The sequence below is a fragment of the Marinobacter sediminum genome (genome assembly GCF_016820575.1).
In the GTDB taxonomy this organism is placed as follows: Bacteria; Pseudomonadota; Gammaproteobacteria; order Pseudomonadales; family Oleiphilaceae; genus Marinobacter; species Marinobacter sediminum.
This window is the reverse complement of sequence record NZ_JAEMQH010000002.1, coordinates 793,688-909,030: the sequence shown is the minus strand read 5'-3', so window position 1 is coordinate 909,030 and position 115,343 is coordinate 793,688. Positions and strand designations below refer to the sequence as shown.

Sequence of the window (115,343 nt, the reverse complement as noted above, 5' to 3'; positions counted from 1 at the left end):
ATCCGGCGGCGATTCCGGTGCCGAGGTGTCCAGCGCTTCCGGTGACAGCCGCGGCTCTCGCGGTATTCCCGAGGAACTGTTAAAAGAAATCGAAGTCATGTACGGCTTCGACAAGCCCGCTCATGAACGCTTCCTGAAAATGCTGGGCGACTATGCCACCTTCAATTTCGGTGACTCCTTTTTCCGGGAGAAGAGCGTTACCGAGCTGATCCTCGACAAGATGCCGGTCTCCATCTCCCTGGGGCTCTGGTCGACACTGATCATCTACATCATTTCCATTCCCTTGGGCATCCGCAAGGCCGTCACAGACGGATCGCGATTCGATGTCTGGAGCAGCTCTGCCATCGTCATTGGCTATGCCATTCCCGGCTTCCTGTTCGCGATCCTGCTGATCGTCCTGTTCGCCGGTGGTAGCTACTTCGACTTTTTCCCGTTACGAGGGCTAACCTCGTCCAACTTCGACGAACTCACTTTGCTGCAGAAGATCGGCGATTACTTCTGGCACCTGGCTCTGCCGGTCACCGCCAATGTCATTGGTGGTTTCGCGACACTCACTCTGCTTACCAAGAACTCGTTTCTGGACGAAATCAGCAAACAGTACGTGGTGACTGCCCGAGCGAAAGGCCTCGACAACAAACAGGTGCTGTACGGCCATGTGTTCCGCAATGCCATGCTGATCGTGATTGCGAGCCTGCCGGGCGTGCTGGTATCCCTGTTCTTCACCGGATCCCTGCTCATTGAGGTGATCTTCTCGTTGGACGGGCTGGGCCTGCTGGGCTTCGAGGCGGCTCTGAACCGGGATTACCCGGTGATTTTCGGCACCCTGTACATCTTCACCCTCATGGGGCTCATTCTGAAGCTGATCAGTGACATAACCTATGTCCTGGTCGACCCCCGTATCGACTTTGAAAGCCGGGAGGGAGCATGAGCAAGCTCTCTCTGACTCCCATCCAACAGCGCCGGCTCCGTAACTTCCGGGCCAACCGACGTGGGTTCTGGTCACTGTGGGTGTTTCTGGCTCTGTTTGGCTTGTCACTGGCGGCGGAACTGATTGCCAATGACGCGCCACTGGTGGTCTCCTATCAGGACACGCTTTATTTTCCTGTGGTGGAGTCGGTTCCCGAAGAAACCTTTGGCGGCTTCCTGCCCACCGAAGCTGATTACCGGGACCCTTTCATTGCCGATTCGATCGAAGCCGATGGCTGGATTGTGTGGCCACCCATCCGGTTCAGTTACGACACCATCAATTACGATCTGGGGGTGCCCTCACCGGCGCCACCCAGCCTCGAGAACTGGCTAGGAACCGATGACCAGGGTCGCGATGTTGCCGCCCGGGTGATTTACGGCTTCCGCATATCGGTACTGTTCGGCCTCACACTTACCATCGCCAGCTGTATTGTCGGCGTGGCCGTCGGTGCGATTCAGGGCTATTACGGCGGCAAAACGGATCTGCTCGGCCAGCGCTTTATCGAAGTCTGGTCCGGATTGCCGGTTCTGTACCTGCTGATCATCTTGTCGAGTATCGTGCAGCCGAACTTCTGGTGGTTGCTGGGTATCATGCTGCTGTTCAGCTGGATGGGGCTGGTCGACGTGGTGCGTGCGGAATTCCTCCGAGCGCGGAACTTTGAGTACGTGAAAGCTGCTCGCGCCCTGGGCCTGGACAACCGCAAGATCATGTTCCGGCATATTCTGCCCAACGCCATGGTCGCCACCCTGACCTTCCTGCCTTTCATTCTGACCGGCGCTATCACCGGGCTGACGTCCCTGGATTTCCTCGGTTTTGGCCTGCCATCGGGTTCACCATCCCTCGGTGAGCTGATCGCACAAGGCAAGGCCAACCTGCATGCGCCCTGGCTCGGCATGTCTGCGTTCGTCTCGCTTTCAATCATGCTGACCCTACTGGTGTTCGTCGGTGAAGCCGTACGCGACGCTTTTGACCCGAGAAAGAGCTGATATGAACGACCTGCTGCGCATCTCCAATCTGTCTATCTGCTTCGATCAGGGGCCAAGGGTGGTCGATTCCCTGTCACTGGCCGTTCGTACCGGACAGACACTGGCCCTGGTGGGCGAAAGCGGCTCGGGCAAGTCCATCTCTGCCCTGTCAGTGCTGCGCCTGCTGGATGAGCGCCATGTCCGGTACCCCACCGGAGAGATTCACTTCCAGGGTGAAGACATGCTCAAGGTCAGCGAAAAACGCCTGCGCCAGATTCGCGGTCGGAAGATAAGCATGATCTTTCAGGAGCCGATGACGTCCCTGAACCCGCTGCACACGGTGGAAAAGCAGATTGGTGAAACCCTGGCGCTGCACAAGGGCCTGCGTAACTCAGCCGCCAGAACGCGCTGTATTGAGCTGCTGGAGCTGGTCGGCATCCGGGACCCGGAAAGCCGGCTTTCAAGCTACCCCCACCAACTGTCCGGTGGCCAAAAACAGCGGGTGATGATTGCCATGGCCCTGGCCAACGAGCCGGACCTCCTGATTGCCGATGAACCCACCACGGCCTTGGACGTGACCGTTCAGAAGCAGGTTCTTGAATTGCTTCGTGAGCTGCAGGCCAAGCTTGGCATGGCGATCCTGATGATTACCCACGACCTCACCATTGTCCGCCGGTATGCGGACGAAGTGGCGGTGATGGAACAGGGCAAACTGGTGGAGCACGCCGACACCGAAACCCTGTTTGCCAGCCCTCAGCATCCGTACACCCGAAAACTCCTGGATGCCGAGCCACCTGATGCGCCCCTGGCGATCACGGGCACCTCCGAGCCCTTGCTAAAGGTGTCGGATCTGGATGTTCGCTTCATCACCCAGAAATCCCTGTTCGGCAAGGTGAAAGACTCTTTTCACGCGGTTAAATCCACCAGCTTCAGCCTGAACCGTGGTGAAACCCTCGGGATCGTCGGTGAAAGCGGCAGTGGCAAGACCACCATTGGCCACGCTCTGCTCAAGCTGACCACGAGCTCTGGCGCGATACAGCTCGCGGGCGAGGAGCTGGGCTCCCTGACCCAGAAGCAGTTCCGGCCGTGGCGCAAGCGCATTCAGATCGTTTTCCAGGACCCTTTTGGCAGCTTGAGCCCACGCATGTCGATTGCTGAGATTGTTCGGGAAGGCCTGGAAATCCATGATCCAGATACGGCCGAGGCCCACGAGCAACGGGTGATCCGCGCGCTCCATGACGTTGGTCTGGACCCCGACGCGCGTCACCGCTATCCCCATGAGTTTTCCGGCGGTCAACGTCAACGGATAGCCATAGCCCGGGCCCTGGTTCTGCAGCCAGATTTGATCATCCTGGACGAACCTACCTCGGCGCTGGACCGCACGGTCCAGAAGCAGGTTATTGAGTTGCTGAGGGATCTTCAGAGCCGCTATGGTCTAAGCTATATTTTTATCAGTCACGATCTGGCAGTGGTTCGGGCACTCAGCCACAAACTGCTGGTACTGCATCATGGTGAGATCGTGGAGTATGGCAGCGCTGAGGACATATTCCGGGCTCCGAGCCAGCCCTACACTCAGGAACTTTTGAGTGCTGCCTTCTTTTACCAGCAGACTTCTACGACCAATTGAGTGTTACCCGGAACCATGGTGTTCAGGGATAATGCCTCAAAATCAGGAACACAGGGAGATTTACCCATGGGAATACTCAGTGGCAAGAAAGCACTGATCGTTGGCGTTGCCAGTAAGCTGTCGATCGCCTACGGCATTGCCGAAGCGTTTGCCCGGGAAGGTGCCGAGCTGGCATTCACCTACCAGAACGAAAAGCTGCGGCCTCGGGTGGAGAAGTTCGCCGAACAATGGGGCAGCAAGCTGACTTTCCCCTGTGACGTGGCCAGTGACGAGGAAATCGAGCAGGTCTTTACCGAGCTCAACAAGCACTGGGACCACATCGACATCATCGTCCACGCCGTGGGCTTCGCGCCGGGGCACGAGCTGGACGGCAACTACGTGGATGTAACCACCCGTGAGGGTTTCCGCATCGCCCACGACATCAGCTCCTACAGCTTTGTGGCCCTTGCAAAAGGCGCGCGCGGAATGATGCACGAAGGCAGCTCACTGATTACTCTTAGCTACCTGGGTGCCGAGCGGGTACTGCAGAACTACAACGTGATGGGGCTGGCCAAAGCCTCGCTCGAGGCTAACGTGCGCTACATGGCCGCCAGCCTTGGCCGCGACGGCATCCGGGTGAACGCCATCTCCGCTGGCCCGATCAAGACGCTGGCAGCCTCCGGAATCAAGAGCTTCCGCAAGATGCTGGCCGAGAACGCCAAACGGGCGCCATTGCGCCGCAACGTTACCATCGATGAAGTGGGTAATTCCGCGGCCTTCCTGGGCTCGGATATGGCCAGCGGCATCACCGGTGAGATCATGTACGTGGATGCCGGCTTCAACATTACCGGCATGGCGGAAATGGAAGACTAACGTCAGATCACATCGACGCCCACAAAAAAGCCGGCTCCGTGCCGGCTTTTTTGTGGCTGCTATTCGGCTGCCATCGCAGTCGCCACCGCCTCGACCCACTCGACGAAGGCGGTTTCATCGGATTGCAGGATCTGGGCGCCAACCAGAAACTCGGATTCGCAGGGTCGGCACCACACCACTTCCAGCATCAGGGAAAACTCCTGGTCTGGCTCACCCAGCGAAACCCAAGCGGGTAAAAGCGCACCGAGTGAAACCGGCTCATTGGAGAACAACGACATTCCCCGGGCCGAAATATCACGGATCCGGCATGCCAACTGCCGTCCACCTTCGTTCTCACCTTTGGTCGGACCCGGCATAGTAGATTCAAGTTCTAATGTAGCGCGGGCGGTTGCGGTAAGGCGGTAGTCCGCACGATTGTCCGGCACCTGCCTGCCCTGCCCGGCATTACCAAATTCGTAGTCTGCGTCAGTCATTATTGTTATACCTTCCTGTTCGAAACGCTCAATTTCGGCCGACCCGGATTCGACCCACGACACGACTCAACGTGTCATCAAATTCTGCTGCACTACCCAATACCCGGATTTGGCCAGATACGATGCCTTCCACCAGTTGATTGTCGATATACTCCCGGCGATTCAGACCGAGCCGATCGACGAAAACGAGTTTTCGCGAGGCATTGATCCGCACCGCCAGTTTCAGCCGAATCGGATCCTCGTCGCCCTTGTCCGGAGTAACGACGATCCACCCCCCCAGTTTGATCCCGTCCACCTGAGCCTGGGCCAATAGTGTCTGCTCGCGCTCCAGGCGCTGCTGTTCGGCACGTTCGCCCTCAAGCCGCTGCTGCTCTGCCAAATCACGCTGACGCTGCAGCTCCGCCTCTCTGGCTGTCTCTTGAGCCATCCGCGCCTGTTCGGCGGCTTCCCGCTCACGCCTGAGTGCTTCGGCACGTTCTCTTGCGTCCTTGGCAGCTTGCTCACGTTGCTTGCGTTGCTTTGCGCAAACGGTCGCCAGCACGGTCACCGTATCGGTTAATACCTGACCAAAGGGAGTCAACGTGGGTAGCGGTCTTAAGTCGCTTTGAGTTCGAGCGGTTTCAAATTCGGCCCAGGGTTGCAGGCCCAGTTTTACGCCGGCGCCATTGGTCCAGAGGATTTCAGCGGTATCTTCCAGCAGCGCGAAGAAGAACCGTCGCTGCTCCCGGCGACCTTCGCCTTCAACAAACCAGCCGCCCTCAAGGCCCTCGGCAATGCCGGGCTGACACCCGGAAAATGCCAACCAACTGCTGTCCCAGGGAAAAGCCTGTGACGTGGGCAGCGCCTCTGCCAGCTCCGGTGCTTCTCCCCGAAGCCTGGACACCATTACGTTCTCGATGCCTGCCAATGCCTTTGCTTCAAGGGCCTGACCGAAAGTTCGGTTCCAGACATCCATCAGTCGATCGCCAATCTGCTCACCAACGGTGTACAGCCGATTGCGGTCCTTGTCAGACAGCGATGGATCGCCGACCCAGACCAGCCACTCAAGCAGCTTTGACCCATGGCGACAGCCCTCACCTTCGACTCCCGATGCCCAGATCGCCTGTTTCAGCAGCCGGTACCAATAATCCAGAATAAACGTTGTAATTTCCGGTGGCAGCATGCGGCCCTGCAGAGCTCGTCCGATCAAGGCCCGGGCAGTCTGGTCTGCCCGGCGCTGACGGGCGGCGCCCTGTTCAGTCTCCAGCAGCCGCTGCCTCAACTTGCCAGTTTGGGCATTCCGCTTTTCGGCATCCAGCTGCCACTGTCCGCAGAACTCCTCGACAGGCGCGGCCTCGCCCGACTCGAAACTACTGGAAACGGCGATAACCAAGGCATCGAGCTGGTCAAGCAACACTCGACTTGAGCGCCCGCCGGAATCACTCCAGCCCCGCCACTCCTGCAGGCTGTCGAGCCAATTGGTGAGGGTGTCACTAAAGGCATCAGCCCCTTCAAGATTCATCCGCCAGGCCAGATAGAAACGCAATCGGGCAACGCGACGGGCAAGCTCAGGATGCAGTCCACTGGTTTTCAGGAACACGTCCATGATGCGATCAGCCACATAGGCGGCATTGATCTGCATGGACGACCAGTCGAGATGAACGGAGCGGATGACATGAGTAACGCGCTCATCGCGCTGCTCAACCCAGCATGATGACAACAGTGGGCGCCAATCGCTGACGAATTCCGGTGCGAGCTTACCGGCCGGGTAAGGCAGATCCGGGACACGAATGCCGGAGAGCACGTCTCCAATCTGTCCGGAAACCGCTTTGCGACTCGCACTACCCTGCGGTTTTTGCCGGTTCTGTGACATCCGTTCCCCATTCGTAAGAAGCGTTGAAAAGGCCTACCAAATAACGCAGTATAACCACCTCCCCGGGGTTATTCACACCGGATTCCCGGGGCTTTGGCACCAATCTGCAACTTCGTTGGCATTTGTTCGTCCAATGGAGATGCAACGATCAGAATCGGGGATAAAGAACAACATGTCGGGCAAAAAACTAGAGAACCTGAACGTGGCCAGCCAGGAACCACTTATCACTCCTGAAGCACTCAAGCAGGAGATGCCGCTCTCCGACGCCGCCGCCGAAACCGTGGCCAAGGGCCGCCAAGCCATCTACGACATCATGGACGGTAAAGACCATCGTCTGTTCGTGGTCATTGGCCCCTGCTCCATCCACGATGTTGAAGCCGCGCGTGACTACGCCCAGCGCCTGAAAAAACTGGCGGACGAAGTCAGTGATACCCTTCTGATCGTAATGCGGGTCTATTTTGAAAAACCGCGGACAACCGTCGGCTGGAAAGGTCTGATCAACGACCCGCACCTGAACGATACCTTCGACATTGAACAGGGGCTCCATATTGGCCGCCGCCTGTTGCTGGACATCAACGAGCTTGGTTTGCCGGCCGCGACTGAAGCGCTGGATCCGATTTCGCCCCAATACCTCCAGGACACCATCGCCTGGTCAGCTATTGGCGCTCGAACCACCGAATCCCAGACCCACCGCGAGATGAGCAGTGGGCTTTCTATGGCTATCGGTTTCAAGAACGGCACCGACGGCAGCCTGGATGTTGTTGTGAACGCCATGAAATCGGTATCGCACCCGCACAACTTCCTTGGCATTGATCAACAGGGCAAGGCTGCCATTATCCGCACCAAGGGCAACAACTATGGTCATGCGGTTCTCCGTGGCGGTGGCGGCAAGCCCAATTACGACTCAGTCAGCGTCGCGCTGTGCGAACAGGCCCTGGAAAAAGCGAAGCTGCGTAAATCGATCATGGTGGACTGCAGCCACGCCAACTCCAATAAGGATCCTGGCCTGCAACCGTTGGTGATGCAGGACGTCACCCACCAGATTCTGGAAGGCAACAGCTCTATCCAGAGCCTGATGGTTGAAAGCAACATCAACTGGGGCAGCCAGTCCATTCCTGACAATCTGGACGACTTGAAATACGGCGTATCAGTAACTGACGCCTGCATCGACTGGCCGACCACCGAGAAGGCCATCCGGGAAATGCGGGACAAGCTGAAAGATGTCCTGCCTGGCCGCAAGATCGGCTGACCGGACACTGACTGCATAAAAAAGGGGAGCCAATCGGCTCCCCTTTTCTGTTCATGGCTGACGGTACTGATCCAACCCTAGCCTCAACCCGCGATTCACCTGCGCGCTGGCAAACCACCGACCCAATCCAGTCGATCGCGCAGCGCAACGACGTTGCCAATGATGACCAGCGTGGGCGGCTGAACATCATCCGAGCCAACCCGGGCAACAATGGTGTCCAGCGTGCCAGTGATGACTTTCTGGTCTGGTGTGGTGCCCTTGGATACCAGCGCCACCGGCATTTCCGGAGACATGCCGTGACCGATCAACTGCCGGCATATAATCGGTAGACCAACCAACCCCATGTAGAACACCAGGGTCTGGTTGTTCTGCACGAAGTCCTTCCACGGCAGATTGCAGCTGTCATCCTTCAGATGTCCGGTGACAAACCGCACAGACTGGGCATGATCCCGGTGCGTCAGCGGGATACCGGCATAAGCCGCGCATCCCGATGCGGCAGTAATGCCGGGGACCACCTGAAAACGCACGCCCGCAGCCGCCAGGGTCTCAATTTCCTCGCCGCCACGGCCGAAGATAAACGGATCACCCCCTTTGAGCCGCACCACTTTGTGGCCCGCTCGTGCCAGATCCACCAGGCGCTGATTGATCTGATCCTGAGGCAAGGTGTGATTTGACCGCTGTTTGCCAACATGAATCCGTTCAGCGGTTTCAGGAATGAGTGCCAGAATCTCAGGCGATACCAGTCGGTCGTAAAGCACCACTTCAGCGGCCGAAATCAAACGCCAGGCTTTCAGCGTCAACAACTCCGGATCCCCCGGGCCGGCACCCACCAGGGCGACTTCACCGGCGGAGCTGTTGGGGTTATCGGTTACCGGGTTTACCCGGTACCGAATTGGTGCGGGCGTTGCACCAATGCCCTTCCCTGGTGCATTTTCTGGCTGATCACTCATTGGATTCGGTCTAGGCCTCCCATGTACGGCTTGAGTACGTCCGGAATCAGGATGCTGCCATCGGCCTGCTGGTAGTTCTCCATCACAGCGATCAGGGCACGGCCGACCGCCAGGCCAGAACCGTTCAAGGTATGCACTGGCTCGGGCTTTCCGGTTTCCGGGTTACGCCATCTTGCATGCATGCGCCGTGCCTGAAAGTCACGGGTGTTGGAGCAGGATGAGATTTCGCGGTACTTTTGCTGCCCCGGCAACCAGACTTCCAGATCAAACGTTTTCGCCGCGGAGAAGCCCATATCGCCGCCACACAGGGTCATTACCCGGTACGGAAGTTCAAGCAACTGCAGTACTTTCTCAGCGTGCCCAGTCAGGGCATCCAGCGCCTGGTCGGAATCTTCCGGGCGAACTATATGCACCAATTCCACTTTGTCGAACTGGTGCTGCCGGATCATGCCTCGGGTGTCGCGGCCGTAGGAGCCGGCTTCGCTGCGGAAACACGGTGTATGACAAACCATCTGCAGCGGCAACTCGCTGGCGTCAAGAATGCTGTCAGCAACCAGGTTGGTGGCAGGCACCTCTGCGGTCGGGATCAGGTACAGCGGGTTATCCCCTTCCATTTTGAAGAGGTCGTCCTCGAACTTGGGAAGCTGTCCGGTGCCATAGAGTGTTTCGGCATTGACCAGGTACGGAACATAGGCCTCGGTGTAGCCATGCTCGCCGGTGTGCAGGTTGAGCATGAACTGAGCAAGCGCCCGGTGCAGCCGAGCCACCGGGCCACGCATGACCGCAAAGCGGGAATGTGCGAGCCGGCTGGCCGTCTCAAAATCCAGCCCCTTAAGGCCTTCACCAAGCGCCACGTGGTCTTTGGGTTCAAAATCCAGCACCGGAGGCGTGCCCCAGCTACGGATTTCAACGTTGTCGTCCTCGCTGTCGCCAGTAGGAACGCCTTCGTCCGGAAGGTTAGGAATGCCTGCCAGAAACGCGGTCAGCTCTTCCTGCAGCGACCGCAGCTCGTCTTCCGCTTCGGACTTTTGCTTTTTCAGGCTCTCAACCTTGTCCAGCAGCGGCTGGATATCCTCACCAGCGGCCTTGGCCTTGCCAATCGACTTCGACTGTTTGTTCTGCTCGCCCTGAAGTGTCTCGGTACGCACCTGGAGTGCGCGACGGCGTTCCTCAAGCTGCTCGAAGGTGGCGGTATCAAAGGTGAAATTCTTGATGGCCAACCGACGGGCGATCTCGTCAGTCTGAGTACGGACACGTTTTGGATCGAGCATGGTTATCCTGACTATTCCGGTTTGCGATGTGTGAGAAATGACGGGACATTATACCTGCACTGAGGCTCGTGGCTACCTTGCCGCCGGGCTCAGGAGTAGCGCTTACGGGTACTTTCGGCATTGCGCTGGTTCAAGCGCTCGCGCTTTTCCGCCAGTTTGATTTCGAGCCCACGATTAACCGGCTGGTAATACCGACGCTGATGAATCGCTTCGGGCAGATAGGATTCGCCGGCAGCGAACGCCTCCGGCTCGTCATGGGCGTAGCGATAGGATTCGCCGTGGCCCATGGACTTGAGAAGTTTGGTGGGTGCGTTCCGAAGGTGCACAGGTACTTCGTAATCGGGGTCTTGCCGAATATCCGCCATACAACGGTTAAAGGCGTTGTACACGGCGTTGCTCTTCGGACACATGGCCAGATAGGTCACGGCCTGCGCAAGCGCCAGCTCGCCCTCAGGCGACCCCAGACGTTCCTGGGCGTCCCAGGCATCCATGCTTAGCTGTAGAGCTCTCGGATCGGCGTTTCCGATGTCCTCACTGGCAATCCGTACCAGCCGTCTTGCTGCGTATAACGGATCGCAGCCACCATCAAGCATCCGGCACAGCCAATACAGGGCTCCGTCCGGGTCCGAGCCCCGCACCGATTTGTGCAATGCAGAGATCTGATCGTAGAAAACATCCCCACCCTTGTCGAAACGGCGCAGGCTGGTTTGCATGACCTGCTCCAGCTGGGCCTCAGAGACGGTATCGCGGCCCTGGGCATCCGGTTCAGCCAGGTCAGCGGCCACCTCAAGGATATTCAGCGCACGGCGGGCGTCGCCGCCGGCAGCCGCGGCCATCATCTCCAACACCTGCCGAGGCACCGCCAGGCGCCCGGCAAAGCCGGTGTCTGATTCAAGGGCACGCTCGAGCAATCGGAGGATGTCGTCGTCCTCAAGATTCTTGAGCACGTAGACTCGGGTTCGGGATAACAGCGCGCTGTTCAGCTCAAACGACGGATTCTCGGTGGTGGCGCCCACAAAGATGAAGGTGCCATCTTCGATATGCGGCAGAAAGGCATCCTGCTGGCTTTTGTTAAAGCGATGGACTTCGTCCACGAAAAGCAGCGTGTCCCGGCCTTCCGCGCTCTTACGGTGACGGGCCCGGTCGACAACAGCGCGGATCTCTTTGACCCCGCTGAGCACCGCCGAGATGGTTTCAAAACTGAGGTCACTGAGGTTCGCGAGCAGCTGGGCGAAAGTGGTTTTACCAACACCCGGCGGCCCCCAGAGAATCATGGAGTGCAGCTGGCCCTGTTCTACCGCCCGACGTAACGGCTTGCCAGGGCCAACCAGGTGCAACTGGCCGACGTATTCATCCAGTGAGGCTGGGCGCATGCGCGCCGCGAGCGGTCGGAATCCGGTCTGTTCTTCGAACAGGCTGTCCTGCATCAGGCTCCGTCCCGGATGATATCCACGCCTTCCGGGTAGTCCAGGGAAAAGGCGCTATCGTCCACGCTCTGGTTCAATCGAATGTCGTCGAAGCTCAGGATGCTGAGCTGGGCCAGGGAATCCTGCATGCGCATTTCCTGCAGTTCGCCCTTGAAGAAAGTCAGGCGAAGGGACACAAACAGGGAATCCGGGTTCCGGGGCTCTAATGTGTATTCCCGGGTGTTGTCGCCAATCGCCTTCAGGGACACCTTGTAGGTCTCATCCAGATTGCCGACTTCACCACTGAGCAGCAGTGCCGGAGTGGTTTGCACCCGTTCATCCAGCTTGTGGACGGTCACCTGTTCAAGGTCCGGGTCATAGACTTCAACCGTCTCACCATTGCTGACAATGAACTGAGACAGGGGCGCACTGGTCTCCCAGTAGAACAATCCGGGGCGTTTTGCCTTCAGGGCACCGCGGGTTTCCTGTACCCGATTGCCGTTCTCATTGACCACGATCTGAATGAAGCTGGCCTGGTACGACTCGTAACTCTTGAGCACCGAGGCCAGTTTGCCGGCGGCATCGTGAGATTTGGCCGAATCATCAGCGGCGTTTGCCGACAGCGCAAAGACAGCGACCAAGGCCAGGGCAATGAGCTTGAAAAATGGGTGCTGTTGCATAGCGAACCGCTCCTAATCTCTTGGGGGTGGTGGTGCCAGCACTTCCCGGGCGCCATTGTGCCCCGCTGAGCTGACCACGCCAGATGCTTCCATGGCATCAACCAGGTTGGCCGCCCGGTTATACCCTATCTTGAATTTGCGCTGGACGGACGAAATTGACACCCGCCGGCCCTCGGTAACGAAGGCGACCGCCTCATCGAAGAGAGCATCGCCCTCGCTGTCTCCGCCACCCTCTGTCAGGGTCGGAACCCCGGGCAGGTTTTCACCTTCCGCGCCGTTGAGGACATCGTCGACATAGACGGGCTCACCACGGGCCTTCCAGGCGCTAACCACACGATGGACTTCATCGTCGTCCACAAAGGCGCCATGGACCCGCACCGGCAGACCGGAGCCCGGTGGCAGGTACAACATGTCACCATGGCCGAGCAACTGCTCCGCACCGCCCTGATCGAGTACGGTACGGGAATCGATCTTGGAGGACACCTGGAACGACATCCGGGTAGGAATGTTGGCCTTGATCAGGCCGGTGATCACGTCCACGGAAGGCCGCTGCGTGGCAAGAACCAGGTGAATACCAGCGGCACGGGCTTTCTGGGCAATCCGGGCGATCAGCTCTTCCACTTTCTTGCCAACGATCATCATCATGTCGGCGAATTCGTCGATGACCACCACAATGAACGGCAGGGTCTCCAGTTCCGGACGCTCCTGCTCGTCGTTCGCCAGGTATTCGTCCGGCTTCCAGAGCGGATCGAGCAAAGGTTCACCGGCATCCCTGGCGTCTTTCACCTTGCGGTTGTAGCCGGCAATGTTCCGAACACCCAGATTGGCCATCAGCCTGTAACGGCGTTCCATTTCGGCCACACACCAGCGCAGGGCGTTGGCGGCCTCCTTCATGTCGGTGACCACCGGCGCCAGCAGGTGCGGAATACCGTCGTAGATGCTCAGTTCCAGCATCTTGGGGTCGACCATAATGAAGCGGACCTCATCCGGTGTCGCCTTGAGCAGCATGCTCAACAGCATGGCGTTAACGCCAACGGACTTGCCCGACCCCGTGGTACCCGCGACCAGCAAATGCGGCATCTTGGCCAGATTGGCGACCATGGGGTTGCCGCCAATATCGTTACCCAACGCCATGGTGATAGGCGATGCGGACTCTGCGAAAACCCGCGCGCCAAGCACTTCGCTCAGGCGAACGATTTCCCGTTCCTCGTTGGGAATTTCGATACCCACAACGGACTTGCCGGGAATGACCTCAACGACACGAACACTCAGAACGGCCAGGGATCGTGCCAGATCCTTGGCGAGGTTGGAGATCTTGCTGACCTTAACCCCGGCCGCCGGCTTGATTTCGAAGCGGGTGATCACCGGCCCCGGATTGACTTCAACCACTTCCACGGAAACGCCGAAGTCGGCCAGTTTCTCCTCAAGCATCCGGGACATATGTTCCAGCGACTCTTCGGAATAACCCCGCTCCTTGTGCTCTTCCGGAGGATCAAGCAAGGTCAGCGGCGGTATGGCGCTCTCAACGTCCTCCAGCAGGGACGCCTGCTTATCTTTTGACTTCGACTCCGTCGGAGGCTGCTCGTTCTTTTTGAACGGAGAAATCTTCAGCGATCGCCCAGCCGGCTGCTGCGCCTGCTCTGCGGGCTTAGCCGTGCGCGATGGCTGCGGCTCCGCCTCGGCCGCACCGTCATCACGTGAACTAAAGCTCTCAAGCCTGGCCGGCTCGGAATCGATATCGGCCGACAATCCCTCAAGACCCGGCTCCTTGCGCTCTTTCAGAGCCTCGCCTGTGGGTTTTGCTTTAGCTTTGCCCGGACCAAAACCGGGAATGCGATGCCACCATCTCGGCCCCTGGTTGTCCTTTTTCTCACCCTTGGGAGCCGGAACCCGGTCTTTAACAAGGGGTGGCTCTGCCGATCTTTCAGGCGCCTTGGCGGGCTCTGGCTTGGCCTTCTTTTTATCAGAATCCGGGCTAAACATGCCTTTCAGGGCAAGGCCGAATCTGAGCGTCAGCCCACCGATCTGGTCCATCAGCCAGAACCAGGAAAGCCCGGTGGTAACCGTAAGGGCGAACAGGAAAATGGCAATCAGCAGGAGTGTGGTGGCTGGCAAATTAAAGAAGCGTACCATCGCCTCAGAGACGGCGGTGCCCATGACGCCCCCGGAGGACACACCGAGGCCAAACACCGAATAGAGCGACAGCAGGCTGGTGGCAGAGAGCAGAATGAGCAGGAACCCGCCAAACCGCATCATAAAGAGCGGCCAGTGCAGATCCATGGAATCGTTGCGGCGCCGGATCAACATGATCGCGTAGCCCGCGATCATCACCGGAAACAGATAGGCCACCTGCCCAAAGAAATCCATGAACAGACTGGCCAGCCAGGCGCCAGTGCGCCCGGCATAGTTCTGTACGCTGGTGTCGTGACCAATACTGGCCCAGCCGGGGTCTGAGGGGCTGAACGTCACCAGTGCCATTGCGAAGTAGATGCACAGGGCAATCAACGCAATCACTGCACCCTCACGGGCGCCCTGTGCCGCCAAATGGCGGAAGCGTTGCTGTTTTTCGGTCAGCTCCTGCGGTGCTTTCTTCGCTTTAGCGGATTCGGCCATGAATACTCAAACGTTTCCATTGCTTGGGTTCTGAAGTGCCTGAAAGCCGCGAGCAAGATCGGTTTTCAGGTCTTCGACTGCTTCTATCCCTACGGAGATACGTACCAGGTTCTCGGTGATCCCCGCGGCATGCTTGTCTTCAGGCGACAGGCGACCGTGGGTTGTGGTGGCCGGATGAGTGATCGTGGTTTTGACGTCACCCAGGTTGGCGGTGATCGAAATCATGCGCGTGGCATCGATAAACTGCCAGGCTTCTTTCCGATCGCCCTTCAGCCGGAACGAGAGTACACCCCCAAAACCGGATTGCTGCTGTTTCGCCAACTCGTGCTGCGGGTGACTCTCAAGACCGGCGTAGAACACTTCCGCCACAGCAGGTTGCTCTTCCAGCCACAACGCCAACTGTAGCGCATTGTCGCAGTGAGCACGCATACGAATTGGTAAGGTTTCCAGGCCCTTCAGGAACACCCACGCGTTAAAGGGACTCATGGTTGGTCCTGCGGAACGGAGGAAGCCATAGACTTCGTCCATCAAGGCATTTGGCCCGACCACAACGCCGCCAACACAGCGGCCCTGGCCGTCCAGATACTTGGTCGCCGAGTGGATAATGATATCGGCACCATGTTCCAGTGGTCGCTGCAGGACCGGTGTACAGAAGCAGTTGTCGACCACGAACAGGGCATCATTGTCCTGAGCCAGAGTCGCCAGCGCTTTCATATCCGCCACTTCACACAGCGGATTCGACGGTGTCTCGATGAACAGCATGCGAGTCTCGGGCCGTACCGCCTGTGTCCATTCATCCATGTTGGTGAGGCTGACGAACGACGTCTCGACGCCAAACTTCGCCATGTATTTCTGAAACAACACGTTAGTAGTTCCGAATACGCCTCGGGAGCAGACGACATGATCGCCAGCCTTCAGCAGCGCCATGCAGGTACTCAGAATGGCGGCCATACCAGACGCGGTCGCTACCGCACGTTCACCGCCTTCCATCGCGGCAATCCGGCCTTCGAAAGCCTGGACCGTCGGATTGGTAAAACGGGAATAGATATTACCGGGCTCTTCGCCACCAAAGCGTGCAGCAGCCTGGGCTGCACTGCCATAAACAAAACTTGAAGTCGGGAAAATCGGGTCACTGTGCTCCAGCTCACCGGTACGAATCTGCCCTGCCCTCACCGCCAGGGTGTCCACAGACATACCTTCAAGATCCGATTCCGGAATCCAGACATTCTCTTCACGACGTAACGTCATGAGCTACTCCTGATTGCACGCAGTGCGTGATTAATCTTCGTCATTGTGCAGGTCGATGATGCCATTATCACCAGAATCTCCGCCTTGTTGCTTGGAGCGACTGTCATCGTTGCGCGCATCTTCCAGACGGTCCAGGTAGGCCTTGTCGACATCGCCGGTCACGTACTGCCCGGTAAAGACAGAACACTCCCAGCCTTCAATATCCTCGTTGACGTCATTAACGCAGGTGATGAGGTCGTCCAGATCCTGGTATAGCAGCCAGTCTGCGCCAATCAGGTCCCGAATCTCTTCAACCGTGCGGTCATGGGCAATCAACTCGCTGGCCGACGGCATGTCAATCCCGTAGACATTCGGGTAACGCACAGGGGGTGCGGCCGAGGCAAAATACACGTTGCGCGCGCCAGCATCCCGGGCCATCTGAACAATTTCCTTGCACGTTGTTCCGCGAACAATGGAGTCGTCAACGAGCATGACGTTCTTGCCCCGGAACTCAAGATCAATCGGGTTCAGCTTCTGGCGTACGGATTTTTTCCGCATCTTCTGACCGGGCATGATAAAGGTACGGCCGATGTAGCGGTTCTTGATAAAGCCTTCTCGGAACTTCACTCCCAACCGGTGCGCCAACTGCATGGCGGAGGTACGGCTGGTGTCGGGTATAGGCATCACCACGTCAATATCGTGATCGGGCCGCTCACGCAACACTTTGTCTGCAAGGGTTTCGCCCATTCGAAGACGCGCCTTGTAAACCGACACCCTATCGATAATGGAGTCCGGTCGAGCGAAATACACGTGCTCGAAGATGCACGGGAACAGATGCGGGTCTTCGGCACACTGCTGGGTGTAAAGCGTGCCATCCGTTTCGATATACACAGCTTCACCTGGTGCGATATCTCTTACCAGGGTAAAGCCAGCTGCGTTCATGGCCACGCTTTCCGATGCGATCATGTATTCCTTGTGCCCGTTGTCGTCCTCGCGAACCCCGTAGCAGGCCGGGCGAATCCCATTTGGGTCGCGGAAACCGACAATGCCATAGCCAGTGATCATCGCAATGACGCCATAAGCACCCCGACACCTTTTGTGCACGGCTCGCACAGCAGCAAAGATGTCATCTTTGGTCGGATTCAACTTGCCCAGCTTCTGCAACTCATGAGCAAAAACGTTCAGGAGAACTTCGGAATCAGAATTGGTATTGATGTGCCGAAGGTCGGTCCGGAACAAATCCTCGCTGAGATCGTCAGCGTTGGTCAGGTTGCCGTTATGGGCCAGCGTGATGCCGTAAGGGCTGTTGACATAAAACGGCTGCGCCTCGGCTGAGCTGGAACTGCCGGCCGTGGGGTAGCGGACGTGGCCGATACCGACATTGCCGACCAGACGACGCATGTGGCGGGTATGGAAGACATCGCGAACCAACCCGTTGTCCTTGCGGAGGTAAAAGCGCTCATCCTGAAAGGTAACAATGCCCGCCGCGTCCTGGCCCCGGTGCTGAAGTACAGTCAGTGCATCATAGAGCGACTGATTGACGTTGGAAGTGCTGACGATGCCGACAATGCCACACATGGATAAAGTGTTCTCCGAGTGTTAAAACTGAATGTTAGCTAGAGGTGGATGCAGGTGCCACGCCTTGCTGAAGTTGACTGCTGTCTGATTCCCGGTAGCTGTCCGAAGCCGGTCCCAGGAAACGGGCGAATTCATCACCCAGTGTACGCCGTGACCAGTCCTCGACCACCGCAAGCTTGTTAATCATGATCGACTCACGCCACCAGGTATCCTGAGCCAGCGGTGTGTAGCGGGTAAAGGCAATGGCGACGATGACAACCACCAGTCCGCGCAGGAGTCCGAAACCCATTCCCAGTACGCGATCCGTCGGGGACAGTCCGGTAGCCCGAACAAGATGGCCAATCATGTTATTGATGATCGCGCCCACAATGAGCGTGCCGAAAAAGAGAATCGCAAAGGCGGCAATCAAGCGCACCAATGGTGTTTCGACCGTGCTCTCCAGAAGGGTTTGCATTTGCGGGTGGAAGGTTCTGGCGAGTATAAACGCGCCTACCCAAGTCACCAGAGACAAGGCCTCTCTCACGAAACCCCGCTTCAGACTGATGAGCGTAGACACTGTAATCAGGGCAATGATGACCCAGTCAATCCAGATCAGCGCTTCCATGTAAAACCCGGTGGAAAAAAGGAAGCGCAAATTCTATCAGGAATCAGCCCGCCACCAAACTGCCAGAGGCTCGGAAACTCAAGAAAAGAAGCTCATTTATCTCCGGTGGTCACCAGGCTATTGAGACTGAAGGACTCATCCAGGTCGCGCTTTGCCGCTTCGGCGTCCGATTTACTGCTAAACGGACCACTGAACACACGGGTCAGTGTAGTGTCGCCCCGCTCGACCTTCTGGAGATGAGATCCATAGCCTTTGTCACGCACCTGGTCCCGCAAGCGTCGAGCATTATCGGCGTTGCCAAAGCTACCTAACTGCACCACATAAGCGCCGTCCAGTGACCGGGTAAATTCAGCGGACTCTTCAGCGGACTTTGATTCTTTGCTTTGGCTGCTGGTGCTGGGCTCCGGCTCGGTAGCAACCTGCTCTGCAGGTTCATCGCGCGGGGCCGGGGCATTGGTCTTGGCAGTCTGGGAATTCTGAGCAACTTCTGGCTCCGGCGCGCCTGAGAAAGGCTCAGCATCCTCTTCCACCAGACGGTAGTCTGGCGCCTCGCCGGAGTCTTCCGAGGCCACCGATGGCTGCTCGGCATTGTCAGGACGGGGCTCAGCATACGCCGGTGGCTCTTCGCGGTCAGATTCAGGAGCCGTCACCTCAGGAAACGGAGGCTCCTCCGGAATCTTGATGGTTGTCGAGGTTCGCTCGGAATGCGGCTCATCGAACACCATCGGAACAAAGATAACCGCCAGGGATACCAGTACCAGCGCCCCGATTATCCTTTGTTTCAGTCCATCCACGATTCCAGGCTCCCGTTGGTTAGCGACTTACCACGTTGGCGATAGCAGCAGATACTAACCGCCATCCTGACAGAACTCAAAGCAGCACCGCCCGCCATGGAGAAAGTTTAAGGCGCACTCGGCACTCCCTGCCCTGCGAATTTGGCCAGAATATGGGCAATACGCTCGCGCATTTGGTGCCGATCAAGAATCATATCCACCGCACCTTTATCAAGCAGGAACTGACTGCCCTGAAACCCTTCCGGCAGCGCCTCCAACTCAACCTGTTCAATCACTTCGGACCGGGCGTAGCCAGCCCGAGCATCTGGCTCAGCAATATTCAGGTCACCCAGCATCGCCAGACTGGCCGACACCTCGCCTGAAACTTGCTCGGTCATTACCGAGATGTACGGAAGACCTTCCTGTCTCATCCGCTCAAGAACAGCCGCCGCCTTCGCCATTTGCAATAACGCGCTAAGCCCCTCCTGAATCCGGGCACCACCACTGGAAGAAAAACAGACCAGGGGGACTCTTCGCTCTATGGCTGCGGTTGCCGCTTGAACGAATTTGTCGCCAACAACCTCACCCATGGTGCCAGCCATGAAGCTGGCCTCGAACGCACAAGCGACGAGAGGTACGCCCAGTGTGGTTCCTGTCATCACGACCAAGGCGTCGTTTTCGCCAGACACCTGGCGGGCAGCATCCAGCTCATCCTGGTAACGGGCAACGCTCTCGAATGAAAGCGGATCGGATGACACCAGGGCTGCCGCAAGCTCTTCACGGCCATCGCTATCGAGAAACGAGCCCAGCCTTTCTCGAGCGGTCATCCTTGTCAGCCGGCGACGTGCCTCCGCCACCGTAAAGAAAGACCCGAACACGATAATCAGGTCCTTGGGACGTGCGATAGCACGGGCCGCGGAAATAGCCTGCGAGACAGTATCTGCACACTCGTAATGAACAAGATCCGTACTCTGGGCTCTCTCTTGTAGACTCTGGACCGACAACCCTCGTGGCACGGTGAGTCCTGCCAACCACCAATGATCTACGGCCGGCTTCATGGCCGCCAGGACACCGTTGATGTCTTTATCACCCAACGCTGCATAAACCGCAATAACTCGGCCATCTGGATTCTTCTCGGCCTCCACCCTACTCGCCAGCCATCGGGCTGCATGGGGGTTGTGCCCGACATCAACAAAGATATTCGGCCGCTCCGACATTCGTTCAAAGCGACCGGGCACCCGGAGTTGCTGCAGCGCACGTTCGATACGACCAATTTCCAGGTTCGGCTCCAAGGTGTGCATGGCCACAACCGCCGCGGCAACACTGGATACAGGTAGAGGTCCCGATGGAAGCGCGATCTCCCTGCCCTGATGAATCAGCACCAACCGGGCCGGCGCAGAATCTTGGCCAGCTTTCATGGGATGCACTTGGTAGTCCCGACCTGCAAGCGCCAGATCCACCTTCTGCGCGGCCGCCTGTTGAAGCACCGAGCGTGGCGGATCATTGTCGGCGCAAACGGCGGGTATGCGGGGGCGCAACACGCCGGCTTTTTCAAAGCCGATGACTTCGCGGTTGTCACCGAGAAATGCCACATGGTCAATGTCCACGGACGTAATGATGGCCAGATCCGCATCCATGACATTGACGGCATCCAATCGCCCCCCCAAGCCTACCTCGAGCAGCCAGTCGTCGACCCCCGCCTCCGCGAGCGCCACAAACGCCGCCAGGGTTCCAAACTCAAAGTAAGTCAGGGAGACACCGCGGCGAGCCGCTTCCACACGCTCAAAGACGGAAACCAGCGAAGCATCGTCGATGTTTCGGCCGTTCAGGCGAATTCGCTCGTTATAGACTTCGAGGTGTGGCGAGGTATAGGCCCCGGTCGTTCGGCCAGCGGCCTGCAGCAACGCCTCCAGAGAGGCGACTGCGCTACCTTTGCCATTGGTACCGGCGACGGTGATGATCCGACCAGGGGGCTTGCGCGGAAACAGTCGTCGCAAAACGACAAGCACGCGATCCAGGCCAAGATCAATTTCGGTGGGATGGAGTGCTTCCAGATAGGACAGCCACTGATCGACAGTGGCGCCAGCCCCCGGGGCAACCGGGGGCTGGACGTTATTATTGCTCGGCAGGGGCATCAGCTTCCGGTTTTTCCGTTACTTCGAACTCGATGGGCGCTTCAGTTCCAGGACGCTCATGACCGGTAAACTTGGCCAGCACATGGGCAATGCGTTCACGCATTTGGTGCCGATGCAGGATCATGTCGATGGCACCGTGCTCAAGCAGGAATTCACTGCGCTGGAAGCCTTCTGGTAATTTTTCACGCACGGTCTGCTCGATCACTCGCGGACCCGCGAAACCGATCAGCGCGTTTGGCTCGGCAATATTCAGGTCACCCAGCATCGCCAAACTCGCGGAAACACCACCAAACACGGGGTCAGTCATCACAGAGATGTAAGGAATGCCCTCCTGCTTCATGCGCTCAAGCACCGCGGCCGTTTTGGACATCTGCATCAGCGACAGTATCGCTTCCTGCATACGGGCGCCGCCACTGGCAGAGAAGCACACCAGGGGAATCCGTTCGGCCAACGCAACATTCGCAGCCTGAACGAATTTTTCGCCGACCACCTGCCCCATTGAGCCACCCAGGAAATTGAACTCGAACGCGCAGGCTACCAGGGGAACACCGAGTGTGGTGCCCTTCATGGCCACCAGGGCATCCTTCTCGCCGGTTGTTTTCTGGGCATGTGACAGACGGTCTTTGTAGCGCTTGCTGTCTTTGAACTTCAGGCGATCCCATGGCTCCAGATCGGCTGCAATTTCGTGCCGATCTTCAGGGTCCAGGAAAACATCGAGACGACGACGGGCGTGAACCCGAAGATGATGATTACACTTGGGGCAGACGTCGAGATTCTTCTCAAGCTCCGGCTTGTACAAAAAAGCACCGCACTTCGGGCACTTCTTCCATAGGCCTTCCGGCACACCGGTTCGTTGCTTGGATTCCGAGCGAATCTTGCTCGGCATAATCTTGTCCAGCCAATTACTCATGATTTCATCCTGTCCTTTGATGCCAGTCGGCCTACCCCTGCTTCTCAGGAGCTCAGGCCATCCAAAGCCTCACGCATCGGGTGGAGCAGATCCGTCAGCGCTCGCTTAAGCTGGTCGTTATCTGCCTGGTTTCTAGCTATTGTATCCACCAGGACGCTACCAACAATTACACCATCGGATACCCGTCCCACCGCTGCAGCTGTGTGAGCGTCCCGAATACCAAAACCTACCGCCACCGGAAGCGCAGTAAGTTTATGAATATGATCCACGCGACTAGCGACTTCGTCGACGTTGATTTTCGAGGCTCCGGTCACACCATTGAATGAAACATAGTACACATAGCCGGAGGAGTGCTCGCTGATTGCACGAATCCGGTCATCGGTAGTGGTTGGCGACAACAGGAAAATGGCATCCAGGTTGCGCTCAGTGAACAGCGGTGCCACGTCGTCGGCTTCCTCGGGCGGCAGATCCACCGTCAGAACGCCGTCGACACCAGCATCAACCGCAGCGTCGGCAAAGGCTTCATAACCCATCGCTTCCATTGGGTTGAGATAGCCCATCAAAACGATCGGCGTTTCGCTGTCCTTGGTGCGGAATTCCTTGACCATGGCAATGACCTGGCGCAGCGACGTTCCGTGTTTCAGGGCGCGCTCACACGCCAGCTGGATAACCGGACCATCGGCCATGGGATCCGAAAACGGCACGCCCAACTCGATGATGTCGGCGCCTGCGGCCACCAGGGTATGCATCAGACCTACCGTTGCATCGGGATGCGGGTCACCGGCGGTGATGTAGGGAATAAGTGCCTTGCGACCTTGTCCTTTAAGGGCCTCGAGGGTCCTTTCAATTCGGCTCATGCCTGCTCCTGTAACTTCTTCAGATCTCGATGCCTTCAAGCTTGGCAACCGTGTTGATGTCTTTATCGCCCCGACCGGACACGTTGATCACGACGGTTTGATCCTTGTCCATGGTAGCCGCAAGCTTGATGGCATAGGCCACCGCGTGGGCTGTTTCCAGTGCCGGCATGATCCCTTCGACACGGGTCAACTTACGGAAGCCTTCCATCGCCTCATCGTCGGTGACGGACACATAATTGGCACGACCGATGTCTTTCAACCAGCTGTGCTCAGGCCCCACACCCGGATAGTCAAGACCGGCACTAACGGAATGAGTGCCAGCAATCTGGCCATTCTCATCTTCCATCAAGTAAGTGCGGTTGCCATGAAGGACACCGGGGCGGCCCGCGCACAGGGGAGCAGCGTGCTTGCCGGTTTCAATGCCCAGACCCCCGGCTTCAACACCGTACAACTGAACAGATTCGTCAGACAGGAACGGGTAGAACATACCAATAGCGTTGGAGCCACCACCGACACACGCCACCAGGGCGTCCGGAAGTTTACCGGTTTTCTCCAGCGCCTGGCGGCGGGTCTCACGGCCAATGACCGACTGGAAATCACGAACCAGCATCGGATATGGGTGCGGACCGGCGACCGTGCCAATGATATAGAAGGTTTCGTCTACGTAGGATACCCAGTCGCGCATGGCGTCGTTCATCGCATCTTTCAGCGTGCGAGTGCCACTTTCAACCGCGTGCACCTCGGCGCCCAGCAGTTTCATGCGGAATACGTTCAGCGACTGGCGCTGCACATCCTCTGCACCCATGAAAACGTGACACTCCAGGCCAAGACGGGCACACACGGTTGCGGTCGCCACGCCATGTTGGCCGGCGCCAGTTTCGGCAATGATCCGTTTCTTACCAAGAAAGCTTGCCAGCAGCGCCTGGCCGATGGTGTTGTTCACCTTATGGGCGCCTGTGTGACACAGATCTTCACGCTTCAACCAGATTTGCGCACCACCGGTTTCCCGGGTCAGTCGTTCTGCGAAATACAGTGGGGTGGGCCGACCGACATAATCCGCCAGCTCCTTGTCAAAGCGAGCCTGGAACTCGGGGTCATTCTTCAGCATCTTGTATTCTTTCTCGAGCGTCATCAGGGAATCCATCAACGTCTCGGAAACAAACCGTCCGCCAAAGGCCCCGAAGTGCCCCCGTGCATCCGGCAGCGCGCTCAGCATTTCTTCTGTCAATTTCTCAGACACGGTGAACCTCTTTGATAAAGTCGGAAATTTTTTGGATATCCTTGATGCCTTTACTGCGCTCCACACCACCGCTGACATCAACAGCCCAGGGTTGCACCTGTTCGACAGCGCGGAACACGTTATCAGAAGACAAACCACCGGCCAATATGAGCGGCAGCGGCTTCTCTGACGGGATCAGATCCCAGTTAAAAGACTTCCCCGTCCCTCCGTAGCGCTCGGGGTCCCAGGCGTCCAGAAGCAGGCCTGCGGCCTCGTGGTACCGGGCAAAGGCCTGAATCACTTGTTCGCGATTCTGAACCCGGATGGCCTTGATCCAGCGACGCTGAAATTGGCTGCAGAACTCGGGGCTTTCATCCCCGTGAAACTGGAGCAAATCCAAAGGCACATGAGAAAGCACCTCTCTAACCTCCTGCTCGGTCGGATTTACGAACAGCCCGACAACAGAGACGAAGGCCGGAACCGATCGAATCAACTTCTGGGCATCCGCAATGCTGACCGCACGCGGGCTTGGCTCGTAAAAGACAAAGCCCAACGCATCAGCGCCGGCCGCCACCGCCGATTCCACATCCTCGGTGCGGGTCAGGCCACAAATCTTGACTCGCGTACTCATGCCTGTTCTACCGGTTGCTTCGGGTGAATGTGGGTTGGCGGTATTGGTCGATTCTCTGATCGATCAAACCAGGGTCGCAAAAAACCTGGCCCGCACTCAGCCTGAGGGATACCAAAATGACCGGGGTAACCGACATCAACAAGGTACAGGCCATGCGGCGGTGCCGTGACCCCTGCCACTGTTCTGTCTCTTGCCCCTAGTATGTCATGAATCCATTGAGCCGGCTTCTGCCCTGCGCCAACCGCCATCAGAGCGCCTGCTATGTTCCGCACCATATGGTGCAGAAACGCGTTTGCCTGCACGTCTATTACGACAAAGTTTCCTTTGCGGGTTACCGCAATCCGCTCCATGTACCGGATTGGTGTGCGGGACTGGCACCCCGCCGCCTGGAATGACGAAAAATCATGCTCGCCCAACAAAGCCTGTGCGGCTTCATGCATGCGGTCAGCATCGAGAGGACGGAAAGTCCAGCTGACCTGACCTCGCTGGATGCCGGGTCGAACCGGATGATTATAGATAACGTAACGATAACGCCGATAAACGGCAGAAAAGCGGGCGTGAAAATCTTCAGTACCATTACCGGCCCAATGGACAGCAATGTCGCTCGGCAAGGCGGTATTGATGCCCATCACCCAGGAGCGAAGACTTCTGATCGACGGGGTTTCAAAGTGGGCAATCTGGTAGCTGGCATGCACGCCGGCATCGGTTCGCCCGGCACAAACCAGATCCACGGGATGATTCGCAACTTTGCCAACCGCCGCTGCCAGGTTCGCCTCTACCGAGCGCACTCCGGATTTCTGCTGCTGCCAGCCGTGAAATTCGCGCCCATCGTATTCGAACGCAATGGCGACCCGGCCGTTACCAATTTCAATATCCGTGGTGAGTTGTTGAGATTCGAAGAACAAGCGCCTATCCGAAAAAAGTCATACTGAAAAAAACAAAGCGCCGGCTTGTGTCGGTTAAGAACCCGACGGCCGGCGCTTTTACCTTAATGACTCGATTATAACGAATCAGGACAGATTTTTAAGGAGATCCTGTGCTTCGCTTTTCTGCGCGTCATCTCCTTCCAGCGCGACTTCCTCAAGGATGTCACGGGCACCATCACTGTCGCCCATCTCAATGTAAGCACGGGCCAGATCCAGCTTAGTCGCCGCTTCATCGGTCCCAGCGAGGAAATCGAAATCATCTTCGTCACCCAGCTCGCTTTCATCAATTTCAGTCACAGCGGATTTCGACGCATCTTCGCCCACAGTTTCCGAGGCCACCGGCAATTCAACATTGTCGTCGCTGGTCAGTGACTCAGGCTCATCAAGGTCATCCAGGGAACTCAACTCTTCCAGTTCCTCGGTGCCGGCAATTTCGTCCTCCGGGCTATCCGCTTCGGTCTCCCCAAGAACATCACCTTCGGCGAGCGTATCTTCAAGGTTCAATTCGTCGTCCAGCGCAGGTGTCTCACCTTCCTGATGATTGGCCGAGTCTGCGGAATCAGAGAACTCTTCCATCAGTGCCAGATCCTCATCCGAGACGTCCAGTTCAAGATCGTCGAGCGAAGATTGCTCCATTTCTTCGCCTCCAAGCTCGTCGTCTTCTCCTGCGACCTTGTCCAGTTCGGCATCAAGTTCGTCAAGGAAAGACTCGTCGAGGGAGTCAACATCCGACTCGGCGGACTCCGGCTCATTGCTGGCCACCTCCTCGTTTGCGCCGCCCCCAAGAGCGTCTGTCTCAGGCTTCTCATCTAGAGCGCTTTCGAGTTCCAGCTCGAGATCGAGATCGTCAGCTTCATCGCTTTCGCTCAATTCCAACGAGCCTTCATCTTCGAGATCGACTTCCAACGCCGAGTAGTCGTTATCACTCTCTAGAGAGGTTTCGAGCGAAGTCTCCTCGCCTGCGGCGCCCTTTTCTTCCGAGTCCAGAGAAAGTCCCGACAGATCGTATTCGATCATGCCATCGTCGTTCTTCTCTTCAGCGGTCGCTTCAGCTGCCCCTTCAGAAAGGTCTTCAGAAGACTCGCCTGAACCCTTTACCCCGGCATCAACCGATTTTTCGGCAGACTCAAGGTCATTGAGATCGAAATCGGCAAAGTCTGTATCCAGTTCGCCAAATTCGTTCTCAATCTGCTCTTCCTGCTCTGAATCGTACTGGTCAGCCAGTAGCTCATCCGACAGTTGCATCTCGTTGTCATCGGATGCTGCCGTTTCAGTCTCCAGCGGCTCCGCGCTACCAAACGAGTCAGATTTGAGTTGCGACTCAAGATCGTCAATGCTCGGCATTGCTTCAGCTTCGTCCAGCTGAGTTCTCAGCGCTGTTGCAGAAGCCATTGCCTGATCGTCATCCAGCGCAGCGATCTCACCAAACTGCTTTTCAAAAGAAGCGCGATCCTGACTGTCGGCATAGACACCCAGCAACTTCAGGCGCAGATCAGTGCGGCTTGGCTCTCGAGAAATCGCAGTCTCCAGAGTCTGAGCAGCCTGATCGTGGCGGCCGAAGGCAACGTAGGTTTCGGCCTCGGCCAGCGGGTCTTCGGCTCCGGCCTGCTCCGGCTCCTCGTCATCCAGGCTTAGCTGGATCGAGTCGCTGTCATCCTCGGCTTCGCTGTTCAGCTCTTGGTAAAACGCCTTTTCACGATTGGCATTCCTTCGAGCCAAGAGCAGCAACAGCAGCAGCAGAACGATCAGGCCTCCACCAACTGCCATCTGGTACATGGCGTTGTTGGTAATGGAGTCGAAGATGTTGCCCAACAGGCCTTTGTCGGCAGCTGGCTGCTGACTGGCGGTCTGCGGTGCTGGCGCCGCTTCCTCGGGCGCAGCTTCCGAAGCTACAGGCTCGGCCTCAACAACTTCTGCCTGCTCAGGCTCAGCCATCGACTCCGCCTCAACCGCAGAACCGTCACCTGCAGCGGCGGCTTCCACATCAGCGCCTTCGCCTGTGCCTTCAGTGGCAGAAGCAGTTTCGCCTTCAGCGGTTTCACCTACCGGCTCAGCTTCACTCACCTCGGTGACAGGCTGCTCCTGTTCTGTGATTGCAGATTCGGCGGCCTCAGGCTCGCCTTCAGCACCAGCAGTATCCTCTACAGCTACAGCACCTTCCGGCGAATCTGTTGCCGGCGCTTCTTCCGATTCTCCAGCCATCTGCTGCATTTCTGCCAGCTGACTATTCTTCAGCTCGAGCAATCGCTGTAGTGTCTCAACCTGTTCCTGCAGATCATCAACACGAGTGTTCAGCTCTTCGTTTTCACGGCGGGCACTTTCAAGCTGCTCCATCGCAACCGCACTACCGGCGTCGGCACCACCCGCAAGTTGACCATCGCCACCCGCAGAGCCGCCTTCAGTTGCTTCGCGACTTTCTTCATCCGGGACCAGAAGCTTGAGCTCATCGCCCCCAGCTGCTGCTGTTGCTGTTGCTGATTCCGGTGCTGCCTGAGGCTGGCTTGGGGCCGTGGCATCAACGGTGCGCTTTGGCGTCTGGAATTCAGTGTTCTGCTGGCTGACTGCACGGGTCGCCTGGGCTCGCGTGCGTGACTGGATCTGATCCAGTGTCGGCACCCGCAGAATCTCTCCCCGCTTCAGGCGATTGATGTTTCCACCAATAAAGGCATCGGGATTCAAATCCTGAAGGGCCAGCATCACCTGCTGCATCGACACCGAGTCGTTGGGCCGAACTCGCGAGGCGATGGTCCAGAGGGTATCGGAGGACTGGGTTGGGCCCAGGGTATTACCCTGGTAGCCACGGCTCAGGGATTGCTGGGCCTGAGCCTGGCGACGAATAGATTCGTTGCTTCGCGTCGATGTGGGCTGCGGCTGGACTGAGGTAACCGCTGGAGCACTGACCTGCTCCTGAACCCCGGAATCTTCAGCGTAGACAGGGGGATCCACCAGTACGGCGTATTCCCTCATCAACCTTCCGTTTGGCCAAGTCATCTCAAGCAGAAAGTTCAAATATGGCTCACGCAGGGGCTCCCTGGACGAGACATTGACCGCCAGCGACCCATCGTTTTGTGTAACAACCTGGAACCTGAGTTTACTCAGAAACTGGTTGCGGCTGAGTCCGACCCTTTCATAGGCAGATTCGGGGGCGACGTTCACGAACACGTCCCCGGGATCTACTCCCCGGCTTTGGGGCAGATTTATCTCTGCATCCAAAGGCTCGTTCAGGTAAGACTGAAGTTCAATTTCTCCCAGCCCCAGGGCCTGTGCGACGCTGGAGCCAAGCCCTCCCGCCAGAGCCAGGGCAACCGCAAGCTTGCGTACCTTCATGCTTTTTCCTTTCCAGTCTCCGTTATTCGTTACTGCTTTAATAAAACAGAATCGGACGAGGTTGGATGACTTCCGTCTGGATAATTCTAGTTATTATGTCGTTTTAGTAACGTTCGATCCGGCAAGTATTGTTGATAATATCCCTTTTATCAATCGATCAGCCGCATTCCTTGTACCATTTTTTTATCAATCGCGCGGAACTCCCTAGCGCTCTTGAAAATAACAGGGGCGAAGACTGAAATCAGCCTTCGCCCCTCTTCCGGCTTTCAGAAACCGGACACAGTTGGCATTAATTGCCACCGCGTAACATGTCTTAACGTTCCTGCAGGATTCGCAGCATGCGCCTCAGCGGCTCAGCAGCACCCCACAACAACTGGTCACCCACCGTAAAGGCAGAGATATACTCCGGCCCCATGGCGAGCTTCCTGATCCGGCCGATCGGAACGCTGAGCGTACCCGTGACCTTGGCAGGCGTGAGCTCTTCCATAGTGGCATCACGATCATTGGGAATTACTTTAACCCAATCGTTCGCCTTGGCCAGAATAGACTCAATTTCCTCTACCGGCAGGTCCTTCTTAAGCTTGATAGTCAGGGCCTGACTGTGGGAACGCATCGCGCCGATGCGGACACAGATACCGTCGATCGGAATCGGCTTATCGCTACGACCCAGAATCTTGTTGGTCTCAACACCGGCCTTCCACTCTTCCTTGCTCATTCCGTTGTCGAGCTGCTTGTCGATAAACGGAATCAGGCTTCCCGCAAGCGGCACACCGAAGTGCTCAGTCGGGAACTCACCTGAACGCATGGTTTCGGTAACCTTGCGATCAATTTCGAGAATGGCGGACGACGTATTGGCCAGCTCGGATTTCACACTGCCATGCAGATCGCCCATCTGGTTGAGCAGCTCCCGCATGTTTTGGGCACCGGAACCGGAAGCGGCCTGATAGGTCATGGGAGAAACCCACTCGATCAGATCCTGCTCAAGCAGGCCACCGAGAGCCAGCATCATCAGACTGACGGTGCAGTTACCACCGACGTAATCCTTAACACCCTTGGCCAGAGCCGAATCGATCACATTGCGGTTAACCGGATCCAGCACAATCACTGAATGGTCGACCATGCGCAGGGTCGATGCGGCATCGATCCAGTAGCCCTGCCAACCGGCATCGCGCAGCTTCTGGTACACCGCCGAGGTGTAATCTCCACCCTGGCAAGTAACGATAACATCGAGGGTTTTCAGGGTATCGATATCGAACGCGTCCTGGAGTGGAGGCACTCCTTCCTTGCCAACGTCCGGCGCCGGTTTGCCGGTTTGCGACGTTGAGAAAAATACCGGATCGATATCGGCGAAATCGTTTTCGTCACGCATGCGCTGCATGAGGACCGAACCCACCATGCCACGCCAACCTACAAGTCCAACTCGCTTCATGTGCGACCTTTGAACCTCTTTTATGCCCGCCCTCAGCCCTTTTCGCTGGCTGGGACAGGATGGGTGATCCCGCGGCAGCCGCATCGTGGTGCCGTCGGGGCTCAAATAATCGGGACAGGCGCCTGCTTACAGGGCAGCCAGTACGGCTTCACCCATTTCACGGGTCGACACCCGTTTGCCGTCATCGGACATGATGTCAGCTGTACGCAAGCCCTGATCCAACACCTTGCTGACCGCTGCCTCAATAGCCTCCGCGGCTGCGTCCTCACCTAAGCTGTAGCGCAACAACATGGCGGCACTCAGGATGGTCGCCAGCGGATTGGCAATGCCTTGACCGGCAATATCCGGGGCTGAACCGTGGCAGGGTTCATACATTCCCTGCTTGTCTGAGTTCAGCGACGCTGATGGCAACATGCCAATAGACCCGGTCAGCATGGCGGCTTCGTCAGAAAGAATATCACCAAACATGTTGCCAGTCACAATCACGTCGAATTGCTTGGGTGCCCGAACCAGCTGCATGGCGGCGTTGTCCACATACATGTGAGACAGCTCGACATCCGGGTATTCCCGACACAGATCGTTCATGATCTCGCGCCAAAGCACGGTCACTTCCAGGACGTTGGCCTTGTCCACGGAGCAGAGTTTCTTGCCCCGCTGCTGAGCCGCCTCAAAAGCTACACGACCGATCCGGCGAATCTCGGATTCGGTATAAGCATAGGTGTTGTAGCCCTGGCGCTCACCACTCTCAAGTTCACGGACGCCTCGCGGCTGACCAAAGTAGATGCCGCCAGTCAGCTCCCGCACGATCATGATATCCAGACCAGACACCACCTCGGGCTTCAGTGACGACGCAGAGGCCAGCTGGGGATAAAGGATGGCCGGCCGCAGGTTGGCAAACAGCTCCAGATTCGAACGCAGACCCAAAAGACCCTTTTCCGGTCGCTTGGCCATCGGAAGGCTATCCCACTTCGGACCGCCCACCGCACCCAGCAGGATGGCGTCGGCTTTTCTGGCGCTCTCCAGTGTTTCCGCCGGCAGCGGCGAATCGGTTTCATCGATGGCTGCACCACCGACCAGACCTGATTCAAAGCTGAGCCCCAACCCAAATTTTTCGTTTACTTTTTTCAGTACCTGTTCCGCTTCGGCAACGATTTCGGGACCGATACCATCGCCCGGCAGCATTAATACGGTTCTGGACATAATCCTTTCCTGAGTCAGATCTACTTCAATCAATAAAAATCAGTTTCCGGCGCCAAACAACCAGGGCGCGGTCTGTCGACGCTGCTCTTCGTAGGACTTGATAACATCGGCTTGCTCAAGGGTGACGCCGATATCGTCGAGGCCATTCAGCAGGCAGTGGCGACGAAAGTCATCAACCTCAAAATCAAAGGCCTCTCCGGCAGGCGTGGTGACCGTCTTTGCCTCGAGATCAACCGCCAGCTGATAGCCCTCTTGAGCTTCAGCTTCACTGAAAAGCTGGTCAACAATTTTTTCATCCAAAACAATTGGCAACAAGCCATTCTTAAAGCAGTTGTTATAGAAAATATCGGCGAAGCTGGGGGCAATGATCACCCGAAAACCATAGTCTTCCAACGCCCACGGGGCGTGCTCACGGCTCGAGCCACAACCAAAGTTAGTGCGGGCAAGCAGCACACTGGCGTTTTTATACCGATCCTGGTTAAGCACGAAATCCGGGTTGATCGGCCGCTCGGAGCAATCCTGATCCGGCTTTCCTTCATCCAGATAGCGCAGTTCATCAAACAGGTTCGGCCCAAACCCGGTCCGCTTGATGGACTTCAAAAACTGCTTGGGAATGATCATGTCCGTGTCCACATTGGAACGGTCCATGGGGGCCACCAGGCCCTGGTGTTGCTTTAATGCGCGCATGGTCTCTCTCCTGTGGCTCAGTTCATCAATTCACGGACATCAACGAAATGGCCGGTAACCGCTGCGGCGGCGGCCATGGCTGGGCTGACCAGGTGGGTGCGACCACCGAAGCCCTGACGTCCTTCGAAGTTACGGTTGGACGTGGACGCGCAATGCTCACCCTGCCCCAATTTGTCGGCATTCATGGCCAGACACATGGAACAACCCGGATCACGCCACTCCAATCCAGCTTCAATGAAGATCTTGTCGAGCCCTTCCTGTTCGGCCTGGGCTTTCACCAACCCCGAGCCCGGCACCACCATGGCCTGCTTCAGACCAGCGGCAACCTTGCGTCCCTTGACCACTGCCGCGGCCTCGCGCAGATCCTCAATACGGCTGTTGGTGCAGGAACCGATAAAAACCCGATCCAGGGCAATGCCCGTGATCGGCGTGTTGGGCTCAAGCCCCATGTACTTCAAAGCCCGAACAATGCCCTCACGCTTGATGGGATCTTGCTCTTTGGCCGGATCCGGCACGAAGCCATCGACGCCAACAACCATTTCCGGTGAAGTACCCCAGCTGACCTGCGGCTTGATGTCAGAGCCTTCGAGCTCGACCACTTTATCGAACACAGCGTCGTCGTCGCTGTGCAGAGTGCGCCAGTAATTTACGGCCGCATCCCACGTTTCGCCCGTTGGCGCAAACGGCCTACCACGCACGTAGTCAATGGTGGTGTCGTCTACGGCAACCATGCCCACCCGGGCACCCGCTTCAATCGACATATTGCAGATGGTCATTCGTGCTTCCATGCTCAATCCACGAATGGCTTCTCCACCAAATTCGATGGCATGGCCGGTGCCGCCAGCGGTACCAATCTTGCCAATGATCGCGAGCACAACGTCTTTACCCGTGACACCCGGCCCGAGCTTGCCGTTCACCTTCACCAGCATGTTTTTCATTTTCTGCTGCACCAGGCACTGGGTCGCCAGCACGTGCTCAACCTCGGAAGTGCCAATACCATGGGCAAGACACCCAAAAGCACCATGGGTGGACGTGTGAGAATCGCCACAGACGATGCTCATACCGGGCAGCGTTGCGCCCTGCTCAGGCCCAATGACGTGCACAATCCCCTGGCGCTGATCCTTGATCTTGAATTCAAGGATGCCGAACTCGTCGCAGTTCTTATCGAGGGTTTCCACTTGAGTGCGGGACACCGGATCAACAATACCGTCGATTCCCTTGTCGCGGTCTGTGGTCGGAACGTTGTGGTCTGGCGTGGCGATGTTGGCATCGATCCGCCAGGGCTTACGCCCGGCCAGACGCAAGCCCTCAAACGCCTGCGGCGAAGTGACTTCGTGCAACAGTTGACGATCGATATAGATCAACGCTGAGCCGTCATCCCGTTGCTTGACCAAATGGTCGTCCCACAATTTGTCGTATAAGGTCTTGCCCGCCATGATTACTCTCTCGTTCGTTGGGGGTTCTTGATTGTTCAATGAATGGGGCCATCTTACTCCCCCGCACCCAATAACCTCAATTCATGTTTTTTATTCTTTGCATTCCAATTTGGCATAATTTATTTTTGGGACTGTAGCGCTCACGGCATGCACTCTTATTACATCCACTGCCCCGGTGAAGCCCATGGATTCCAATTCTCTTCGCGCCTTTCTGACCATTGTCGATCAGGGCTCTTTCTCAGAAGCCGCCGAGGTTTTGCACCTCACCCAGCCGGCCATCAGCAAACGCCTGGCGGCCCTGGAGCATCAACTGGGCACCACCTTGATTGACCGCAGTCATCGGCAAATCCGGCTGACGGAAGCCGGTACTCGCCTGCTGCCCCACGCACGCCTGATTCTGGACGAAATCCATAACGCACGGGTATCGCTGTCTCCGGATAATGAAACCCTTGCCGGTGAGCTCCAGATCATTGCCAGCCACCACATCGGCTTGCACCATCTGCCCAACTGGCTTCGGCGCTTTACCTCTGAATACCCCGACGTGAAACTGAATCTGCAGTTCATGGAGTCGGATGCGGCCTACGCGCAGATGCGCAAACGAAAGGCGGAACTGGCGTTTGTCACGCTCAGTGACAGCATGGAAAGTCATTTCATGGTGTACGAGCAATGGGCAGACCCAATGGCCTTCGCCACTGGACCAGACCACGAACTCACCGGCCAAAACCCGGTAACCCTTAGCGACCTGGCTCGTTACCCGGCACTCCTGCCGGACACCACAACCGCGACCTACCGAACCGTCAGTCGCTTGTTCCTGGAGGCAAACCTGCCCTTACAGCAACAGATTCCAACCAACTATCTGGAAACCATAAAGATGATGACCAGTGTCGGGCTGGGCTGGAGCGTTCTACCCATCCGCATGCTGGACAACTCCGTTCACAGGCTGGATCTCGGCTTTTCGGTTTCGCGGGTATTGGGTGCAATTGGGCTCTCAGGCCGTCGGCTTAGCCTTGCGGCCCAGGCCTTGCTGGCAATCGTAAGGGAAGAAGAACTGAACAAAGGTCCAGACCAGAAACCGGATTAGCCTGCCGCTTGAAAAGCAGGTGCTGGAGGAGGTCTCAGCCCCCGCCAGGCAATGACAATGGCAGCCAGCATGGCAATGGCACCGCCCCAAAACGCAGCGGAGGTGCTGAAACCATCAACGAGGAACCCGGACATCCAGGCCCCCAAGGCACCACCTGCACCAAAGGTCAAGCCACTATACAGCGCTTGGCCCTGGCCATGATGATGCTTGCCGAAGAAACCCTGAATGTATTGAACTGAGAGCGCATGGAGCGCGCCATAAGAGGCCGCATGCAGGCACTGCGCGAAGATCAGCACCGCCAACACATCGGTCACCTCTGCGATCAACACCCATCGAATCGTCGTCAGCGCCAGCGCACCGATCGCAATCTGCCGGACACTGAACCGGCGAGACAGTCGGTGCATGACCAGGAACAGGCCTATTTCGGCAATCACCCCCAACGACCACAGCAAACCAATGGACAGCTTGCCATACCCATGCTGCTCCAGATGGATACTGAAAAACGTGTAATAGGCCCCGTGCGACACCTGCAGCAGGAAGTTCATCAGGAAGAACGCAACCACGGCTGGGTGCGTGACAATCGCTTTCAAACTGCCTTTTGGCGCAGGCGGCTTACGCTCGCCTTGCTCCGAGGGCACCAGAAACGCAGAGATCGCAATACCGGCGAACACCGGTAATAGCAGCCAGGGCAGGCTTTGGATGGGAACATACTCGAGAATGGCCCCGACAAGCCCGACGGCGACAATGAACCCGACCGAGCCCCAGAGCCGGACCTTCCCATACTTATCTTTGCGTTTGCCGAGTGTGCGGAGCGTGATGACTTCATAAAGCGGGAGGATGGCATTCCAGAAGAAGGTAAACGCCAGCATGACAAGTAACAGGCCATAGAACCCAGGCTCAAGAAACACACCCGCGAAAAACAGCGAGCCGGTGATTGCCCCGAAGCGAACCAACCGAACCCGCTGTCCGCTGCGATCACCGAGCCAACCCCAGACGCTGGGAGCAACGATTTTGGTCAGCTGAATGGTCGCCATCAACGTGGCGATCTGGAGATAGGTAAACCCCTGCCCCTCGAGGTACAGGGACCAGTAAGGCAAAAGCCCTCCGAGGAGGGCAAAGAACCAGAAATAGAGGTTGGACAGTCGCCAGTAGATAGCCTGCGCTCCCGAGCCAGCTGGGGTTTAAAGCTGGCCCAGAACTGGCGTGTCTACCGAGACATCACCGTTTTGTCCGCGGTGACGCAGGTAATGATCCATCAACACGATGGCCATCATCGCCTCTGCAATCGGCGTGGCACGAATGCCAACGCACGGATCGTGGCGTCCGGTGGTGATGATCTCGGCCGGGTTGCCGTGAACATCGATGCCACGTCCGGGCAGACGGAGGCTGGAGGTCGGCTTTAAAGCGATGCTCGCCGTGATTGGCTGGCCAGAGGAAATACCACCCAGTACGCCACCGGCGTTGTTCGACAAAAAGCCTTCCGGCGTCATTTCGTCCCGGTGCTCCGTGCCCTTCTGCTCGACACTGTCAAAGCCGGCCCCGATCTCCACCGCCTTGACCGCATTGATGCTCATCAGGGCATGGGCCAGATCGGCGTCGAGACGATCGAATATAGGCTCGCCCAATCCCGGCGGGACACCCTCGGCCACCACGTTAATGCGGGCACCGATGGAGTCACCCTCCTTCCGCAGCGCGTCCATGTAGGCCTCCATTTCTGGCACCTTATCGGCATCCGGGCAGAAGAATGGATTCTGGTGTACCTGGTCCCAATCGATCTTTTCGATCTTGATAGGGCCAAGCTGAGACAAATAACCGCGAATGGTTATACCCAGGCGTTGCTCCAGGTACTTCCGGGCGACCGCTCCCGCGGCAACCCGCATGGCGGTCTCCCGGGCAGAAGAACGTCCGCCACCACGATAGTCACGCACACCATATTTGTGCATGTAGGTATAATCGGCGTGCGCGGGCCGGAACTGCTCGGCAATCTTGGAGTAATCCTTGGAGCGCTGATCGGTATTCTCGATCAGCAGGCCGATCGGAGTGCCGGTGGTCTTGCCTTCGAACACACCGGACAGAATCCTGACTTCATCCGCCTCACGACGCTGAGTGGTATGTCGCGAGGTGCCGGGCTTACGAAGATCCAGATCGCGCTGCATGTCCGCTTCTGTTAGCTCCAGACCCGGAGGGCAGCCATCAATAATGCAGCCCAGTGCAGCGCCGTGGCTTTCACCGAAGGAGGTGACCGTGAACAACTTTCCGAAGGTATTTCCCGACATGATTCAGCACTTTATTCAGTTTATATAAGAAAAGGGTTTAAGCCTTTTTCTGCCATTCGCGAAGGGCTTCCGCAGTAACCAGGAATACCCCACTGCCACCATTCTCAAACTCCAGCCAGGTCAGCGGAAGATCCGGATAGGCGTCATCCATCGCGCCCCAACTGTTGCCAACCTCGACAATGAGGAGTCCATCCTGTGTCAGGTGCTCGGCAGCCTTTTCGAGAATTCGATGCGCAATATCCAACCCATCAGACCCAGCCGCCAATCCCAACTCAGGTTCGTGATGGTATTCATCCGGCATATCAGCAAGATCTTCCGCATCAACATAAGGCGGATTGCTCAGAATGACATCGTACTGGCCAATGATGTTGCTGAATACGTCGGACTGGATGCATTGGACCCGATCACCAAGCTCGTGCAGGTCAATGTTCGATTCAGCTACCTCCAGCGCATCCACCGAGATGTCCGCCAGATCAACCAGAGCGTCTTCAAACACGCTGGCCGCGCCAATGCCAATACAGCCACTGCCGGTGCAAAGATCCAACACACGACTCACAGACTTGTCACCCAACCAGGGCTGGAGACCGTTTTCAAGCAGTTCCCCGAGGGGTGAGCGCGGCACCAGCACGCGCTCGTCGACGTGAAACGGCATACCCATGAACCAAGCCTCACCCAGCAAGTACGCGAGCGGCACCCGCTCGGTGATCCGGCGATTGATGCGTTCGAGAATCAGCTGTCGCTCTTCACGGACCAAGCGTGCATCGAGAAACAGGGTGTTGTTTTCCAGCGGCAGGTTCAGGGATCGCATTACCAACTGAACCGCCTCATCCCAGACATTATCGGTGCCATGACCAAAATACAGCCCGGAAGCCGCAAATTGCGTTGACGCGTATCGCAGATAGTCGCGAACGGTATGGAGGTCATCAATAGGGCTGGTCACGGGCACGGTCCTGTAAGGCGAAATTAACAGCGCGACATTATACGCCCTTTCGTGCCCGCCCTGCAGCCTCTGCGGCGTCCGGTCTTTGCAGACGCCCGATCAAATAGCGAGTGGGCCGGAGCTGTTGCGATTCTCCTCGAATCTGTCCAGTGCCGCTGACATGCGCTCTCGGCCAAGCTGAATCAACTCAGGCGCCTTGTGGTAGTCGTAGCTTCTGCTGGCGTTCTTGGGGATATTAACCAGCAGATCCGGCGGATAACCGGCGAGCTTGTACTGCACAAGCGCGCTTTGCATGGTTTCGACGGTCAGGTTCATGACATCGAACTTGCCAATTCCCAGCTTGTCCCAATCGATGGTTTCGTGCTCTTCCTGGGCCTTCTTCGTGGCCGCATTATTTTCTTCCTGTTTTTCAGCGTCTTTCTTCCGCATCTCCCGGGAGATCTTATCCTCCGGGGTTTCATCACCCTCGCCCTTTCGCGCAGCTAGTGACTTAAGCGTATCCCAGTCAAACCAACGAGATGCCTTTTCCCGTATCGTGTCCACCCACTCATCCATGTCTGCGCCTTCGGAATCCTGGCTGAACGCGGCGTCTGGGATTCGGCGACGTCGCTCGTCCTCGCCGCTGAGATTGACCGCTACAATCAAATCGGCATGGGATGAGATGGTGGGTATGATTGGCAATGGGTTCAGCAGCGCGCCATCAACCAGAACCCGCCCGTTCAGGACGAGCGGGGTAACAACACTGGGGATAGCCACGGAGGCCCGTATGGCCTGATCAAGCGGACCTTCCTGGAACCAGATCTCTTTGTGGGCGAGCAAGTCGGTAGCCACTGCCGTAAAGGCAATGGGCAAATTCTCGATTCGGATGTCGCCCAGCATTTCCCGGACCACGGAGAAGATCTTTTCACCGCGTATCGCGCCAACCGAATTAAAGGTGACGTCCAGTAACTTAAGGACATCAAACTGGCCAAGGCCGGTTACCCAGTCCTTGTACGCCTGCATTTTGCCCGCTGCATACATGCCGCCAACAAGCGCACCCATGGAACACCCTGACACCGCAATGATGTCGTAGCCGCGTTCAACTAAAACTTCGATAGCCCCAATATGGGCATAGCCCCGGGCGCCACCGCTACCCAGCGTCAGCGCCACCGTTTGCCGTTTGGCAGTCGTCTTTGGCTGGTTTGATGATGTCTCCGATGCGGCCGCAGATACGTCAGAGCTTTTTACAACCGCCGAGGCACCGTCTTCAGTGCCAGAGGTCACAGTCTGTTCAGGGTCGGCCCCCGGCTTGTTTTTGGAATCACCCATGAAACTACCTCGTGATAACCGTCACTTCTACTCGATCGCCCTGGCGATCAGGGTCGGCGATGGGAACGCCCGGACCAACAATAATGAGTTTCTGGCGCGCCGCCGGCACCCCGGTTTTGGATAAAACTTCCGACAACGACTCCGTTGCCTGCGCAGTACGAGCCATGGCCTCTTCTACCGTTTCATCGGCACCAAGAGCGGCAAAGCCCGTGAGAATAACCGTGGCCGTGTCGTCACTGGCCCAATCTGAAATCCGGCGCCGCTCTGTGGCCGACCAGTCGAAACGATAGGTGACCCCGCCTTGCCAGGGCACCACAACCGGCCCGCGAATTCTGGTATTAACGCCGCCCAGCCCCGGAACCACTGCCCCCGGGTCCACAGAGAGGTGCTCAATCCAAACATATTCCCTGAGATTGCCCCGGGTTACCGTGTAGACCAAGGTTAACCAACGGCTGCCATCGCTTTCGGTGGTTCCTGCAACCAGATAATCCTGAGTGGCATCCCGGCCGTAAAGAACGCGCTGCCCAAAGATCTGATTGGCCCAGACATTACTACGCCCGCATCCAACCCCTGAACACTCGAACAACACCTGGGCACCTCGAGCCTGCAACTGGCCACGATAATGATCCCTCGCCTTTTCACGACTGGAATCACGGGCAATTTCGTACAATCGCCCTTCGCCTTCAACCGGGAGACGCGCCAAGGACTCCGAGCGAATCTGATCATTCACTTCCCGCACCGGGCTAAACAGAACCAGATGCCCGGGTGACCGGATGGTCGTCGTGGTCTCAAGCGAAGATTGAGGAAAGGGCTCAGGCATTACCTCGGGGGTAGCGGCCGTCGCCGTAGGTGCAAAGCCGAATGCTGACAACAGCACGCATAGTGAAAACAGTTTTTTTGAAAAGATATTATTCATCGCTCAGAAAGTGTTGAATGGCCTCGGAAACCGGGCGTGTGTTGCCATCCAGGTGGCAATGATGTCCACCCGGGACATGGGCAACCCTCAGGTTTGCAATGACTTGACCCCGCTCATCCAGCCCGCCGCGATTGGCCAGCAGACCAGATTCAGCGCGCACGAACAGGGTCGGCGTGGTAATCGCCCGCAGCGAGGCCATGACCTGATCCTCACTCATCATCAAAGGCGTTGGATGGCGCAGACGCGAATCGGTCCGCCAGACATAGCCGCCCTGCTCGGGCCTCATGTTGCGCGGAATTAGGGTAAGCGCAGCCTCCGGACTCAGCGGGCTCAGCCCCCCTTCCCTGGCCTTGGCGGCCGTTTCAATATCTGGGTAAACAGTTGGCCGCCCCGAACCCGCCAGCCGCTTCTGGACCGCTCGCCGAAGCTGCGGAATCGTCTGTTCGACCGGACGGCTCATGGCACCAAGGCTGTCGATCATAACCAGTTTTCGGACCCGTTCCGGGAATGCAGCGGCATAAAGCGCACAGACGATACCGCCAAGGGAATGCCCGACCAGGTCCACCTGTTCTTGTGAACTGGCGAGCAGATGGTTTTCAACCAGTTCCGCCACATCCGCAACGTAATCCATCAACAAATAGCTTTGCCCGGCCGGGCGATGTCCAGATTTTCCGTGACCGGCCATATCAACCGCATACACGTCGGACCGAGAGGCTAATTCAGGGGCCAGTTTGATAAACGTCAGGCTGTTATCGAGCCAGCCATGCAGCATAAGCACCGGCACGTCGCTCGTGGTTTTGCGCTCTGCATGCCAGTGCAAACCCGCAAGACGAATGTTCCTGAGTTGCCACTCCACCTCCCGGAAATCGGTCACGCTCTGAAAGACCTTAGGAGGTACCGCGGTATCGTTCATGCGCGGGTCGCCTTACATCGTGTGCGTGGGACGATCAGAACTCAGCGACCCCGCCAGATAGGATTCGATTTTGGTGCGGGCGGTCTCGTCGTCGCCATTGAACTGGACGCCGATGCCAGCGGCCCGGTTGCCTTGGGCACCTTTCGGGGTAATCCAGATCACTTTGCCCGCCACCGGAATTTTTTCGGGCTCATCCATGAGGTTCAACAGCAGAAAAACCTCGTCGCCCAGCTGATACTGCTTTTGGGTCGGGATGAATAATCCGCCCTGGCGGATATACGGCATATAGGCGGCATAGAGAACCGCCTTGTCTTTAATGGTCAGGGTGAGAATGCCACTGCGTGCACCAAATCCGGGCCCCATAACAGACACCTTTCCTTTGTGATCTCAATAGGTTGTTGCAGGGACAAAAATCCCTGTCTTTTCGCAATCATAGCAGTTGTTTGTCAGGAAGGCGCTATCAGGGATCATCAACCTGCCCTACGTTTTACCGGCATCAACTTCTGCCAGGCAATCAACAATCGGCTCGCTTCCAGTTCGGGGTTGGCATTGTAGACTCCAGCCTCCCGAGCCTCCTTGACCATATCCAACAGCGCATGAGCGCGCCACGCGGGATTTGATCGAGCAAGGAAGCCAAGCATTTCCTCAGCTTCCGTATCGATCGCTGAGCCGCCCAGACTCAGCCTTGCCAAGTCAGCTGCCCAACCTTCGAATAACCAGAGGCTGTCTTCCAGCCCCAGCGCCTTGAATGCCTTGGCCGCTTCCGCAACCGGCACGCGCCCCTTCATGAACTGCTTGAACTGCTCAAACGCCTTATCACGCAATCCGATAAACTCACCCGTGGCATATTCCAGTGCCAGCCTCGGTGCATTGCCGGAGAGCATTAACGCTTTTGCCAGTACCTGAGCGGAGGGCCGGGCCGCCTCATCCAGAGCCTGAACCTCAGCCACCAGCCAGTTGTTGGCTGCCTCCATGTCCGGCGTAGGTATGGTAACGGTCTGGCACCGCGAACGAATCGTCGGCAAAAGTGGCCGCCCGCTCTCCTGCAGGAGCAACAGGGTGACATCCGGCTGAGGCTCTTCCAGGGTTTTAAGCAACGCATTGGCCGCATTGATGTTGAGCTGGTCAGCACGATCAATAATCGCAACTTTTCGCTGGGCCACCTGGGGCGACGCCACTGCGAAGGTCGACAACGCTCTCACTTGATCAACCTTAACCATCCGGGACTTCTCCGGTGCATACGCACGAAGATCCGGGTGGGTGCTTGCCGCGAACAGTTCACACTGCTTACACCGCCCGCAAGCAGCAGGCTCTCCCGCCTCACCGTTAGCCGGGGTATCACACAGCAGTAACTCCGCCACTGCCTGGGCCCAGGCACGCTTGCCCACACCACGTTCACCCGTAATGATCAGGGCATGGGGCAACCGGCCTTCAGACCATTGGCTTCGAACCGTGGCCCTGGCTCTTGATTGCCAGGGCATATTGCGTGCGTTATCGGTCAAGAACGTTTTCCCGTGGTTGAATGTCGGCGCCGAAGCTGTTTTTTCATGGTCTGCAACAGGCGCCGCAGGCGTTTGAGCTCGCGATCGCGACCCGCAGACGAACCATCGCTATAGTAATGGCTGTTAATGCTGTGGGCAAAGAGCCTGGCGGATTCGGCAACGGCCGGTTCAGCCCTGGCCAACCGGGCGGCCAACGTTGATGGTGTTTCGCCCACTCGCACTGGCACCCCCGCTCTGGCGCTCAGGTGATGCCACCCGCCAATAATGCGGAGAAAGGCATCGCGGGATCCGCCGCGACGCATCTGCCAGGCGGAAATCAGTCCGGCTATGAGCAAGCCCGCACCGACAATACCGGCGGTCAGATAGCCGAGCTCCCGCATGCCAAAGCCGCCCGGAAGACGCGACATCAGATTCATCTGGGTTTGCCCCTGATACCCCACAATCCAGCGCTGCCACTGATAATTGATCCGGTCCAGCTGAAGGCTGGCCCACTGAATCACAGCGATATCAGCATAACGCTGGGGCGACGCCCAGTTGTTTTCAAGGAACGAGCCTTCGTCCGCAACCGCATCACGCAAACCCGACTCGATTCGACTGGGCGCGATGGCGGCCGTCGGATCTATCCGAACCCAGCCTCTATCGCCGATCCATACTTCAACCCAGGCGTGGGCATCGTACTGGCGGACGATCAAATAGTCCCCACCGGCGCCGGGCGCCCCACCCTGATATCCGACAACCACACGTGCGGGAATACCGGCTGAACGCAGCAAGAACGTGGTGGCTCCAGCGTAGTGGGCACAGAAACCACGCTGGGAATCGAACAACAGGTTATCGATGCCGTTTTCACCCATGGTGGGCGGCCTGAGTGTATAAAAGTAAGGCTCTTCCCGGAATCGGGTTAACAGCGCCCGGACCAGCTCGACGTCACCGTATTGGGTACGCAGGTCACGAGCAAACTGGCGGGCTCGCGGATTTCCGGTCGCCGGAAGCTGGAGGTAGCGTCGCCGTTGCTCATAAGTCAAAGATTCCCGGGCCTGATTACCGGCATCCTCACGGGCAAGACGATAGCGAACCGAGGTGTCTGCCGGCCGTCTAAACCGGAAAAGATCGTTGGACTCCTCAATGACATTGCTCGAGACAGCCCGCGACCCTTCTAACGCGAAGGCCCAGCGCTGATCCGTCGGCTCAAGGAGCACATCGTACTCGCCGGTCTCCAGCTCACCCACACCGCCATCCAGAGCTACCCGCCCCGGACGCTGCAGTGGATCGCGCTCGCTCTGCCTCCAGGTTTCACCATCGAGATAGTCCAGGATCAGCCCTCGCCAATACCGGTCCCGGTAGGCCGGTAACTGTCCACCGAAGGTGGCTCGGAACGCGCGCTCGCTACTCTGAGCCAGGTTGGAAATATCGCCTGGCCGCATGGTGTCACTGATACCGGTTCTCGCCTGACCTGAAACCAGGGGCACACTCCAAAGTGGCTCCATGCGTGGGAAAAACACAAACAGCAGAACGACAATGGGCAAGGTTTTCAGCAGCATCAGGCCCAGCCTTTTCCAGCCTGCCTTCACGCTGCCAGGAAGATCCGGCGCGTTGATGATCTGCAAGCCAACTAATAGCAGGGCTACCGCGAGGATATTGACGAGGCTCCAATGAATTTCCTGATGAAATAGAAAATTCACGGTGCCGAGATAGGCAAGGATGAAAAACAACACGTAGAAATCGCGCACGGTTCGAGTCTCAAGCCACTTCAGCCCGACCGCCAGCACGAAAAACGATGCGGCCGTATCCACGGTAAAACGGCCCTGAACGGTGGCGATATAGACCGCAACCAACACCAACATGATGCCGGTTCGCAGCCACCGCCCTGGCAGACGAACATGGCCGAACTGTGCCGCCCCGCGCCATCCGGCCAGCACCAGGCAGGCAGCTATCAGCCAAATGGGCAAGCGATCCAGTTGCGGCGTAAGCAGAATTGCAAAACTACCAAACAGCCACAGCAGGGCCCGCGAAGGCAATCCGGTTGCGGCACCATCAGCCGCTACTAACACTGAGCTACCATCGGAGACACTCATGCGCGCCTCCTCGATGGGCCGGCAGCGTTATCGGATTTTTGTCGCCGGCTCCCGTGTCGTTCGGTCACCGCATCACGCGGGCGCTCCTCGCCCCAAACCGCTAACGCACGCAGACAACGGTTTACATGGGTGGAACCGGAATCTGGCTCGATGACTTGCCCGGGCAGGCTCAAACCAAAACGGGCACCGGTTCGTTCGCGCTCGTTTACGAGCCACGCCAGGTAGCTAAGCCGCAGTTCATAATCGGCGCCGGGAAAGGCATTAAAGTCCAGCCAATGAGGACTGCCCCGCTCGCCTTCCCAATCGGCAACGACCATCTGACCGTTCCTGGCGAATCGTTTCCACATCACCCGCTGGCTCGGGTCGCCCTCACGCCAGGGCCTCAGGTCCGCATGGTCATTTCCGGTCGCCGGGCTGGCCTGTTCTGTTTCCTCGCCAGCTTCGACGGTACTGGTTACCTCGGGTGCCGCCAATGGCCTGGGTGAAACAATGCCGGGCGATACCGGCCTGATCCAGGACCACGCCTTGAGAAGACCGAATGGAAACCGGGTTTCGACGCGAATTCTCTCAGGCCGGAGGTAACCTCGGTATGCAGAGGGTACGGGTAAAGTCATGTCCTTCGACTGGCCCGCCCTGATGTGAGTAGCCCCCAGACTGAATTCCTCGCACGACAACAGGATGGCCACAGCATCATCGCGCCCGGCCGTCGCACGAAACCGAAACGGCACTTCGTCACCGGCCACGCCTTCTCCTGGCTGAACTAATGCCAACTGCAGCCCCGACAGATTACGATGGGTCTGATGCATGGCACCGACAAAGACCGCTCCGAGCAAGAAAGTTACCAGGTAGATCAGACTGTTCTGATAATTGATACCGGTGATGAGCATGATCAGCAACAGAATGCCGAACACCACGCCTGCCCCGGTCGGCAAAATGAAAATATTCTTCTGACTGAATGTCTGCACGTCAGAACGGGGAAGTCTCCGATTCACCCAACGTTGCCAGCGCTTTGATACTTGGTTTTTCATGGTGGCCTTGAGGCGACAAAATGCATTGAAAGTTCCGACAACATCCTCTGGAATGTCGCTCCTCCTTAACAATACCCGATTTGAGTCGAATCTGATCACAAAGCAACAAAAACCAACTTGAAAACCTGTCGGACAAACCGAATACTGACTATGGAGCGGAGAGTTTCTGTTGTTATGTCAGAAGCCTGCTTTCCCAGCCTTCAATCCTGCAAGCCTGAAAGTCTGCAAGTCTGAAAAGGACCTGACTATGAAACGCACGAACCTCTTAGCCGCCGCAGTTGCCGGGATGACTGTTTCCCTACCCGCCTTGGCGGGTGTCCAGGCCCTTACTTCAGATGAAATGGTAGAGACTTACGTCAAGGACTCCGCCGTTATCATCGTGCCAAAGAAACAGCAAAAATCGGAAGCAGACCGTCAGCGCATAATCCGTGCACTGACCATTTCCCCGGGCGAGCCGGTACTGACCGAGGCCGAGGAAGAGGCGTACCGGGAAGCCCTGCAGCGATATGTGGAAGAAGGCAGAAAGGACGCCCTGGAAAGTGCTGAGGAAGAATTCCTGAGACGAGCTTTACTCCTGCCTCAGGAGGAGCTGGCAAGAGCCCAACCACCGGCCGAGTTCACACCCACTATCCCGCCGATTATTTTTGGCCAGCAGGCAGAGATTCCGGATGAACCCTTCACCCAGACCTTCCTGAACGATCAGTTGGGCATTGGCTTTGACGGACAGAATCTGAACTTCTCAATCGGCAACCCACCGGGCATCGATCGAATCCAGATTCCACAAGCTATTAACGAAGGGCCAATCAGCCTGACTCCGAGACCGGGCGGCGGGTTTGATCTTTCGATTGCCGTACCGGATCAATAAGCGGCAGAGCGTCAGTGGTTTAGTGTAATGGCCGTATCGGTTACCCGTACGTTGTCCAGGGTAACCGCACCGAGGCCCACACCGCCTATCGACAGATTACTCATGCCTATGTCGGCCGCAAAGTTATGCACCTCTAAGGTCACCGTGTCCCTGCCGATGCCTGACTGTGCAGCTGAGAGAGGTCGGAAGGTGGAATCCAGCACCGCAAATCCTGCCGGCTCCATTCCTTTAACGTATCCACCCTCGATCCCGACGGTATTAGCGCTGGCGCCTGCTGTCAGATTCTCAATGGTGAATTCCGAATAGGTACTGACGCCTTGTGATGAACCGTCAGCGGCAGGCGGATTAACTCGACGTCGAATTTCTTTCAGGAAACCCCACGCCTCGAGATTGGTGAACAGGGCCGTTTTTTTGGCACCGGAGCTCTCCAGGGTGACGTCATCTGCACGGAAACCCCAGTCGATTTTGTCAGAGATTCCAGGCTGCCAGACCACGTCTAACACGCCATCGGAATCGATATCGAAGGTCACTCTGACATCATCGAAATTTACGCCATAACCTTCACTAAATCCTGCCTGAGTAACACCTGCACCGCCCATGGTGATGCCATCCACCTGATAGGCGCCGGCATTTTCGAATTTGAACTGGCTTAGTGTGGTTTGGCCGGAGTAATCCACGGTCAGCCCCGCCTGGGCAACGACACCCGATAACTCATCATCGGCTACGGGTTTCAGATCAGCCAATACACCGCCGGAACTTGTTACCAGCGTGGCTAGAATGCCAAACCTTAACAGTGAAACCATGTCACCTCCGGACCGACTGATGGCGGGATAGCCTGAAACAAGTCTGAATTGCAGAACAACTACGAAGGAATGCTAAAACGACGCCCTCACCGAGGGCGTCGTCGGTCTTCTCACTAAGGCAAAGCTTAGTGACCGTAGATGACCATGTCGGCGCGAACGGCCAGGTCGGTCATATATACGTTACCGATGCTTTCGGTGCCACCGGTGTTGATATTGGTGAGGTCTAGGTCACCAGAGAAATCCTGAACATTCACACGCAGGGCACTGATATTATTGGGGGCAAGTGCTGTACCGGCGTTATGACTATCCACGACACTTACGTCCACCTGGGCGTGAGCAAAACTGTAATCAGTACCAGCCACAGTACCTGCCACTGTTGCGCCGCGACGGTTGTGCAGCTCGAAGTCCAGGCTGGTGCCCATGAACGGCATGGTCAGGTTACCCTCGGCGCTGAAGTAAGCATTGACGTTCAAGCTGTTACTTTCTTCATTGATCACAATGTCAATCGGACCGAGGAAACCATCGATGCTCAAGTCCGATACCAGAGTGGTGCCGCCGGTACCACCATTAGCACGTGATTGCAGGGAACCAACTGTGCTTCCAGTTTTGGACAGGAAGATTTCGCCGATGCTCAGGTTGAAATCAACTGGAAGGCCACTCTGAGAGCGCAAACCGATAACCAGGTCACCGTCGGTAACGGACTGCGCAGTCTCATTGGCGCCGCTTACGTCAAAACCAGCACCGGCCAGGTAGGTTGCGCCCAGTGCAGCAGTACCCAGGTCACGGTTAGTTGTGTCGCCAGCCACGTCGATTGTCAAGCGAATGTCGTCAAGGTCCGTACCACCCTGGCCAGAGATGCTTACGTCAGAGAATGCCAGGAAGCCCTGGTCCTCATAAGCGATCTCGCCGATGGTCACGTTGGCGGACAGATCGATAGTTACACCTGCCTGGCCAGTTACAGCGCCCATGCTGGCGTCGTTCAGAGCTTGCAATTCCGCGTTGGCGGCAAACGGGGCGGCAGCAACGGCGGCTACCAAAGCAATCTTTTTCAGGCCTTTCATACTAGATCTCCTAGAATTTTATTTTTTTCTTCAACAGCCATTTCCTCTGGCTGCGAGATCAGTCTGTCAGACCGTGACACACCAAACTGCGAGGTGAAGCACATTTCAGTAACGGATTGTCACACAAACTTACGATCCGATAATTTTTGTGACGAACTCCGCTTACCGGGGTGAACCGGTTCCGTTTCCGGCAAAGACCATCGGCGAATACTTCTTGGCCGCACCCTGATGGAAAGTCACGCCACTGGGGGAAAGTGTATATTCCGTTGCCACCACCTCGGCGTGGCCGCCTAAATACTCCAACTCAATATTGACCTGGTCAATCTCTGAATCCGGGCTGGGCTTGTAGTCGTAAACCACCGCTGAGCCCAGAATTCGCCCTTGCTGAGCTTGCATTGATAACGCCTTTCGAACGGAGTTCAGTACCAGCTGACCATTGACCCCGATCAGCGGTTCACCCGGAGGCACGGCCCAAACGTAACGAACGCTGCCATCCGGCATCAGGGCAGCCCCGAATGGAGCAAAATCGTCATGGTTTTCGATGATGCCTTTGGTTTTGTTGGTGACATGCTGCAATAGATACTGAGTATTCGCCCGGATCTCTGTGGCAATCTGCTCCGGGGTGGGTTGCTTTATGTCCTCCGTGCTGAAAGCCGGTTGACTGAACCCAATAGCCATGGCTGTCACACCAAGTGCAAAAGCTCGCCGGAAACATACCCGAGGCGTCAGAAGCGCCTGAGCCGATGAGTGCAGGCGGGATAAAAGGGAGGACTGGAAGCCGAGCATCATAGTTCTTATTCCTTTTGCTGAGCGTAATAAATGCCGGAACCCTGCTCAGTGAAGTAAAATGCGTTTCATCACGCAGGGTGCGCGCACTATTAGATCAGCGTGACTTACCCGGAAACAACGTGCTAACTGTGCACGGCTTATCACTTCAGAGATTATTAAAGGAATACATTTTGACCTCGCCATCAATAGCGACCCTTTCACGAGAAGCCTATGAGCGCCTGTTGAGCAATGCCTCGCGCGCTGAGGACTTTGCTTACATCGGTAGCGAAGGTGCGGGGAATGCGCGCGGCAAAATGAGAGGCTTCACCGCCCTGGCGCAGAAACATTTGCGATTGACCGATCTTGCTGAGCACTCAGTGGAGTCGATCGCAGCTGAAATGGCGAAGCCAATGGAGCTGAACGCTGTCGACCAGACCAAAAGCGGCAATCACCTGCTTGGAGGCTGGTATGGCGTGCTGGCCTACGAGTTCGGCTTGCAACGTGAATCAAGACTGAACGGGCTGGGTAAGGAAATGGCGTTCCCGGTGCTCTTCGCCGGTTTTTATTTATGGGCCGCCAGCTACGATGCCGAGTCAGACATCCGTTACCTCTGGATTCATCCAGACTGTCCGCAGCATACGCGCGACACACTTGCCGACTGGATGTCCCGAGACGACTGCAACAAGGATCACCCATGGCAAATCGTTAGTCGGTTCACGCCCAGCCAGACCAAGGCCAGCTTCATTGAGAATGTTGCCAGGGTTCACCGCTACATTCTTGCAGGAGACTGCTATCAGGCCAATCTTTCTCAGGAATTTACCGCACGGTACACCGGAGAGCCTTGGGACGCCTTTCAATCCCTCGCGGAGGCTTACGCCACACCCTATAGCGCATTCATCAGAATCGGACGTTACTCCGTCCTCTCCCTGTCTCCGGAGCGTTTTTTTGAGATTCAGGGCAGCACCATTTCCACCAGCCCGATTAAAGGTACCCGCCCCAGAGGAGGAAACGAGGAGCAAGACAACGCCTACGCCGAGGAATTGCAGGCCTCAGAAAAGGATCGGGCCGAAAATCTGATGATTGTCGATCTGCTGAGAAATGACTTGAGCGTGAATGCCAAGGTGGGCAGCGTGCAGGTGGAAAAACTCTTCGCGCTCGAATCCTATCGCAACGTCCACCATCTGGTCAGCCACATTCGGGCCGATTTGGCTGACAACATCTCACCCATCAAAGCGCTGATGGATGCCTTTCCCGGAGGGTCGATTACCGGCGCCCCCAAAATACGGGCAATGGAAATCATCGACGAGCTTGAACCCCATTGGCGGGGCCCTTACTGCGGCTCGGTGTTCTACTGGGGTTTGGATGGCTCACTGGACAGCAACATTGCCATCAGAACCATGCTGTGCGATGGCGAAGGCACCATTCGCTGCTGGGGTGGCGGCGGGATCGTTGTCGATTCCGACCCTGAAAGCGAGTATCAGGAAACTCTGACGAAGGTTAAGCCAATGATGGACTTTCTGGAAAATCTGTAAGGGGCTGTTACAAGCCCCCTATCCTTCTCAATCCTGGATCAGGCGTTGTGCACGGCACTGGCCTTCAAGAATTCCTGCCGCAGATCTTCAAAATTATGCACCGCAGGGTACTGCGGAAACTCCTCGATGACATTCTGAGGGGCGTGAAACAAGATGCCCGCTTCAGCCTGGCCTAGCATGGTGGTGTCGTTGTAGGAATCACCGGCTGCGATTACCCGGTAATTCAGCAACTGGAAAGCCCGCACTGATTGGCGCTTGGGGTCGCGCTGGCGCAGCAGGTAATTTGTGATCTGGCCGTTTTCCGCTACTTCGAGCTTGTGACACAGCAGCGCGGGGTGGCCGAGCTTGGCCATCAACGGCATGGCGAACTCATAGAAAGTGTCGGAGAGAATCACCACTTGGAAGCGTTGACGCAGCCAATCGAGGAATTCACGCGCACCCGGCAGCGGGTCCAGCTCGCCGATGACTTCCTGGATCTGCGGAAGGCCATAGCCGTGTTGATCCAGAATCTTCAGGCGCTGGGTCATCAGCACGTCGTAATCAGGAATATCCCGTGTGGTCGCCTTGAGCTCTTCGATGCCGGTTTTTTCGGCGAATGCGATCCAGATTTCCGGAATCAGTACTCCTTCAAGGTCAAGGCATGCGAGTTCCACAATGGTCTCCTGATAAACAGTTAAGTGCGCAAGAGCGGATGCTCTGGCTTGGTTAGCGCCGTATGATAAAAAAAACTGCCGGGGAATGCATCGGGCATATCCATATAGATCCTCATTCCTTCAAGCTATGAGGCATTTAATGGTAGCCTTTTCACTCATTTAGATCAGGTACTGAAAAGCAATGACTGACATTCAGCAGCTCCGGGACGAACTTGAAGGCCAGAGCCCACGCGCCATTCTCAAGGCCGCATTGAACAAATACGACAACATCGCCATCTCGTTCAGTGGGGCCGAAGACGTCGTTCTGATTGAAATGGCGCACCGTTTGACCGACAACCTGCAGGTATTCACTCTGGATACCGGTCGCCTGCATCCGGAAACCTACGAATTCATTGAGCGCGTGCGCAAGCACTACGGCATTAACATCGAAGTCCTGTTTCCCGATGCAGCCGAAGTGCAGGGTCTGGTAAACCAAAAGGGGCTGTTCAGCTTTTTCGAGGATGGACACTCTGAGTGCTGCGGTATTCGCAAGGTCAATCCACTGAGGCGCAAGCTGGGCACCGTGGATGCGTGGATCACTGGCCAACGCAAGGACCAGAGCCCGGGCACCCGCACCGACGTGCCTGTGGTTCAGGAAGACACGGCCTTCTCGACAGAGTCGAAAACCCTGATCAAATTCAACCCGCTGGCAAACTGGACATCAAAAGAAGTCTGGGACTACATCCGGATGTCGGAAGCGCCCTACAACGAGCTGCATGAGAAAGGCTTTGTCAGCATTGGCTGCCAGCCCTGCACGCGCCCTGTCCTGCCAGGCCAGCATGAGCGCGAGGGACGTTGGTGGTGGGAAGAGGCGACCAAGAAGGAATGCGGGCTGCACGCCGGTAACCTGATCGCCAAGGAGTGAGTTGCCCTGGAAACCTCCTACGGCAATTTTTCCCGACTATCCAAGCGCGCCCACCTGATTAATGGGTGGGCAGCTCGATATCTCTGAACAACTCTTCGATTTCTGACCGGCTGCCCTGATGGGCAACGGCCTCATCGACCCGCTCCCGAGTCAGGTGCGGCGCAAACCTTTCGATAAAGTCGTACATATAGCCCCGAAGGAAGGTGCCTTTGCGGAAACCAATGCGGGTTATGCTCGGGCGAAACAGCTTTCTGGCATCAAGGGCAACCAGATCCGGATCGGCCTTTGGATCGAACGCCATACTGGCAATGATGCCCACACCCAGCCCCAACCGAACGTAAGTCTTGATAACGTCTGCATCGGCGGCGGTAAACACCACCTTAGGTGTCAGCCCTTGGGATTGGAACGCCTCGTCGAGTTTGGAACGTCCCGTAAAACCGAAGACGTAAGTGACCAATGGGTATTCAGCCAACTTCTCGAGCGTGAGTTCATCCAATTTCGCCAGCGGATGGTCCTTCGGCACAATGACGCTGCGGTTCCAACGGTAGCAAGGCATCATGATCAGATCGTTGAACAGCTCCATGGCCTCAGTTGCGATGGCAAAGTCCACTGCGCCATTGGCCGCCATTTCGGAAATCTGCATCGGCGTGCCCTGATGCATGTGCAGCGACACATCCGGGTAGGATTCGATAAAACCGCTGATGATCGGCGGAAGCGCATACCGTGCCTGGGTATGGGTGGTGGCGATGCTCAGGTCACCCTGGCGCTGGTTACTGAATTCCTGGGCAATTTTTTTGATGCCCTCAACCCGGCGGAGGATTTCACCGGCCTCCCGGATGATAATCTCGCCGCCCGGAGTTATTCGGGTCAGATGCTTGCCGCTTCGGGCAAACACTTCCAGGCCAAGCTCATCCTCAAGCAGTCGTATTTGCTTGGATATGCCCGGCTGGGATGTAAACAGACTTTGAGCGGTTGCGGACACATTCAGGTCGTGGTGAGCAACCTCCCAGATATATCGCAACTGTTGTAATTTCATTGAACCTGCTGCTCCTGGATTCCCGGTATTCGGCTGGCTACGGACTCAATCCGCTTTTCCCAAGCGTACGCATAAAAAGGGTATTTTTCATTCTTTTTTAGAATAGGCGCTCCCTGTCTTTTAGTTTAGACCAAAAATGCATGACCACTGCTCCAGACAGGCCTATCTGTGATTTCGGCGCTTGACTTGGCTATGACAAAGCACACAATCCGTTATCGACACTTGCTGTAATCGGAATTCCCATGCTGTTGACCACCAAATTTCTTCGGCCAACAACCGACCGGCGCGCGGTCCATCGCGATCGGTTGAGTTTATTGCTGAAGCCTGCGAGCCCGAAAAGGCTGAATCTGGTGATCGCCCCTGCCGGTTTTGGGAAGACTACCCTGGCAAGCCAGTGGTGCGCCGAAACACCCTCCCCCACGGCCTGGTTATCGCTGGACGAACATGACGACGAGCCCCGCCGGTTTTGGCAGTATGTTATCGGCGCTTTTGAACACGCCGGGCTGGCTGGCTTGGCAGACTGCCGAAAACAACTCAGCCAAATCGAGGGTGATACCGCAACTGGCGCAATAACCGGGTTACTGAATCTACTGTCGGCGGATGCCAGTCCCTGGTTGCTGGTGCTGGATGACTTCCACTTTATCCGGCATGCCCAGATTCTGAGGGATTTCGCTTACTTCATCGGTTACCTGCCGCCCGAAATTACGGTCACCCTGGCATCCCGAACAGAACCGGCACTGCCACTGTCGCGCTGGCGGGTGCGGCGCTGGGTGCAAGACGTTCATCCCGGTTTGCTGGCGTTCTCAGAGGATGAATGCCGTCGTTTCTTTCAGGACACCATGGGGCTTAGCCTATCGGAAGCCGATGTCCGGTCCATTTGTCGAAGAACCGAAGGCTGGGTTGCGGCGATGCAACTCACAGCCCTGTCCGGCAACGGTCCCAACAGCGCTGACCTATCAGCAGGGACCGGTTCCGGGCTACCGGAACCCCAATTGGATGTCGACGAACGACAGATCAGCGATTACGTTCTCACCGAGGTATTGGAACAGCAGCCCGAGGAATTGACTCAGTTCCTCCTCGATACCGCCTGTTGTCCTCGCCTGAGTGCGTCCCTGTGCGATGCCATTCGGGCAAACGGAGACAGCCAAAAACTGCTGGAGAGATTGCTCAGCCAGAATCTGTTCCTGATCCCTTTGGACACCGACAATCAATGGTTCCGCTATCACGACCTGTTCCGGGACGCGCTGCTCCAACGGCTAAAACAAACGGATCCGAATCGGGCGGAGGCGCTGTGGCGCAGCACCGTCGAGTGGCTTCTCGACCATGGCCACGTTCAGGACGGCATCAGCCAGATCGTGCATCAGGGTGACCGGCAATGGCTCGCGGCGGTGCTGGCTGAGCACGGCAACAACCTTATCCATAGCGGCTATCACCTGCCGGTACTTGATTGGCTCGAGTTTCTGCCGGAATCACTGATTGAAGACAGCCCCCAGCTGCAGATGCTGCGAATCTGGGGCCGCTTCTTTGCCAACCGGCTTGATGCCCTGGACCCGCTTCTTGGCAGCGTTGAGGACTTACTTGACCAGCGGGTTGCCGACTCCCACCCGGACGCCGAAGGTGCCCTCGGGCTGCAGAGCGAAATTTCTCTGGTGCGCTCCTACCTCGCGCGTACCCGCAGTGATGATAAGAGCGCCAGCGATCTCACACGGCAGGTACTGGAGGACATCGATCACACCCGCATCCCCCTGAAGTCTGTCACCTACTATGGGGTCGGGCTCGACTACTTCGGCAAAGGACTGCTGATGGATGCCGAAGATGCCCTGCAATCGGCCGTCCGTTATGGTCAGATCGAGCGCAAACCAAGCACGGTTTTGTCCAGCGGCGGCTTATTGGCGTGGATTCAGTACAACCGCGGAGACATTGAGCTGGCCCTGGGCAGCTGCACCGACATCCGCAGATGGGTAGACAAACATTACTCTGATCCAAGCCAGCCCCGACTGATCTCGTGCTGGCAAAACAGCGCCCTGGCCGAGATCTACCGGGAACGCAACCAACACTCACTGGCGGCTACCCATCTTGCGCCACTACTGGAGCATGTACATCGCGGCACAGAGCCGGGGCAACACGTCATCATCCAGTACGTGCGTGGGCACCTCGCTTTCAGTGAGGGTCGATTTACCGATGCCATTGAAGCGTTGGAGGACGCGGCCCAGGTGGGACGCAAACGGCGGGAGCACATCGTCTTTGAACCACCCGCAAGTTCGGCCCTTCTAGCGAGATGCCATCTAGCCCTTGGCGACCTCGAAAAAGCCGAGGCCTGCCTGAACGCTGCGGAGACAGAGCCCACGAAAAACCCGTTGAACCGGGAACAGAACCTGATCAGCCTTGCGCGCCTGAAAGTCGCCCAGAAACAGCCAGAGCGAGCACAGGAAATCATCAGCGCTCTATTACCGGCAGCCGAGCGCAATGCCCACAATCGTCACCTTGTGGAGATTCTGCTGGTTTATGGTGAAGCACTGGATCTTCAGGACCGGGCCCAAGAGGCGTGTGAAATGCTGAATCGGGCGGTACGCAAGGCGTCAGAGGCTGGATTCTTGGGCCTGTTTATTGAGGAGAGCCCGCACCTGCGTGCCCTGCTTCGGCAGCTTTCCCTACTAAACACACCCGGCAGCTGGTTCCGGGAACTCACACAAGTCCTCGACAAACTGTCGGACGCTGTAGAGCCTTCGGCGGAACTTTCAGTAGCCCGACCATTAGCCCCGTCAGCCGGACGCACCGCCACTGTTTTGCCGGAACCGCTTAGCCAACGGGAAATGGAAGTTCTTGCCCTGATTCACGAGGGGCACGCCAACAAGCAGATTGCCGCTCGTATGGACGTCGCACCCGCCACCGTGAAAGCCCATATTCGCAATCTTTACGGTAAGCTCGGAGTGGGCCGGCGCACCGAGGCGCTGGCAAAGGCACGGGAACTAGGCTTGCTATCAGGCTGAGTACCGGAGCTCAGTTTGTGACGCGCGTCACGTTTGCACCCTGCAAAGAACCCGGACTACGCCCTTTGGACGATCCGTTTACGCCCCCTAAGCCCCTATTATGGTTTCAATGGTGAGGGAAACCTCTCCTTGAATTCTGAAACTTCAGGCCTTCAGATTTCTTGCTCCGCGTTGTTTCGACGCCCTGGGTTCGGAAGAACCCTGTTAATAAGAGCCACCCCCTATGGGCTGGCTCTTTTTTTATGGTCAGTACTCGATCACCCGCCGAAACGGGGGCAGCGCGTCCAGCAACAACTGACCATAACGCCGTGCAATGATGCGGCGGTCGAGGATGGTGACGCGGCCAGTGTCCTGCTCTGTTCTCAGCAGACGACCCACCGCCTGCACCAATTTGATCGACGCGTCGGGAACGGTGATTTCCATGAACGGATTGCCGCCGCGCTGGGTCACCCACTCCGCCAGACTCGCCTCAATCGGATCGTCTGGCACCGAGAATGGCAGCCGGGTAATAACCACGTGGTGCAGGTACTTGCCCGGCAAGTCAATTCCCTCGGCAAAACTGGCCACACCGAAGAGGACACTCGGGCGTCCCTCATCTACCCGGCTGCAGTGCTGGCGCAGAACCTCGCCCTTGGCCATGTCGTCCTGGGTGATGATCAGGTCCGGGTACTCGGGCGCCAGCGCATCGCGTACCTGCTGCATCTGCCGGCGTGAGGTGAATAGCACCAGCGTTGCCTTCTCGCCCGCCCACAGATCTGGCAAACGCTCCACCAGGGCATCGGTGAAGGCATCATCGGTTGGCATGATGGACATGGCGGGGACTTCCACCGTGGCCATTTCTCCATAGCGGAATGAACTGGGTACCACCAGATAGCGGCTGGATTCGGGCAATCCGGCACGGGCTCGCAGCCGATCAAAACGCCCCAACGCCGTTAATGTGGCACTGGTCAGAACCGAACCGTACGCTCTGGACCAAAGCCTGGAGTACAGCAGGCTGTCCGCCAGCACTGGCGAGCTGTAGAGGGTAATGTCCTCTGCGTGGTCCCAGCGCTGCCTGACCGCCCAGCGAGCCGGAGCCGGACTCTTGTAGCCGGTGCGCTTTTTGGCAGCACCATCACCGTCGGCTTCATCCGATTCCGTTTCGTTGTCAGTCGGTTTGGCCTCGCCCTGCTCGCACCAGGCGACCCAGAGCCGGAGCTGGTCCTCTGCCCGGCTGTGGAACGACCCGATCACCGGATACCAGGCCTCGGCGGTATCCCGGTCAATCTCATGGTCTTTACGTTCATCAAACGCGCCCTGGAGCTCATCGGCCAAAGCCCCCAAGTGACGCACCAGATTGGCCGTGGCAATGCGGGCTTCGGCGGAAAGTTCGGCCAATGCCTCGGGCAATGCGCCTTCAGGATAACGCCATTGGGCGGTGCGACGTTCTTCGTTGAATTCCCAACCGGTGTTCTGTTCGGCCTCGTCGTAAACCCGGGTCAGCACCTGATCGACCTCACGGGATGCACCGCTGATGCGATCGAGAGTCTTGGTAGCCTGTGTTCCCGGCGCCAGGAACGGCTGCATTTTAGTCAGAGCCTGGGACAACTGCTTCAGCCACTGCCGCGTGGAGTTCAATGGAACCGACGCTGCAAAGTGATTCAGCGCCTTGTCCGGCAGATGATGTGCCTCATCGAAAATGAACAGCGCGTTTTCTGGCTCAGGCAGAATCGCACCGCCACCCAGGGCCAAGTCTGCCAGCACCAGGTCGTGGTTAGCCACGACAATATCAGCGTCATCAAGGTCCTTGCGGGCGTCGAAAAAGGCACAGCTGTCAAAATAGCTACAGTGGCGGTTGGTGCACTGGCGGTGATCGGTGGTTACCTGTCGCCAGACATCGTCCGGGATCTGCTCGGGCCAATGATCCCGATCGCCGTCCCACTCCCTGGATCCGTAGCTCGCCAGCATCTCTTCAAAAAAGGCACGGGTGCCAGGCTCCTCGCCTTTGGGGCCGTCAAGAAGGAACAGGGGCATGGTATCGCTGTCGCCATTGCCCTCGTCGTGAAGCCGCGCCTCCAGTCTCGACATACACAGGTAGCGGCCCCGGCCCTTGGCCAGGGTCCAGCTGAAATCCATGTTGCTGTGTTTGCGCAGATCCGGCAGATCCTTGAGCACAATCTGGTCCTGCAAGGCTACGGTGGCGGTGGAAATCACCAGAGTCTTGCCAAGGGCCTTGGCCACGGGTATCGCGGCAATCAGGTACGCCAGGGTTTTACCGGTACCGGTACCGGCCTCGACTACGCAAGCCGAAGCTGGTGAGGTGCGCTGGCCATCGTTCTCGGTGATATCGCCCATGTATCGGGCGATTTCGGCAATCATCAGCCTCTGGCCATAGCGCGCCCGTACCTCCTTGCCTGCCAGAACGTCCCGATAACCCTGCTGAATCTGCTGTTTGATCTCGTCGGTTAACGCCATCAGCGCGGGCTCACCCAGTCGCGAACGATGCCGACCCGGAAACGCTGACCCTGCTTGCTGAGCACCACGCCATCCTGGGTAATGCTTTCCACCCGGAGCCCCGAGAAGCTGTCGCCCCGACGCAGGTAGTTGCTATTGATCATGACGCGACTGGCGTAAGGATCGGAGGCGTAAATGTGGCTATTGAAGGTCAAGTCAGGAACGCTCTTTTGAAAAGAAAGGGGAAGTTCAACCAGATGCGGTACCCTGCCAGCCGGCGCGGGCGCTCGCAATACCGAATTGTCGCGGGATGCTTCTGCAGCAGGAACAATGATCGTCGGCCGCTCTCGCGGGCTTTCGTTTGATGCAACGCTGCCACTCTCTGCCAGCGGCTCATCCGCTTGCGCCCTGACGGAACTGGGGTCAGCTTCGGGCACGGATTCGGACACCTCGGCCTGAACAGATTGGGTCTCAACATCCGTCGGAGGCGCTTTATCACTGACGACACTCGCCGGCTGTGTGGAAGCCGGCACTGCGACCACGGGTGACGCCTGCGGCCAGAAGAGTACCGCCAGAACCCCGGCATTTACGACCAGCGCCAACGAAAGCCAGGCGATAGGCGATACTGTCTTTTTCTTGGGGCGATGGATCAGCTGAACCTGATGCCCCAAATCGGGAACCTTGCCCTGCCGACGTTCTGTCTCAGATTTCCTGAGTGCATCGAGTATGTAGGACATGCTTATTGACCTTCCGACGGAGCTGGTGGTGTCAGTCGGGGGAATGGCCCACCCAGATCGTTGTTGATCTGGATTATGGTCATGGCGCCTGCGATGCCATCAACCGTCAGTCCTTTCAAGTCCTGATACCAGCGAATCTGCTTTTCCGTCGGCATCCGATTGATTCTACCCGTCTCAACACTCGACTCGCTGTGCTTGTCGGCAAGCTCCATCATGCGAGCGCCGATCCACAGCTGCTCTTCGCGGTTGCCGCTGTCCGCCGGCACATCCAAAAAGTCCGGGCGCCGCCACAGGATGCGGAAATCACCAAACCAATACCGCTCAATACTGGTAAACGTAACCTCACGAGCGCCTTCAGGCGTAACGATCGTGGCCATGCTTCCGTCCAAGCTCTTGATCACGGCATAGCCGCGTTTTCCGGATTGGTCCCGAAGCTCGAGAATAGCGGGCCGGTTCAGGAACTCGAGGCTGCGACGAGTACCTTGGCGGTCAAGGCAGGCCATGCCCTCGGCGCGGGCATACTGACAGGCGGTCGGGAAGGCTTCCGGCCGATAGTCATACTGCCAGAGCTTGAACAAAGAACGGAATGCGTCCACCAGGTTGATGGAGTCCGAAGAAAATTCAAACGATTCGACCGCCGGGACAGCGTTTGACGGCCCTTGCAGTTCTTGCGGTGCCGGACTCGAAGCCGATGCCAACGCGCCGGATTGATCGATATTTTCCGAGTCGCCTCGCTCCACTATGCCAGCCTGCACCGATGAGGACGAAAATCCAGCCTGGATGTCAGTCACGGTCACCGGCCAGCGATCCGCCAGCCAGACCGTTCCCACTACCGCCACCAGGAGCGAAGCGGCGAGCAGCAGATAACCGGATGACTTGCGGGCCCCGGCGGCCTGCCTGGCCTGCATAACGGAGGTATCGCCCCGGACTTCCCGGGCCGCTTGGCGAATGTGTGCTGTGGTGATTTCATGCTCGCCTTCAGCGTAAGCACCCAGCAGAGCGCGATCACTGATGAGGTTGATTAACCGGGGAATGCCCTGACTTTCCTTGTACAGGCGAGAAACAGCGCCGGAATTGAAAATGTCTCCGCGCATACCGGCAACACTCAGGCGATAGCTCAAGTAGTTGGGTAATTCCGCCCGGCCGATAGCATCGAGGTGGTAGCGCGCGGTTACCCGCTGATTCAACTGACGTAACTCTGGCATTGCCAATATCTGCTGCAATTCCGGCTGACCCAGCAGCACGATCTGCAACAGTTTCTTCTCAGCGGTCTCCAGGTTGGTCAAAAGGCGCAGCTGCTCAAGCACATCCGCAGAAAGATTCTGGGCCTCGTCAATTATCAGGACCTTATGCCGCCCGGCGGCATGAGCACTGAGCAGATCCTGGTTAATCAGATCAACCAACTCTTTGATGGTCGCGTTGGCGGGGTGCGGCACGCCCATTTCATCGCAAACGGATGAAAGCAATTCACGAGCGGAAAGCCGTGGATTGAGAATCAGCGCAATGTCGACATTTTCCGGCGCGTTCTCTATGAAACACCGGGACACCGTGGTTTTCCCTGTTCCCACCTCTCCCGTAATCACAATAAAGCCGCCCTGCCCCTTAACACCGTACATCAGGTGCGCCAAGGCTTCCTTATGGCGTTCACTGAGGTACAGGTAGCGGGGATCGGGCGCAATGGAAAACGGCGGTTCCCGAAAGCCGAAAAAGTCGTAATACATGGGTATCCAGTCTGGTGCTCAGGCGCCGGGCCTGGCGGTGTCACGCAAGCCCCGGCTCTCTCTCGCGGTATCATACCGCTGGCTTCGCGGGCCTGTCATCTCACGATTCGCCGGAAACTGAATTGCTGACCAGGCGCAGGTCGGTGGTTCGACGATTTTGCTCCTTCAAGCGCCGAACACAACGTTCGAGGGTCTTGGAGATGCGGGCATGGGACCGGATCATTGAGATTTTCGGCCAGGTGGCACGCTCGCCGGCCAGGATCATCTCTCTGACGTATTCCGGTTCCGGGTTGGACAGAATTCGGCGATAGTCCTTGAACGAATAGGATGGCGCAATGGTGACGTCGCCGGAATAACGCTGCGCCATTATGGTATGGAGCTGACCGGACACCTGCCTCAGCAACTCCGGTTTTAGCCGTTTGCGCAGATAATCGAAAACGCCCTGGCCATGAAACTGAATTTCAGATTTGAGCAGATGCAGCGGCAGGCTCGGGATCGAGAGTTTTTCATCCATACCACGGTCGTTGAGGAACGGCACTACGTGCGGATTGGTCTGGCTGACAATGGTGAAATTCACATCGTACAGATGCATCAGGCGTTCGATGGGAAGATCACTCACCACCGATCCATCCACAAACTTCAGTCTTGGCATGTACGGCAGCGCATTACCGTGAATGTCCTTCTTCATCAGGGTAACCGGGGGGAATATCCCGGGCACCGCAGCACTGGCAAGCACAGCACTCCAAACCATCAGGTAAGGCGACGTATAGCCGCACAGCAACCGGGCTTTCTGGTGCGCCTGGATAGGCGAGACACTCACGTTGATGGAGCGACCTGTGCGCTGATAGGCCTCTTCAAAGGTGTACTCGCCAATATTGGCGCGCACACAGGATTTAAGCTGGTCCTGATCCATCAGGCCCTCGCCGCGCACGGCACTGAGTAGCCCGCGCCACTTCCAAGCCTTCAGATTGTGGTTCTCCGGCACCAGCATTTCCGGGATCTCAGCGTCGGTATGGACACCCAGAATGCCCGCGATAATAGCGCCGATACTGGAGCCGGCTATGACCTGGGGTAAAAGCCCCTTCTCCCACAACGCCTTGATCACACCAAAATGGAACATACCAAGGGTCGCGCCGCCGCTGAGCAGGAGCGAGGGACGGCCGTAACTGGTCAGGGTGTCACGAAAGAACTGCAGCTTTTCCGAAATGGGGAAACCGGGCACCGGGTGATCGCACAGGTAATCCAGTGACTCACAGACCTGGGTGATGTACTCCTCAACCAGATGCTTGGTGCCTACTCGTGAGTGGGTGTATAGAGCCGGGTTCCCCATATTGCCAAGGTCATGGTGCAGACCCTCGCGAAGTGCCCGCTTCAGGCGTTCGAAGTCGTTCTGCTGGCGATACTGTTTCAGGTTGCTGAGGCGATCGTAGATCAGTTCATAATGGTAGAGATCGGAGGCGAAGTCCTCTTTCCACTCGGCACTGCCCTCAAGAAAATCAAGCTCCAGAGCCGCCGCTTTCCAGACCTCGTAATTCGGTGCCTCGGCGAGCATTTTGCGGAACTTCTTTATTCTTGGGTCCCTGATCACCGGAAACCTCCTGTTATTAAGAGAAACGTACAGGGTCAGAAATCTTCGAGCATCACGTCTTCATCATTGCTGCTTGAAAAGGGGTCGTCCACCATTTTGCCATCTTTGATCAGGTATTCACGGCGTTGGAGAAACGCATTTCGGACAAAAATGTAGCTGTCACCGGAAATGAAACTCTCGGCCGGGATTAAATCGGCCCGCTTGTCGACAACCTGTACGCCCCGTGCATACAGGTCGGTCGGACTGTCAACCGCGTCCCACGCTGATGGCAACACAACGATATCTGTCACCATACCACCGAAATGCCGCGGGCTCGACGGCCCCAGCAACGGTAGCATCAGGTAGGGTCCGGAACCGGCACCCCAGTAACCGAGGGTTTGGCCAAAGTCTTCAGGGCGTTCGGGGAGCTCAAATGCCGTGGCCACGTCGAAAAAGCCCGCCAGCCCAAACACCGTGTTGTAGGTGAAGCGGCCGGCAGCAACTACAGCCGATTCGCCCTTGAGCTGCAACAGACTGTTGGCGAGGTTGCGAATTTCCTGGAGGTTATTGAAGAAATTGGTGATACCACGGTCGATGATATTGGGAGTAACCGTGCGATAAGTTTGCGCCACCGGCTTTAGGAACCATTGGTCGAGCGTCTCGTTAAACCGGAACACCTTTCGGTTCCAGCCCTCATAGGGATCAGAAACTCGTACCTCAGCCGCCCCTTTCGGTGCCGGCTCCTGCATAGCCTGGGCCGATGCCTGGCCAGCTGGCAGCCCTACCAAAAGCGCCGTTGAGAGCAGAAAAACATACCAGCGCCGAAAAAAAAGTAGTCTCATTGTGTGCTCTTGGGTTGTTTAAGTCGTTTCGATCCGTCAAAAATACCGGCGCTTTTATCGTTTTTATTCTGCTCGCTGTTTCGGAGGAACTCTTATGTCAGTACCGGGAAACCACGTCGCCACGCTATCTGTGCCACTCCGCTGGGGCGATATGGATGCTTTTGGCCACGCCAACAACACGGTTTATTTCCGCTTTTTTGAAGAAGCCCGCATCGTGTGGCTCAGCTCCCTGAATCTCGGTGGCCCGGAAGAACCTACGGGCCCGGTCATTATAAAGACCAGTGCGACATTTCTGAAGGAACTGAATCACCCGGCAACCGTCGTGGTGGAAACATACGCAGACAAGGCAGGAAATACCAGCCTTGATACTTACCATGTGCTTACCGATGCCGAAACGGGCGATGTTTACGCGGAGGGTTATGCCAAAGTGGTCTGGTTTGACCGCAAGTCACGGACCTCAACCCGGCTGCCAGATACCCTGAGGGCACTGGCAACCGAATAACGAGGGCTTATCGGCGGCGTACCACTACGCTGCCGATCGAGTAGCCGGCGCCAAAGGAGCAGATCACCCCGATGTCTCCGGATTCCAGGTCTGCCTTGTGTTTATGGAAGGCAATGATCGAACCCGCTGAGCTTGTATTGGCATACTCGTCCAGAATGACCGGCGCTTCATCCTCGGAGGCGTCGCGACCCAGCACTTTGCGGGCAATCAGTTGATTCATGTTCAGATTGGCCTGATGCAACCACATGCGACGCAGGTTGTCCGGCGCCAGCGACAGGTCCTCGAGCTGGTTCTGAATCGTCTCAGCCACCAGCGGGGAGACTTCTTTAAACACCTTCCGGCCCTGCTGAATGAACAGCTTATCCGGCTTGCCCACACCCGACTCATCCGCACGGTTCAGGAAACCGAAGTTGTTGCGGATGTTGTTCGAAAACTGGGTTTTCAGGCGGGTACCGAGGATCTCGAAGCCCTCGCCAGCGTTGGTGTCCTCTTCCCGCTCAACCAGAATGGCTGTGCACGCGTCACCGAAAATGAAGTGGCTGTCACGATCACGGAAGTTGAGATGACCAGAACAGATCTCGGGGCTGACGACCAGAACTGAGCGGGCAGCACCGTTCTCAACCGAGTTGACCGCTGCCTGAAGACCAAACGTCGCCGAACTGCAGGCCACGTTCATGTCATATGCAAAACCGTTAACGCCGAGCGCCTGCTGCACCTCTATGGAAACCGCCGGATAGGCCCGCTGCAGGTTGGAGCAGGCAACGATCACTGCATCCACGTCAGCGGCCGTTTTGCCAGCTTGCTCCAGGGCTTCTTTACAGGCAGAAAGCGCCATTTCGCACTGCACCGAATACTCGTCGTTGCTGCGGTCGGGAATGGACGGCTTCATCCGATGCGGATCCAGGATTCCGTCTTTGTTGATCACATGACGACGTTTGATGCCGGACGCCTTCTCAATGAAGGCCGAGGAAGACGGCTGCAAGGCAGTCACCTCACCGCTGGCAATGGCATCGGCATGCTCTGAATTGAAAATCTCAACAAACTGGTTGAAGGCTTCAACCAGTTCGTCATTGTCTATGGTCGCCGGCGGTGTATAGAGACCGGTTCCGCTAATGACGGCTTTAATCACGCTAACCCCACGTCTTGGTTATTAAAACTGAAGACTTGCCTAATATGCTGCCGGAAATACTAACACAGTCTCCGGCATTTGCCCGTCAGCAAAAGGTACCGTGCGAGACGGACAGGGACGCGTGGAGAATTGGCCTTAAATGCGGGTCTGCTCCCACTGCCTTTCCAATCGCTTGACGGAAACCGTCATCGCTGTGCCGAGTTGTTGTGCGAAAAAGGACACCCGGAATTCCTCCAGCATCCAGCGATAGACGATCAGCTCCGGATCCCGAACGCCCTGGCGAAGCAGTTCGTCTCGCTTGCTGGCGTAGCGGGACCACAGGGGCTCTATGGTGTGCAAAAACTCCCGTTCCCGGCCCATTTCCCGAGGCATCTTTTCCAGCCGAACCAGCGCCGCCTCAAAGTAACGACCAAATTCTGCCAGCCACTCCGGTGGCGTCGCCACCAGGAACCCGGGATAAACCAAGTTCGCCAATTGAAACTTGAGATCCGCCATGCTCGAGGCCAGGGCCAGGCTGATCTTACCCTTCAGTCTCTTCGCCACTTTCTGATAGCCCGTCATGGCCTGGTGTAACCGCTGATCCGCTTCTTCCAGCGCCGGGATAAAGTCACCCCGGTGACGATCAAACAGTTCGCCAAACGCCTCGGCTGTCCTTGGTACGCCGTCGCTGAGAAAGTGCTGCATTGCAGTGGCAAGTAACAGATCATCAAGCAGCACGCTGGCCCGACCGATCGGGGCAAACATCAATGCGGACTGTTTGAATCTCGGCAGCTTGCGCTCCAGATCCTCCAGAGTCTTGCCAAAGCGATTCAGGAACAGGCGAGCCACGGCCTTACGGGTGGTGTCTTCTGCGGTTAATCGATCGAGGCAGCGAATCTGACGGACCGATTTTCCCTGGTCTTCCAGCGCGGGATAAACCGTCACCTGCATGCCGCCCTTTTCGGTCTGCACCTGCTCCGGCAAGGTGCCAAACTGCCAGTCGGTATGCTCGGCCGTCGGTTCTGTAGTCTTGGATTCACTGGTGGCGGACGCCAATGCCTCTTCCGCCTTTCCTTCCAGCTGGTCCTGCAGCTGAGAGGTCTCGCGCCCCTCAGCCATGACCTTGCCACCATCCCCCATGACTCGAAGGTTCATGCGTAAATGCCGGGGCAGTTCGGACTCCGGCCAGGCCTCGGGATCAATCCGTACCCCAGTCATGCGCCTCAGTTGTTCAGCCAATTGCAGGGCAAGAGGTTCGTTCGAAGGCTGCATATTTGCCAGCGCTGCATCGACAAAATCCGGAACCGGCACAAAATTACGCCGCAGGGACTTCGGCAACCCCTTCACCAGCGCGACACACTTTTCCCGCAGCAAACCAGGCACCAGCCATTCAAGTCGCCGGGAAGGAATCTGCTTCAGTGCCATGAGAGGCACTTGCAGCGTTACCCCGTCTCGCTCGCTGGTGGGTTCAAACTCGTAGCTCAGCGGATAGCGAACGCCCTCCCACTCCAGGTAATCGGGGTACAGCTCACCCGCCTGAGCGTCTACCGGGCGTTGCAAAATATCCTCTTCCGTCAGCTCAAGGTGCTTGAGCTCTTCGGCAGACAGGCTTTTCCACCAGGTCTCAAAGTGCCGGCCACTGACAATATCTGCCGGCAGGCGCTCGTCGTAGAAGGCAACCAACGCCTCATCATCTACCAGGAGGTCGCGGCGCCGGGTTTTCTTCTCCAGATTTTCAACGGTGTCGAGCATAGCCCGGTTGCGGGCAATGAACGGCGCCTTCGAGCGATAATCCCCTTCCACCAGAGCGCGGCGAATAAAAAGATTCCGGCACTCGGCGGGATCAACCTTGCTATAAGGAATCCGTCGCTTGGGTACTACGTCCAGACCGTAGAGGGTCACCTTCTCGTAGCCCATCACCTGGGCCCGTTTTTGCTCCCAGTGCGGTTCGAAATAGTTGTGCTTGACCACATGCCCGGCCAAGGGCTCGATCCACTCAGGCTGAATGGCCGCGACCATGCGCGCAAATACCCGACTGGTCTCCACGATTTCGGTGGCGACGATCCATTTCGGCCCGGTTTTGGACACCTTGGAACCCGGGAAAATCAGCACCTTCCGGTTGCGCGTTGCCAGGTATTCCTTCTTTTCAACCTTCACCGCGACCTGCCCGAGCAGACCCGCCAGGATGGCCTGATGCAGCGCCTCATAACTGGCGGCATCTTTATTCGACGCCAGCTTTTGCTCACGACAAATCAGGGTTAGCTGACGATGAATGTCCCGCCATTCGCGCATCCGCATCCAGCTCAGGAAATTCTTCTGACAGACCTTTTTCATCTGGTTCTGGGACAGCTCCTGACGCTGTTCTTCGTAGAAATTCCAGATGTTCAGCAGGGTAACGAAATCTGAGTCCTTGTCGTTAAACGGTGCATGGGCCTGGTCCGCGGCCTGCTGTTTTTCCTGGGGCCGCTCGCGCGGATCCTGCACACTGAGCCCGGCGATGATGATCAGGGTTTCTGCCAGGCTCCCCTTGTCGGCCGCGGTGACCAGCATCCTGGCCAGCCGCGGATCCAGTGGCAGTCGGGACATGGTACGGCCAAGTTTGGTGACCCGACGTTTGTCATCAACCGCGCTCAGCTCTTCGAGCAGCTTGTAGCCATCGTTGACCTGCCGGCGATCCGGCGCCTCCAGGAACGGAAAGTTGCGAATTTCCCCTAGGCCAGACGTCGCCATTTGCAGAATGACCGAGGCCAGATTGGTGCGCAGGATTTCCGGGTCGGTGTATTCCGGGCGATTGATGAAGTCAGTTTCATCGTACAGCCGGAAACAGATGCCCGGTGCAACCCGCCCGCATCGCCCTGCCCTCTGGTTCGCACTGGCCTGGGAGATGGGCTCGACGGGCAGACGCTGGATCTTGGAGCGCACGCTATAGCGACTGATCCTGGCAACACCGGTGTCGATCACATAGCGAATCCCCGGCACCGTCAGGGAGGTTTCTGCCACGTTGGTCGACAGCACAATTCGGCGCCCCCGGTGCGACTGGAACACCCGATTCTGTTCCTGATTGCTAAGGCGCGAGTACAGCGGCAGGATTTCCGTGTGTTTCAGGTCTACATGACGAAGCACCTTACTGAGATTCCGAATTTCCCGCTCACCCGGCAGGAACACCAAGACGTCCCCGGGCGGTTGTTTCTCGGAGCGTTCGTGCTGCTCAATTTCATCCAGGGCGGAAATCACACCATCGGTCCAGCCCTGATCGCGATCGTCCTCGTCGCCGGTCAGTGGCCGGTAACGAACATCCACCGGAAAAGTCCGGCCGCTGACCTCAATAACCGGTGCCTGGTTAAAGAACTCACTGAATCGCTCAACCTCGATGGTCGCCGAGGTAATGATCACTTTCAGGTCGGGACGCTTGGGCAGAAGTTGGCGCAGGTAACCCAGTATGAAGTCGATGTTGAGGCTGCGCTCGTGCGCCTCGTCGATAATCAGCGTGTCGTACCGGTCGAGGAAACGATCGTGCTGTATTTCCGCCAGCAGTATGCCGTCAGTCATTACCTTGACCCGGGACTGCTCTGAGGTCGTGTCGGTGAATCGAACCTGATAGCCAATTTGCTGGCCGGTCTGCTCGCCAAGCTCATCGGAAATTCTGGCTGCAACACTGCGGGCCGCGATCCTCCGAGGCTGGGTATGACCAATGACACCCCGAATACCCCGGCCGGAGTTCATGCAGATTTTCGGGATCTGGGTGGTCTTACCGGAGCCAGTTTCACCGGCAATAATCACCACCTGATTGTTCTCAATGGCCTGCTGGATGTCATCTACCCGCTCCGACACCGGCAGGCCTTCCGGAAAACTGGCCGTCTTGTGCAACGCTTGGCGTTGCTGGACCTTTTCAAGGCCTCGCTCCAGCCATCGGGCCATCTTCTCAAGATCCTTCTGGCCCGGGTCCCCCTTGGATCGGGCCACAGCCTTCAGAATCCGGGCGGCTTCCTGCTGATTGCAGATCTCCAGCTGGCTCATCATGGCTTTCACGGCCGCCTTGCCATCAGGCGGCGGGTTGGCGGCGCTGGTTCGATCAGTGGTGGTGTTTGTCATCGCAATAGGGAGTCGTTCTCAATCGGTATCGGTTACTGGCTTGGCGACAGTCTATCGGGAAAGCCATACGCTTAAAAATGGAAAACCCCGCCGAAGCGGGGTTTGTATTCACACCTGCCCCGATGAACGGGGCCGGACACCAGTGGTGCCCTGGCCAGTTAACTGGCGTTGGCTTCGTCGCGCAATTCGCGACGCAGTATCTTGCCGACGTTGGTCTTGGGCAATTCCTCGCGGAACTCAAAATGCTTGGGCACTTTGTACGCCGTCAGACGCTCGCGACAGAATTCCTTCAGCTCATTCGCGCTGACACCTTCAGCCGTTGCCACCAGGTATACCTTCACCGCTTCACCACTCTTGGGGTCAGGAATACCAACTGCGGCACACTCAACCACTTTCGGGTGGCTGCTTACCACGTCTTCGATCTCGTTCGGGAACACGTTGAAGCCGGACACGATGATCATGTCCTTCTTACGGTCAACGATACGGATGTAACCGTCTTCTTGGACCAGTGCAACATCACCGGTTTTAAGGAATCCATCGTCGGTGAACGACTTCTGGGTGTCTTCCGGGCGCTGCCAGTAGCCACGCATTACCTGCGGCCCCTTGACGCAAAGTTCGCCCGGCTCACCGACCGGCGTCTCGTTGCCGTCGTCATCAATGGTTTTGATTACGGTAGAAGGAATCGGCAGGCCAATGGTACCCAGCTGGATGGCAACGTGGGGATTGAAAGTCACCACCGGTGAGGTTTCGGTCATACCGTAGCCTTCAGAAATTTCGCAACCGGTAACCTTCTCCCACATCTTCGCAGTATCGCTGGTCAGGGCCATGCCACCGGACGATGTCAGCTTGAGGCTGCTGAAGTCCAGGTTCCGGAACTCTTCGTTGTTGCACAGAGCCACGAACAGGGTGTTCAGGCCAAGGAACGCCGAGAACTTGTGGTTCTTGAGCTCTTTAACAAAGCCTGGAATGTCACGCGGGTTCGGGATCAGCACGTTGTGCGCACCGGCTTCCAGCATGATGCCGCAGTTCAAAGTGAAGGAATAGATGTGATACAGCGGCAGAGGCGCGATCACTACTTCCTGACCTTCGACCACGATATCGCCCATCATCGGGCGGGTTTGCAGCAGGTTTGCCACCAGGTTGCCGTGGGTCAGCATTGCCCCTTTGGCCACCCCGGTGGTGCCACCGGTGTACTGCAGCACAGCAATGTCGTCTTTCTTGCACTCAACCGGCGTAAATTTCTCACGTGCGCCAGCGCTCAGTACCGCCGGCAATTTATGGGCGCCGGGGATATTGAAAGGAGGCACCATCTTCTTCACGTGCTTAATCACGGCGTTCAGCAGCGTCCGCTTGATCGGCGAATGCATGTCCGCAATCTCAGTAACAATCACGTGTTCAATACCGGTATGCGGCAGGACCTTCTCAGCGTTCTCAGCCATGTTGGCCAATACCACCAGCGCCTTGGCACCCGAATCGTTGAACTGGTGCTCCATTTCGCGGGTGGTGTACAGAGGATTGGTGTTCACCACAATCAAACCGGCGCGCATGGCACCGAATACCACAACAGGATATTGACTAACGTTCGGCATCTGGACGGCAATGCGATCGCCGGGTTTCAGGTCCGTCTTATTTTGCAGCCACGCCGCAAAGTTGCGGCTCTGGGTGTCCAGATCACGGTAGGTGAGAGTCGCGCCAACAGCACTAAAGGCAGGACGGTCCGCGTGTTTCTTAACGGACTGGTCGAATACGTCAACCATGCTGCTGTACTTGTTCAGGTCGACCTCACGAGGTACGCCGGCAGGGTATTTATCCTGATAGAACTGCTCGAAATCCATCACCATCTCCTGTTTGGCATTTCTGATTGTAATAATCCACTTGTGCAACGCTGATCAAAATCAACCCTACAAAAGTATCAGAGTCAAAAAAGTGGGGAGAGAATAGCAGTTTTGTGAACGATGAGGTAGTTTTCAGGGAGCAAGCCTAAACACTTGTACTCGAATCGAATTCGTCCGGAGCACACGATGAGCGATATTCTGGATACCCTGGAAAACATCACCTACAACGAGCTAAACGAAGGCGACAGCGCCACCTATGTAAAAACCCTTTCTGAGGACGAGTTGGTGTTGTTTGCGGCGGTAACCGGAGATTTGAATCCGGTCCACCTTGATTCCGAATATGCCGCCGAATCCATGTTCAAGGAACGCGTCGCGCACGGAATGTGGAGTGGATCACTCATTTCCGCTGCACTGGCAACCGTTATGCCTGGCCCGGGCACTGTCTATTTGGAACAGAGCCTGTCGTTCAAACGCCCGGTTAAACTGGATGATACCCTCACCGTCACGCTCCACGTGCTGCGCAAAGAGGCGCAAAACCGTGTCGTCTTCAAGTGCGACGTGCGCAACCAGAACAACCAGCGGGTAGTCACTGGTGAGGCCCGGGTGATTGCCCCCACCGAAAAGGTGTCCTTGAACAAACCTCGCCTCCCCAAAATCACCATTGAGGGCTGATTAGCCGTCTACCCCGGAAGGAAATCGATGGGAAACCGGACTTTTCTGGTTTCCACATCATCTGCGCCAAAGTTGAACAGCCGGACTCGCATGGCGATACGCTGCTCCAACGGTGGGTTACCCAATTCCGAACTGACGACCTGACAGGCCGATACTGAGCCATCAGGCTCGATGATCAGCTCCAGCAGGAGTTGGCCCTCGAGCGTTGGGTCTTGCCTCAACTCACGGCGATACAAGGAATAAAGTGCGGTTTTCTGGGCGTCAAAGACTTTGCGTATGTTACTCATGGCCCGCTCACCCACCGACGATTCTGGCCGGACCTGCCTGGCCACCTTGGATACTGGCTTTGCCACAGCCTTGACCTCCTTCACCCGGTGCCCCTGCACCGCAACCTGAGCCTGAGGTGTCGCAGAATCCGTCACGCCACCACTACCCTGAAAAACTTCCGATGCGGGTTTGATGTTCTGCGCTGCCATTTCAGCACGGGTGTTTGCTCGCAGCCCCTCAGATTCACTTACAGCTGGCGTCCTTAAGGAGGCGAGCCGGTCCTTCATGGCAAGCAAACCGGAACGGGAAGCCTTTTCCCGCGCCTGCTCCGCAGTCTGACGCTTGGCAGCAACGGGTTCAGGTTTAGGCGCCGGTTCAGGCGCAGGCTTTTCAACCGCGGGTTTTGGTTGGGCTTCAGGAACCGGCTCTTCTTTAGTGACGGGTTCTGGTTCCGGCGGTTTGGGTTCAGGAGCCACAATCGGTTTTGGCCGATCCACCAAACGAGCCAGTTGTGGTGGAACCTGTTCAGCCTCGGAACGTTCAATCTCGGGAACGTGAAGGGAGGGAATCCAGAGTGAAACAGGAAGGAAAATAACGGCGACCAGTGCGGCTATAATAGCGAACTGGCGATCTTCTCTGGCGGCGGAACTCCAAGGCAGCTCGCCACTGGCTGCGCTCCACTGGCGAAGGTCAGCCATTGTGCACCTCCGCCTCAACGGCCAAGCGGACCTGCCGGAATTGCTGGTCAACACAGGTTTGCATGATTTTGCGCAACAGCCGGTAGTTGGTATCCCGCCCGGCCATGATGGTCACCTGGAAGCCTGCTTCAGGCACGGCAGATTGCCGCTGACGGCGGAACGCGAGCTCGTCCGCCAAGCCTGCGATGTGAACGTCGCTCACTTCGATCCCATCCAGCCGGGCAACCTCACGGCCTTGAACCAGGATCACACCGCTGGCCACCTGAACCACCAAGGAGTCAGCAGCCTCTTGCTCGGCCGTGGATTTGGGCAAAGCGACATCGGCCGTGTTCTTCATCACTGTGACGTCGGACGAGTTAACCATCAGGAAGAAAACAAGGATGGTAAAAATGTCCATCAGAGAAACCAGATTGAGCCCCCCTGCCCGGTGCATTCGACCGTAATGACGCCGAATTCTTCCTGCTCTGCGTGACGATTTCATACGCCCTCCCTGGCCGCAACACCGCCAGCATCGGCGAGCTGTCGATCTGCCGGCGCATCCATCAACGCAACATCGGGGAAGAGCTCGCCTTCAACCACACTCGCGGCAACAACGGCCGGGTACGAACGCACCGTATCCATGGCGTGCACCAGTGTCTGGTAATCGATATCCGCTCCCACCTCCAGAATGACGTCGGTCTTATTGGGGGCACGGCGCTTTATTTCCTTTAATACCTGCCTCAAGCCGCCGAAATCCTGCTCGTTGTTATTCGCTGGCAATGCCACGATGACGCCGCGCTCACTGTCAGCAACCTGGAGCCCAGCCGGAATTAGCGTAACCACCAGCCTGAGTTCCTGAGCCTCCCCTGAACCCACCGTGTCTAGACCGGGAAAGTTGAGCTCAATCATGCGCACCTGGCTGAAAACCATGCCCAGCAGCAAAACCGGGACCAGCACAATCATCAGATTCATGAACGGCGTAATGTCCAGATCTGGTGAAGCAGCCATTCTTCGATGTCGGCGTCTCATACACACTTACTCATGAGGTGATAGCCATGTCAGAACTATTCCTGAATTAAGCCAGGGCGGTTTGGCTGCGTTGATCCGAGATGATATTCAACAATTTGACGCCTGCCATTTCGAAGCTGTCGACAATTTCGTTGGTCCGGGTTTGCAGCACCGCATGAAACATCAACAGAGGAATAGCCGACATAAGGCCAAATGCCGTGGTGTTCATCGCGATCGAAATACTCTCTGACAGCAGGCTTGCCTTCTGCGAAGGGTCGGCTGCCGCGACCGCGGTAAACGCAGCAATCAGGCCAATAATCGTGCCCAGCAGACCCAGCAAGGTGGCAATGTTCGCAAGGGTGGCCAGGTATTGGGTGCGTTTTTCCAGGCGAGGCAATACCTCCATCAGCCCTTCTTCCATCGCGTATTCGATATCCTCGCGCCGGCTGTGGTTCAGCAAGCGCGCAATGCCTGCACCCATGATGGCGGCAATGGCGCTGTCAGAATTACTGGCGGCCTTCATCGCACGCTGGTAATCACGTTTCTGCAGCAGCGGTAAGATCCCACGCTCAAAGGCCACACGGTTTCTGCGTCGAACCGAGGCAAGGTAAAAGAAGCGCTCGAGGGTGATCGCAAGCCCAATGGCGAGCACCACCGCGATGGGATACATAAACGGCCCACCTTCCTGAAAAAATCGAACCATCGTGTCCAGCATGTGTCTGCTCTCCGTGATTACTGCGTGGTTATTGTGTTGTTATTACCGAGCCCTCATTGGGGCTCAGAAGCGATGGATTGAGAGATTCGCGAAACAGCCGATGACCCTCAAAAATGACCGGATCCACAGGTTGAGTCAGCGTCGGAAACTGATCCTGTAGCTCTTCCCGTGGCCGGCGCGGCAAGGTGGGCGCCTGCCAAGGCAGAATATAGAGCACACGCGGATTATCCTCGCCAATGCGCGCCGACAGCCCCTCCACGTTTAGGTTTATGCCCTGCTCTTCGGGACTCTGGCCCGGTGCCGAGGCCAATGAAGCGTGAGCAGTAAGAGCGAAAAAGACCGCGACCAGGCTAGGTACCAATCGCCTAACCGTTGCTGCCCACCCGCTGATTTCATTCATTCAGTCCAGCCTCCGTTCGAGGTCAGCAATCCAGCCGGCCACTGCCTGATCTTCCGCTTCAGAAAGCTCTCGGTAACGCCGGTAATGCACCAGTGCTTTCTGAAGATCGAGGAGATACAGCTCGGCAATCACCCCGAGGTTGTAATGAAGCTCCGCAACCCTGGGTGAATGCTCCAGCCCACGCTCCAGCAGTGACGTGGCTTCCGCGAAGCTGCGATCCTCGACCAACAGCAGCGCCAAATTGTTTACCACCACAGGATCTGCGGGATTTAAATCTACTGCCTGGCGCCACGCACGCTTGGCTGCCCCCGCATTGCCCTGCTCCAACGCTTGCCTACCCTGCTCTGCCAGAGTCGCGGCCAGAGCGGGATCGACTTGTGCCTGCGGCTTAACCACCGGGCCAGAGCAGCCCGCTAACACGGCCAAGCACACACCAAACAACAGGGCGCAAACCTCACTTCTGCCACCCATCAGCCCGGCCCTCCACTCGACGCATTTTGGTCTTTCCACGTCATCCACCGCACGGCACGGCTATAACGTCCAGGGTTGAGTTGAGCCAGAACGCCCAGGCTCTTGCCAATCCAGCCATCGTAACCGTGGTCTGTCACTCGACGATGATTGTCGGAGTGCAGGGCAATTGCTTTTTCCTCAAAGGGGAACGCCTCTTCCTCCAGCAACATTTGATACTGCATGGCCTCAAGTTCGTTCAGGTCTGCCGGAACCGACGACGTCATCAGGTCCTGAGCAAAAACCCGGTAAAGTTCGGCACGACGGAACAGCGTCTCCGAGCGCACGGCCTCCCCTCCCAGCTGCTCAGCCTCAAGAAATCGCATTCGGGCACTCTCCAGGGCGCGCTGTTTTCGATCCAGCGAGTCAGCCAGTGGCTGGCTAAGGGGGATCGAGGTAAAGATCGCGGCATCCCTGGCACCGAGCACCAAGGCAGCCCGGGCTGACCAGGCCAGGGACTCTTCAGAGTGCCACGGACTGGCTAATTCACTTGCCACCATAGCCGACCGAAGATTACCGGTCGGTTCACCGGAATTGATTAACCGATGCCGCATGGTTTGAAGTTGAAGGTGCTGTTCGGCGTCTTCAGCGCTCGGATTGGTCTTCAGGTAACTCAAGTAGAGCCGGTCGCGGTTGCCCTGATCGCCGGCCAGGTGGAAAAGCTCGGCGGCTTTTAATTGCAGGGGCCAAGGCTCGGCCGCGGTCGACGCGGCGCCGAGCAATTCATTGGCGGCCTGAACAGGCTGATCCGAGGCCACGTAAGCATGGACCAGCTTGTCGCTGATTCCAGCCGCCAGTTCATGGTCGGAAAATCTGGTGCGGAAAAGGCGGAGCTGTTCGATGGCCAGCGCCCACCGGCCCGCTTTCAGCAACGAGTTGGCGGCATCAAAGCGCCCTTTGATGGCAATTTCCGATCCTGGCAAAACTGCCTCTATTCGGGTGAAATGCTCGACCGCACTGGTCAGGTCGCCGCGCGCATTAGCCGCTTCGCCCTGACGGTAAATGGCCCCTGCCAGCTGTTGTTTTGCATTCCCCTCCGAATCGTTCTTGTTCGATTCCGGCATTTCCTGCAATACCTGCTTCCAGGCCCGTTCAGCCAAAGCATATTCCCGCCGGCTCTGGCGCGCCTTGGCAATCACCAACCAGGCGGCGTAGCGTTCCTCAGCAGAGGCTTTGGCGTTGGTGGCAGTCCGGCCTGCATAGGTCAGTGCCGATTCCAGATTGCCTGATGCCAACCACCGGGAAGCCAGATCGGCAGTAAGACCGGAAAGGCGAGAATCGTCAGGAAAGCTCTGTTCAAATCGGTCAGACTCGACAGAGACCGTTGCCAAGTCAGGCCGGAACTCGGTAGTTCGACGGTCGGCCTCGAGACCATCGCGCAGCAGGACCAGGGCCGCCCAGCCGGCATCGGCCGCCTCTGGGTAATGGTCAGTTTGATAGGCCGCCCGCTGATAGTCCGACAACGCCCGGAGATATTGCCCCGCCTGCAACCGCGCATCACCGGCAAGGCGAAATAGCTGACCCGCGGACCCAGCGCGTGATGCCAGGGATTCATAGTAGCTAGCGGCTGCGGAAAACGCGCCCTGAGCCCGAACCTTATCGTTTTTGGCGAAGGCCAGGGTTCCTTGGTTGTAGTGGAAATCGGCGAGCGTCCGACTGTACGACTGCCACCTCGCCTGGTCCGGCTCAGACAATCCCTGATAACTCGATGGGGCCGCATACATCGCAATATAATCTGCCTTTGCGGCACGAACTGCGTCAGGTTTTCCGGCCCGCTCCCACACAGCGGCAATCTGGGCCATGAACGCAGGGTTCTTGGGATGGTTCGGATGAGAACGGACAAACCACTTGTTGGTGGCAACGCTTGCCTCGTAATCGCCTTGAACCGCATAGAAATCAGCAAGCCGGTCGAATAACAGATACGCCCAGTGTCGCGGTGCTTCTGCTTTAAGCCAGGCAGCCAACGTATCCGGCCCCTCTTTCCGTGCAGCCATCAGGGCCAGGGCCCGGAATGTGTCATCAATGGCGTCGACCGCCGATGTCTGTGGATTCTGAAGGCTATGAGCGTCCGGAAGGAATTCGTTTAGAACGGACAGAAACGTAAGGCCCGCGCGCTCCCAGGCAGACGGGCCTTGCTTGAACTGACTCCATCCCAGCATGTATTGAGCTTTGGCAATGAGAGCACCGGCGTGTTCGCCGTTTATCAGGGCCCGATAGCCGGTCTCTGCCTCAGCGAATCGACCGGCGGAAAAGTCTGATTCTGCAATCCGGAAACGGGCCTCCGGCACGAGTGGGGACTGGGGATAAAGGCCCACCAGTTGTTTAAGCCGATCTACAGATTGTTCCGACTGCCCGGTGAGTGCATAAGCCTTGGCCATCTGGTATAGCAATTCGTCAAGGCGACCTCCGAATGAACCCTGCCCAAGTATGGCTTCGTAACTGCTGAGAACCTCACCATAGACACGCTCTTCTTCTTCGGGTGAAAAACCCAGGTCCTGGCCAGTGCGATCGCGGATATTGGTTAGGCGGTTGAGCGCGTCAATCCGCACAGCTGGCTCATCAGACGACCGGAACAATTGCTGATACCGGCGGGCGACTTCCGCCGGGGAAATGGCCGGCATCGGCCTGGATTCGAACTTGAGATACACCGGACGCATATCGGCAATGGTCTCGCCGTCGCGACCGAGCTCGACCCGAAAAGACTCCTGGCCCGCCGTCGGCAGCGGCATCAGCAATGAAGACATTAGCGCGCAAACGAACCGTCTCATTGAATCGCCTCCGCAAGGTTTTCCAGCGCCAGGTATTCATAGAGGTGGGCGATCTGTTGTGCGGTTTTATCGATAGCATTAGCCATTTCATTGTCCTGCTCACTGACGTATTCCAGCGCCAATTGATCCAGGTGTTTCTCGGCCTGCTGCGCCAGGAAAAAGCTCTGAGCCGACAGCCGCTCAGTCTGATTCCTCAGTGTTCGAGTTTGATCCAGCTGCTTTCGGATTGTGAACGGTCGAGCGCTAACTCGGCCCTTAAGTTTTTGCAGGTTGTCGGCGGAGGCTGAGAGGGTTTCCGAGACATTGCGAAGGACCTCTGCCTGAGCAGCATCCAGCGGCTCCGTGGTTAGCTCCTCCAGCCGCCGAGCCAATGTCATTTGGCGCTCGCGACGCTCAGTGGCCTCGCCATCACCCTGGGCATCAAGCAATACCAACTGATCGGCCAATGACTGAGCAAATATGCCGAGATCCCTTTGCTGCTTTTCCAGGCCCTGGCCTAGCTCCCTCAGCGCGGCCACTCGGCGCACAGCCCTTTGGGCCTCAGGCTGCGCCATAAAATCCAGTAGATAGGCCATTCTTGGCTGAGTCAGCGTTCGGCTGTCTGCCAGGAACCACTCGAGATCGGATGCCCGTGAATCTTCAACCAAGGACTTGTAGGCGCCCTGCTCGCGTATTCCGGTAGCCAGCTTGCGCAGGGTAACGCGTTCGCTCTCAAAGGCGGCATTGGCCGCAACATAGGCCTCGCCGGCCTGCCCCAAGTAGCCGGACAGATCGAATCCGCGCCCCATGGCAATCCAGGCATCCGCCACACCGGAAAACGCCAGCGGGAATTTTTTGGCTCGATGCCAGCTTTGCATTGAGGCGCGATGATTGCCCTTTTTAGCAAGTGCCAGCCCATGCAGGTACAGGGCGTGGGGCGTACTGTCGGACTCTAGGGAGACTTTTTCCAAAAACCCGATTGCCTTGTCGGGTTCGCCATTCTGCAAGGCCAGGTAACCAGCCCGAACCCGAAGGCGATTCAACAAATGGTCCTTTCGATCCGCATTCAAATCCCTTTCCGCCATGGCCATCGCGACTCGCAAAGCCACTAGCGCTCGGGTGGGATTCAGATCGGAGCGAGCGTATTCGCTGGACAGATTCAAATACCCGTTGGCGGCCCAGAATCCTGCCTCCATCTTTGCCAGTACCTGCCCGGCTTTCTCGGACCTGTCTGATTCCAGCTCCAGCTCGGCCAGCCAGTAGCCAGCCTCCTGCCGTGTTTCTCCAAAGCCAACACGCACCGCAAGTTCAAGCCATTGCCTGGCTTCTGTAATCTCACCTTGAGCCGCCTGATAACGACCCAGCAAGAGCGCGGCTTCAGCGCGGTGATACTGGCCCTCAACCACCTGTTTCAGGGCCTCAATACCCTCGGCCGTTTTTCCCGTACTCATGAGCACCTGTGCTCGGAGAAACTCTGCGGACTCTCCCTTGAGCTGCTCTGAAAGCTCTGATACCGGTGCAAGCTCACCCGTCGTCACGCCAAAACGGACCAATCCCTCGTTGAGCTTTTCCGATGCCTGGCCAGTTGCCGGAACCGCCAAAGACGGAACAGCACTCAGCAACACCATAGAGAAAACGAAATTCAGGGACGAGAACGTACGGAACATCATGGGTGCTTACTTCCACTCAAGAAACGACACACGAGGTTCAAAATCCGGCGCTTTGGCTTCCAGAGTCATCTGAAGCTGCACACTCCCCGGACGCTTCTGAAAACGGTAGCTCGATTCCCGACGCACGAAACGGTCATTGCCCGATCGAGCCGTGACTACCGCTTTCAGCGCATGGCTACCGTTCGGCAGATTGCCAACAAACAGCTGCTGAACCCCGCCTTCCTTCAAAGCCTCCTGCTCCCGCGCGGTGTATAGATGAGACACCACCGGTTTGCCATTGACGAACAGCTCAATCGAATCAAGCCCCAAGGCATCCGGACTACCCAGCGTCAGAAAAACTGACAGGCGACTATCAGCCGGGTGCAGCAGCCGCTGTTCCAAAGCAAACACTCGTGCCGAATGTTCAGAAACCTCTGCTCTGAGCTGGTCAATGGCATGGTCGATGTCTGACCCAAGGGCTGCCGACGGCAGCAGAGGTAGAGAAAAAGAGAACCCGAGAAGCATCCCAAGTGTTGGGTGTATCCGGCGCCGTCTTATTGGTTTTGTGCCCAACATAATGCCGTTTTTCCTCCTGCCGTCCTGGTGAGGGCCTTTTCCTGTTACAAGCTGACAGGAAGCGTAACACTCGGTAACTCGCAAGAACGGTATCCAGATCACCAATTGGAAAAGTCCAAAAATGAAACTTACGGTGTCGGAATTTTTAACAGTGACAGGAGTGACGATCGAGGTGCTAGAGGACGGTAAGTCAGTTGGCCATGTTAGCTGGCTGTTTAATAGCCGTTTTTCCTGGGTGGCCCCTAATTTGCGTATAGAAAAAAAGCGGGGACGCCTTTCAGGGCACCCCCGCTTGATATGCCGAGCTTTGCCGATGCTCTCAACCGCATCGGCTTTTTTTTACTTACTCAGATGCTTCATGGCCGATTCGAGACCGTCGATGGTGAGCGGATACATGTGATCATTCACCAGTTGCTTGGCCATACCCAGAGAACCGCCATTGCCCCAGTAACTTTCCGGTAGCGGATTCAGCCAGACTACCTTGCGGAAATGTTCCGATATGCGCTGAAACCAGGTGGCGCCCGCCTCCTCGTTCCAGTGCTCTATGGAACCACCGGGATGGGAGATTTCATAGGGCGCCATGGTTGCATCGCCGACGAAGATCACTTTGTAGTCCGGCGAATACTTGTGAAGGATATCCCAGGTACTCGTCGTCTCGTTCATTCGCCGAATGTTGTTGGTCCAGACGCTCTCGTAGACGAAGTTATGGAAGTAGAAATACTCCATGTGCTTGAACTCGAGCCGGGCCGCCGAGAACAGCTCTTCACAAACCCGCACGTGCGGGTCCATAGAGCCGCCCACATCAAAGAAGATCAGAACCTTCACAGAATTATGCCGCTCCGGGACCATCTTCAGATCAAGATAACCGGCGTTTCGAGCTGTTGAACGAATGGTATCGTCCATATCAAGCTGGTCCGCAGCACCCTGGCGGGCAAACTTGCGCAGGCGACGCAGCGCTACCTTGATGTTGCGAATCCCGAGGGTGATGCTGTCATCAAGGTCCTTGAAAGCGCGCTTTTCCCACACTTTGACGGCTCTGCCGTGGCGACCATTTTTCTGGCCGATACGGAACCCTTCCGGGTTGTAACCATCGGCACCGAACGGGGAGGTTCCTCCGGTTCCAATCCACTTGTTGCCACCGGCATGGCGTTCGTTCTGCTCTTCCATCCGCTTCTTGAAGGTCTCGATCAGCTCTTCAAGCCCCCCCAGAGTGTCTATCTTTGCCTTGTCCTCCTCGGACAGGTGCTTCTCGAATTCGGCACGCAACCAATCGTCCGGAATCAGCATTTCCATGAGGTCTTCAAGGTTCTCGATACCCTCAAAGTAAGCCTTGAACGCGCGGTCAAACTTATCGAAGTGGCGCTCGTCCTTCACCAGACACAGGCGTGCCAGGTAATAGAACTCTTCCATGTCGGCAAACGCCAGCCGATTCTGCAGCGCCTCCAGGAGGTCCAGAAACTCACGCAGGCTGGCGGGCACCTTTGCACGCCGAACTTCGAGAAAAAAATCAATCAACATAAAACGAGACTCTTGCTGAGTATCAGCTGCGACGACGGGCCATGAAGGCCAGCTTCTGCAGCAGGTGAACATCCTGCTCGTTCTTGACCAGAGCACCGTACAACGGCGGCAATGCTGAACTGGTGTCTTTCTCTTGAAGCATTTTGGCAGACAATTCGTCCGCCATCAGCAGTTTCAGCCAGTCGATCAGTTCCGACGTCGACGGCTTTTTCTTCAATCCAGGAACCTTGCGCACGTCGAAGAACACTTCTATGGCATCACGGACAATTTGCTGCTGCAAGCCCGGGAAGTGAACATCCACGATGTCCTGCATGGTTTCGTGATCCGGGAAGCTGATGTAGTGGAAAAAACACCGGCGCAGGAACGCGTCGGGCAGTTCCTTTTCGTTGTTGCTGGTGATCACCACGATCGGGCGTTGCTTGGCCTTCACGAACTGCTGGGTTTCGTAGACATAGAATTCCATCCGGTCCAGTTCCAGCAGGAGGTCGTTCGGGAATTCAATGTCGGCCTTGTCGATTTCGTCAATCAGCAGCACGACCTGCTCATCCGCATCGAACGCTTCCCACAGCTTGCCTTTGACAATGTAGTTGCTGATGTCCTTGACCTTTTCGTCACCCAGCTGGGAATCGCGCAGGCGGGACACCGCGTCGTACTCATAAAGCCCCTGCTGGGCCTTGGTGGTCGACTTGATGTGCCAGGGAATCAACTTCATGCCGAGTGCGGCTGCCATTTCCTCCGCCAGCAAGGTCTTGCCGGTGCCGGGCTCGCCTTTGATCAGCAGCGGACGCTGGAGCGAAATCGCCGCATTCACAGCCATTTGCAGGTCATCGGTGGCTACGTACTTGTCAGTACCGGTAAACTTCATCGCGTTAGTTCCTGTTGGTTACTTTTTCTGGCCCTGGTCATCGGAGTCAGGCTTGGGCTGCTCATCCGATTCATCAGAATCAAGATCACTGTGGCCTGGAAGATCGTCGAACTCGGACAGATCAAAGTCATCCAGCCCAAATTCGTCCTCATCGCTTTCGGCGTCCTGCAGGATCGGTTCCTCGACCGGTTCTCCACTTTCTTCTTCGTCGCCGACTTCCTGCGGCACCACACTCTCTGCGATCGGGATCTCCTCGTCAGGCACCTCATCGACATCTGTCTCTGGGGTTGCGGGATCGTTCGCAGTGTCCAGTTCTTCCGTTACCTCAGGAATGTCATCAGAGGCCTCTTCGTCTTCAACCTCGCTGGCCACGGCTGCTTCCGGTTTCTCTTCCGGCGCCTCGAGCTCTTCAGGTTCCAACGGCACGGGTTCGTCCGCCTCGGCAGCGTCAGTATTTTCGGAGGCTTTGGCCTGCTTTTTCCTCAAGGCCAGCCAGACCAGGGCCAGCAGGCCCAAGCCGCCAGCACCAGCGCCGAACACCCACACGGGCATCGGTGACGCGCTTTGAGTGCTGTTAGTAGCGTCCCCGGTTTCTATGGGCTCGGCTTCCGTCTCCGGAGCTTCCGCAAGCTCTGGTGTTTCAACTTCACTGACGTCAATCGGACTGACAATTTCATTACCGCTTGCAGGCTCTGCCACCAAATTCGGCTCGGGCGTTGACTCCTCGGGCATGGGTTCCGGCGGAGACCCAGCTTCAGCTTCGTCGGTTACCGCAACGTCGGCTTGTTCCAGATCACCCGGAGGCTGATCCGGCGCCGGCGAGACGGCCCTGAACACAGTGGTCGTGCTGAATTTCCGACCGAAGGTCTGCCCATCGGCAACTACCTCGATCTGGTAAATCCCATCCTGGGGTAGCCGACCAATGGTGTCAGTGAACATTCCATCTACCGGAGGCTCAGCCGATAAGTCCTTGGTCCCACTACGGCCATCCTCGGAAATCACACGGACTTTAATATCAAGAACCTGCAAAAACTCCGGGTCTGTAATCTTTTCGCCTTCCTCATAGAATGCGATATTCAGATCAATGGGCGTTTCTTCGGAAAATCCCGCTGGTACCGGGCTCACCGCCATTCGCAGATCACTGACCACTGTCACGCGACTGCCCTCACCCAGTTCACCTGCAATACGCCACCGGCCTGACATTGGCTTGGTGATGGTCATCAGGTCATAACCCGCTTCCCGAGTCCAACGCACGTTTTCCGGAAGGCTCGTAAGCGCCACCGAGCTGCCATCGGGCTTCTCAAGTGTCAGCTTTCGGGTATCCCGAGTTTCCTGCTCGCCCCAGAAAACCAGAGCGGTGAACTCGGAGACGCCTTCATCGACGGTAAAGCCATCCCCTTCGATTGGAATCTGTTCCTGCGGGACTGCTGCGTTCAATGCTTCCAGAAATGCCCGACTGAGGGCCTCGGCAGTATCCGCAATTTGGAAACGGCCACCAGATTGAAGGGCCAGTTGTCTCAAGAACTCGGCGTCCGCTTCGGCGGAAAGTGCGATGGGGTGGAAAGTGGCGCCCTGTTGGGCCAGTTCGGGGACAAGAGTCTCAAGAATCCGGCGTTCTTCCTGCTGATTCTTGCCACTATCGTTCGACACGTCGACTTTGCCATCGGTCAGCAAAATGAAGTGGGTGTTTTCGAGCACGCCGCCCGTGTAATAGCCGTCGCCCGCCACTTCGATGGCTTTGCCAAGGTTGGTTCTGAGGGCAACCGAATTGATCTGGGTTGACTTGTCCCTGGCCACGGACCGCCATTCTTCAGTCACCTCACGATGAGGCACCAGCATGTTGACGTATTGGCCGAAGGTCCAGAGCCCGGCCATTGAACCTTCCGGCAGCATCTCAGCCAGCAGCCTTACCGCAGGCTGACGCAAGTTGTCAGGGTCGTTGCCTTTCATCGAACCAGAGATGTCCACGATGATGCGGACATCGGATTTGTCAGCAAGGACCAACTCCGGGGCTTGCTGCGCCTGCACCACAGCAGGGAGCACCATGGCAAAAACGAACATCAACGTTTGCAATCTGGACATAGTCGCGTTCAAGGCATTATCCGTTTTTTTGTTGGCCCCTCCGCTAGCGTCGAACCAGACGATAGCGAACGAGATCCAGTATCCATACCAGTAGCATCACCAGGCCGGCAATGCCGAGATTGAACAGAGCCCGGCCAGCGGCCTCCGTTTCACCAAGCACCAATTCATAGCCGCCGTACAGCCACGCCGGGATCCACCAGTCTGCAAGCTCTGGCGACTCCACCGGGGTAAGCAGTAACGCCACCAGCGCTGCGGACAACAGCGTCCTAACGCCGTACAGAGGCAGGTATCGGAACAACTGCTTCATCATGTAAAAAAACACAACGAAGGCAATTGCGTAGGCGGACCAGAAAATCCCGTAGGCCACTTGTGCGTCAGTATCGATCATTACAGTATCCAATGAATGATGTGTTCTTCCCATTGATCTTCAGGCACCTGGGCTTCCGAGACGACCTTGTCACGGATTGAAACCCCTGCCTGATGCACCGTTGTCGGATCGCCGCTCCTTAATGGGTGCCAGTCCGCTAGCGGGCGGCCTTCAGCCAGAGTGCGATAGGCGCAAGTCTGGGGCAACCAATGGTAGTCGTTTACCGTGTCCGGTGTCAGCACGGTGCAACCCGGCACTTTTTTCAGCCGCTCCGAGTAGACTGTGCAGTGACAGTTCTGCTGGTCCATGTAGCGGCAAACCAGGTCGGTATGGTAGACCTCGTCAGTGTCCTCATCCTGGAGTTTGTTGAGGCAACATTTACCGCAACCGTCACACAGGGATTCCCATTCTGCCAGGGTCATCTCGTCCAGACGCTTTCGCTGCCAGAAGGGAATCTGCGCAATCATGAATCGCGAGGCTCTATCTTCTTCTTGAAATCCACGACGTAACCGTCGTGCTCTTCCGGCATTTGCAGGAAGAAGTCTTTCTCTTCAAGCGCTGCAAGTACCTGTTCACCCGAGGTCCGGGCCAGCTTTCGGTCCGGCGTCAGAATCAGGTCCATGGAGTGTACCGGTTGGCCAAACACCGTTCTCAGACTTTCCGGCAGGCCATTCCAATCCTGACCGCGGCGTACGAAAAGATAGGTATCCCGCTTTTTGCTGCTGCGAAATACAGACACAAATTCTCTTTCTTTCATGATCTCAGCAATTCCTCAATATCCGCCCGGACCGGTGCCAGGATCTGTTCTCGCCATCCCTGAAAAAACACGTGCCCGGCCAGACTCCGTTCCTGGACAACTTTTTCGAGGCGCTTTCTTGGTGCCAGAATTTCTATTGGAATATCAGCAGCTTCTGCCGCGCTTTTAAATTGACGTTTTAACTGCTTGAAAAAGGCCTGTTGATCTCGCGTCAGTGGCGGCGCAATGCGCTCAAGGTTGGAATTATCCGCAGCACGGCCCACCTCAACAAGTTGTAGCAACACATCGCCATAGCGACGAACTGCCCCGGATGGCACACCCTGTATGTTCGACAATGCTGCACGAGATTGAGGCATGTGCTCTGCCACTGCAATCAACAGGGCATCGGCAAAGACCCGATTCCGGGGCCGGTCCTGGCGCTGGCATTCCTGTTCGCGCCATTGAGCCAATTCGCGAAGTACGCCTTGCTGCTGGGTGGTTAAAGTCCAGCCGCCCCGCAACTTGAGATAGTGATTCTCGGGGTTGTCCTGAGACGCGAGCTCATCGGCGAACCGGCTGGATTCTTCGCTCAGGGCATACACCAACCCCCGCTCCTCTAGCCCCGCGAGCAGCCACTGGTACATAGGCTCGAGGAAGCGAATGTCGTCCACGGCGTAGCGCTGCTGGGCTTCGCTGAGGGGCCTTGCCAGCCAGTCGGAGCGCGTCACCGACTTGTCGAGTGTTTCGCCAAACAGGCTTTCCACCAGCCGGGCATAGCCGAGGGAGAAACCGGCCCCAGCCAGCGCTGCACCAATCTGAAGATCGATAACGCCCTTCGGAAAAATGCCCAGCCAGTGCCTGAAAAGCTCAAGGTCTTCACTCATGGCGTACAGCAGCTTGGGTGTCTTCGGGTCCGCCAGAAGCTCTTTGAACCGTACCGACGCTTCGGCCACATCGGGGTCCACCAGACAGAAGTTATCATCGTAACCGAGCTGCACCAGCCCTGGGATCGGGTAAAAAGTGTTTACCCGCTCGAACTCCGTATCCAGCGCCAGCAGGCTATCCCCGATCCCCTCCAGCCATTCGTCCAGTGCCGACGGCTCGGTAATCCAGTTAATCCTGTCAGGAGCTGGCGGGACTTCAACAGCCGGGCTTGGAGATGTCATAAGGTAACCTGGTGATGATTTATTCGGAGAGCGGCTTGCGGCCGCGGAAGGCATGAGTCAGCGTGAAACCGTCGACGTAACCCAGTTCGCCACCCACCGGTATACCGTGGGCCAAACGGGTGATCAGGATATCGCGGCCATCCAGGCGATCGGCAATGTAGTGTGCTGTTGCCTCACCTTCCACGGTCGGATTGGTCGCGAGAATAAGCTCGCTAACCCCTTCCTGGTTGACCCGCTCCAGCAAGCGTTCAATACCGATTTCTTCAGGGCCAACGCCGTCAATGGGTGACAGGTGCCCCATTAGCACGAAGTAACCGCCGCGGTAGTCGCCAGCTTGCTCGATCGCCAGCAGGTCCGAGGGGCTTTCAACGACACACAGAGTACCGGTGCGGCGGGCGCCGTTGTCACAGATCCCGCAGACTTCGGTGTCTGCAAAATTCTGACAGCTGTTGCACCGGCGAACGCCGGTCATGGCGTTGCTCAGAGCATCAGATAAACGGCTGCCACCGGAGCGTCCCCGCTCCAACAGGTGAAAGGCCATGCGCTGGGCGGTTTTCTGACCTACACCGGGCAAACACCGGAGCGATTCGACCAGCTCGTCAACCAGTGGGCTGAATGCCATGAAACGTCCTCAAATTGAGTTCAGGGGTCGATCCGATCTCAGAACGGCATCTTGAAGCCCGGAGGCATGCCCATGCCCGACATCATCCCGGACATTTTTTCTTTCTGATTCGCTTCAACCCGACGCACCGCATCGTTCACGGCGGCTGCCAGCAGGTCTTCAAGAATTTCCTTTTCTTCTGACATCAGCGAAGGATCAATCTGCACCTGACGAACGTCGTGACGACCATTCATGGTGACTTTAACCAGACCTGCGCCAGATTCGCCGGTTACTTCCGCCTTGGCGATTTCTTCCTGGGCCTTCTGCATTTCTTCCTGCATCTTCTGGGCTTTTTTCATCATGTCGCCCATATTGTTCATCATGTCGCTATCTCCTGCTTGTCTCAATTGGCCGGATACTGTCTTCGACTACCCGCGCCTCAAATCGTTCAACGATGGACTTTACCGCCGGATCCTTACGGATCGCCTCTTCGGCCGCTTGCTGACGCGCCTTACGCTGGCGCTCTTCGTAGGCGGCTGGCGTATGCGGCCCGGGATTGCCCGGTTCAATCTTTAATTCAGTGGCATCGCCAAACCGACTTCTCAACCCAGCCAGGATTTTTTCTTCATGCCGGGCGTTGAGCAGACGCGCGTGGCCATCGTCAATGGTCAATACCGCCGTGTTACCGTCCCAGGCCAAGGCGCCGTGACTGGCAAGATTCCCAGGCATACCGACTATTTCCAGTGAGCGAAAATCCCGCTCCCAGACAAGCTCACCATCAGTGCCCAGCTCAGGTGCCGTAACCGGTTCTGGGCCTGGTGCAGCAGGCTCTGCCACGGGAACTTCAAGCGGCTGTGTTTGTTGCTCCGGCTCCGACGCTGTCTCTGGGCTTGTGGCCGGGGGTTGGTCATACCGAAGATCCTGATCAGGGGAGTCGATATCGGGCGCCTGAGCGTCAAGGCTGGCCAACCAGGCATCATCCGACGACTCGGGTTCAGGCGCGGTCTCTGCCAGATACTCCGAGCCGGTCTCTGACTGCGGCCCTGGCTCAGCAGCATCTTGGTGGTTTTCTGGCTGCTCAGGCTGAGGAGATGTCTCAGGTGCAGCCAACGACTCGGTAACGGGCTCAGGAGCGGCTTGATCAGCAGCACTGATCTCTGGTTCTGACTTCTGCGCAGCGCTCTGCTGCCCGGCTCCGGCACTGGATGATCGTGCGGGGTCGGGTTCGTCGTGGGGCTCTTTGGAACCAGTCGGGGTGGACGAACTGACTGCCGGCGGCTCACGACGATCAGCACCGGGACGAAATGCCAGCATTCTGAGCAGGGTCATTTCAAAGCCCATTCTGGCGTCCGGTGTAATCGTCAAATCCTTCCGGCCCATCAACGCAGCCTGGTAGAAAAGCTGGGCGTCCTCCGCGCTTAACTGACGGGCAAGGGCTTGAACCTCAGCGGCATCCCCCAACGCGTTGTCAGCGCTGCCAGGGACTACCTGCTCCATGGTCACCCGGTGGAACAGCGACAGGAGGTCGGCAAGAATATTGCCGTAGTCCGGCGCAAAGTCAGAAATTCGGTTTATTTCTGACAGCAGGCCGGGGCCATCTCGCTCAACCAGGGCACTGACCAGTCGCTCTATGTCACGCTGGTCGATGGTTCCCAGCATATTACTGACATCGCTGGCAGCAAGCTTCTGGTTCCCAAAGGCAATCGCCTGATCGGTAAGACTCAGCGCATCGCGCATACTGCCATCTGCTGCACGCGCAAGCAGCCACAGCGCAGGATCTTCAAACGGAATCTGTTCCTGGCCCAGTACGTATTTCAGGTGGCCGGCAATGTGCTCGGGGGTCATTCGCTTGAGATTAAACTGCAAGCAACGGGACAACACCGTTACCGGCAGTTTTTGCGGATCGGTGGTGGCCAGCAGGAACTTGACGTGTTCGGGGGGCTCCTCCAGCGTTTTCAGGAACGCGTTGAACGACTGGTTGGTGAGCATGTGAACCTCGTCAATGAGGTACACCTTGTAGCGGCCACGAGTGGGCGCGTATTGCACGTTGTCGGTCAGCTCACGCATATCATCGACACCAGTCCGGGAGGCGGCGTCAATTTCGATCAGGTCGACAAATCGACCTTCCTGGATCTCGGTGCAGCTTGAACATTCACCACAGGGCCGGGGCGTAATTCCTGTTTCACAATTCAGGCACCGGGCCAGCAGCCGGCCGATGGTGGTTTTACCGACACCACGGGTTCCGGTGAACAGATAGGCATGGTGCAGACGCTGGCTCTCCAGCGCGTGGATTAACGCCTGCAGCACGTGTTCCTGGCCCACCATGTCTTCAAAGGTGCGTGGGCGCCATTTTCGGGCAAGTACCTGGTAGCTCATGTTCCGCCAACTGCTGTTAAAAACGGGCTTAACCTTAGCATGGACCCAACTTGAGAAGAAGCACAGATCAACCACAGAAAACACCGCAACAACGCCTTTCAGCGTGCGGAGAGCAAGACTAATTCGGGGATTGAATATAACGGGAGAGGGAGAAATCTGGGGGTGACCCCACCAGCGACACTCCGGCACACAATTCCACCGCTGCGGCTGCTCCCTTCCGGGCCTGACCGAGTTCACGGTTTCATGTTGCGGAGGCACCAATGGGGCCACCATAACGTCGCTTCGGGATAATTCCCTCAAAGCGGCGCGCATAGTATCAAATGGGTTTGCCGACTACAACGCCAATTCGGCTAGCCTGGAGTGAAAGCTTTTTTCCTAGAGCGGCAGTGGCACTTCATCCTGCCGGAACCAGCAGGCAATGCTGTGCCGGGTGCGATGTGCGGGCAACACCTCGTGGGGAATTTCTTCGCTCAGGAATACCGCAATCCGACCCGCCTCGGGCACAACCTGGGCACAGACCTCGTTATCGTTTTCCCGGTTGAACACCTGCAATTCACCGCCCTCCTCTGGCCGCCAGCTTTCGTTAAGGTACAGCACCAGACTGATAACTCGTGATGCTCGCCCCTGAAAGCTGTCCAGGTGCTTTTTGTAAAAGTCACCTGCCTGATAAGTAGCGTAGTGGGCTTCAAAGCGCTTCAGTCCAAGGAACAGACGCTGATTGAGCCCGGCCTGAATGGTCTCGAAGAAATTGAACAACGCAGCTTGAGGCGCGGTGATGCCCTGCAACCAGACAATCCGATCCCGGCGAACAGAGCGATCCCGGGTCAGGTCGGTGCCACGGCCGATACCTGCTTTTTTCATGGCGTCGGACTTGTCCAGCAACCCGACTTCCGAGACCAGGCTGGCCAACAGCGGGCGGCCGAGCACACCGGCAACATCGAGCGTCATCCAGCCGTGCTCACTTAAACCGTCGGCCAACTCGTCAAGCCAATGACCGGATACCGGATCGACATTGCCAGGAGTCAGCCCGGCAAGTTCGCCGCCGCTGGCAATCGCCTCAACAATGGAACCGGCAGGTTCAAAGTGTTGGTCTTTAAGGGCAATAACAACCGAGTGTTCCATTGACTGCTTCCTGAACATTTGGCCATATTCTATGCGGAATTCTCGCCGGGGCGGGAGATTTAATTTACTCTCTGTATAGGCAAATACCGTTAACTCAGGAGTCTCTGAAACACGCCATGTCTGAGAGCAGTAACCGACCGCCACTTTCCCTTTCTCCGGGCCAATGGTCCTTTACCCGATGGCGCACCATTGGACAACTGGAAGCGCTGGACGTAAATCACCCACTCTTCAGCGCCACGTTGTTCCTACAAGGTGCGCATCTGACCCATTTCGCCCCGAAGGACGAACCTGACTGGCTGTGGTGCAGCGATACTGCCCGCATGGAACCGGGCCGCGCCATTCGTGGCGGCGTGCCGGTGTGCTGGCCCTGGTTTGGTGACCCGGCCAGGAATGCCCCGGAGGTCCGGAAGCGCATTCACACCGACAAGGCCCATGGTTTCGCCCGCACCTCCCTCTGGAAGCTCGAAGACGTGCGAGAAAGCGCCCACGAGGTGGAAATCAGCCTCTCGCTGGACGCCAATGAAGACTTCCATGACCTCTGGAGTGGCCACGCTCTTGCTCTCATCACCTTCAGCTTTTCCATCCGGGGATGCCAAGTGGCACTGACCACCACCAACATGAGCAGCCACCCGCTGGCCTTTAGCCAGGCCCTGCACAGCTATTTTCCAACGGCTGACGTCGGGCGCAGCCGGGTGCTGGGGCTGGGCGATAGTCATTACATTGATACGCTTCGTGATTGGGAATACTGCTGGCAGGAAGGGGCCGTCTATTTCGAGGGCGAAACCGACCGGATTTATGAGAGCGGAGCGCCCATGACCATTGTGACTCCTTCGGGCAAGCGCAAGCTCTCCTCAGTGGGCAGCGATTCAACGGTGGTCTGGAACCCCGGCCCAGCCAAGGCCGCGACACTCTCCGACTTTCGCGACGAGGCCTGGAAAAACATGCTCTGCGTCGAAACTGCCAATGCCAGTGGCGACTACCGCGTGCTTAATGAAGGCCAGAGCCATACGCTGGGAGTTCTGATCGGCCGCGCCTGATCCCAGTATTTAATCCGCTAGCAAACAGGGAGTCAGCATGAGTCTGGCGTCGTTTATTAAGTCCAGGCTGGTGCCTGCAGAGCTTGAACAACAAGTGAATCGTATTCGCAAGCCTATTGGATCGCTTGGGTACGACCCGTGGGGCTATAACAATGAGGCGGTAAAATACGGCCTCGCATTGACCAAGCAGATTTACGAGAAATACTTTCGGGTTCAGGCCCATGGGGTTGAGAAAATCCCCGCCAAGGGTCCGGTACTGATCATCGCGAACCACAGCGGCCAGCTCCCCATCGACGGCATACTTATTGGCTACGCACTTGCGTCCCGGAAAAACTCCCCACGCATGCCCCGCGCCATGATTGAGCGCTTCTTCCCCACCGTGCCCTGGCTCGGAAACCTGCTCAACGAGGTTGGCGCGGTCCTCGGCGACCCGGTCAACTGCGCCAAAATGCTGGCTAACGAGGAAGCGGTAATCGTTTTCCCCGAGGGTATTCGCGGCTCCGGGAAACTCTACCGAGATCGCTACGAACTCAAACGGTTTGGCAGTGGGTTCATGCATCTGGCCATGAAATACAACGCCCCGATTGTCCCGGTAGGCGTGGTCGGATGCGAGGAGACCATCCCTGCGATTGCCAACATTAAACCGCTTGCCAAAGCCCTGGGGATTCCATACGCCCCTCTGGCACTGCCGGTGGTGCTGCCAGCCAAGGTTCACCTCAATTTTGGCGACCCAATGTACTTTGACGACCTCGAAATTCCTGAGGAGCAAGTCACGGAGCGCGTTGAAAAAGTAAAGGCAGAAATTAGCCGACTGATTGACAAAGGCTTGAGCGAACGGAAAAGGCTTTTCTAATGACCCAGAATCGCAGACCTCACATTCTCGTCACTGGTGCCGCCGGCGCCCTGGCGCAACAGGTCATAAAACAGCTTCGTAATCATTGCGACCTGGTTGCGGTCGATTTCCGCGAGCAGGTTTACCTGGGCGACGATATCCCTAGCTACTGCATCGATTTCAATAAGCGGGTTTTCGAGGACCTTTTTCGCCGCTACGAGTTCGACGGCGTCATCCACCTCGGACGGATCATGTCGAGCCAGCTCACCCGAATGCGCCGATACAACGCCAACGTCCTTGGAACCCAGAAACTGCTCGACCTGAGCCTAAAATACGGCATCAAGCGAGTTGTGGTGTTGTCGACTTACCACGTCTACGGCGCAGTAGCCTACAACCCTGCCCTGATCGACGAGTCGGCTCCTCTCAAGAGCGCCGGGCTTAGCTCCGATCTGATCGATTCAGTCGAGCTGGAAAATCTGGCCAATATCTACCTCTGGCGCTACCCGGAACTGAACATCTCGATTCTCAGGCCCTGCAACATCGTTGGCCCCGGCGTCAGGAACGCCATGAGCACGCTTCTGGCAAGCCAGCGAGCTCCGGTATTGGCAGGCTTTTCACCGATGATGCAATTTATCCACATCGACGACATGGCCGACGCCATTGTGCTGGCCTATAAAAAGCCGACACGTGGCGTCTTCAATGTCGCCCCTCAGGACTGGGTTGCCTATCAACACGCGCTGAAACTCTGTCACTGTAAGAGCCTGCCAATCCCTTCGGTTCCACCGATTCTTCCGGCCATGATTCTGCGCACGCTGAAACTGAGAAGTTTTCCGTCGTACCTGATGGCATTTTTCAAGTATCCTGTAGTTATCGACGGCAGGGCATTCGCGAACGAGTTTGGTTTTAAGCCAAAGCGGCAGCTCAAGGACATTTTCCGGTTTTACAAAGAAAACAAGAAACCGGTTTAGCGCAGGCCCAACCGTCAGGGATCAGCGGACACTCACGCAGGATGCGAGAGATGCTAAGCGACTTCAGTGTGATAAGCCACGTAGCGGCCGCCCTGACCTTCGGGATGCTAGCAGTGCTTGTGGTGACGCGTTACACCCGGCGAGACATCGACCGGGCCCTGTTTCTCGCGGCGATCGTGACCACCCTCTGGTCTACGGCGCTGATCGTTCAGAGTTTCTGGGGCTTCCCGAGCTTCTTCATCCGCTATCTCCTGGAACTCCTGAGATACAGCGCCTGGATTCTTCTCCTGTTCGCAATGCTCAGGAACTCGTTCCGCCAAGGCAGCCTGACCGGCCAGCTTAAAAAAATACTGGGTGTTTCGACGGTTGTCCTGCTGGTGCTTCTGGTGGGCTTCGGGATGCTGGAGTACGTGTTTGGCCTCTCCATCCTGAGCGGTAAGACCAGACTCCTGGGCCAGATTGCGTTGTCGTTGCTTGGGCTGTCCCTGGTCGAACAGATCTGGCGGAACTCTCCAGGATTCGGCCGATCCAGTATGAAATACCTGTGCATCGGCGTTGCCACCCTGTTCGCTTTTGACTTCTTCATGTATGCCGATGCGCTGTTATTTGGCCAGGTATCCGATTCGTTCTGGAATGCTCGTGGGTTTGTGAATGCCTTACTGGTTCCTCTGTTCGCGATCAACGTCATAAACACCCGCAAACAACCGGTCGACTTTCAGCTTTCCCGATCCGCGGTTTTTCACGCCGGCACCCTGGTGTTCGCTGGCGGCTACCTGCTTTGCCTGGCGGTAGGTGGCTATTATGTCCGGGTACTCGGAGGCGACTGGGGCGACGCGCTGCAGGTACTGTTCTTCACCATTTCTCTGGCGTTCCTGGCCACCCTGGTTCTCTCCCGTCGGATTCGGGCCAAGTTGATGGTGCGAATCAGCAAGAACTTTTTCGACTACAAATACGACTACCGCGAAGAATGGCTAAAAATGACCCGAGAACTGGCCAATCTCAGCGATGATCCCCCTCTACCGGAGCGAGTGACGAGGATTCTCGCCGGCCTGGTCGAAAGCAACTCCGGGGCAATCTGGTTAAAAGATGATCGGGGGAGCTTCACCCTGAAAGCGTCGGTCAACACGCCGATTGGCAAATACACCGACATCGAATCGAATTCCGATTTGGTTCGTCTGTTTAACCATCGGGACTGGATCGTGAACCTGCAGGAATACCGCGCCGATCCCGTGGCCTATGATCTGCTCGAAATTCCCGAGGCGATCGCCAACATACCCGACGCCTGGCTGGTGATTCCGCTCTACCTCGACAACGAGCTCTACGGTATTGCGATGGTCGGTGCACCTTACGCGCAGGTCGAGCTGAACTGGGAAAACTTCGACCTGGTAAAAGTCGTCGCCCGGCAGACCTGCAACCTCCTCGCCCAGGCGGATGCCCAGCATCGGCTGTCACGGGCCATGCAGTTCGAAGCCGTCAGCAAAGCCTCGGCATTTATGATTCACGACCTCAAGACCGTCATTTCTCAATTGTCTCTTCTGGTCAAGAATGCCCCCAAGCATCGACATAACCCGGCCTTTATAGACGATATGATCGACACTACCGACCACGCGGTCAGGAAGATGTCGAACCTGGTCGGCCATATGCGCCGGCCCTCCCCTGAGGATGAGGGAGAACAGGAGCCACTGGACCTGACCAGCCTGGTGGTCAGCCTGTTGGAGCACTACAGTCTGACTCCGCCCAGGCCCCGCCTGGAAGGCAAGACGCCTCAGGCGGTGGTGTTGGCCGATGAGGAACAGCTGCGCAGCGTTTTGGGCCACCTCATCCAAAACGCCAAGGACGCCACGCCACCGGAAGGCGAAATCACCCTGTCCTTAAAAATAGCCCGAGGCAATGTGGTGCTGTTTATTCACGACTCCGGATGTGGAATGACCGAAGAATTTATTAACTGTCAGCTGTTTAAGCCATTCGAAAGTACCAAGGGGCTGACTGGAATGGGCATAGGCGCTTTTCAGGCGCGGGAGTATGTGCAGAAGCTGGGTGGCAGTATCGACGTTACCAGCGAACCGGGCGTCGGCTCTTGCTTCTCGGTTCGGATTCCGTTGGCCGAGGCGCAAACCAAACCAGCTCCGCAATCCCAAGTGCTCACCGAAACCATGCCGGTACCGCCCAGGAAAAACGCCAATTAGTAGGCGTTTCGCATTAACATTTGGACTTTACGTTGCAAAGCGTCAATGTTCAGTTAAAAATTAAGCACAGGATGCCAACGGAATAAGGCGTCGCTATTTTCACAGGGTAGATAAACAAGGGAATTGTTTCTGGCGTGACTAGACGACTCTTAATCGTAGAGGATGATCCAGGCTTGCAGAGCCAAATGCGCTGGTGTTTCAGCGAGGAGCTGGATATCACGGTCGCCTCCGACCGGGAGTCGGCGCTGGCGGCACTGCGTCGCTCGGAACCCGATGTGGTAACCCTCGATCTTGGGCTCCCCCCCGATCCGGGCGGGGCCACCGCAGGCTTCGCATTGCTCGAAGAGATTTTGCGCCTGGCTCCGATGACCAAAGTCATCGTTGTAACCGGTCGCGAAGACAAGGAAAACGCAGTCAAAGCGATTGGCATGGGCGCCTGCGATTTTTACCAGAAGCCCCTGGATGCCGACATTCTTACCTTTGTGGTTCACCGAGCGTTTCGGCTTGCTGAACTTGAACGAGAAAACCAGGATCTGACCAGTCATCGCAATGGCACCAACATCAAGGGCATTGTGGCCGCCAGTCCTCAAATGCTCGCCATTTGTCGCACTCTTGAAAAAGTCGCTCCCACCGACGTCACCACACTGATCACCGGCGAGACCGGGACTGGCAAAGAACTGCTGGCACGCGCCATTCATGACCTGAGCCAGCGTGGACAAAAGCCTTTCGCTGCTATCAACTGTGCCGCCATTCCCGAAAACCTGCTTGAAAGCGAACTGTTCGGGTTTGAAAAGGGCTCCTTCACCGGCGCCACGCATTCCAAGAAAGGCAAAATCGAGAGCGCTAACGGTGGCACCCTTTTCTTGGACGAAATTGGCGACATGCCGATGGCGCTTCAGGCCAAGCTCCTGCGGTTCCTCCAGGAGCGCCTGGTTGACCGGGTTGGTTCTGTGCAGCCGATTCCTGTGGACGTGCGGGTGGTTTGTGCCACACACCGGGACGTCAAATCGCTGATCGACAGCGGGGATTTCCGCGAAGACCTGTATTACAGAATCAGCGAAATCACCCTGGAAGTCCCTGCCGTTCGGGAGCGCGAGGGCGATGCAGCGGTAATTGCCCAGTCTTTGCTAAAAAGTCTGGGCAAACAAATGGAGCGCCCGGGCCTTTGCTTCTCGGAGGACGCCGTAGATGCCATCAACAGCTATGCCTGGCCCGGCAACGTTCGCGAGATGATCAACAAGATCAAACGGGCCACCATTATGGCGGATGGCAAGCGGGTGACCGCCGAAGATCTGGAACTGCCGAGCGAACATACCGCCCAGGATCATCAGCTCAATTTAAGACAGGTACGTGAAAACGCGGAACGTCATGCGATCGTACAGGCGCTGCGCACCTGCAATTTCAATATTGCACAGACATCGCGCCTACTCGGCGTCACTCGCCCCACCCTGTACAACCTGACCGACAAATACCGGATCGAAACCTCGGCCGAGCCGGCGAAAACCTGAACATCTGGACGTTTATAATAAGACCCCAAAAGGACCAGGGCCATGAAATCAGCGGTATCAGTACGCACCTTCCTTCTCCCGTTCATCGTGACGCTGGCGCTTGCCGGATGTAGCGGTGAAGACAAGGACATGAGCCAGAAAGACATTCAGTACCGGAGCCATCTGGACCAATCCCGATTTTATCAGCGACAGGGTGAACTCAAGGCCAGCACCCAGGAAGCCCGAAGCGCCATTGAACTGCAGCCTAACAATATCGAGCCGTACTTTCTCATTATTGACAACCTGCTCACGGCGGGTGATGCGGTTAATGCGGAGCGACAGGTCAAACGCTTGATGGAGACCGCTTCCGGTCAGGAGCACGACTCCTCCGTCACCAACCGCGCCCATCTGATCCTTGCGGAAGCAAAGCTTCGGCAAGCCAAATACGACGAGGCGCTGGCCGCACTGGACAAACTGTCGCAGCTTTCAGAGTCGGTTGAAACCAAAGCTATTTTGCTACGGGGTCATGTACATCTGGCTGCCGGCAAACCCGAACTGGCTCGGTCGGCGTATGCGCAAGCAAACTCTACCGCCTCCGGCTCGGTTGAAGCGCTGATTGGCCTTTCCAAGATCGCTCTTGCGCAAGGGGATCAGAGCGCTGCCCGACAACATATTGCAAAAGCAGAAGAGCTGAATCGCGACAACGCGGAATTATGGCTGTGGAAGGCCCAGCTCGCTCACGCCGATGAGGATTGGGAAAAAGCGGAAGACGCCTACATCCGAGCTTTAGAGGATATTGGGCAGTACGATGTCATGACTGCACAGAAATACACCACCATCTCGGCGCTGATCTATGTATTGCGAGCCCAAAGCAAGTTCTCTGAAGCGTTCGTGTATGAAGAAATTCTTGCCAAATCTCCCCCCGGAAAAATTCGCAGCAACCTGATCGCGGCAGAAGAAGCCTTGCGAAATAAAGATCTGGCCAAGGCAGAGCGCTATCTGAATGAAATCCTGGCCCAGGTTCCACAACACGAGCAGACCGTTCTAATGCTCGGTTTGGTTCGTTTTCGTCAAGGTCGCCCCGAGGAAGCACACCAGTTACTTGAGCCCATTGCCCGCATGGGCGACTCAGATATTGCCAGCAAGATGCTGGCCGCCACCCTGCTCCAAATGGGAAATCCGCAAGGGGCGCAATCGACCTTGGCGGAACTGGAAAACGGCGATTCCGATCCCGAAATTCTTACCCTTGTAGCCATCGCTGCGTTGGAAAATGGCGATGCAGAAACCGGTGAAGCGCTGATGGAGAAGGCGCTCAGCATCAATCCGGACAATCATGAGCTCCGCCTGCGTTACGCAGGCTATCTCAGCCAACGCGGCGAACATCAAAGGGCCATTACTCAGGCAGGTCATGTCAGGCAGCACGCACCGAAACTCGATCAGGCCCGCCAGGTGTTAATCCAGGTTTACGCTCGAGCTGACGACATGACAGCGGCCGTTGAAGCTGCGGAGCGCTGGGTCAAGGACGATGTCGACAGCATCCAGGCCAGGCTCACTCGGGGCAATCTCGCCCTAACGGCGGGAGAACCTGATCAGGCCCGGCAGTACTTTCTGACCGCACAACGCAAGGCTCCAGAAGCCGTTGAGCCGATAGTAGCATTAGGTCAGCTCGCCCTGATCCAGAATGACCAAGCCGAGGCGCTACGACAGTTCCAGGCGGGGGTCCGGCTCGCTCCAGACAACGCAGCGGCGTTGCAAGGGCTGCTTTCCGTGCAGGAGCGGGAAGACACTGAGAAGTTCATGAGATCCGTTCTCGAAGACCATCCAGATGCCACGGGACCACGCCTTATACTTTTGGAAATAGCCCTTCTCGAAAACAACACGGACGTGGCCGATCAGTTGACGGCCTCGTTACTCGAACGGTCCGACGAAACGACGCCCGCACCGGCTTCCGAACTGGTGGCAGGCGTGTATGGCAATGCTACGTCGAACCTGCGTAATAACGGTAAAACTGACAATGCCGACACTGTGCTCAAGCGAGCACAGGTGCTGTTTCCTGACCATGAGCGCATCAGCCTTTTAGCCGCCAGGCAGGCTTTGGATGCGGGCAACACCGAGGCTGCAACGACCCTGCTCGACGAGACCAAGAAGCAGCACCCCCTGTCACCGGGCCCCTACCTCCTGGAGGCTGCATTTCATGAGCGTGAAGCAGACTATGAACAAGCCGCACAAAGCTTCCGGGAGGCTCTCGCAAAAAAAACCAATGCTGAGATCATTACCGGCTATGTCAGAAATCTGCAGCGCTCTGGAAAATCGGAGGAGGCTCTCACCTTCCTGGAGAAGGAACTTCAGGCAACGCCGAACAACCTCCAGCTACGCCTGAACCTGGCTTTACTCCAGCAGTCCAGTGGCCAAGAACAACGCGCTCAGGCCAATTACGAAACCTTGCTCGCTGCCATGCCCGACAATACCGTGGTGTTAAACAATCTGGCATGGCTTTACCACAAGGCGGGTGATGAACGGGCGGTGGAGCTGGCCGAGCGCGCCTACGAGCTCAGCCCCGACAACGCCGCCATTGCCGATACCTATGGCTGGATCATGCTTAAGGCCGGTAACCATCGGGCGAGCGTTCCCGTACTCGAAAAGGCCCACGAACTTCAGCCCGATTCAGAAGAAATCGCCAGGCATCTGGCCGAAGCCTACCGCATAGTGGGCATGAACTCGGCTGCGCAACGCATTCTGGAGAAGTTTGGTGTTCAGGGTTAGTAAGCGATGAGCGCCCTCACCCATTCGTCAGCGCAATTCCGATGGATAGTGCTGGTACCCATACTGTTGCTGGGCCTGTGGGCCGAGTGGCAGGACTTCTTCACCCTCTGGTATGACTCGATCATCTACACCCACGGTTACCTGGTTCTGGCCGGTGTATTGTTCCTTCTCTATGAGAGGCGGCACGCGCTACGAAGTCTGACGGTTACAGGCTCCCCCGTTGCACTGCTTTTGCTTGCTGGAGCCAGTGTTACGTTGCTCATCGCTCAGGCAGCGGATATTCGGGTCGTCCGGTTGTTGTTGACCCCTGTGCTGATCGTGCTGTGGGGCTGGTCTATTTGGGGCCGTGGTTTTTTGGAGACAGCGGCTGGGCCGGTTTTACTGCTGGTTTTCGCGGTACCCATCTGGGACGACTTCTCTCCGTTACTTCAGCACATCACGGTGTTTTTCAATACGCTGTTTTTACAACTCGCTGACATTAAAGCCACGATCAACGAATTTCTCATCGTTCTTGACGTGGGCGCCTTTCTGGTCGAGAACGGTTGCAGTGGCGTTCGGTACCTCATGGTGGCACTGTTTTTAGGCGCGTTTTACGGTCAACTGTATTACCGCTTAATCCGATCAAAGATCCTGCTGGTGCTTGCCGCCGGGCTTCTGTCAATGCTGGCTAACTGGATAAGAGTTTTTGGCATCATTGCTGCGGGCCACTACACCAACATGGAAACGTCCCTGGTCAAAGATCACGAACTGTTTGGCTGGGTCATTTTTGTTATTTTTACCTTAATTCCACTGTTCTTTTTGTCATCAAAGCTTGAGGCCAAGCTCGGCTCCGAATCTACTAAGCCGTCCGAGGCGGGAAAGCCCTCTTCTGTGAGGTCTGGTCGGAAGTCCCTGGCTTGGCCTGCTGCTGCGTCCGTGCTGGTCATCTGGCCAGCGCTGGTGCCGCTTGCCCTGCAGGCAAAAACCGAAGCAATTGCCAAGGCTTGGAATCCTGAGCTGGTAAAAGAGGTGCCAGAGTGGCGAGGCCCACTAAAACACGCCAACTTCTGGAGCCCCCAGTTCACTAATCCCGATGTTGATCTTGGTGGCGTCTATGTGTCGAGAGACCTGGAACAGGTACAGCTCCAGATCACGGGATATAGAAATCAGTCTCAGGACAAGGAGTTAATTTTCTATAAAAATCGCTTGTTCGATGACTCGGAGTGGCAACTGGTTTCAGTAACGGAGCGCGCCTTTTCCACTACCCACCCGATTCGACCTACCCAGGTAGCTGAGACGGTGATTCGGACGCCGGAAGACGATTCGCGGGTCATCATTTGGTCGTGGTACGACGTTGGCGGACACCTGACAGCCTCAAGGCTTGAGGCAAAGCTCGCCGGAGCATTAAAGAAAATTACCGGGGACAGCCGGGGCGCACTTTGGGCATTGGCCGGTCGCTGTGTGGACGGCTCGAGTACCGGATGTGAACAGCAACGCGCGGCCTTCGCTCGTTTTCTTAATCAGACGGTTAATTAGCTTAGTGTGTCGAAGCTATCGTCTTCTTTTCCAGGTCGTTCTTTCCCGAGAAGTCGTTGATCAAGGCAGTTACCACCCGCTGGTCTCGCTCGACTTGCTTGGCAAGGTAATTCGGTAGCAGGCCAGCCTGCAATTGGTGCCAGGTTTTACGTTTAGCCCGGGTAGTGAACATATCGTTCAAATACAGACGACCTTTCGTCGTGAGCGACGCCGAATTGCATTGGTGATGCTCCAAATCGGAGACCGCCTGAACCATCATCTGTACGCCCAATCTCACCACTTTCTCATACAAGGTATTCGGATTGTCCTCGGCACTGATCGTTGGCCGGCCCTGATAGACAACATCACCGTCGTCTACTCCCTCTGAAACGAAATGCACCGTCGCACCCACGCACTCAGGCTCACCGTTGTGAATGGCCCAGTCCGTTGTGAATAGCCCGCGGTAAAATTGAGACAGGCCTCCGTGAAGGTTCAAGACACCGTGCGTCGGAATGGATAGAAGCTCGGCTTTCATGATCGATGCGCCACACACCGCGATAACATCAGGGCGAAGATTCTGCATCCACTTTCGATATTCCGGAGCGTTTATAGCGTTCACGCCCTCCGTGTGCAGCACTTCAACACCCTCTCCAACTCTAAGGCGTCGCCCTTCATCGCCAAAATCCAGAGCGTTCTCAGGGCGGTTATAAGCCTGGCGTGGTTCAAGGAAAGTGCGGTCCAGCACATCCAGACTCTTCTGAATAAAGATTCCTGGGCTGGCCAGATACTTGCCGGCTTTTTTAACCAACGATGAACGATCTCTTTCAGGCGTCTGATTCTCTACAACTACCCCAACCACGTTCAAGAACTTCATCAACTGATTAGCAAAAAATACATCCGACTTATCCGGACTGACCACGACCAGTGTGCGCACTGAGCTCACCTCCCTATGACTGTATTTTCCAAACCATGTTTCTTCTAGCCGGTTCTGATTACCCGTTTGATAAGTGGAATGAGTGAATATTCCAACCAATACAGTGCCCGCACCTTTGCGCTGTCACCAAAAACCTCGACCGAACAGAACTCTCGATAGTTGGTCGTCCAGTTACTCAGATACCAGTAGTCGTCGGCACAGGTGTAGTACTGTGTGTACCCGCCTTGCTCGAACAGGCTTCGCAGCGCGGAATACTCCAGTACCGAGCCAGGCGACAAGGCCTTGAATGCCTGATCATAATCGGCGCGGATAGGGTAAACGACCTCGTCGTGCACCAGATGGAGCTCAAAAGCCACGGGTTTGCCTCCGGACCTTGCAACCCAAGCGTTCAGCGCACCGGACGTGCCGAAGGCCTCCACCAGATTCAAAAGAAAACGACGACTCTTCAGGTTACTTCTGAGATCATTTTTGACAGCGGATTTCCAGCTATGGGCGGAGACAGCAACCAAGTCATCGATGAGGGGCTGATCAACATGAACAAGCTTTTCGCACCCTATTGAAAAGTCACCAGCCTTCTTTAAGCGGTTAAGTTTGTTGTTGAGGCTTTTTTTCAGGCTTCTCGGCCTTGAACGATAAAAATCGTCCCAGCTTTGATCTATCTCCACCACTGGAGTCCGGATGCTAGGCTTTTCCCCTACCCTCGCATGGCCGTTTCTCGAGCGGTCCATGAGAAAACGTTCAAGATTGTCGTTGGCACCAATTTTGAAGAACAGTGCTATCTCATTGCTCGCGACATGAGTTAACGCCAGGAGCGCCTCTTCTACCTCTGATGGCGTCAGTGACGTATCAATGACAACAGATGAATACGGACTATGGCCGTTTGCCGCAAGCTTAAGCATTGTCACTGAGATACCCCGGAAACGCTCCCGGGAACGGACTAAGGGCGCCACTCCCACCAAGATATTGTTTTTATACAGGCACCTGAACTCCATTTTCAGGTTATCTGAAAAAGCGTTCCACCAGGATCGCAACCAGCTATGGGTAAGAGGGAGCGGAGCCGGGCTCAATGTTCCGATGAGGGCATCCCATTGGGGCTGAATTCGATCAAACTCCTCCTCATTTCTGACAACGAATAAGTCCACAGTCTTTGTTTTTCCTGTCGGTGACCGGCTAGAGTCCGGGCCTACTCAGGCAGCGGAGAGTTTGTGCTTAACTTTGCGCAGTTGATCAAGTAGATCGATAGCCCGGCGCTTGATCCAGAAATCAAGCAGGGGTTGATTCAGCCAGTCTTTCAGGCTGTTCTGCAGCCAGAAGTAATTGACCGAAACGTTTCGACCCTCCGCCTCTATGAAGTGCCAGGTACCGGCAGGGATAAACAACGCCTGCCCCTCCTCCAACCAACCCGACAAACCTTTCGCCTGATTCAGCTTGGGAAAGCTCTTCACATCGGGGTTCTGACAATCAATCCGGCTGTCGACCACTCTGTTTTCCAACAGGGCCTTGAGACTGAACGGGCTGTAGGGATACATGCAATCACTCTGATCGGGGGAAAACAGAATAAATCGCTTTCTACCCTCCAGCATCATGAGCAAGCTGTGGGTTTCGTCGTAATGCAGCAGCGATTTATTGCCCCCGGGACCGATGTAAAGGTTTGAAACACGAAACCCTGATTCGGGGATAAATGAAGGCAGTGCCACGGAGAACTCGGAAGGAAGGTCACCGGAAACGCCCTGGCCTTTCAATGGTTCAAGCGCGTACCCGTTGTGGGTCGTCTCCATGATGTGGTCAAAATCTGCCATCGGAATACGCTCGAACCCAAGATAATGATAAATCCCATCCTCAGACTTGCGCTGTATCCGAATTGATTTGAGGGCTTGCCGAAAGAATTCGTAGTTCCAGGGGCGGGTAAACGGCAACATCTCCCTGATCCCATCCAGAAGAACAGGCTGCCGGCGCTGAATAAAGGGCGCGAGACCTTCTTTTTCCACTGGGAAAGTGATGGTTTGAATCGCATCAGAGCCAGCCAGATCAAACAGATTCATACGAGTTCCCTTTTCTATGACTTACTTCGCCGATGCCTTCCGGGCACCTTCACATTCTGCTTGGGCGCATTACTGAGTTTAGGAAATCCAACCACAAACTCAAGGCGACACCCCTCTAAATAAAAGCCGGCTTTTGTACAAAACAAAGGGTGTTAAAACGAACAGCCTGTTCCGGTCGAAACGGCTCGGGCACGGGTTCTCATAAAGCATTAAATGGGAGCCGCAAGCGATTCCCAAAAAAAATAGAAGCTGCTATCTTTAATTTAGGCGATGGAGCAGTAAGTGGCCCGGACTTTTAAGCCTAATTCCTTCCTGGAATAAAGGTTTATTTGTTTATCCCCCCTTTGCCGTTAGCTGGTTTGTTTGCTGAACAGGATGTTTTGCTATGACCGCGAGCTGTATCCCGGATTCCATAATTTCCCGATTTATCGACATTGCTCAAGAAAATTCCGATCGCATTGCACTGAAATGGAACGACAACGGAATCTGGAATCAGCTGACCTATGCGGAATTGCTGGAACAGGCTCGGCACACGGCACTCACACTGCAACGGTATGGCATATCTGAGGGATGTTCCGTTGTATTACCTGCTGAACGCCACCCCAAACTTTGCGCCCAATTGCTTGGCATTCTCTGGTGCGGCGCCCATTACGTATTTATCGACCCGGAGTATCCACCTGAGCGACAGGCACTGATTGCTAATGCGGTCTCGGCGAAGTTTGGTCTTAGAGGCTTAAAAGCGCTAAAAGTTGAAGATCCAGGTATATCGTGGATTGACACCCCTGCGCCGACGGAAGCCGTATCGGATGTATCTGCGAACGGAGTTCTTCCGGAAACCGCCGCTTATATCATGTTCACATCCGGCTCGACCGGCTCGCCAAAAGGCGTGGTCGTTCCTCACCGGGCAATTTTGCGGTTGGTCACCGGCACTGATTTCATTTCAATCTCAAACAACGAAACGTTTCTACAACTATCCGCTCTTGGATTTGATGCATCCACATTGGAAATATGGGCGCCCTTATTGAACGGGGGTATCTGCGTACTTCACCCTGAGTCCAGTGCAATAACACTGGAAGGCATTGCGGACGTTATTGAATCACAAGGGGTGTCGACACTTTGGCTAACCTCTTCTCTCTTCAATACATTTATCTCCGAAAAACCAGAAGCATTAAAGCCGGTAAAGCAGCTGCTCACCGGTGGCGAAGCGCTATCGGTTCCGCATATACGGAAAGCCCTGGACGTTTTGCCCGATACCTTACTTTTTAACGGCTACGGTCCTACTGAAAACACCACATTTTCCACGGTTTACCCAATACCGAAGGTGCTTCCAGATAACCTGACAAGGATACCTATTGGATACCCGATAAAAGGTACCCAATGCGCTTTAATCGATGAACATCTCAATGTGCTTACCGAGCCAAATTCATACGGAGAACTCATTGTTTTTGGGGAAGGACTTGCACTTGGCTACCTGAACAATCCGGACCTCACGCAAGAAAAATTCGTCAAGATCAAAACAGATGAAGGAGAGGCTCTCACCGGATACAGAACAGGGGATCTCGCAACACAGATTCAGGAAGGCCTCTACGATTACCTGGGTAGAATCGACAAACAGGTAAAAATTGACGGCCATCGGATCGAACTCGGAGAGATCGAGTGCCATTTAAACGACCTGGATTACGTCGCGGAAGCCCGGGTGGTGCTGAAGATCGGGCCACAAGGTCAGAAACGGCTGGCGGCGTATCTGGTTCCAAATTCTGCGTTGGATATTCCATCGATTAGAGCCGCACTCAAATCCAGGGTGCCCTCCTATATGATTCCGCACTTCATAATCGAGGTTGCCGACTTACCGAAGACTCAAAATGGCAAACTGGACGAGTCTCGTTTACCGGATCCCTATCGCAGAGCCAACTCCGCCGACGCCCACCCATTAAAAGAAAACACCAAACAGATCGTCGCCAATGCTTGGGTGACAGTGCTTAACCGACGGGTCGGCGACAACGAAAACTTCATGGATGCAGGCGGAACCTCACTTGAAGCACTTAAGCTGGCGAAAGTATTAGAGCGGGAGTTTGAAGCAGAGCTCAGTGCTACTTTCGTATTCGAATACCCGACTATCGCGAAGCAAACCCAGTATTTTAACGCTAGTGAAGACGTAACCGGTCCCGGTGAAGGCCAACGCAAGTTCGACCAAGATCACCATGAATTTGCGATTATTGGCATTTCCTGCCGGTTCCCCGGTGCAGATAACCTTGATGAGTTTTGGGATAACCTGTTGTCCGGTAAAGAAACCGTCAGTTTCTTTACCGATGCAGAACTCAGCACTGAAGTTCCTCCAGAGCAACGATCAAATCCTGCCTACGTCAAGGCCAAGGGTATCGTCCAAGGATTCGACCAGTTTGACGCCGCATTCTTCGGAATTTCCCCGGCCGAAGCCAGAGTGATGGACCCTCAGCAGCGAATTCTGCTCGAATTAAGCTGGCATGCCCTGGAAGATGCCAGTATCCCGCCCGGCGACGACGTTTATCGCACAGGCGTGTTCGCTGGCATGAACTGGGCACGCTACTACCAGCAATATGTCCTTCCCAACAAAGAATTGGTGGAGGGTTACGGAGCGCTGAATTGCGGTCTGGCCAATGAACCCGACCTGTTAAGCACTCGCATTTCCTACAAGCTGAATCTCAAGGGCCCAAGTATCAATGTCTTTACCGCGTGCTCTACGGGCCTTGTTGCCGTCGCCCAAGCCTGTGAAGCGATCGAAAACGGACAATGCGAACAAGCCCTTGCAGCCGGCGTTTCAATCTCTACACCGGTTCGGCGCGGTTATCTGTACCAGGAAGGCAGCATGCTTTCGAAAGATGGGCATTGCAGACCCTTTGATGAGAGCGCTTCCGGGACCACTTTTAATGACGGCGCCGCCGCGGTCGTCATCAAACGCCGCGATTTGGCTGAGAAGGATGGCGACAACATTTATGCGGTCATTAAGGGCTATGCAGTCAATAATGATGGCGAACAGAAAGCGAGCTTTACTGCCCCCAGTGTCGCGGGTCAGGTTGCCGTCTACAAAGCTGCTCTTGATCGGGCCGACGTGCAACCATCCTCTATTGGGTTTATCGAGACCCATGGAACTGCAACTCCTCTTGGGGACCCCATCGAGGTGCTCTCCCTCAAACGGTGTTACCACCAGGGCGAGACCTCAGAGAAAACCTGTGCCATCGGTTCCGTAAAATCGAACATTGGCCACGCCATTCACGCGGCCGGCCTGGCCAGCCTCATCAAAACCACGATGGCGGTTAAAGAAAATAAAATTCCCCCCACGCTCTTTTTCAAGGCCCCCAACCCGAAACTGGAGTTGAACAAATCCCACTTTCATGTGAATACAACGGTCGAGGGCTGGAGACTGCCCTCTCCCCGCAGGGCCGCAGTGACCTCTCTGGGGGTTGGTGGAACCAACGCCCATATAATTCTGGAGGAATACACGCCAAACCGGCCGCTGGAACAACCCTCCGGCCCAATCCCGATGGCAGGCACGCCCCGCTGCTTCCCTATCTTGATCTCGGCCAAGAACAAAGCATCCCTTGAACAGCAAGTTGCTCAATACAGGGAGTATCTAAGCAGGAAGACGGGCAACGGCCTTTCGGACATCTCCTACAGCTCAATATTCGGCCGCAAACACTTTGAGCACAGAACCATAGTTTTTGCCTCAGATAGCCAGGAAGCGATTAAAAATCTCGACTCTGGGGCATGGTCAGCCAAAGGAAAGGCAGTAGCCAACGAGCAACGGCGCCTGGGTTTCATGTTCTCTGGCCAGGGCGCACAGGCCAAAGATATGGGGCTATGGCTGTACTCCACTTCGGAATCCTATAAGAAAATCTTTGATCAGGGTTGTGAGGTTGTTCTCAAAACCACCGGCATGGACCTCAAGGAAATCCTATTCACGGCAGGAAATGAAGCCTTTGATGAGCAGAAGGTTAACCAGACTGCCTTCGTGCAGCCTGCGCTGTTCCTTCTGGAATACGGTCTGGCGAAACATCTTTTGTCACTCGGCGTGACCCCTGCGTTCATGATTGGTCACAGCATTGGAGAATTTGCCGCTGCCGCCCTGGCCGGAATTTTCAGCTTCGAAGATGCGGTAAAGCTTGTCGCCCGGCGCGGGGCACTGATGCAGAGCATGCCCCCCGGGAATATGTTGGTCGTTCGAGCCAGTATCGACGAGATCACCCCGTTGGTTGGCGAAGCAGCCGAACTGGCTGCAGTGAATGCGCCCGACATGATTGTACTCTCTGGTAAACCGGAGGCGATTTCCGGGCTCTCCACTAGGCTTTCCGAACATAAAGTCGCTAACACCCTGCTTGCGACCAGTCACGCCTTTCATTCCTCAATGATGGAGCCAATCGTTTCCGAGTTTGAACAGCTCGTTGCAGAAACCGAAAGACAGGCACCGTCTATTCCCATTTTCTCAACAATGACTGGCGAACGCCTCTCAGATGACGAGGCGGTCTCGCCCGCTTATTGGTCACACCAACTACGCAATCCGGTGCGGTTTTCCAGCGCCATTCAGGCAGCCAGCCTCAGCCAGCAAAATGACGGGAATCAAACCAGTTTTGTTGAGGTTGGGCCGGGCAATACGTTGGTGAGCCTTGTGGGCTGCCACAAGGACCCAAAGGGCATGCGCGCATACCCAGCGCTCAAAAACAAGGGTACCGATGAAAAAGCGGAAGAGGATATCTATCGATGTGTTGGTCAGCTATGGGCTGATGGGCATTCCGTCGATTGGGGGCAGTTGTTTGGCAACCTGACGCCAAAAAAAGAACGCCTCCCCGGCTACGCTTTTTCAAAAGACCGGTTTTGGCTCGGTCCCGAGAACATCAAAGACGCCAAGGTCGGCTCGACCAACAGTAGCGCTCTGACTCCACCAGAGCATCCCGTAACACAGGACGTTAGCATGGGCTCAAATCAGCATTCGGAAAAAATTCGCGCGGTCGTTTTAGAGATCATTGAGGATGTAACAGGTTACGACCTGGCAGAAGATGACCCCGCCGCACACTTCAGCGAAGTCGGCCTGGATTCCTTGCTCCTTACCCAGGTGGCAACAGCACTGGAGCGGAAGTTCAAACTGGGGATCACCTTCAGAAATCTGGTTGAAGATTACACGTCACTGGAGCTGATCGCCGACTATATAGCGTCCCAAGTTACGCCGGAAGCCAGTCCGCTGCCGGCAGCCCCCCAATCTGAAACGGTCAGCCAGTTGCCGCAGCCCACACAGGCCCCGGCGGTTGATACGAATTACTTTCGATCCGCGCCTGACAGCGATGGCAGCATCCAGAATATCGTAAATGCCCAGTTGCAGATCATGAGAATGCAACTTCAGGCCCTGGGCGGAAACACGGCGAACTCGGTTCTGACCGAAGATCGAGTGAGCCAATCAGTTAACACCGCGGCTTCCGCGTCCCCGGCGCCAACCACAGCAGCTTCGAACCAAGAGCACATGGAACCCAGCGCACCAGCGCCCGCTCAGACCAGCCACACGCCTGGCACACGAATTGTGCGGGAAAGAACCAGTACTGAACTGACGTCAGCACAGAAAGATTGGGTCGAGCGCCTCATGGTCAGATACCAGGAGAAATTCGCCGGGTCCAAGAAATTCACCCAGAAACACCGTAAACACCTGGCAGACCCCCGTAGCGTGTCTGGTTTCAACCCGGCGTGGAAGGAGGTCATATTCCCTATCGTGACCGTTGAATCCAAAGGATCAAAACTCTGGGATATTGACGGTAATGAGCTCATTGATACCTCTAACGGATTCGGCCCTATCCTGTTTGGCCACTCTCCGGATTTTATAACCAGTGCCGCTAAAGCGCAGATCGATCGTGGCATAGAAACCGGCCCCCAATCACCGCTTGCGGGCGAGGTTGCCGAGTTGTTTTGCGAGATCACTGGCAATGAACGATGCACCTTTGCCTGTACCGGCTCTGAGGCGAATGTTGGCGCCCTGAGAATTGCCAGAACCGTCACTGGCCGCTCCAAAGTAGTTGCATTCGAAGGCTCTTACCACGGCATTCACGATGAAGTTGTCATGCGCGCTGGCAAGGATCATGCGGCACTTCCAGGCGCGCCGGGCATTCCCAAAGAAGCAACCAGCAACATGATTCTTTTGCCTTGGGGTGACCCCAGCAGCCTGGAGCATATTCGCAAACTGGGCGACGAACTGGCTGCGGTACTGGTCGAACCCGTCCAGAGCAGAAAGCCGCAATTTCACAGCCAGGAGTACATCAGCGAGATCCGCAAAATCACCGAGGAGAACGGTGTGGCGTTGATTCTCGATGAGGTCGTCACGGGTTTCCGTGTTGGCCCCGGAGGCATACGCAAGCGCTTTGACATCGACGCAGACTTGCAGACCTACGGCAAGGTTATCGGGGGCGGTTACCCCATTGGCATCATTGCCGGTAAAGCCAAGTATCTCGACGCAATGGATGGTGGTCAGTGGCAGTACGGCGATGAATCCATCCCGGAACAAGGGGTGACTTTCTTTGCCGGAACTTTCGTCAGGCATCCCCTCAGCCTTGCTGTTGCCAAGGCGGTTCTGACTAAAATCAAAAAGGACGGAGCAGAACTCTATCCGGCGCTGGAAAAAAAGACCTCCGAGATGGCGCAGGAAGCGAAGGCTTTTATCAACCAATTGAAGTCGGATGTCAGCTTCGAGGAATTCGCCTCACTGTTCTACATTTCGGTGCCTCAATCGGCCCATTGGGGGCACCTGCTGTTCCTGTCGATGACCCTTGATGGGATACACATTCAGCAGTACCGACCGAACTTCCTTACCACCGAGCATTCCGACGACGACGTTAAACGCATCCTGACAGCGTTCAAGTCGGCTCTGGCAAACCTGGTCGTCCATGGACTTCTGGCCGGTGATCAGGTGGCTGCGAAGAAGTTCCTCAGTGGCGCCATTCCACCGGGCGCAAAGCTGGGCAAAAACGAACATGGCGAACCCGCCTACTTCATCGAAGATCCAAATAATAAAGGCGCTTACATGGAGGTTGGCCGGCCATGACTTCAGCTAACTTTAATCCGTTTGCTGGCGGTGAACTTCTGCGAGTCACACCAACGACCCAGCCGCAAAAAGAGATCATTACGTCGGCGCAACTGAATGACGTTGCCAACACAGCATTTAATGAAGCGGTATCGGTCACATTGTCGGGCCACCTGAACATTGAGCTGCTCAGCGATTGCCTGGACGACCTTATCGAGAAGCACGATATTCTCCGGGCGACTTTTTCCAGAAGCGGGTCCGAGATTTGTCTCCACGAAAAATCACCCTTTGAGCTTGATTTCGAGGACCTCAGCGGCCTGTCTGCAAGCGAGCAAGAGGCCCGTATTCATGAGCTGTGGCAGAACATTGCCATCTCGCCCATGAACCTGGAGGAAGGCCCTTTATTCTTTGCCTGGGTAAAGAAGCTGGACGACATTACCCACGAGCTGATCATTGCAGCACATCACATTATCTGCGATGGCTGGTCTATCGGGTTAATGTTGTCCGAGCTGTCTGAGCTTTATGGCAATCAACGGGCACAGACGGACGATAGTCGTGAAGACATTTCGTTTTTTGATTACGCCGAACTGATTGATTCGAAGGAAATCAGCAACATCGATAACGATTATTGGGTCGAGCAATTCGCCGAGCTTCCACCGAGCCTTGACCTGCCCCTGGACCTGCCCCGGCCAAATTTCCGAACCTTCGAAGCAACGCGTCTGGACTACACGGTTGATTCACAACTCGCCAGGCAGCTACCCAAAATGGCAGCTGGTATGAAAGTCAGCCTGGTGAACACAATACTTGCTGCCTATTTCGTGCTTCTGCATCGCCTCACATCCAACACCGACATTGTCGTGGGTTTGCCGATCGCGGGACAGGCCACACAAAACCGGCCTCGGCAAGTCGGACACATGGTCCACTTGCTTCCAATCAGAATTCAACTCGACGCAGACACCCGTTTCTCTGACCTCTGCGGGACGGTAAAAAAGGAAGTGCTGACTGCCACAGAGCACTCGAACTTCACATTTGGCAAGCTCATTGAGTCCATTAATGTTGACCGCTCCCGGGTGCCGCTGATCAACACCATTTTCAATATTGATCAGCCTTTGGATTCGATTCGTTTTGGCGATGTTTTAGGCAAGGTACGCACCGTGCCCAGGGCAGCGGAAAATTTTGAAATGTTCATCAATATACTGCCCGCAGCTGATAGCCTGACCATTGAGGCAACCTACTCAACAGCGCTATTCCGTGAGGCAACGATCACCTCCTGGCTTCAGGCGCTGGAGAGGATATTGATGTCCTGTGCTACCAATCCAGAGACGCCAATTGCGGACATCCCCCTGGCGGTGGATGAAGCAGACATTATCAAGGTCGCCAATGACACCTCAGAAGAGCTGGTTAACGCCAACGTGGTGGACGCGTTCCGCCAGCATGTGGCGGCCAATCCAGGCGGTGTCGCCTGCGTCTTCGGTGACCGGCAATGGACCTATCAGGAACTCGATAACCAAAGTAACTGCGTGGCCCGTAATCTCGCGAATCAGGGAATCCGCGCGGGCAATACCGTTGCCTTGTGCATCGAGCGTTCAGATGCGGCCCTTGCTGTAATCCTCGGAATTTTCAAACTGGGCGCCATCTACTTGCCTCTGGATCAGGAGCTGCCGGAGGCCAGGCTCAAGTACATGCTTGAGGACTCGGACGCTTCGGCGATTGTCGTCGATAACCTAACGCCGACAGCCATCGTCGAGCTGGATGTGGCAAAACTCAACATCAGTGAAATCAACAGTGAAAGCTCAGCGCCAGGTTCTTCACCGGAATTAGAGTCGGATCTCGACCCGCAACAGACCGCCTATATGATTTATACATCGGGGTCGACGGGAAATCCCAAGGGCGTGCTCATTCCTCACCAAGCGCTCATTAACTTTCTCGAGAGCATGTCCAAGACACCTGGCTGTGGACCAGCCGACAAGCTGTTGGCGGTAACCACCTTTTCGTTTGACATCTCTTTACTGGAGCTACTGCTGCCTCTCACTCGCGGTGCAGCCACCGTCATTGCAGAAAAAAATGCGGTCAAAGACGGCGAAAAACTGCGCCAGCTGATATCAAAGCACCAAATCACCATCATGCAGGCCACTCCCGCCATGTGGCGCATGCTGTTGGATACAGACTGGCGACAAGACGACTCGTCTTTGAAAAAAGGGCTGTGTGGTGGAGAGCCTCTGCCGAGGGATCTTGCTCAGGATCTGTCTGGCACTCTCAGCGAACTCTGGAACATGTACGGCCCCACCGAAACCACCGTTTGGTCAACCTGCCATCGGCTGAGGGCGGCGGACAAAATCATTTCAGTCGGCAAACCGATCAACAATACTCAGGTGCATATACTCGATCGGAAACGAAATCCCTTACCGCTCTCCTGCCCCGGCGAGTTATTTATCGGTGGCAATGGACTGGCCCAGGGCTACCACAAGCGTCCTGAGTTAACGACCGAAAAATACATCGACCATCCAGCTTACGGTCGCTTGTACGCAACGGGCGATCTCGCCAAATGGTGCCCGGATGGCAGCATCCAACATCTTGGCCGGCTAGACGATCAGGTTAAAGTCCGCGGTTATCGGATCGAACTTGGTGATATCGAGGCGGCGCTCAGTGCCTGCCCGGATGTCAGAACCGCATGCACCTACGTCTGGGAGGTCGCCCCCGGAGACGCCCGCATCGTTGGCTGCGTGGTTTCAGATCTGGGATCCGAACCCAATATCGCGGGCATCCGAAAGGAGCTGAGAAAACTACTTCCCAGCTATATGATCCCGCAATACATTCTACCGATTCAGAGCATTCCGCTGAGCCCGAGCGGCAAAGTGGATCGACGTAAGTTACCCAAACCGGAATTGAGAGAATCGAGCATTCTCAAAGCATCCGCTCTCGCCAACGCAACAGAAGAGATGGTTGCTCAATCATGGTCAAAGGTCCTCAACAGCAACTCCCGAATCGTGCGCGAGGACAACTTTTTTAGTCTTGGCGGCCATTCCCTATTAGCCCTCCAAGTCATCCGACAAATCGAGAGCAACACCGGAATCAGACTTGCGCCTGAAGACATCGTCAGCCTCAGTCTCAGTGAAATTGCCGATAAAATTGCGCACAGCAGACCATCCACCAACGAGCATGAGGATTCGCCAGCAGATCTGCCAGC

88 protein-coding genes, 1 other RNA gene and 1 pseudogene (2 of these 90 running past the window's edge) are annotated in these 115,343 nt (G+C 56.4%); 21 read left to right on the top strand and 69 right to left on the bottom strand.

Translation table 11 applies throughout. The features are described from left to right. The 4 genes from FGO67_RS10945 to FGO67_RS10930 form a co-directional block, all read left to right on the top strand. Positions 1-928, top strand: partial view of a microcin C ABC transporter permease YejB gene (locus FGO67_RS10945; protein ID WP_041338343.1) — the 3' portion only. Its footprint begins 158 nt before the window's first position; 928 of the gene's 1,086 nt are visible here — the last part of the coding sequence; its start codon lies beyond the left edge, outside the window; it ends in the stop codon at positions 926-928. Next, positions 925-1,953 carry an ABC transporter permease gene (locus FGO67_RS10940; RefSeq protein ID WP_203300726.1) on the top strand — a complete coding sequence of 343 codons (1,029 nt, stop codon included), beginning with the start codon at positions 925-927 and terminating at the stop codon, positions 1,951-1,953. Before FGO67_RS10945 ends, FGO67_RS10940 begins: the two co-directional genes overlap by 4 nt. A gap of 1 nt (position 1,954) precedes the next feature. Next, positions 1,955-3,559, top strand: coding sequence for an ABC transporter ATP-binding protein (locus FGO67_RS10935; protein WP_203300725.1), 1,605 nt, complete (start codon positions 1,955-1,957; stop codon positions 3,557-3,559). A 66-nt stretch (positions 3,560-3,625) separates the two neighbouring features. Next, a complete protein-coding gene (locus tag FGO67_RS10930) occupies positions 3,626-4,411 on the top strand; it encodes an enoyl-ACP reductase FabI (protein ID WP_203300724.1) in 786 nt (261 codons plus the stop codon). 59 nt (positions 4,412-4,470) lie between these two features. Here FGO67_RS10930 and FGO67_RS10925 read toward each other — a convergent pair whose 3' ends face one another. Both FGO67_RS10925 and FGO67_RS10920 read right to left on the bottom strand, forming a co-directional pair. Next, positions 4,471-4,884, bottom strand: a complete 414-nt coding sequence (locus FGO67_RS10925) for a PilZ domain-containing protein (protein ID WP_203300723.1) — start codon at positions 4,882-4,884, stop codon at positions 4,471-4,473. Between the two features lie 28 nt (positions 4,885-4,912). Further along, positions 4,913-6,736 carry a DUF1631 family protein gene (locus FGO67_RS10920; RefSeq protein WP_203300722.1) on the bottom strand — a complete coding sequence of 608 codons (1,824 nt, stop codon included), beginning with the start codon at positions 6,734-6,736 and terminating at the stop codon, positions 4,913-4,915. A gap of 172 nt (positions 6,737-6,908) precedes the next feature. Here FGO67_RS10920 and FGO67_RS10915 point away from each other — a divergent pair, with 172 nt between their 5' ends. Continuing rightward, complete coding sequence (locus FGO67_RS10915; protein WP_203300721.1) at positions 6,909-7,985, top strand: 3-deoxy-7-phosphoheptulonate synthase; 1,077 nt, start codon at positions 6,909-6,911, stop codon at positions 7,983-7,985. A 95-nt stretch (positions 7,986-8,080) separates the two neighbouring features. Here FGO67_RS10915 and cobA read toward each other — a convergent pair. The 20 genes and pseudogenes from cobA to leuC form a co-directional block, all read right to left on the bottom strand. After that, positions 8,081-8,830, bottom strand: a pseudogene (gene cobA, locus FGO67_RS10910) (uroporphyrinogen-III C-methyltransferase); the annotation flags it as partial. 101 nt (positions 8,831-8,931) lie between these two features. Beyond that, positions 8,932-10,206, bottom strand: coding sequence for a serine--tRNA ligase (serS, locus tag FGO67_RS10905; RefSeq protein WP_203300719.1), 1,275 nt, complete (start codon positions 10,204-10,206; stop codon positions 8,932-8,934). A gap of 89 nt (positions 10,207-10,295) precedes the next feature. Further along, the gene (locus FGO67_RS10900) at positions 10,296-11,633 is read right to left on the bottom strand and encodes a replication-associated recombination protein A (RefSeq protein WP_203300718.1); all 1,338 of its coding nucleotides are present in this window, start codon (positions 11,631-11,633) and stop codon (positions 10,296-10,298) included. After that, on the bottom strand, positions 11,633-12,292 hold the full coding sequence (gene lolA / locus FGO67_RS10895; RefSeq protein WP_203300717.1) for an outer membrane lipoprotein periplasmic chaperone LolA: 660 nt from the start codon (positions 12,290-12,292) through the stop codon (positions 11,633-11,635). Before lolA ends, FGO67_RS10900 begins: the two co-directional genes overlap by 1 nt. Before the next feature lie 12 nt (positions 12,293-12,304). Continuing rightward, a complete protein-coding gene (locus tag FGO67_RS10890) occupies positions 12,305-14,905 on the bottom strand; it encodes a DNA translocase FtsK (protein ID WP_203300716.1) in 2,601 nt (866 codons plus the stop codon). Between the two features lie 6 nt (positions 14,906-14,911). Further along, on the bottom strand, positions 14,912-16,153 hold the full coding sequence (locus tag FGO67_RS10885) for an O-succinylhomoserine sulfhydrylase (protein ID WP_203300715.1): 1,242 nt from the start codon (positions 16,151-16,153) through the stop codon (positions 14,912-14,914). A 30-nt stretch (positions 16,154-16,183) separates the two neighbouring features. Then, positions 16,184-17,710, bottom strand: coding sequence for an amidophosphoribosyltransferase (purF, locus tag FGO67_RS10880; RefSeq protein ID WP_203300714.1), 1,527 nt, complete (start codon positions 17,708-17,710; stop codon positions 16,184-16,186). A 34-nt stretch (positions 17,711-17,744) separates the two neighbouring features. Next, entirely contained in the window at positions 17,745-18,314 is a 570-nt protein-coding gene (locus tag FGO67_RS10875) for a CvpA family protein (RefSeq protein WP_203300713.1), read from the bottom strand. 92 nt (positions 18,315-18,406) lie between these two features. Next, positions 18,407-19,108 carry an SPOR domain-containing protein gene (locus tag FGO67_RS10870; protein ID WP_203300712.1) on the bottom strand — a complete coding sequence of 234 codons (702 nt, stop codon included), beginning with the start codon at positions 19,106-19,108 and terminating at the stop codon, positions 18,407-18,409. Between the two features lie 107 nt (positions 19,109-19,215). Then, complete coding sequence (gene folC / locus FGO67_RS17285; RefSeq protein WP_338039557.1) at positions 19,216-21,222, bottom strand: bifunctional tetrahydrofolate synthase/dihydrofolate synthase; 2,007 nt, start codon at positions 21,220-21,222, stop codon at positions 19,216-19,218. Beyond that, on the bottom strand, positions 21,203-22,132 hold the full coding sequence (gene accD / locus FGO67_RS10855) for an acetyl-CoA carboxylase, carboxyltransferase subunit beta (RefSeq protein WP_203300711.1): 930 nt from the start codon (positions 22,130-22,132) through the stop codon (positions 21,203-21,205). Before accD ends, folC begins: the two co-directional genes overlap by 20 nt. A gap of 44 nt (positions 22,133-22,176) precedes the next feature. Continuing rightward, positions 22,177-22,989 carry a tryptophan synthase subunit alpha gene (gene trpA / locus FGO67_RS10850; RefSeq protein ID WP_203300710.1) on the bottom strand — a complete coding sequence of 271 codons (813 nt, stop codon included), beginning with the start codon at positions 22,987-22,989 and terminating at the stop codon, positions 22,177-22,179. Between the two features lie 19 nt (positions 22,990-23,008). After that, a complete protein-coding gene (gene trpB / locus FGO67_RS10845; protein WP_372980608.1) occupies positions 23,009-24,217 on the bottom strand; it encodes a tryptophan synthase subunit beta in 1,209 nt (402 codons plus the stop codon). A 4-nt stretch (positions 24,218-24,221) separates the two neighbouring features. Beyond that, positions 24,222-24,839, bottom strand: coding sequence for a phosphoribosylanthranilate isomerase (locus FGO67_RS10840; protein ID WP_203300709.1), 618 nt, complete (start codon positions 24,837-24,839; stop codon positions 24,222-24,224). Beyond that, positions 24,836-25,744 (bottom strand): tRNA pseudouridine(38-40) synthase TruA, encoded by a 909-nt coding sequence (truA, locus tag FGO67_RS10835; RefSeq protein ID WP_203300708.1) that lies wholly within the window; start codon positions 25,742-25,744, stop codon positions 24,836-24,838. Before truA ends, FGO67_RS10840 begins: the two co-directional genes overlap by 4 nt. A 105-nt stretch (positions 25,745-25,849) precedes the next feature. Beyond that, positions 25,850-29,092 (bottom strand): FimV/HubP family polar landmark protein, encoded by a 3,243-nt coding sequence (locus FGO67_RS10830; RefSeq protein ID WP_203300707.1) that lies wholly within the window; start codon positions 29,090-29,092, stop codon positions 25,850-25,852. Between the two features lie 313 nt (positions 29,093-29,405). Next, positions 29,406-30,521, bottom strand: coding sequence for an aspartate-semialdehyde dehydrogenase (asd, locus tag FGO67_RS10825; RefSeq protein WP_203300706.1), 1,116 nt, complete (start codon positions 30,519-30,521; stop codon positions 29,406-29,408). A 126-nt stretch (positions 30,522-30,647) separates the two neighbouring features. After that, positions 30,648-31,721, bottom strand: coding sequence for a 3-isopropylmalate dehydrogenase (gene leuB / locus FGO67_RS10820; protein ID WP_203300705.1), 1,074 nt, complete (start codon positions 31,719-31,721; stop codon positions 30,648-30,650). A 39-nt stretch (positions 31,722-31,760) separates the two neighbouring features. Then, entirely contained in the window at positions 31,761-32,408 is a 648-nt protein-coding gene (gene leuD / locus FGO67_RS10815) for a 3-isopropylmalate dehydratase small subunit (protein ID WP_203300704.1), read from the bottom strand. A 17-nt stretch (positions 32,409-32,425) separates the two neighbouring features. Then, positions 32,426-33,844 (bottom strand): 3-isopropylmalate dehydratase large subunit, encoded by a 1,419-nt coding sequence (gene leuC, locus FGO67_RS10810; RefSeq protein WP_203300703.1) that lies wholly within the window; start codon positions 33,842-33,844, stop codon positions 32,426-32,428. Between the two features lie 184 nt (positions 33,845-34,028). Here leuC and FGO67_RS10805 point away from each other — a divergent pair, with 184 nt between their 5' ends. Further along, entirely contained in the window at positions 34,029-34,925 is an 897-nt protein-coding gene (locus FGO67_RS10805) for a LysR family transcriptional regulator (protein WP_203300702.1), read from the top strand. Here the strand turns inward: FGO67_RS10805 and FGO67_RS10800 are convergent. The 10 genes from FGO67_RS10800 to FGO67_RS10755 form a co-directional block, all read right to left on the bottom strand. Beyond that, positions 34,922-36,067 (bottom strand): MFS transporter, encoded by a 1,146-nt coding sequence (locus tag FGO67_RS10800; protein WP_275297944.1) that lies wholly within the window; start codon positions 36,065-36,067, stop codon positions 34,922-34,924. The genes FGO67_RS10805 and FGO67_RS10800 overlap by 4 nt on opposite strands. A 39-nt stretch (positions 36,068-36,106) precedes the next feature. Continuing rightward, entirely contained in the window at positions 36,107-37,201 is a 1,095-nt protein-coding gene (aroC, locus tag FGO67_RS10795; protein WP_203300701.1) for a chorismate synthase, read from the bottom strand. A gap of 37 nt (positions 37,202-37,238) precedes the next feature. Then, the gene (gene prmB / locus FGO67_RS10790) at positions 37,239-38,141 is read right to left on the bottom strand and encodes a 50S ribosomal protein L3 N(5)-glutamine methyltransferase (RefSeq protein WP_203300700.1); all 903 of its coding nucleotides are present in this window, start codon (positions 38,139-38,141) and stop codon (positions 37,239-37,241) included. A gap of 99 nt (positions 38,142-38,240) precedes the next feature. After that, a complete protein-coding gene (locus tag FGO67_RS10785) occupies positions 38,241-39,449 on the bottom strand; it encodes a patatin-like phospholipase family protein (RefSeq protein ID WP_203300699.1) in 1,209 nt (402 codons plus the stop codon). Between the two features lie 4 nt (positions 39,450-39,453). Further along, positions 39,454-40,269 (bottom strand): DUF4892 domain-containing protein, encoded by an 816-nt coding sequence (locus FGO67_RS10780; RefSeq protein ID WP_238942331.1) that lies wholly within the window; start codon positions 40,267-40,269, stop codon positions 39,454-39,456. 88 nt (positions 40,270-40,357) lie between these two features. Then, positions 40,358-41,278, bottom strand: a complete 921-nt coding sequence (locus FGO67_RS10775) for an alpha/beta fold hydrolase (protein WP_203300697.1) — start codon at positions 41,276-41,278, stop codon at positions 40,358-40,360. A gap of 12 nt (positions 41,279-41,290) precedes the next feature. After that, positions 41,291-41,641, bottom strand: coding sequence for a PilZ domain-containing protein (locus FGO67_RS10770; protein ID WP_008171779.1), 351 nt, complete (start codon positions 41,639-41,641; stop codon positions 41,291-41,293). A 107-nt stretch (positions 41,642-41,748) separates the two neighbouring features. After that, complete coding sequence (gene holB / locus FGO67_RS10765) at positions 41,749-42,780, bottom strand: DNA polymerase III subunit delta' (RefSeq protein ID WP_203300696.1); 1,032 nt, start codon at positions 42,778-42,780, stop codon at positions 41,749-41,751. Beyond that, positions 42,777-44,852 (bottom strand): transglutaminase TgpA family protein, encoded by a 2,076-nt coding sequence (locus tag FGO67_RS10760; RefSeq protein WP_203300695.1) that lies wholly within the window; start codon positions 44,850-44,852, stop codon positions 42,777-42,779. The genes holB and FGO67_RS10760 overlap by 4 nt, the downstream gene beginning before the upstream one ends. Continuing rightward, positions 44,849-45,880 carry a DUF58 domain-containing protein gene (locus FGO67_RS10755; RefSeq protein ID WP_203300694.1) on the bottom strand — a complete coding sequence of 344 codons (1,032 nt, stop codon included), beginning with the start codon at positions 45,878-45,880 and terminating at the stop codon, positions 44,849-44,851. Before FGO67_RS10755 ends, FGO67_RS10760 begins: the two co-directional genes overlap by 4 nt. Positions 45,881-46,127: 247 nt before the next feature. Here FGO67_RS10755 and FGO67_RS10750 point away from each other — a divergent pair, with 247 nt between their 5' ends. Beyond that, the gene (locus FGO67_RS10750) at positions 46,128-46,745 is read left to right on the top strand and encodes a hypothetical protein (RefSeq protein ID WP_203300693.1); all 618 of its coding nucleotides are present in this window, start codon (positions 46,128-46,130) and stop codon (positions 46,743-46,745) included. Positions 46,746-46,756: 11 nt separating this feature from the next. On the opposite strand, the gene FGO67_RS10745 is transcribed toward FGO67_RS10750, so the two are convergent. The 3 genes from FGO67_RS10745 to FGO67_RS10735 all read right to left on the bottom strand — a co-directional run bounded on the left by FGO67_RS10745 (position 46,757) and on the right by FGO67_RS10735 (position 49,287). After that, positions 46,757-47,548: a DUF6160 family protein gene (locus FGO67_RS10745; RefSeq protein ID WP_203300692.1), complete on the bottom strand. Its 792-nt coding sequence runs from the start codon at positions 47,546-47,548 to the stop codon at positions 46,757-46,759. 125 nt (positions 47,549-47,673) lie between these two features. After that, positions 47,674-48,609 (bottom strand): DUF6160 family protein, encoded by a 936-nt coding sequence (locus tag FGO67_RS10740; RefSeq protein ID WP_203300691.1) that lies wholly within the window; start codon positions 48,607-48,609, stop codon positions 47,674-47,676. A 162-nt stretch (positions 48,610-48,771) separates the two neighbouring features. Next, on the bottom strand, positions 48,772-49,287 hold the full coding sequence (locus FGO67_RS10735) for a hypothetical protein (RefSeq protein ID WP_203300690.1): 516 nt from the start codon (positions 49,285-49,287) through the stop codon (positions 48,772-48,774). A 125-nt stretch (positions 49,288-49,412) separates the two neighbouring features. Between FGO67_RS10735 and pabB the strand changes: the two genes are divergently transcribed. Further along, positions 49,413-50,909, top strand: coding sequence for an aminodeoxychorismate synthase component I (gene pabB / locus FGO67_RS10730; RefSeq protein ID WP_338039556.1), 1,497 nt, complete (start codon positions 49,413-49,415; stop codon positions 50,907-50,909). A gap of 38 nt (positions 50,910-50,947) precedes the next feature. Here pabB and thrH read toward each other — a convergent pair whose 3' ends face one another. Beyond that, a complete protein-coding gene (thrH, locus tag FGO67_RS10725) occupies positions 50,948-51,562 on the bottom strand; it encodes a bifunctional phosphoserine phosphatase/homoserine phosphotransferase ThrH (protein WP_203300689.1) in 615 nt (204 codons plus the stop codon). A 181-nt stretch (positions 51,563-51,743) separates the two neighbouring features. Between thrH and FGO67_RS10720 the strand changes: the two genes are divergently transcribed. Further along, on the top strand, positions 51,744-52,466 hold the full coding sequence (locus FGO67_RS10720; protein ID WP_203300688.1) for a phosphoadenylyl-sulfate reductase: 723 nt from the start codon (positions 51,744-51,746) through the stop codon (positions 52,464-52,466). A 58-nt stretch (positions 52,467-52,524) separates the two neighbouring features. On the opposite strand, the gene cysB is transcribed toward FGO67_RS10720, so the two are convergent. Beyond that, positions 52,525-53,502 carry an HTH-type transcriptional regulator CysB gene (cysB, locus tag FGO67_RS10715; RefSeq protein WP_203300687.1) on the bottom strand — a complete coding sequence of 326 codons (978 nt, stop codon included), beginning with the start codon at positions 53,500-53,502 and terminating at the stop codon, positions 52,525-52,527. 242 nt (positions 53,503-53,744) lie between these two features. Between cysB and FGO67_RS10710 the strand changes: the two genes are divergently transcribed. Beyond that, a complete protein-coding gene (locus FGO67_RS10710) occupies positions 53,745-56,492 on the top strand; it encodes a winged helix-turn-helix domain-containing protein (RefSeq protein WP_203300686.1) in 2,748 nt (915 codons plus the stop codon). Positions 56,493-56,738: 246 nt separating this feature from the next. On the opposite strand, the gene dinG is transcribed toward FGO67_RS10710, so the two are convergent. The 5 genes from dinG to FGO67_RS10685 all read right to left on the bottom strand — a co-directional run bounded on the left by dinG (position 56,739) and on the right by FGO67_RS10685 (position 63,792). Then, complete coding sequence (gene dinG / locus FGO67_RS10705; RefSeq protein WP_203300685.1) at positions 56,739-58,946, bottom strand: ATP-dependent DNA helicase DinG; 2,208 nt, start codon at positions 58,944-58,946, stop codon at positions 56,739-56,741. Beyond that, positions 58,946-59,662 (bottom strand): general secretion pathway protein GspB, encoded by a 717-nt coding sequence (locus FGO67_RS10700; protein WP_203300684.1) that lies wholly within the window; start codon positions 59,660-59,662, stop codon positions 58,946-58,948. The genes dinG and FGO67_RS10700 overlap by 1 nt, the downstream gene beginning before the upstream one ends. A 2-nt stretch (positions 59,663-59,664) precedes the next feature. After that, entirely contained in the window at positions 59,665-61,383 is a 1,719-nt protein-coding gene (locus tag FGO67_RS10695) for an ExeA family protein (protein WP_203300683.1), read from the bottom strand. Between the two features lie 100 nt (positions 61,384-61,483). Continuing rightward, entirely contained in the window at positions 61,484-62,971 is a 1,488-nt protein-coding gene (locus FGO67_RS10690) for a DUF3336 domain-containing protein (RefSeq protein WP_203300682.1), read from the bottom strand. Between the two features lie 35 nt (positions 62,972-63,006). Further along, positions 63,007-63,792: an MlaA family lipoprotein gene (locus FGO67_RS10685; protein WP_203300681.1), complete on the bottom strand. Its 786-nt coding sequence runs from the start codon at positions 63,790-63,792 to the stop codon at positions 63,007-63,009. Positions 63,793-63,886: 94 nt separating this feature from the next. Between FGO67_RS10685 and FGO67_RS10680 the strand changes: the two genes are divergently transcribed. Then, complete coding sequence (locus FGO67_RS10680; RefSeq protein WP_203300680.1) at positions 63,887-64,294, top strand: acyl-CoA thioesterase; 408 nt, start codon at positions 63,887-63,889, stop codon at positions 64,292-64,294. Between the two features lie 7 nt (positions 64,295-64,301). Here the strand turns inward: FGO67_RS10680 and FGO67_RS10675 are convergent, their stop codons facing one another. The 3 genes from FGO67_RS10675 to FGO67_RS10665 all read right to left on the bottom strand — a co-directional run bounded on the left by FGO67_RS10675 (position 64,302) and on the right by FGO67_RS10665 (position 71,329). Further along, the gene (locus FGO67_RS10675) at positions 64,302-65,423 is read right to left on the bottom strand and encodes a beta-ketoacyl-ACP synthase III (protein WP_203300679.1); all 1,122 of its coding nucleotides are present in this window, start codon (positions 65,421-65,423) and stop codon (positions 64,302-64,304) included. Between the two features lie 135 nt (positions 65,424-65,558). Beyond that, complete coding sequence (gene hrpA / locus FGO67_RS10670) at positions 65,559-69,422, bottom strand: ATP-dependent RNA helicase HrpA (protein WP_238942418.1); 3,864 nt, start codon at positions 69,420-69,422, stop codon at positions 65,559-65,561. Positions 69,423-69,652: 230 nt separating this feature from the next. Next, entirely contained in the window at positions 69,653-71,329 is a 1,677-nt protein-coding gene (locus FGO67_RS10665; RefSeq protein ID WP_203300677.1) for an AMP-binding protein, read from the bottom strand. Positions 71,330-71,515: 186 nt separating this feature from the next. Here FGO67_RS10665 and FGO67_RS10660 point away from each other — a divergent pair, with 186 nt between their 5' ends. Then, complete coding sequence (locus FGO67_RS10660) at positions 71,516-72,001, top strand: MaoC/PaaZ C-terminal domain-containing protein (RefSeq protein WP_203300676.1); 486 nt, start codon at positions 71,516-71,518, stop codon at positions 71,999-72,001. Between the two features lie 8 nt (positions 72,002-72,009). Here FGO67_RS10660 and FGO67_RS10655 read toward each other — a convergent pair whose 3' ends face one another. The 21 genes from FGO67_RS10655 to FGO67_RS10555 form a co-directional block, all read right to left on the bottom strand. Beyond that, positions 72,010-72,966 (bottom strand): AgmX/PglI C-terminal domain-containing protein, encoded by a 957-nt coding sequence (locus FGO67_RS10655; protein ID WP_203300675.1) that lies wholly within the window; start codon positions 72,964-72,966, stop codon positions 72,010-72,012. Continuing rightward, a complete protein-coding gene (locus FGO67_RS10650; RefSeq protein WP_203300674.1) occupies positions 72,959-73,447 on the bottom strand; it encodes an ExbD/TolR family protein in 489 nt (162 codons plus the stop codon). The genes FGO67_RS10655 and FGO67_RS10650 overlap by 8 nt, the downstream gene beginning before the upstream one ends. Beyond that, positions 73,444-73,974: a biopolymer transporter ExbD gene (locus FGO67_RS10645; protein ID WP_203300673.1), complete on the bottom strand. Its 531-nt coding sequence runs from the start codon at positions 73,972-73,974 to the stop codon at positions 73,444-73,446. Before FGO67_RS10645 ends, FGO67_RS10650 begins: the two co-directional genes overlap by 4 nt. Before the next feature lie 46 nt (positions 73,975-74,020). Continuing rightward, positions 74,021-74,668 (bottom strand): MotA/TolQ/ExbB proton channel family protein, encoded by a 648-nt coding sequence (locus tag FGO67_RS10640; protein ID WP_203300672.1) that lies wholly within the window; start codon positions 74,666-74,668, stop codon positions 74,021-74,023. Positions 74,669-74,696: 28 nt separating this feature from the next. Then, positions 74,697-75,068, bottom strand: coding sequence for a hypothetical protein (locus FGO67_RS10635; RefSeq protein ID WP_203300671.1), 372 nt, complete (start codon positions 75,066-75,068; stop codon positions 74,697-74,699). After that, positions 75,069-75,539 (bottom strand): tetratricopeptide repeat protein, encoded by a 471-nt coding sequence (locus tag FGO67_RS10630; RefSeq protein WP_203300670.1) that lies wholly within the window; start codon positions 75,537-75,539, stop codon positions 75,069-75,071. It abuts the gene before it with no gap. Further along, the gene (locus FGO67_RS10625) at positions 75,539-78,343 is read right to left on the bottom strand and encodes a tetratricopeptide repeat protein (protein WP_203300669.1); all 2,805 of its coding nucleotides are present in this window, start codon (positions 78,341-78,343) and stop codon (positions 75,539-75,541) included. Before FGO67_RS10625 ends, FGO67_RS10630 begins: the two co-directional genes overlap by 1 nt. Beyond that, entirely contained in the window at positions 78,340-79,992 is a 1,653-nt protein-coding gene (locus FGO67_RS10620; protein ID WP_203300668.1) for a tetratricopeptide repeat protein, read from the bottom strand. Before FGO67_RS10620 ends, FGO67_RS10625 begins: the two co-directional genes overlap by 4 nt. Positions 79,993-79,998: 6 nt before the next feature. Continuing rightward, entirely contained in the window at positions 79,999-80,373 is a 375-nt protein-coding gene (locus FGO67_RS10615; RefSeq protein ID WP_238942330.1) for an AraC family transcriptional regulator, read from the bottom strand. A gap of 513 nt (positions 80,374-80,886) precedes the next feature. Next, entirely contained in the window at positions 80,887-82,065 is a 1,179-nt protein-coding gene (locus tag FGO67_RS10610) for a vWA domain-containing protein (RefSeq protein ID WP_203300667.1), read from the bottom strand. Between the two features lie 22 nt (positions 82,066-82,087). Further along, a complete protein-coding gene (locus tag FGO67_RS10605; RefSeq protein WP_203300666.1) occupies positions 82,088-82,930 on the bottom strand; it encodes an AAA family ATPase in 843 nt (280 codons plus the stop codon). A gap of 18 nt (positions 82,931-82,948) precedes the next feature. Next, positions 82,949-85,012, bottom strand: a complete 2,064-nt coding sequence (locus tag FGO67_RS10600) for a VWA domain-containing protein (protein WP_203300665.1) — start codon at positions 85,010-85,012, stop codon at positions 82,949-82,951. 43 nt (positions 85,013-85,055) lie between these two features. Next, positions 85,056-85,400 carry a hypothetical protein gene (locus FGO67_RS10595; protein ID WP_203300664.1) on the bottom strand — a complete coding sequence of 115 codons (345 nt, stop codon included), beginning with the start codon at positions 85,398-85,400 and terminating at the stop codon, positions 85,056-85,058. Further along, positions 85,400-85,846 (bottom strand): YcgN family cysteine cluster protein, encoded by a 447-nt coding sequence (locus tag FGO67_RS10590; protein ID WP_203300663.1) that lies wholly within the window; start codon positions 85,844-85,846, stop codon positions 85,400-85,402. The genes FGO67_RS10595 and FGO67_RS10590 overlap by 1 nt, the downstream gene beginning before the upstream one ends. After that, positions 85,843-86,136 carry a YcgL domain-containing protein gene (locus tag FGO67_RS10585; protein ID WP_203300662.1) on the bottom strand — a complete coding sequence of 98 codons (294 nt, stop codon included), beginning with the start codon at positions 86,134-86,136 and terminating at the stop codon, positions 85,843-85,845. The genes FGO67_RS10590 and FGO67_RS10585 overlap by 4 nt, the downstream gene beginning before the upstream one ends. Continuing rightward, positions 86,133-87,281, bottom strand: coding sequence for a ribonuclease D (locus FGO67_RS10580; RefSeq protein WP_203300661.1), 1,149 nt, complete (start codon positions 87,279-87,281; stop codon positions 86,133-86,135). Before FGO67_RS10580 ends, FGO67_RS10585 begins: the two co-directional genes overlap by 4 nt. Before the next feature lie 19 nt (positions 87,282-87,300). Further along, complete coding sequence (gene recR, locus FGO67_RS10575) at positions 87,301-87,903, bottom strand: recombination mediator RecR (RefSeq protein WP_203300660.1); 603 nt, start codon at positions 87,901-87,903, stop codon at positions 87,301-87,303. Positions 87,904-87,941: 38 nt separating this feature from the next. After that, entirely contained in the window at positions 87,942-88,265 is a 324-nt protein-coding gene (locus FGO67_RS10570) for a YbaB/EbfC family nucleoid-associated protein (RefSeq protein WP_138441554.1), read from the bottom strand. A 4-nt stretch (positions 88,266-88,269) separates the two neighbouring features. Further along, entirely contained in the window at positions 88,270-90,258 is a 1,989-nt protein-coding gene (dnaX, locus tag FGO67_RS10565) for a DNA polymerase III subunit gamma/tau (protein WP_203300659.1), read from the bottom strand. A gap of 166 nt (positions 90,259-90,424) precedes the next feature. Next, positions 90,425-90,521, bottom strand: an RNA gene (ffs, locus tag FGO67_RS10560) — signal recognition particle sRNA small type. 112 nt (positions 90,522-90,633) lie between these two features. Continuing rightward, entirely contained in the window at positions 90,634-91,380 is a 747-nt protein-coding gene (locus tag FGO67_RS10555; protein ID WP_203300658.1) for a 2OG-Fe(II) oxygenase, read from the bottom strand. Between the two features lie 116 nt (positions 91,381-91,496). Here FGO67_RS10555 and FGO67_RS10550 point away from each other — a divergent pair, with 116 nt between their 5' ends. The 7 genes from FGO67_RS10550 (at position 91,497) to xrtA (ending at position 102,168) form a co-directional block, all read left to right on the top strand. Next, the gene (locus tag FGO67_RS10550; protein WP_203300657.1) at positions 91,497-92,417 is read left to right on the top strand and encodes a D-hexose-6-phosphate mutarotase; all 921 of its coding nucleotides are present in this window, start codon (positions 91,497-91,499) and stop codon (positions 92,415-92,417) included. A gap of 37 nt (positions 92,418-92,454) precedes the next feature. Beyond that, positions 92,455-93,270, top strand: coding sequence for a lysophospholipid acyltransferase family protein (locus FGO67_RS10545; protein WP_203300656.1), 816 nt, complete (start codon positions 92,455-92,457; stop codon positions 93,268-93,270). Continuing rightward, positions 93,270-94,217: an SDR family oxidoreductase gene (locus FGO67_RS10540; protein WP_203300655.1), complete on the top strand. Its 948-nt coding sequence runs from the start codon at positions 93,270-93,272 to the stop codon at positions 94,215-94,217. Before FGO67_RS10545 ends, FGO67_RS10540 begins: the two co-directional genes overlap by 1 nt. A 50-nt stretch (positions 94,218-94,267) precedes the next feature. Next, entirely contained in the window at positions 94,268-96,403 is a 2,136-nt protein-coding gene (prsK, locus tag FGO67_RS10535) for an XrtA/PEP-CTERM system histidine kinase PrsK (protein ID WP_203300654.1), read from the top strand. A gap of 134 nt (positions 96,404-96,537) precedes the next feature. Next, complete coding sequence (prsR, locus tag FGO67_RS10530) at positions 96,538-97,911, top strand: PEP-CTERM-box response regulator transcription factor (RefSeq protein WP_203300653.1); 1,374 nt, start codon at positions 96,538-96,540, stop codon at positions 97,909-97,911. Positions 97,912-97,953: 42 nt separating this feature from the next. Then, on the top strand, positions 97,954-100,653 hold the full coding sequence (locus FGO67_RS10525; RefSeq protein ID WP_203300652.1) for a tetratricopeptide repeat protein: 2,700 nt from the start codon (positions 97,954-97,956) through the stop codon (positions 100,651-100,653). Between the two features lie 6 nt (positions 100,654-100,659). Then, complete coding sequence (gene xrtA, locus FGO67_RS10520; protein WP_203300651.1) at positions 100,660-102,168, top strand: exosortase A; 1,509 nt, start codon at positions 100,660-100,662, stop codon at positions 102,166-102,168. Between the two features lies 1 nt (position 102,169). On the opposite strand, the gene FGO67_RS10515 is transcribed toward xrtA, so the two are convergent. The 3 genes from FGO67_RS10515 to FGO67_RS10505 are packed head-to-tail and all read right to left on the bottom strand — an operon-like array spanning position 102,170 to position 105,123. Then, complete coding sequence (locus FGO67_RS10515) at positions 102,170-103,081, bottom strand: formyl transferase (RefSeq protein ID WP_203300650.1); 912 nt, start codon at positions 103,079-103,081, stop codon at positions 102,170-102,172. Between the two features lie 44 nt (positions 103,082-103,125). Then, a complete protein-coding gene (locus FGO67_RS17280) occupies positions 103,126-104,223 on the bottom strand; it encodes a GNAT family N-acetyltransferase (RefSeq protein WP_203300649.1) in 1,098 nt (365 codons plus the stop codon). 45 nt (positions 104,224-104,268) lie between these two features. Then, complete coding sequence (locus FGO67_RS10505) at positions 104,269-105,123, bottom strand: cupin-like domain-containing protein (protein WP_203300648.1); 855 nt, start codon at positions 105,121-105,123, stop codon at positions 104,269-104,271. Positions 105,124-105,508: 385 nt separating this feature from the next. Here FGO67_RS10505 and FGO67_RS10500 point away from each other — a divergent pair, with 385 nt between their 5' ends. Further along, on the top strand, positions 105,509-112,177 hold the full coding sequence (locus FGO67_RS10500) for a polyketide synthase (protein ID WP_203300647.1): 6,669 nt from the start codon (positions 105,509-105,511) through the stop codon (positions 112,175-112,177). After that, positions 112,174-115,343, top strand: the 5' portion of a protein-coding gene (locus tag FGO67_RS10495; protein ID WP_203300646.1) for a non-ribosomal peptide synthetase. Its footprint extends 1,339 nt past the window's final position; the window shows 3,170 of its 4,509 coding nt (coding positions 1-3,170); the start codon lies at positions 112,174-112,176; the stop codon falls past the right edge of the window. The genes FGO67_RS10500 and FGO67_RS10495 overlap by 4 nt, the downstream gene beginning before the upstream one ends.

What these genes read in the sequence shown, in the direction of transcription:
- FGO67_RS10925 (WP_203300723.1), bottom strand. Translation starts at nt 4,884, where the DNA reads ATGACTGACGCAGACTACGAATTTGGTAATGCCGGGCAGGGCAGGCAG.
- FGO67_RS10580 (WP_203300661.1), bottom strand. Translation starts at nt 87,281, where the DNA reads ATGACATCTCCAAGCCCGGCTGTTGAAGTCCCGCCAGCTCCTGACAGG.
- FGO67_RS10590 (WP_203300663.1), bottom strand. Translation starts at nt 85,846, where the DNA reads ATGATTGCGCAGATTCCCTTCTGGCAGCGAAAGCGTCTGGACGAGATG.
- FGO67_RS10660 (WP_203300676.1), top strand. Translation starts at nt 71,516, where the DNA reads ATGAGCGATATTCTGGATACCCTGGAAAACATCACCTACAACGAGCTA.
- FGO67_RS10700 (WP_203300684.1), bottom strand. Translation starts at nt 59,662, where the DNA reads ATGTCCTACATACTCGATGCACTCAGGAAATCTGAGACAGAACGTCGG.
- FGO67_RS10640 (WP_203300672.1), bottom strand. Translation starts at nt 74,668, where the DNA reads ATGCTGGACACGATGGTTCGATTTTTTCAGGAAGGTGGGCCGTTTATG.
- FGO67_RS10545 (WP_203300656.1), top strand. Translation starts at nt 92,455, where the DNA reads ATGAGTCTGGCGTCGTTTATTAAGTCCAGGCTGGTGCCTGCAGAGCTT.
- FGO67_RS10935 (WP_203300725.1), top strand. Translation starts at nt 1,955, where the DNA reads ATGAACGACCTGCTGCGCATCTCCAATCTGTCTATCTGCTTCGATCAG.
- FGO67_RS10830 (WP_203300707.1), bottom strand. Translation starts at nt 29,092, where the DNA reads ATGAAGGTACGCAAGCTTGCGGTTGCCCTGGCTCTGGCGGGAGGGCTT.
- FGO67_RS10890 (WP_203300716.1), bottom strand. Translation starts at nt 14,905, where the DNA reads ATGGCCGAATCCGCTAAAGCGAAGAAAGCACCGCAGGAGCTGACCGAA.
- trpA (WP_203300710.1), bottom strand. Translation starts at nt 22,989, where the DNA reads ATGAGCCGAATTGAAAGGACCCTCGAGGCCCTTAAAGGACAAGGTCGC.
- FGO67_RS10780 (WP_238942331.1), bottom strand. Translation starts at nt 40,269, where the DNA reads ATGCCTGAGCCCTTTCCTCAATCTTCGCTTGAGACCACGACGACCATC.
- FGO67_RS10695 (WP_203300683.1), bottom strand. Translation starts at nt 61,383, where the DNA reads ATGTATTACGACTTTTTCGGCTTTCGGGAACCGCCGTTTTCCATTGCG.
- FGO67_RS10755 (WP_203300694.1), bottom strand. Translation starts at nt 45,880, where the DNA reads ATGAAAAACCAAGTATCAAAGCGCTGGCAACGTTGGGTGAATCGGAGA.
- FGO67_RS10600 (WP_203300665.1), bottom strand. Translation starts at nt 85,012, where the DNA reads ATGTCCAGATTGCAAACGTTGATGTTCGTTTTTGCCATGGTGCTCCCT.
- FGO67_RS10785 (WP_203300699.1), bottom strand. Translation starts at nt 39,449, where the DNA reads ATGGGTGATTCCAAAAACAAGCCGGGGGCCGACCCTGAACAGACTGTG.
- FGO67_RS10625 (WP_203300669.1), bottom strand. Translation starts at nt 78,343, where the DNA reads ATGAGACGGTTCGTTTGCGCGCTAATGTCTTCATTGCTGATGCCGCTG.
- leuD (WP_203300704.1), bottom strand. Translation starts at nt 32,408, where the DNA reads ATGCGCGCATTAAAGCAACACCAGGGCCTGGTGGCCCCCATGGACCGT.
- xrtA (WP_203300651.1), top strand. Translation starts at nt 100,660, where the DNA reads ATGAGCGCCCTCACCCATTCGTCAGCGCAATTCCGATGGATAGTGCTG.
- FGO67_RS10555 (WP_203300658.1), bottom strand. Translation starts at nt 91,380, where the DNA reads ATGGAACACTCGGTTGTTATTGCCCTTAAAGACCAACACTTTGAACCT.
- FGO67_RS10840 (WP_203300709.1), bottom strand. Translation starts at nt 24,839, where the DNA reads ATGAGTACGCGAGTCAAGATTTGTGGCCTGACCCGCACCGAGGATGTG.
- FGO67_RS10745 (WP_203300692.1), bottom strand. Translation starts at nt 47,548, where the DNA reads ATGGTTTCACTGTTAAGGTTTGGCATTCTAGCCACGCTGGTAACAAGT.
- FGO67_RS10875 (WP_203300713.1), bottom strand. Translation starts at nt 18,314, where the DNA reads ATGGAAGCGCTGATCTGGATTGACTGGGTCATCATTGCCCTGATTACA.
- FGO67_RS10805 (WP_203300702.1), top strand. Translation starts at nt 34,029, where the DNA reads ATGGATTCCAATTCTCTTCGCGCCTTTCTGACCATTGTCGATCAGGGC.
- FGO67_RS10540 (WP_203300655.1), top strand. Translation starts at nt 93,270, where the DNA reads ATGACCCAGAATCGCAGACCTCACATTCTCGTCACTGGTGCCGCCGGC.
- FGO67_RS10655 (WP_203300675.1), bottom strand. Translation starts at nt 72,966, where the DNA reads ATGGCTGACCTTCGCCAGTGGAGCGCAGCCAGTGGCGAGCTGCCTTGG.
- dnaX (WP_203300659.1), bottom strand. Translation starts at nt 90,258, where the DNA reads ATGAGCTACCAGGTACTTGCCCGAAAATGGCGCCCACGCACCTTTGAA.
- FGO67_RS10680 (WP_203300680.1), top strand. Translation starts at nt 63,887, where the DNA reads ATGTCAGTACCGGGAAACCACGTCGCCACGCTATCTGTGCCACTCCGC.
- FGO67_RS10645 (WP_203300673.1), bottom strand. Translation starts at nt 73,974, where the DNA reads ATGAGACGCCGACATCGAAGAATGGCTGCTTCACCAGATCTGGACATT.
- FGO67_RS10550 (WP_203300657.1), top strand. Translation starts at nt 91,497, where the DNA reads ATGTCTGAGAGCAGTAACCGACCGCCACTTTCCCTTTCTCCGGGCCAA.
- FGO67_RS10900 (WP_203300718.1), bottom strand. Translation starts at nt 11,633, where the DNA reads ATGCAGGACAGCCTGTTCGAAGAACAGACCGGATTCCGACCGCTCGCG.
- FGO67_RS10635 (WP_203300671.1), bottom strand. Translation starts at nt 75,068, where the DNA reads ATGAATGAAATCAGCGGGTGGGCAGCAACGGTTAGGCGATTGGTACCT.
- recR (WP_203300660.1), bottom strand. Translation starts at nt 87,903, where the DNA reads ATGGCATTCAGCCCACTGGTTGACGAGCTGGTCGAATCGCTCCGGTGT.
- FGO67_RS10650 (WP_203300674.1), bottom strand. Translation starts at nt 73,447, where the DNA reads ATGAAATCGTCACGCAGAGCAGGAAGAATTCGGCGTCATTACGGTCGA.
- FGO67_RS10585 (WP_203300662.1), bottom strand. Translation starts at nt 86,136, where the DNA reads ATGAAAGAAAGAGAATTTGTGTCTGTATTTCGCAGCAGCAAAAAGCGG.
- FGO67_RS10940 (WP_203300726.1), top strand. Translation starts at nt 925, where the DNA reads ATGAGCAAGCTCTCTCTGACTCCCATCCAACAGCGCCGGCTCCGTAAC.
- leuB (WP_203300705.1), bottom strand. Translation starts at nt 31,721, where the DNA reads ATGTCCAGAACCGTATTAATGCTGCCGGGCGATGGTATCGGTCCCGAA.
- FGO67_RS10750 (WP_203300693.1), top strand. Translation starts at nt 46,128, where the DNA reads ATGAAACGCACGAACCTCTTAGCCGCCGCAGTTGCCGGGATGACTGTT.
- FGO67_RS10770 (WP_008171779.1), bottom strand. Translation starts at nt 41,641, where the DNA reads ATGGGGCCCGGATTTGGTGCACGCAGTGGCATTCTCACCCTGACCATT.
- aroC (WP_203300701.1), bottom strand. Translation starts at nt 37,201, where the DNA reads ATGTCGGGAAATACCTTCGGAAAGTTGTTCACGGTCACCTCCTTCGGT.
- dinG (WP_203300685.1), bottom strand. Translation starts at nt 58,946, where the DNA reads ATGGCGTTAACCGACGAGATCAAACAGCAGATTCAGCAGGGTTATCGG.
- FGO67_RS10735 (WP_203300690.1), bottom strand. Translation starts at nt 49,287, where the DNA reads ATGGCTATTGGGTTCAGTCAACCGGCTTTCAGCACGGAGGACATAAAG.
- FGO67_RS10500 (WP_203300647.1), top strand. Translation starts at nt 105,509, where the DNA reads ATGACCGCGAGCTGTATCCCGGATTCCATAATTTCCCGATTTATCGAC.
- asd (WP_203300706.1), bottom strand. Translation starts at nt 30,521, where the DNA reads ATGAAGCGAGTTGGACTTGTAGGTTGGCGTGGCATGGTGGGTTCGGTC.
- FGO67_RS10665 (WP_203300677.1), bottom strand. Translation starts at nt 71,329, where the DNA reads ATGGATTTCGAGCAGTTCTATCAGGATAAATACCCTGCCGGCGTACCT.
- FGO67_RS10885 (WP_203300715.1), bottom strand. Translation starts at nt 16,153, where the DNA reads ATGACGTTACGTCGTGAAGAGAATGTCTGGATTCCGGAATCGGATCTT.
- FGO67_RS10720 (WP_203300688.1), top strand. Translation starts at nt 51,744, where the DNA reads ATGACTGACATTCAGCAGCTCCGGGACGAACTTGAAGGCCAGAGCCCA.
- accD (WP_203300711.1), bottom strand. Translation starts at nt 22,132, where the DNA reads ATGAGTAATTGGCTGGACAAGATTATGCCGAGCAAGATTCGCTCGGAA.
- serS (WP_203300719.1), bottom strand. Translation starts at nt 10,206, where the DNA reads ATGCTCGATCCAAAACGTGTCCGTACTCAGACTGACGAGATCGCCCGT.
- leuC (WP_203300703.1), bottom strand. Translation starts at nt 33,844, where the DNA reads ATGGCGGGCAAGACCTTATACGACAAATTGTGGGACGACCATTTGGTC.
- purF (WP_203300714.1), bottom strand. Translation starts at nt 17,710, where the DNA reads ATGTGTGGCATTGTCGGCATCGTCAGCACTTCCAACGTCAATCAGTCG.
- hrpA (WP_238942418.1), bottom strand. Translation starts at nt 69,422, where the DNA reads ATGATGAGCCAGCTGGAGATCTGCAATCAGCAGGAAGCCGCCCGGATT.
- FGO67_RS10920 (WP_203300722.1), bottom strand. Translation starts at nt 6,736, where the DNA reads ATGTCACAGAACCGGCAAAAACCGCAGGGTAGTGCGAGTCGCAAAGCG.
- FGO67_RS10740 (WP_203300691.1), bottom strand. Translation starts at nt 48,609, where the DNA reads ATGAAAGGCCTGAAAAAGATTGCTTTGGTAGCCGCCGTTGCTGCCGCC.
- FGO67_RS10620 (WP_203300668.1), bottom strand. Translation starts at nt 79,992, where the DNA reads ATGATGTTCCGTACGTTCTCGTCCCTGAATTTCGTTTTCTCTATGGTG.
- FGO67_RS10930 (WP_203300724.1), top strand. Translation starts at nt 3,626, where the DNA reads ATGGGAATACTCAGTGGCAAGAAAGCACTGATCGTTGGCGTTGCCAGT.
- cysB (WP_203300687.1), bottom strand. Translation starts at nt 53,502, where the DNA reads ATGAAATTACAACAGTTGCGATATATCTGGGAGGTTGCTCACCACGAC.
- FGO67_RS10710 (WP_203300686.1), top strand. Translation starts at nt 53,745, where the DNA reads ATGCTGTTGACCACCAAATTTCTTCGGCCAACAACCGACCGGCGCGCG.
- FGO67_RS10685 (WP_203300681.1), bottom strand. Translation starts at nt 63,792, where the DNA reads ATGAGACTACTTTTTTTTCGGCGCTGGTATGTTTTTCTGCTCTCAACG.
- FGO67_RS10570 (WP_138441554.1), bottom strand. Translation starts at nt 88,265, where the DNA reads ATGATGAACAATATGGGCGACATGATGAAAAAAGCCCAGAAGATGCAG.
- FGO67_RS10610 (WP_203300667.1), bottom strand. Translation starts at nt 82,065, where the DNA reads ATGTTGATTGATTTTTTTCTCGAAGTTCGGCGTGCAAAGGTGCCCGCC.
- lolA (WP_203300717.1), bottom strand. Translation starts at nt 12,292, where the DNA reads ATGCAACAGCACCCATTTTTCAAGCTCATTGCCCTGGCCTTGGTCGCT.
- FGO67_RS10525 (WP_203300652.1), top strand. Translation starts at nt 97,954, where the DNA reads ATGAAATCAGCGGTATCAGTACGCACCTTCCTTCTCCCGTTCATCGTG.
- prsK (WP_203300654.1), top strand. Translation starts at nt 94,268, where the DNA reads ATGCTAAGCGACTTCAGTGTGATAAGCCACGTAGCGGCCGCCCTGACC.
- FGO67_RS10505 (WP_203300648.1), bottom strand. Translation starts at nt 105,123, where the DNA reads ATGAATCTGTTTGATCTGGCTGGCTCTGATGCGATTCAAACCATCACT.
- FGO67_RS10915 (WP_203300721.1), top strand. Translation starts at nt 6,909, where the DNA reads ATGTCGGGCAAAAAACTAGAGAACCTGAACGTGGCCAGCCAGGAACCA.
- FGO67_RS10775 (WP_203300697.1), bottom strand. Translation starts at nt 41,278, where the DNA reads ATGAACGATACCGCGGTACCTCCTAAGGTCTTTCAGAGCGTGACCGAT.
- FGO67_RS10630 (WP_203300670.1), bottom strand. Translation starts at nt 75,539, where the DNA reads ATGGGTGGCAGAAGTGAGGTTTGCGCCCTGTTGTTTGGTGTGTGCTTG.
- FGO67_RS10605 (WP_203300666.1), bottom strand. Translation starts at nt 82,930, where the DNA reads ATGAAGTTTACCGGTACTGACAAGTACGTAGCCACCGATGACCTGCAA.
- FGO67_RS10595 (WP_203300664.1), bottom strand. Translation starts at nt 85,400, where the DNA reads ATGATCGATACTGACGCACAAGTGGCCTACGGGATTTTCTGGTCCGCC.
- FGO67_RS10760 (WP_203300695.1), bottom strand. Translation starts at nt 44,852, where the DNA reads ATGAGTGTCTCCGATGGTAGCTCAGTGTTAGTAGCGGCTGATGGTGCC.
- folC (WP_338039557.1), bottom strand. Translation starts at nt 21,222, where the DNA reads ATGCCCCTGCCGAGCAATAATAACGTCCAGCCCCCGGTTGCCCCGGGG.